Below are 86294 nucleotides of genomic sequence, written 5' to 3'. Positions count from 1 at the left end.
GGTCCACCAACCCGATCGAATCGACCTTCGCCACCGTGCGGCTGCGCACCCACAAGACCCGGGGCTGCGTGACCCGCAACACCGTCCTGAGCCTGACGTTCAAGCTCGGTCAGAGCGCGCAGAAGCGCTGGCGTCGGCTCCGGGGTTACGAATGGCTCGACAAGCTTGAGCGCGGGGTCAAGTTCATCGACGGCATCGAGCAGACCGATCCGACCAACGACGAGGAGTCATCCATCACCGACCGGAGCGCCGCCTGAACCTGCCATCGCTCATACACCAGACTTGACCATAACTCCAGCGTGTCCGCTACCTGGCACAGGATTTGGTCACCGATCTCGTGTCCATGACGGTCGTTGACAGACTTGAAGTGGTCGATATCAAACATGATCAAGCTTAACGGGGACCCGTAACGGCGGGCGCGTTCGACTTCGTGCGGCAACAACTCATCGAATGCCCTCCGGTTCATGAGGCCGGTCAGGCTGTCATGGTGGGCCTGATGATGCAGCTCGGCTTCGATCTGCTTGCGGGCAGAGATGTCGATGCCGGTCCCGGTCAGACAGGGTTGTCCGTTGAGTTCTACCCGCAGACCGGTGAAGTAGTGCGGGATGTACGCCCCGGATGCACCGCGCATGGCGGCCTCGAGGTCGCCCGATCCGGTTTCGAAGACGCGCTTGATCGCCTGGGCCACACGAGGCTGATCCTCGCCGGCGAAGAGATCCACGGCATTGATGCGAGTCAGTTCGCTGCCGCCCAGGCCGGTCACCCGCTTGAAGTTGTGGTTCCAGCGGATGAAGCGGCCAGAATCATCCAGCACATAGAACACGGCGGGCAGGCCGTCGATCACAGCGTTGCTGAAATCGCGTTCCTGACGCAGCTTGTGCTGCAGCTCGTAATGCGCGGAGAGATCGACGAGGGAGACGATGATGGCCCAGCTGTTGTCCAGGCGTACGGGGGTTAGCGCGACCTCCACGGGGATTTTCCGTCCGTCCCTGTGTAAAGCCCAAAGGTTGCGGCCGTTTCCCATGGGGCGCCCCGCAGGGGCCTTCAAGTACTTCCGGCGGTATGCCTCGTGGGATTGCTGCGAGTGTTCCGGAACCAGGAGCTCCACGGGATGCCCTACGGCATCTTCTCCGATGTACCCGAAAAGTGCCTGGGCCTTTGCATTGATCTGGCGTATGAACCCTTCGCCATCGCTCACCACAACGGCTTGTGGCAACTGCTCCACCAGCCATTCCAATGCTGTCGGATCCATCGGCATGACGTCTGGTGCTGGGGATCCGCTCCCGGTCTTGCCGTCACAGAACATGGTCACTGTCCCGCTTCATGTCCTTTCCCTGAGCATAGCAGGGTGCCGGATTGGTGAGCGGTGGGCTGGGAGCGGCGAAGTAGAGGACAGCCAGATCCGCGCAGCCCATCCAATAACGGGGCCAATAACGGGGCCAATAACGGGGTCGGACCTCGGTAACCGACGGAAAAACTGCGGGAAACGGGTCTAGAAAGGGCGCGATTCAAGCTTAGAGCGGTCATTTCGGCCATGAAATAGGACTTCCAGGGAGGGAAGCCATGCCACGGGCGAAGCGCCATCACCGGCCGGGGCGTGTCCGGCATCTGACGTCCACCGCGTGCCGGGGCGGGCCGGGAAGCGTGCAGAATCCATCCAGGGAAGCGCTGAATCAAGCCATCCTGGCTTTCTCGGCGCGCGCGGCGCTGCATCGTCTTGTATGCCCTTGCACTGGCGAAGGGGCTTGCAGCTTGCTCCGGAATCAACTGCCCCTGCGGTGGTCGATGCCAGCGGCACAATCCATGTGCCGCAGGGAAACGCCTGTAAATCCGCGTATCCCCAGGTTACGGTTATGGGGATCGATGGTGGTGCCCGGCTGCGCGTTTCCGGGTGCTCGCAGGTCCCGGTCGAGGAGGGGCAGGAATGGCATTGGCAACCGTGAACGACGTCCGCCTCTTCCATGAACTCACCGGCACGGGCGAGATTCCCATCGTGCTGGTGCACGGGAGCTGGGTATCCCACCGGACCTGGGAGCCGGTGGTCCCGCTACTGGCCGATTCATTCCGGGTCCTCGCTTATGACCGGCGCGGACATGGCGAAAGCGAGCGGCCGGCCACGCAAGGCAGCGTTCGCGAGGATGTCGCAGACCTCGTTGCCTTGATCGAGCATCTCGAACTTGGGCCCCTATGGGTGGTGGGGAACTCCTTTGGTGCGTCGATCACGCTTCGGTTGGCCGGCGAACGGCCGGATCTGGTCCGGGGGGTGATCGGGCACGAGCCGCCGTTGTTCTCGTTGCTGGAAGATGATCCCGCCATGGCGCCGACGCTCCGGGACGCCGAGAGGCGGATCAGTGCGGTGGTCGAGCGCATCGCGGCTGGCGATCATGCCGGTGCCGCGGAGCAGTTCGTCGAGACCGTGGCGCTCGGCCCCGGCACCTGGGCACAGCTTCCGTGGGAGTTCCGGCAGACCATGATCGACAATGCGCCCACTTTTCTCGACGAATCAAACGATCCGGAACAGTTTGCCTTCGATCTGGACTGGATCAAGGGGTTCTCGCGGCCAGCCCTTCTCACCGTGGGAGATCAGAGCCCACCCACCTTCGGACCTGTGGTCGCCAAGCTCGCAGACGCGTTGCCGATGGGGGAGGTCGTTACCTTGTCGGGCGCTGGCCACGTACCTCATGTGACACACCCGGAGCGGTATGTTGAGGCAGTCAGGGCGTTCGTTTACAAGAATGCGGCGTGACGACGGTCTAGCAGGTGAGGACACACCGCGAGCGGCGAGAGCACTGGCTGGCAAATATCGGGACCGGCTGATAGAAGGGGCTGTGGGGTCGGGTTCTGTCCCTGGATTGTTGGCCTGATCGGACTCGGGCCAATAGTAGTGAAAAGCGACGCATGGAGGCGCGCATGGTTTTACTGATTCTGTATATCCCCGCAGTGGTGGTCGCACTGGGAATCCTGTTTATGGCCAGGCGGGCCGCACTAGGGCCTCGGCTGGGGTACGCCCTTGCCACACTGATTCTCCCTGCCGTGGCTTTCTTTGTGACCTGGGCCATCGCGGGTGGCGACCCGTCGTTGGGGATGGCGCTGGTGGCAGTGTTACTGAGCTTTTTGGTCGTTCCAGTCGGTCTTGCTCGGATGTTCCTGCGGCGATACCCGTCCGTATCGCCAACGCAGGAGACGAATGTGAACCCGGGGTGGGACCCTCTGGTGACCGACGTTGCAGGGCATGAGTCCGAATCGCATCCAGGGAATGATGCGGACCCGGGACAGGATGGCCGGTCGCGGGCGATGCGGCTTGCCGTCCTGGTGCATACGCCGGGAGCGATGCTGCTGGGACTCGGTCTGGCGGAACGACTCGGAAATTCGGATCCGCTCCTGCCGTGGTTCGAGAACGGCTGGGTGGTCGATGGCATGCTGCTACTTGGGGTGGTGCTGATCGCGATCTCCACGCGCATGATTCTCGCCACGGTGTTCGGCCCGTCCTCCAAGGCAGGAGATTCGGGGAGCCTGGGCCGGCGGAATCCACGCCTCTGATTCGCTGCGAAAGCACAAAGACGATCTCCATCCGCTCCCGGGTAAAGACAGGAAGAAGGGAAGACAGGAAGAAGGGGACACCCATGATTTCCCCCTGTGTTTCGTCTGTCATGCCGGGACCCCGCAACAGGATCGGGTTCCTCTCCGTGATGTAGGGTATGAGCGGCCCTGTGCAACAGCGCGAGGCAGCAGCGGCGCAACCGGGTCAGGGACGTCGGCGGCCCTCGCGGGTGCGTTGCAGCTCCACGACACCGGCCACCCGACCGAGCATCTCGGTGAGCAGGCCGACCACGTCATCGACTGCCAGAATTCCCACCAGCGCGCCATCGGCATCAACCACGGGCAGCCTGCGAATCACCTTGGCACGCATTAGCTCCAGGGCTTCGAACAGGCTGGCCCCTTCGCTGATCGCCACCAGCGGCTGGGTCACGATATCGCGGACCGCGAGTGTCTCGGGGTCCACCCCCGGCACCATCACCTCAAGCACCAGATCGCGATCGGTGATCAGGCCTGTCGGGACCCGCCGGCCTTCGTGTTCCTCCACCAGGACCACGTCCCCCACGTGGTGGTTTCGCATCAGGTCGGCGGCCGTCTTTACGGATTCGTCACCCGTAATGATGATCACCTCGCGGTTGCAGACTTCGGCCACTTGCATGCCCATCCTCCTGGTCCCGTGGCCCCGGAGTGTCCTTCCGGACGTCCCGCCGGCCCGGTTGTGCGGGTCAACCCGCTTCCCATGAATATAGGCGACAGGCCCGGCGGCCACAGGCTGTCGCGGGTCAGTGGTCAAAGAACCGACGCCGGGGGCGCGGCGGTCGCTGCGGCTCAGTGGGTCGGCCTCCATGCCGCCGGGCCGATGCCGAATCCTATGAGGTGGCGCGGCCTGGTCTCCGGCCTTGCCTGGGTCGAGACTCTGATCTATGGATGAAGCGGGAGCGGTACGCCGGTCATGTCCGGCAAACGAAGAGGGTCATACGATGAGCGAAACGGGTTCGGAACATCGAAATGAATGGGTTACGAAGGTATTGGCCGTGTTCGAACGCGATCGGTGGATTGATCTGCACAAGTATCCGATCAAGGTGCGCGTACGCGATGACCACCTTGTGCTGGAAGGGACGGTCGCGGATGTCGCCGCGAAGCGCCGGGCCGGGGTTCTGGCACGTGAAGTCGTCGGCGATTCCGCTCGGATCGAGGACCGGCTGCGCCGTGACGTCGGGGAACGGATGGGGGATCGTCAGTTGCGCGACGAACTGGTGAGGCGCCTGGCGGCGGATTCGGTATTTGCTCGGTACTCGCTGCGGACCCACACGGGAACAAAATTCGACACCGTGCAGGACGCAGGACCCGACAGCTATCAGATCGAGGTCTATGCGGAGGAGGGCCTCGTGACCCTGAACGGGGTGGTCGAGAGTCTGTCGCATCGACGGCTGGCGGAATGCCTGGCCTGGAGGGTGCACGGGTGCGAGGCAGTGGATAACCAGCTGGAAGTGCTGCCCCCGCAGGGCGATTCCGACGACGAGATCACGGATGCCCTGCGTATTGCCCTGGAAGAGGATCCGGCCGTGCACACGGAACAGCTGCGACTGTCCACGGCCGGCGGGGTCGTGACGCTGGACGGGCTCGTGACGACGGCCTCCGAGGAGCAGGCGGCCGTTCTGGATGCCTGGTGCATCGACGGCGTACGCGACGTCACCAGCCGGATCGAGGTGCGTCCGTAATTCACGGCCTGCTGGGCCCTCGAGCGGGTGGGTGCACGACGGTCTGGGCGAGGACAGCGGGGCGAGCAGCGTCCTGCCGGCCGGATGGGTGCGGCATGACGGCGTCGCGTCAGTCCGTCAGCGTGGTCCGGCCCCGCGTTTTCTCGATAACGGTGGGTGAATCTTCACGCGTGAGCGTGCCCATGAATCCGCGAGGCGGCGAAGGCGACGAAGGGGACAGCCACGTTTTTGGTTACGGTCATGCCCTGCCGGTTGCTCGCTGGGCGCGGCGTGGGGATCAAAAGGCCGGGTCTGAGCCCGATGTCCCGGCTGCCGGGCGATACCGAGAGACCGATTGCACGGGTTGGGGCGGCCGTATTCAGCCTTTGCGCCGCCCGATGATGACCAGGTATTCACGGCGGATGTGCAGACCTGCGTCGGTGGCAAACTTGCCGTGATAGTGGTCGATATCGTGGCGGAACGCGGCTTGGCGGTCCGCGGGCAGGTCATGGAGGACCTGCTTCATCGGCCCGAATCCACGCGCATACCAAGCCCAGGCATCGTCGACGGAGTCGAAGTAGTGATGGTTGACGCCCTCCTCTAACGACAGCTCGAAGTCCTCGCCCAGCAGGTCTCGGACATGGTCGGGGTCTCCCCAGGCCAGCGGTGACGGATCGGGTGGAGGCGCGCCACTGTGCTGGCCAATGATGCCCAGGAAATCCTGGACCGTTCCGCCGGCGGCCCAGACGGCCAGCGACAGACGGCCTCCCTTGCGGCAGACGCGCCCCAGTTCACGGGCGGCCCGCGCCTGATCACTCGCAAACATGACCCCGAAGGTCGAGATCACGCCGTCGAAGCTGGCGTCCGAGAAGGGGAGGTCCTCGGCGTCGGCTCGCTGGAAGCTGATGGCCGGCTGCAAGTGCCCGGACAACGCGTCAGCGGCCCGTAACAGGCTTGAGGCGATGTCGGTCCCGGTGACGCGAGCACCGGAGCGCGCCACATTGCGGGCTGTCCAGCCGGTGCCGGTGGCCACATCCAGGACCTCGTCGCCGGGCTGTGGGTTGAGCCGCTGGGCGGCATGGGCGAGGGCATCCGAGACACCGAAGCTGATGTTGTCGTAGTCCGGTCCGCCGCGATCCCATATCTGGGCGGCGAATTCGTGATGCGGCTTGATGGCGGCGGGCTGAGTGGCCTGTTGGTTCATGGTGGCCTCCCGGATTCGTGGGCATGCCGGTGGTATCGGTCCACCGAGGTCGGTTGACGCATGGCGGGATGATCCCTGCCCCTCGGCCAATCGGTGACGCGAGCGCTCGTATGAGTATGTAGACCGATCGTCATAGTTCGTCAAGGATGGTAGAAAAACGGCATGGCAACCGACACGCGTACGCGGATGATTGAGGCAACCGCCCGCCTGATCCAGGCGCGCGGCCTCCATGGTGTGAGCCTGAACGATATCCTCGAGGCCAGTGGCGCGCCGCGTGGATCGCTCTATTTTCACTTTCCCGGCGGGAAGACGGACCTTGTTCTGGAAGCGGTGCGCGCCGGCGTAGAGGAGGCCAGCCGGGTCCTGCGGGGCTGTCTGGAAGCCGCCAATGGCCCGGCTGAGGGTATTCGCAGGTTCTTTCAGGCGGCGGCGGGCGAGATGAGCGAGTCCGGCTACGCGTTCGGATGTCCGGTAGCGCCCATCGTGCTGGATATGCCGGAGGAGGAGTCCGCGCTCGCGGAAGCCTGTCAGGCCAGCTTCGAGGAATGGATGGCGATGTATCGGGATGCGCTCGTAGCGGCGGGTATCAGGCCGGCGCGAGCCGTCACCCTGGCCCGGACCATCATCTCCAGTCTGGAAGGGGCATTGATCCTTGCCCGCAGCGAACGGAACACCACCACCATCGCAGATGTTGGCAACGAGATGGCAGCGCTGATCGAAAACGCAATGCGGTCGTAAACGTTGCCGTAGCCAGGGGATAGAAAGGCGACAGACATGATTATTGCGTCTCGAAATGAGCTCGCGAGGCCCGACAATGGGGTGGCGCTGCTTGTGCACTGTCGGAAGGCGGTCTAGCGTCAGAGGGAAGACCGGGGAATGCCACACGCGATCCATAACGGCCTCGTGAGACTGCCCGGGATACCGGAAAGGAGTGACTCATGGCCAGCGATAACCTCCCGACCGTGGACTGGCAGGACGGACAGAACGCGGCACGGGTGAAGTTCCAGGTGATGCACGAGGAGCCGGTGGTGTTGATGATGCCATCGGGTATGGACTGGTCGGTGGATGGCAGCGAGTTCGGGTGCACCGCTGACCCGGACAGCGGGATGCAGCGTAACTGCGAAGGCAGTGGCCTGCTACGGAAGCTGGCCGAGCTCAACGACATGCCAAGGCTGAAGGACATCGCGGACGCCTGCGAGTATTCCAGCTCTCGTATTGATACTGACCCCTCCTGCGCCCGCATCATTTTCCACGACTGAGCGCTGCAGGGCGCAGGGCGGGTACCGGCAGGGCCCGCCGCAGTGAAGGGAAGCGGATGATCTTCGTGTTCGAGATCCACCTCCGACCGGGCTGTTCCGCCGAGCAGTACGCCGATGCCTGGCTGCGGGCCAGCCGCATCATCCAGCAGGCCCCCGGCGCCCGTGGCACCCGGCTGCACCGGAAGATTGGCGACCCGCACGTACTTCTGGCTATCGCGCACTGGGAATCGAAGGATCAGCGCGATGCGATGGAGGCGCACCAGCCGGAGAATGTGCGCCGCATCATCGCAGAGCAGGCGGCGTGCGTGGACGTGCGGGTCGTTGGCGAATTCGCGGACGCCGAATGGCGCGTCGACCCACCCGGAAAGGACGACACGAGTATTCGCTGACGCTTCGGTCGTGGGGATGCCTGAGGTCTGGGCCCGATGGAGATCGGTCGGGATGCCCGCTAACCCCGATGGGAAGAGGACACCCGTGATTGCTTGTTCTGTCAGGCCCTCAAGGCGCGGGGGCTTTGAGGACCTGGCGCCCACGTCAGCCCAGCAAGAACGGGGATTGTGAAACTCGAGATCCTCCTCTGTGTTCTATGCTCCCAGACTCGAGGGGATGACAGAGACGGCGAATCATGCCTCGATACAGTGATGGACGCCGCGAGGCGCTGCTGGCGAAGCTGCCGTGCCGCCGCCTCACGGCCTGACGGGGCGAGCAGGCTCTGGTACGGGAGATTTCAGGATGAGCGCGCAAACCATCGGGGAACTGCTGTCTTCCCGTTCCGTTCGCGAGGACCAGGACGCGGTCGTCTCCATGAGCCGCGATGGCTCCGATGCCCTCTCGCGGGGGGAACTGCTCGAACGGGCGGGGCGCCTGGCGGCCGGGCTGCAGCAGGCCGGAGTCGAGCAGGGCGACCGGGTCCTTATCCTGGCTCCCAACAGCGCCGAGTGGGTGGTGTCGGCTCTGGGCGTGATGAATGCCGGTGCGGTCCTGGTGCCCCTGGATACCCAGATGCCGCGCGAGGACCTGGACCACGCGATTTCGGATTCCGCACCGCGGTTCATCTTCACCACCACGAAGCTCAGGGACCGGCTCCCCGAGGCCCTCGGCGAGGTACGCACCTACCTGTTCGATGCGGACGCCGATGCTGCGGATTCCTGGGAGGGGCTTCTTGCGAAGGAGCCGGCAGACCCGGTGGCGGGCCCGGATGATATCGCGGCGATCTTCTATACCTCTGGTACTACGGGGCCGCCGAAGGGCGTACCGCTGACGCATGCCAACCTGAGCAGCAACGTGGAGGCGTTGTGCGACCAGGAGCTCGCGGACGATCGCGATCGGGTGCTGGTGCCCCTACCGTTTCACCACGTGTATCCATTTACCGTGGGCATCCTGATTCCGCTGACCCTGGGCGCGACGATCATCGTGCCGTTCTCGCTAGTGGGTCCGCAGATCGTGCGCGCGCTTCGCGAGGGCGAGGCCACGGTGATGCTTGGGGTGCCGCGGTTGTACGAGGCCGTGTGGCAGGCCCTGGAAGATCGGGTCGCGGGGCGCGGCGGGCTGGCGGCGTTCGTGTTCCGGCGGATCATCGGTGTCTCCAGGCTGGCGCGCCGCCGGCTCGGTCTCAACCTCGGCCGGAGGCTGCTGAAGGGCCTGCACAGTCGCCTGGCCCCGCGCCTGCGGCTGGTCGTCGCTGGCGGGTCGGCGCTCGATCCGGAGCTGGCGCGCAACCTGCAGGCGCTGGGCTGGGACGTGGCGACCGGCTACGGCCTCAGCGAGACCTCCCCGATCCTGACCTACAACCCGCCGGATCGGCTCAAGATCGAGGCCGCCGGTCTGCCGTTGCCCGGGGTCGAGCTCAAGATCGACGATTCGCAGTCTGGCGACGGGCGTGGCGAGGTGATGGCGCGCGGGCCGAACGTGTTCTCCGGCTACCTGAACCTGCCGGACAAGACCAAGGAAGCCCTGGACGAAGACGGCTGGTACCGCACCGGCGATACCGGCGAGATCGACGATGACGGTTATCTGCACCTGCACGGGCGGGAATCTTCGATGATCGTCCTCTCGGGTGGCGAGAACGTTGACCCGGAACGGGTGGAAGATGCGTTGAAGATGATCGACGACGTACGCGAGGCCGGGGTTCTGGCGCACGAAGATCGCCTGGCCGCTGTCGTTGTGCCCGAATCGGGTCTGCTGCGCGAGGTGACCGGCGACGATCTCGAGAAGCGCCTGAAGGAGGCGGTGAACCGGGCGGCGAAGGAACTGCCAAGCCATCATCGCCCGGGCACGGTGCGCGTTGCGCTCGACCCGTTGCCGCGCACGCGTCTGGGCAAGTTGCGTCGGCACAAGCTGGAAGAGCTGTTCGAGGAGCTGGGTCGGGAGGACACCGTTTCCGAGGCGCGGCCGGAGCCGGTTTCGCCGGAATCCTGGGCGCCGGAAGACCAGCAGCTGCTTTCGGATCCCGCGGCGGAGCAGACATGGACCTATCTTGCCGAACGGTTTCATGACCTGCGTCTGACGCCGGACAGCATGCTGGCAGACGAACTCGGGATCGATTCGCTCAACTGGGTGGATCTGACGCTTGCGCTGGAGGATCGCGCCGCCATCGACCTCGACGATTCGGCGATCGAGCGCGTGGAAACGGTGCGTGACCTGCTGAAGGAGGCGGCCGGAGCCGCGGAGGCGAAGGAAGGGCGAGGGGAGCTCAAGCAGCAGCTCCAGGATCCCGAGGCTTTCCTTGAAGATGTCCAGCAGAGGGCGCTGGAACCGCCGGGATCGGCCGGCCGGGTGGCCGGACGTCTGCTCCTTGGGTCTACGCGGTTGCTGGCCCGTCTGTTGATGCGCGTGGAGGTGCGGGGCCGTCTCCCGGGGCCAGACGCGGGTCCCCATATCATTGCGCCGCGCCATCTGAGCTTCGTGGACCCGCTGGCGTTGCTGCCGGCGTTCAGCACGCGGCAGCTGGAGGCGCTGTACTGGGCGGGTCTGGAGGCCTATCTGTTTTCCAACCGGTTCTCCCGCGCGTTCAGTCGCATTGCGCGTATTCTGCCGGTCGATCCCGCCGCGGCACCGCGGCGCAGTCTCCTGCAGGCCGCTGCGACGGTGCAGCGTGGCCACAGCCTGGTCTGGTTTCCGGAAGGGCAGCGTTCCCCGGACGGTGATCTCCAGCGCCTGCGGCCCGGCATTGGGCTGGTGCTCGCAGCACAGCCCGTGCCCGTGGTGCCGGTATGGATCGAGGGCACCCGCGAGGTTATGGCCCCGGGCCGGGTGTTCCCGCGGCCTGGCAAGAAGGTGCGCGTGGTCATTGGCGAGCCGATTTCGGTTGATGCCTACGGCAAGGATGAGCGCGAGATCGTGCAGACCCTTCAGGCAGCACTCGGGGACCTGGGAGGAGACCCCGCGGCCGAAGACACGCGAAGAAAAGGACACTCCTGATTTGTTGACGGTCTGACGGGGCCGGACCAGGTTTCCGCGCACACGTCGGGGTCCCGCGCAAGAAAATGGGGTCTACCTTCAGCCCTTGCCTTTTCCCCGTCCGGTTTTTGTGAGCACAAGGCAAGGTCTGAACCCGGCGTCGGGGGTCTCTCTCCTGTGCGGGCGGTGCCGCGGGGCCACATAATGGATGTCAGGTGGTCCTGGCTGTTCGATACGGGGCCGCTCCCCCTTGCAAGGAGCGGAAGTATGTTCAAGACGGTCCTGGTCCTCGGCCACATCAGCGGTATCCGCATCCAGATCCACGTGAGCTGGGTGTTCATCCTCCTGCTACTGCTGGCGACCATGAGCACCGGCTTCCACTACCAGTTTCCGGAGTGGACGCTGCCGATGGTGGTGGGTACCGCGGTGGTGACGGCCCTGTTGTTCTTTGCCTCCATTCTGGCCCATGAGCTGGGCCACAGCGTGGTGGCCATCCGACGGGGTGTGCCGGTGGAATCGATCACCTTGTTCATCTTCGGCGGGCTGGCCCAGATGGGAAGGGACGCCGAGCGCGCGGACGACGAGTTCTGGATCGCGATTGCCGGGCCAGCAGTCAGTGTGGGCCTGGCGCTGACCTTCGGGGGGCTCGCGCAGATCGCCTCCGGTTGGTACGAGCCGGTGTCGGTGGCGCTGGGCTGGCTGGCGTTCATCAATCTGGTGGTGGCGGTATTCAACCTCATCCCCGGTTTTCCGCTGGACGGGGGACGGGTGTTCCGGGCGCTGGTGTGGAAGATCACCGGCGACCCGCGCAAGGCGGTGGCGGCCGCAGTCTGGGGCGGACGGATGGTGGCGTTCCTCCTGTTCGGCTTCGGTTTCTGGAATCTCGTAGTGATCGGCAACCTGATCGGCGGCGTCTGGATCATGCTGATCGCCTGGTTCCTGCTGACCATGGCCGAAGGGCAGGGGCGGATGTACGAGATGCGCGACCGGCTGGCGGGTGTCCGCGCGCGGGATCTGGCCGATCCGGAGCCGCCCTTCGTCAGCCCGGATGCGTCCATCCAGGAGTGGATCGACCAGGGCGTCCTGCCGGATGGGCGCCGCTCCTTTCTGGTCGGCGAGCCAGAGCGGGTGCAGGGGCTGGTGACCTTGAGCGACAGCCGCAAGGTGCCGCGGGAGCGGTGGGCGACCACCCGGATCGCCGACATCATGACCCCCGCGGATTCGCTGAGACAGGTTGCGCCGGATACGCAGGCCGAGGAGATCCTGCAGCTCATGAGTGAGCACAACCTCAACCAGATCCCGGTGCTGGAGGCATCCGGCCGGGCCATTGGCTGGATCGACCGCCAGAAGCTCCTGCGCACCATCGAGATCCACATGGAGGTCAAGCGCTAGAACCAGGGAGACAAAGGGGGGCAGCCATGGAAGGCCAACTGCACAGGGACGCATCACCTTGGGAAGGGCCGGGCCCGATACGCTCGCGTGTATCTGATACCGTGGGCTGCAGCAATCAAAGGAGTGCTGGACATGACGTCGATGAATGTACCGGTGGAGGAGTTCACCACCCCCGACCCCGTCACTGCCAACGAAGATATGGCGATCGACGAGCTGCGGGCGTTGATGGAGCGGCATGGCGTGCGCCATCTTCCGGTCGTGCGCGGTGAGTCGGTGGTGGGGCTGGTCAGTGACCGCGAGGTCCGCGTGGTTCTGGGCTTGCCGCTCACCGAGATCAATCAGGTGCGGGCCTCCGACATCATGGCGGCCGACCCGCTGACGGTGACGGCGACCACGCCTCTGGACCAGGTGGCGTATGCAATGTCGGAAAACAAGGTGGGCAGCGTGATCGTCAACGATGAAGATGGCCGGTTCCTGGGGATCTTCACGGCCAGCGACGCCCTGAATGCGCTGACCGAGCTCGTCCGCGGAGGAGGCGCGCCCGCCGCATGACGCGTGGCGCGACGACGTGTGGAAAAACAAAAGAAGAGGTGTAGTGGTCAGGCGATTTCGGACACTGAACCGCCCCGGGTTTGCCCGAGACTCGTTGGTTTGGGTCACGCCACCTGGTGAGCTATGGGCTCAGAGCTTGCCTTTTGCCTCTGCAAGTTTCCGGCGGAGGGCAAAAGGCAAGGTTTGACCCCGGCGGGGTCACCATTACCGCCGACATCCCGCTGGCCGCGGAGGTGATCGAGAAGGGCGGTCAGGCGCTGAACCCGCGCGGGGAGCTTTACACCCGCGACAACATCCGCGAACGCCTCAGCATGCGCGATTTCATGGACACCCTGCGCTCCAGCGGGGTCGAGACCGGCGGCCCCGCGGCCATGGGCCCGCGCGACCGTCAGGCCTTCGGCAATGCCCTGGACCGCTGGCTCGCGCAGAACGCGAAGTAGCCTGCGGCAGGCGGACTGGCACGTACATCAACGCGCTTCTTCCCGGCGGATGATCACCGGTCGACGCAGGGGGTTGGGGTAAGCCAGAGTGGCTCAAATCCGCAGCTGGCGGATCAGTTGCAGGGTCTCCGTGGCCAGTCGCAGGAGTTCCGCGTCGGCCAGGCTACACGTCCTGGAACGTTCGGTCCGGTACTCCGAGCGGCGGGAGACGTCACTGGAATTGGAGGAGGCCCTGGCATGCGGCAGGGAAACCTGCAACAGGTCCGCAGCCTCCGGGAAGTGGCGGTTCGTTCGCACAGGCAACCCACCTTCGCGTCGGGGTGATTGGGTGACTCACCCCGGGTAACGGCGAAGAGCGGAAAACCTTGAAGCGTGGAGCTGGCTGGGAGGCAAAGGGCAAGGTTTGACCCCGGCGGGGTCACTTTCCGGGATGCGGGATATCGAATGCCTGCGGCCGGGGCGCGGTGAATGCGCGCTCGTCGTCGTGGCGGCTTCCCCGAACGCCGAAACGGCCGAAAGCCCCGAGCCGCCTGTGCGGCCCGGGGCGGGTGGGGTCCCGGTAGGGGGTGGCGGTGCCGCCGGGAATTAGCTGCGTGGGCGGTAGGCAACCTGCTGGATGAAGTCGACGTTGTCGCGCTCGTAGGGGCTGGCGAAGTCGCCGAAGCGGGAAACGTTAATGAAGCCCGCGTCTTCCAGCAGGTGGGAGACGTAGTCCTGGCGCAGCGGATACATGTTGAGCTGGAAGTGAGCCCCATCCGGGAACTTGTACTCGAAACGCGCGAGCTGGCGGTTGAGTTCGCCGGGATAGGCATCCACGCCCTTGCCAGTGTAGTAGTGCTGGTGTGTCGAGCTGAAGCCGTTGTCGAGCATCGAATCGTAGTTGCGGTGATCCAGGATGATCATTCCGCCGGGACGCAGCGCCCGGAAGAAGGCGTGCATCGCGTCGCGTCGGGCCTCGTGGTCGAACAGGTGGGTAAACGAGTTGCCCAGGCACACCAGCGCGTCGAAGCGCTCTTCGCCCAATTGCCGGTCCAGCTGTACCCAGTCCGCCACCTGGGTGTGGGCAAAGGTGACCCCGAGGCGCTGCGCGTTTTCGCGCGTTTTGGCCAGCATGTTCTCGGAACCGTCGGTGGCGGTGACGACGAGACCGGAACGGGCCAGGTTGATCGCGTTGAAGCCGGTGCCGCAGGCGACGTCGGCGACTTCGCGGCCGCCGGCGTTCTTCACCAGCCGCTCGTAGAAACCGCCTTCGGATTCCGTGCGGCCTTCCCAGCCGACCAGGTCGTCCCAGTAGTCGACAAAGTCGGCGGTGTACTGGCCATACTGGTTCCCGGTGTCGAGGTTCTGAATACTCATGCAGTGCTCCTTGGTTGCGCGGCAGCGCGCCGCTGATACCGATACAGCCTACGTGGGGCCTGCCCATCCATACAGATGCAGTAGAGTTGCGAATGAACCGGTACAGATACGCAGTTTTCATAACTGTGCCGGTCGCTTCGGGAGGTAACTGTGATGGAAGGGCCGGTGGGGCATCGCTACGAGGCCGTGGCCAGGGCGCTTGAGGCGGCGATCGAGGCGGGCGTTCACGGGCCCGGTGACCGGTTGCCCGGGGTCCGTAAGCTCGCGGCCCAGTTCGGGGTGAGTGTGTCCACGGTGGTGGCCGCCGAACATCTGCTGGAGGACCGCGGCCTGATCGAGGCCCGGCCCCGTTCGGGCTATTACGTGCGTCGTCACCCCTGGGAACCACCGGAGCGTCCGGCGCCCTCCAGTCCCGCTAATGAACCGGTGCCGGTGACCAGTCAGGCGCTGGTGCTGCGGGTGGTTCAGGCGGCCGGGGAGCCCGGCATGGTCCAGCTGGGTGCCGCGGTTCCACACTCGGATTTCCTGCCCGCGCGCGGTCTGCGGCGAGCCTTTGCCGGGGTCCCGGCGCGCTGGGGTGGTCGGGAGCTGGATTACGCGTTTCCGCCCGGGCCGTACGAGCTGCGCCAGCAGATTGCGCGGCGTATGGCGGATGCCGGTTGCCAGATCACGCCGGAGGAGGTGGTCGTCACCAATGGTGCGCAGGAAGCGCTGGCGCTCTCGTTGCGGGCGGTGACGGAGCCCGGTGACGTGGTGGCGATCGAGTCGCCCACCTTCTACGGCCTGCTGCAGGCGATCGAGGCCCTGGGGTTGCGGGCACTGGAGATCCCAACCGATCCGGACGAAGGCATTGCGCCCGAGGCCATGGCCCTGGCGCTGGATCAATGGCCGGTGAAGGCCGCCTTGCTGATGCCAAACTTTGGCAATCCACTGGGGCATCGCGCCAGCGACGAGCGCAAGCGTGCTCTGGTGGAGCTACTGGAGGACCGCGGCGTGCCTCTGATCGAGGACGACGTGTACGGAGATCTGGCCTTCGAGGCGCCCCGGCCGTGGGCGGCACGGGCGTTCGAGACCCGGGGCGGGGTGCTCTACTGCGGCTCTTTCTCCAAGACCCTGTCGCCAGGGTTGCGGGTCGGGTGGGCGGTGCCCGGGCGCTTCCGTGACCGGGTGGAGTACCTCAAGTACTCCGGCAGCTCTTCCACGCCCGCCTGGCCGGGGTTCGCGGTGGCCGATTTTCTGGAGCGCGGCGGCTATGATCGCTACCTGCGCCGAGTGCGGGGAGACTACGCCCGCGCGGTGGATCGTGTGAGCCGGGCGGTGGCCCGGTATTTCCCGCCCGGGACACGCCAGACCCGGCCCACGGGTGGTTTCGTACTCTGGCTGGAGCTCCCGGAGGCAGTGGATGCGCTGGCGCTTTACCGCCGAGCGCTGGACGAGGGGATCAGTATCGCGCCGGGCCCACTTTTTTCGCCTTCCGGAAAATTCCGTCACCACGTGCGCCTGAACTGTGCCCAGCCCTGGGATGCGAGGCTCGAACGCGCTCTGGCTCGTCTTGGCGCAATGGCCCGGGAAGCCGCTGTCTGACACCCAGCAACGGATATCGGGGCGGACCTCGTTACCATCCACAGGGTCAATTCGACCGCCGCGCGATCAGGTCCGCCACTGCGCGGATGAGCTGCCACTGGCCGATAAGCCCCACGCCTTGCGGGTCGATGTGGGAAAAGCCGTCGATCAAGTGCAGGTCGGCCTCGCCGATGGCACGGGCGAGGCGCTCGCTTTCGGTGTGCGGGATCATGGCGTCGTCCCGGCCGTGGATCAGCAGGACGCGGTCGGAAAGGTGCGAGAGATCGCGGCCGGCGAGGGACAGGGTTTCGATGGCCTGCCACGCGCTGGCCGGCAGATCGCCCAGGAGCTCCGGCACGCGTTCGCGGTCGTCGTTCAGGATGAGCGCCAGCAGGCTTTGCCCCTCGTCCCCGAGTGCGTCGGCCACGTCGTCGATGGCGGCCTCCGGGTCGGTGATGCGGCGGCGGGCGATCTCTTCGAGTATGGCGCGGTCTTCGCGCCTATCGAGCACGTGCAGGTTGCCGCGCAGGAAGATCCACTTCGCCAGCGGATCGGGCATCCGCGTCTGCCAGTGGTCCGACCCGGGCGCCTGGAAGCCCCCGGTGGTGGCGAAGGTAATGACGTTCTCCGTGTCGTAGTAGCCCCCGATCCCGACCAGGAAGTCGATGGCCTCCTCGCCCTCGGGCGTTAGCGTTGCGAGCACCGCCAGGCCCACGGCATAAGAGATCGCCGCGACCCCCACGTCTTGTTCATCGGCTGCGCGCTCCACATCCAGACGGGACAGAAGGGCCGCGGCATCACCGATGGCAGCGGCATCCTCGGGGCGCACACTGAGGTCTTTCGTGCCCTGCAGGTCGGGCACCAGCACCAGGAAGCGTGCCCGCGCCAGCGTAGTGGCGAGTTGCACCAGCCGGAGGTCGTCCTTGCCCTGTGGCGTGAAGCCCGGAACGAGGACGATGCGGGCTCCCACATCCTGCCGGGGGTGATAGAGGTCGGCCGCGATATTTCCTTCTTCTGTCTCTAGCGTAAGCGTTTCGCGCGTGGGTTCGGGCGTGCGGTCCTTCAGCGCGCTCGGGCCCGCGCCGGCCTCGATGTCCTGGAGCACGCGCGTCGCCTCCAAACTTTGGGCGCCGATGTAGCCGGCAAGCAGCACGAGGCCCAGCAACACCAGGCTCAGCAACACCGCTGCGATGCGAAGCATGCGCTTCTCCCGTCGGATGAGCTGTACCAGTCCGGTCGATGTGACAAAGCTATTGCTTTTCCGTTTGTGTCGAGAATTCGGATGGACCAGGTGAAACCAGGACACCTGGGGCGGGGCCGCTTGAGCATTCGCGGAAAGCGGTCTAGCGTCAATGGAAAGGCCGGATGACGGCTCGCGCGATCCGTTGCGATTTCGTGATACCTCCCGAGAGATCGGGAAGGAGTGACAGCATCGCCAGGACCGCAAGCAGAGGACAACCATGATTTTCTTGACCCATGCTCGAAGCCTGCCCGGGCGGAGAGAAGAGGACACCCATGATTTCTTTGTTTTGATCCGGCGCTGGGGCTGGCGTGGATGTTCGTGCGGCGATACCCAGCCCAGTCTCTCACCGAGGAAATTGGCGCCGGGTCGCGCGACCCGCAGGTGACGGATGCCGCTGCGCAGGGTGCTGGATCGCAGCAGGCGCACCATGCTGCCCCGGGGGCGGAGGGAGGCCCTTCGGACGCGGGTGATGCGGCGGGCTGGCCTGGTGCATCCGCCGGGCGCGGTATTACTGGGGCTTGGTCTGTCGGAAAGACTTGGAAACTCCGATCGTGTCCTGGTTTGAAAATGGCTGGATGGTCGACGGCATGCTGCTACTAGGGGCGGTGTTGGTCGCGATTCCCGCTCGAATGGTGCTCGCCACGTTGTTCGGCTCGCCCAGCAAGCCGCGGGATGTCGGGAATCTGGGACGGCGGAATCCGCGCCTCTGATCGATAGCCGGGCGTGGAGATTGCCCGGTGACGACGCCGACGTCACCGGGCAGGGGTGGAGGCTTCAGCGGAGGCGGTGTACCTCGGCGATCGCGGACAGGGCGATGGGCGCTTCCATGTAGCCGTTGCCGATGCGCCGGCGCAGGCGGATCCGGCCCTCTTCGATGGCCTGCAGTTGGCCATTGCGTGCGCGCCCGTCGGCGAGGGTGATGCGGATGCTGTGGCCGATGTGGTTGTCCAGGGCCTCCAGTGCGATGGTCGGGGAGGGGGATGGCTCGGCTTCCGGGGTCGGAGCGGGCGGTGTGAGGTTCCAGGTGGTGCCGGTCCCCGTGGCCGTCCTGGCCGGGGCGGGGGAAACCGGGCGCATATCCACGCGGCCGAAGTGTTTGCCTGCCACGCTCAGGCGGTTTTCGACCTGGCGCAGCAGCTGGCCTGGGGAGTCGATGTTCGCCCAGAGCAGCATCGGGTTGTCGATCGGGCCGATGTGCAGCGACAGCTCGCCGGGGTTGTCGAGGAAGTGTTCGTAGGCGTCGACCATGGCGGGGGCCGGCTGCAGGCCGAAGGGGCGCCAGGCCTCGACCCAGTGGGCCGTGTGATGCTCGGTGTACGCCGCGACGGTCATGTCCGTCTCGGCGGCGCAGAACTCCATCAACGCGGGGTAATAGCCTCGGTCCTCGTAGCGCACGGTCAGCGAGTCCAGCGAGGCAGTCATCAGTGCGGGTGCAAGATCCTGGGCCCGATTCGAGCGGGCCTGGATCGAAAACTCGCTGGTGGAGGTGCCAAGCGCCAGTGGGCCCATGCCTAACGTGCTTTGCACGGTCAGGCGGTCGCGGGCCTCCTCCAGTTGATACCGGACCGAGAAATCCAGCGGGATGTCGCGATAGCCAAGGGCGGATATCAGCGCGTCGGGCGGGGCGCCCTGATAGGTCCCGCAGCCGGCAGTATCGAGCGACAGGGCGGGCACGTCGCCCGGCGCACCCTGGGTGAGGCCGGCCGGCAGTGTGAGTCCGTTGACCGAGAATCCGAGTTGTCGGGGCAGGCGACGGCGATCCAGCGTGTGTCGCAGCCGGGCGAGTCGCCAGAGGTTTCCGGCTTCCAGGGTGATGCGTTCTGCCCGTATGCGGCCGACGGCCGTGTTGTGGGGCTCGAACAGCAACCCGTTTACGTGCAGGTCGCCCCCCAGGCCGATCCGGACGTTGGTGTAATGCAGCCTGCCCAGTGGTTGCAGTTGCTCGACCATGTCGCCGAGCTTCTGCTCCACCTGATGGATCTCGTAGTGGTAGTACCCGATAGCGGCGGCGGCTACCACGAGGCCGCCTACGATCCCCTTCCCTGGCATGTTCTCTCCCTGTCATTGCGATTCCGGCACGCCCGTTTCGGGGCCGGAAGCGGAACTCCCTGTTTCGCAGCCACAAGATAACCATAACCGGGGGGGTGCTGTCGCCCCGGCCGGTAACCGCCAAGGGGGGCTTCGGTGCGGTGTCGATGGACGGGGAGGGGACGGCTGGACGTGTGGCCGGGACGGTGGTCTGACCCGCATCGGATGAGCCGCCATGATCGGCCGGGCGACCTCGGGCCGGTCACTCGTGACGGTGACCGGCAGGGGATTGCCGGTGGGGGTTCCCGGTCCCCCCGGACGGGGCCGCCTATGGGTGCACGGCGGTGTTCTGTCCGAAGCGGATCTGCCAGCCGTGGTGGTCGTGGTGCTCGAACAGGAAGCTCATGCGGGTGTGCAGTTCGCCGTTGCCCCGGTCCGGAAGGCCCTCTGGCATGGATTCGATGCCGGAGACCCGGAACATGACCTCGGCGAAGGCGAGGTCGTCGGCGAGCCGGGTGATGTCCTGAACATCGACGCTCAGCGACGTTCCGGCGAACGGGCCCTGCAGCAGGGCGGTATGGCGTTCGGCGTTGCTCGAGCGGTCTTCGAAGCGTGTGCCAACCAGATTGACCACCCCCGAATCCTCTGCGTAGTCGCGGGCCCAGGCGTCGCCGTCGCCGGCCTGCCACGCGTCCGCCTTGGCCTCCAGGATACGCTGGATCTCGTCATGGTCGGCCCAGGCGGGGGCCGTCATCAGTACGGCCAGTGGCAGGGTGATCAAGAGAAACGGTTTCCTGGACATGCAAGCTCCGGGCGTTGGTTATGACAGGCGCCACCTGTGTACAGGAGAGTCGGGCCGAGTTCCAGTCGTCGGGCGCCACGGGGCCTTGCGGGGCGGGTCACAACGCAAGGTCGGAGCCGGGCGGTTCGCGTGGCCGGCGGGCTTGCGCTACGTACCGGCCCCGGCAATCTATACTCGTTTTGTGGAGTGTTCCGGGCGGATCGAGCGTGAAGCCTTGTCCGACAGGGTTTGCCCGCGCCGCATCTGCCCGCCTCTTGATCCGCAGGCCCGGTTTCCGTGGCCTATCCGCCGGACGACGCGTTGACTCCACCCGCCGCCCGACAGCCCCTTGTACGGAGGGCTGAAGCTATGAGTATTCCGAAATGGTTGGCGCTTGCGGCGCTGATGACCCTGTTGCCGTTGGGTTGTGGTTCAGACCCGTCTGCGGATGCCGATGGGGGTGCCGCGCCCGTTGCCGCCGAACGCCCGGCGGTGGATGCAAGGCGGGTCGAGGAGCGGGTGGTACAGAACCTCCACGATCAGGCCGCGTTGTTCGAGGAGATTGGTGATCGGCTTCAGGCCATTGATGGCCAGCCGGCGGCCGATGAACTGGGGCGTCGCCTGGCGGAGGAATATACCGCCCGGACGGTTGCCCAGATGGACGAGATGATCGCGTGGGCGGAGACCCATCTGGCGTCGCTCGATACCGCGGAACGAGCCGTTCTGGACCAGGAGGTGGAAGCGCTGCTGGCCGAATCGGGCAGGCTGGAGGCCGCGGGGATGCGGTTCGATCGGGCGACGGAACGGGTGGGTCAGCAGCTCGAGAGCCTGATGATGCGGAACCCTGAACAAGGGCAGGTGGTGCTCGACGGGATGATCGAGTTCGGGGCGAGCGTCGAGGCCGTGATGCAGGACGAGCGCGTGGTGGCGCTGGACCGCCTGATGGCGCCGGAGCCCACACCGGTCGAGGCGGCGCCGGCGGGAACGCCGGCCTGGTGCGAACGGATGGCGAATACGCCGCAAGCCCAATGGACCATGAACGATGCGTTCGCCTTTGCCAACCACTGTACGGGCGGTTGAAGGGTGATGCCCGCGGCGGATCCGGACGTCCGGAGCGGCGGGGCACACGCGGTCTGATCCATTCGAGCACGGACCCGTGGCGGTGTCCGCGTGTCGTTACGCCCGTTGGCTACCGCTTCGGTTGGCTTGCCGTTTCGGCTGGCGGTGGTATTGGGCCCGGTCCGGGATGACGTTCCGGATGCCGCCCCTCGGGTCTTCCACGTCGCCCTCAAAGCGCGGCAGCAGGATCACGTGCAGGTGGTCGATGCTCCGACCCGCGGCCCGGCCATCGTTGTTGCCCACGGTGTAGGCGTCGGGCGGATTGCCCAGGAACGGGAGCTCCAGCACGGCTTCGATGTGGTCCTTCGGTCGTTGGCGCAGGTAGTCGCGGCCCAGCATTTCGTTATAAAGCGCCTCGAGGTCGGTCTTTTCGATCACCTGGCGCACTCCGTAAATGGCATCGAAGTAGTCCGACTGTTCGGTTGTGTCGAGGTCGAACAGGGAGACGACGTGCCGCCTGGGGATGACCAGCGCATGCCCCGGGTTGACCGGGTTGGTGTCGAACAGGGCGACGAACGAGCGGTTCTCGTAGATCAGCGGGTCGGCCAGTCCGGCGGAAACCCGGCAGAAGTAGCAGTCCTGGCTGGCTGGTTCGGTACTGGTCATGGGATGGCCTGTGGGTGAGGGCTTGCGTCGGGTTGGAAGCACCGGATTTTACGCGATTTCCGGGCGGGCGCATCCGCGCCGGTGCTTACGGCGGTTGAAGTGTACGGGAATCCGTTCTGCCTGAACTGCATTCTCGATACAGATTCCGATGGCCATGGTTGAAGCATGGCTTGACGCGTGGTATCGCACCACGTAAGTTCCCCAGCATTGTAAGGGGTTTTTGCGGTTCGGCCATCGAAGGTTCCTGGGGCCGACCGACCATCCCCCGATACGTTTGTCGAGGCTGTACGCGCGCTGGTGGAAGCCGCACGCCTCGATGGTCGCGCAGAGGCGCGATCGGGCAGCACAAACCGGATGCCCGGGTTCGCGCCGGGCGGCCGCGCCATGTCGACCGCTTGCCGGTCGGCCGTCGCGGGTGCTCGACGCGCCGGAGTTTTGTGTCAGACGTATCGAAGGGGGAGTCCATGTCCATGTCATTTTTCGGCCTCGTGTTTGCGCTGCTGTGCGGCGTTGCCGCGCTGGCCTATGGTCTGTTTTCCATCCGCTGGGTGCTTTCGCGATCGGAGGGCACCGACGAGATGCGGCGTATTGCACGCGCGATCCAGGAGGGCGCCTCGGCCTACATGAAACGGCAGTACACCACCATCGCGGTGGTGGGCTTTGTCCTGTTCGTCGGCCTTTGGCTGGTGATCGGCATCGGGTCCGCGATGGGGTTTCTGATCGGGGCCGTGCTCTCCGGGGCGGCCGGCTTCATTGGCATGCACGTGGCGGTACGGGCGAATGTACGGACGGCGGCAGCCGCCAAGTCCAGCCTGGAGGCCGCAATGGATGTGGCCTTCCGCGGCGGCGCGGTGACCGGCCTGCTGGTGGTCGGACTCGGACTGCTGGGGGTTGCAGGCTACTTTGCGGTGCTCTGGTGGCTCACGCCGGAGGGCGGTGATGTCGGCCTTGCGCCGCTGGTCGGGCTGGCCCTCGGGGGCTCGCTGATCTCCATCTTCGCGCGGGTCGGCGGCGGCATCTTCACCAAGGGCGCGGATGTCGGTGCGGACCTGGTCGGCAAGGTGGAGGCGGGTATTCCGGAGGATGACCCGCGCAACCCGGCGGTGATTGCCGACAACGTGGGTGACAACGTGGGCGACTGCGCCGGGATGGCGGCGGACCTGTTCGAGACCTACGCGGTGACCATTATCGCGACCATGATCCTCGGGACGCTGCTGGTTCCCGATCTCGGGCTGATGGCGGCGGTGTACCCGCTGGTGCTGGGGGGCGGGGCGATCCTGGCCTCGATCGTGGGCACCTTCGCGGTCAAGGCCCGTCAGGGTTCCGAGATTATCCGTGGACTCTACAAGGGGCTGATCGTATCCGGTGGTCTGGCCGCGGTGGCGTTTTTGCCCATTACCCTGGCCCTGGTGCCGGACGGTGCACTGGCCAGCAGCATGGGCATCGAGGAGGGTGCGGCCCTGCGTCTGTATGGCGCGGCCCTGGTGGGGCTGGCGTTGACCGGCGTCATCATGGTCGTGACGGACTACTACACCTCCACGTCGTTCCGGCCTGTACGGCATCTGGCCGAGGCCTCCACCACCGGCCACGCGACCAACATCATTGCCGGCCTGGCGCTGTCGATGAAGGCCACTGCCGCTCCGGTGCTGGCGGTGTGCGCGGCGATCCTGGTGGCGTATGCCTTTGGCGGCTTGTACGGCATCGCCATCGCGGCAACCACGATGCTGTCGATGACCGGGATCATCGTGGCGATGGATGCCTATGGTCCGATCACGGACAACGCCGGTGGGATTGCGGAGATGGCGGATCTGCCGCCCGAAGTGCGCGAGACCACCGATGCGCTGGACTCGGTGGGCAACACGACCAAGGCCGTGACCAAGGGCTACGCGATCGGTTCGGCCGGGCTCGCGGCCCTGGTGCTTTTTGCCGATTACACGCACGAGCTGATCCTGCACACCGGAAGCGCACCCGACTTCGCGCTGAGCAATCCGAACGTGATCGTGGGCCTGTTTATCGGCGGCCTGATCCCGTACCTCTTTGCGTCGATGACCATGGAGTCGGTGGGCCGCGCGGCCTCCGGCATCGTGAACGAGGTGCGGCGTCAGTTCCGCGAGATCAGCGGGATCATGGAAGGCACCACCAAGCCGGACTACACCCGGGCGGTGGATATGCTGACCAGCGCCGCGATCCGCGAAATGATCGTGCCGTCACTGCTTCCCGTGCTGGTGCCGGTCGTGGTGGGCGTGTTCCTGGGCACGGAGGCCCTGGGCGGTTTGCTGATCGGGACCATCGTGACCGGGCTGTTCGTGGCGATCTCCCAGACCGCTGGTGGCGGGGCGTGGGATAACGCGAAGAAGTACATCGAGGACGGCAATCACGGCGGGAAGGGGTCCGAGGCCCATCACGCCGCGGTGACCGGCGACACGGTCGGCGACCCCTACAAGGACACCTCGGGGCCCGCCATCAACCCGCTGATCAAGGTCATCAACATCATGGCGCTGCTGCTCGTGCCCGTTCTGTAGGGCGCCGCGAACCGAAAGGAGAATCGACATGCCGAGAATCCGCGTACAAATGGCCCCGGATCTGGAGTTCAACATGGAGCTGGACGTCGAAGGGGTCGATTGCGACAGCCGCGACTGGGACGTTCAGCAGCACAAGGCCGAAATCTACGCCGAGTTTGAACGCCGGCTGAAAGAGGCCTTCCCCGAGGGGGTCAAGATCCACACCTTCGAGTACGGACTGGCCTGCAAGCCTTCGGGTTGATCTGCCCCGAGGCCGTCAAGAAGCGGGTGGTCCGGGACTCACCGTGCAGCCCGCCGGAGGACTGACGGAGCATTGCACGCTGGCCGCGGCCTTTGAGGGGGTGTCGGGGAGTAGCGATACACGTCACCCGGGGATGGAAAGCGTGACGCGGGAGACGATCGGATTGGCTTGTCTCCGGGGGGAATGAGGCCGGTCCCGCGAGGGACCGGCCTGCCGTCTAGCGTGAGGTTAGTTGTCGTCCTCGTCATCATCGTCGCCACCCAGGTCAACGCCGCCTTCGGCACCGCCCTCGGCGCCGGCGTCGATGCCGTCGTCGTCCATGTGGGTGTCGGCGCCGGCACCCATGCCACCTTCGGCACCCATGCCGCGGTCGTCGCGCATGCCGCCTTCGGCACCCGGGGCCCGGCCTTCGCTGGCCGCGCCGCCTGCGGCGCCGCCGGAGGCTTCGGCACCACGATCCGATCCGCCGGCCATCCCGCCGCTGGCTTCGGCGCCGGTCTCGGCGGCGCCTCCGGCCGAGGTACCCAGATCCTGGGCCTGCGCGGCGCCCGGGGCACCGAGCGTGAACAGCGAGCCGAGGGCAAAGGCGATAGCGGTTTTACGATAGTTCCACATGGTTCTGGCTCCTTCGTTTGGGCAAAAGCCGCACCGGCGGATGGCCCCTCGCCGGGGCGTGCCGACCGGGTGCAGCCCATGGATAGCGCCCTCGGGAGTGCGCATAAAGCCGCTGCGTGCGAAGTTGACCGCCAGTTCACAGACGTAGGCGGCAAGTTGCGGAGGGGTTCGCGTCTACAGGCACCGAGCCCTGTCCGCGGTCGCGTCGCTATTCGCCAGGTGCTCAGCGACCGGATGGGCAACCTGCGGGCGGGTGTCCCGGCGTTACGGGAGCAAGGGCGGCAGGCCTACCAGGCGAGTGCGAGCAGGCCCGCGCCGAGGCAGACGACGATGACCGGGACGATCGTCTCGCGGATCACCTGGCCCTCGCGTGCCTGCAGCCCGGCGGCACCGGCCGCCATGGCGATGTTGTGCAGCGAGATCATGTTGCCCACCCCGGCGCCGATCAGTTGCAGGGCCAGCACGGTCGGCAGGGCCATGCCCAGGGCGTCGGCGGTATCCGCCTGGAGTTGCGCGAACAGCAGGTTGGAGACGGTGGCACTGCCGGTCATGAAGGAGCCCAGCGCGCCGAGGAAGGCGCTGAACATCACGAACGTGCCGCCCAGGACTTCCGCCAGGCCCTGGCCCAGCACCTGCGGCATCGAGGGCAGGCCGGCCGCGTTTTGACCGGAGATCAGCAGGAGCTGGGTCAGGGCAATGATGAAGGCCAGCACGATGGCGGCGACGCGCAGTTTGCCCCAGGTGGCGACGAGCGCCTGCCCGAATGTGGCGCGGCTCACGCGGAACAGAATCAACGCGGTAAGCAGGGCCAGGCCGAAGTAGAAATAGGGCGTGTACAGCGGAGCCAGGCCTTGCCCCAGTTCGACGCCCTGGAACTCGCCAGCCGACCAGCGCACGGACTGCAGGGCCTCGCGCAGCGGCATGATGGTGCGCGAGGCGATCAGCGCGACGGCCATCACCGCGAAGGGCACGAACGCCATCAGCACGCGCCCGACCGGGGCCCGTTCGACCTCGGCCCGCCGCTCGTGGCCCGGCAGCAGGAAGCCGCGATGGGCCGCCAGGGCGATGACCGCCATGGCCACTACGCCGCCGAGGATGGACGGCAGCTCCGGCCCTACCAGCCAGGCGACCAGCAGGTAGGGGGTGCCGAAGGCGAGTGCCGACAGCACGGCAAACGGCACGAACTCGCGGAAGCGGCCGCGTTCCTCGCCCAGGGTGGCCACCCAGACCATGAACAGCGTGACGAACGGCGCGAGGATGGTATGGATCACGGCCGTCTGCAGGACGGCCGAGCGGGTGGTTTCCGCATCCAGGCCGAGGCCGGCGAAACCGATGATCACCGGGGTTCCGGCCGCGCCGAACGGGACGGCGGTGCTGTTGCCGATCAGGGCGATTGCCACGGCCTTCAGGGGGCGCATGCCGAAGTACACCAGCAGCGGGGCAGCCAGCACCGCGGGGGTGCCGAAGCCGGCAATGCCCTCCACGAAGCTGACCAGTCCCCAGCCCAGCAGCATGGCCAGTACCCGGTGATCGCGCGAGACGCTGGCGATGACCGACTGGATCGCACTCATGTGTCCCGTGGCGATCATCACGTTCAGCACCAGCAGCGCCATCAGGATGATCAGCAGGACCTCCACGAATACCACCGCGGCATCCAGGAGGCTGACCATCAGTACCGTGCCCGAGACCTCCCAGACCAGCACGGCCAGCACGAGGGTGGCGAGGTAGGCAATGGGGGCGGCCTCGAAGGCGGGGCGCCGCAGCGGCACCAGCCACACGAACAGCAGCACGAACGGCACCAGCGTGAGCCAGAACAGCACCTTCACCTCTCCCGCACAAAGCGAACTGTCATGCTACTCCGTGACGACCCGCCTGGCACGAAGGAAAAGCCGGGTTCGAGTACCGCTCCGATCAACGCCAATGGTCCGCCATTCGCATCCTTTCAGGCCGATCGTCCACCGGCTATAGTGAAGGGGTAACGTGTGCGTTTTCATGGACATTGTGGCAACGCGTCCGGTGATGCCATACGTCGCATCGACACAAAGGGGATGGGATGCGGGCACAGCTCCGGTTACGGAACACCTGGGGGGTCTATGCCCGGTATGTCGGGTTCGCCGTCGGGATTGTCTTGTTGTTGGCGGCGGTCCAGTTCCTGTTCGTATATGGGGCTGACCGGTTCGAGCCAAGCCTGCTGGCGATCCCCTCTGTTGTGGGTGTTGTCTTCGGGGTCATGCTGGCCCGGATGCATCTCCTGCGGTCGCAGACCGATCTCCTGAATACCTTTGTTGAAGCGACGCAGGCCAGCAGCGACCACGAGGAGGCCATTGGGCATTTGCTGCGGGTGGTTGCCGAGCAGTTGCGGATGGACGGCGTTGCCCTCTATGAACTGGAGCAGGGGGGTCGGGGGGGCAGACAGCTCCAGCATCACCCTCCGCGTCAGACGCCGCCATTGTCCGAAAGCGTGTTGCGGGAACTTTCGGCGTTGTCCCTGGAGGAAGGCCGGCCCGGAACCTGCAAGGAACTGCGCTCCCGGAGTCCGGATTCGCTTCCCGCTTGTCTCGAGACGGTCGGGCTTTCGCTTCCCGACAACCAGCGTGGCCTGCTGGTGCTCTACCGCCACGACGCGAGGCGCAAGCCACCGGACGCGCTGGAACGGCGGTTCCTGCAACTGGCCGCCGACTGGCTGAGCATGACCCTGACACACATGCATCAGCAGGGGATCATCGCCAGTGAACGGGAACAGAACCGGCGCGAGAAGGAGCGGGCGCAGACCACGCTGGAGTCGATCGGTGATGCGGTGATTACCACCGACGACCATGGGCGTATCGAATACGTCAATCCGGTCGCCAGCCTGCTGCTGGGTGAGTCCGCCGCACAACTGGTCGAACGGCCCCTCGACGAGGCGGTGCGTCTGGAAGACGAGACCAGCGGGGACTCGATGTCCGCGCGGTTCGAATCCAGCGGTCAGGTCGCGCGGGGTGCAAGCCAGCATGTCCATATGCGCCTGCATACGGCGAACGACCAGACCCGTCCGGTCCAGCTCTCGTTTACACCGATCCTGAATCGCGCCGACGGCAGCCAGGCGAGCGTCCTTGTGATGCGTGACGTCAGCGAATTGCGCGAAGTGATGCGCCGGCTCGACCATCAGGCCACGCATGATGCCCTGACCGGGTTGCTGAACCGCCCGGCCTTCGAGGCGTGTCTCGAGGAACAGCTACGTTCCGCGCGCAAGCACCACACCCGGCATACCCTGTGCTATCTCGATCTCGACCAGTTCAAGATCATCAACGACACCCGTGGGCATACCGCGGGTGACGAGCTCCTGCGTCAGATTTCGTCCCTGTTGCTTCATCTGGTGTGCGAACGCGATATCGTCGCGCGTCTCGGTGGGGATGAATTCGGGATCCTGATGGTCGATCGGGACATCGAGGAGGGGCGAACCCTGGCCGAGGAGATCGGTCGGGAACTGGCCAACTTCCGTTTCTACTGGGACGAGTCGACGTTCTCCCTTTCGGCCAGTCTGGGGCTGGTCGAGGTCAGCGAAGCGAGCGAGTCGACGCGGCTGATCCTGCAACAGGCGGACGCGGCCTGTTACGTGGTCAAGGATACGGGGCGCAACCAGGTGCGCGTGTTCCGGGCGGAGGACGAGGACTTGCGTGACCGGGTGGGCGAACTGCACTGGGTCAGCAGCATTCCGGACGCAATCGAGCAGGATCGTTTCGAACTCTGGGCGCAACCGGTCCGCCGCCTGGCCGACGATTCGGATGCGTATTCCGAGATCCTGCTTCGGCTGCGCGACAGCGCGGGTGAGTTGGTTCGGCCGGACACCTTCATTCCGGCGGCCGAACGCTATGACCTGATGGGGCAGGTCGACCGCTGGGTGGTGGCCCGGACACTGACGTACATGGAGGAACTGCAGGCCGGGGGATGCCGCGTCCTTCCGGTGATGGGGATCAACCTGTCCGGTTCGTCACTGAATAACGATGCCTTCTTGGAGTTTCTGCAGGAGTCGGTCGTGAAGTCCGGCATACCCGGCGACCGCCTGTGTTTCGAGATCACCGAGACCGCAGCGGTGCGCCATCTGCAGCGCACTGCCCGCCTGATGACCGAGATGCGACGAACGGGCTGCCAGTTCGCGCTGGACGATTTTGGCAGCGGTCTGTCCTCTTTTTCCTATCTAAAGCACCTTCCGGTGGATTATCTGAAGATCGATGGCGGTTTTGTCCGTGACATCAACACCGATCCAGTCGATCTTGCCATGGTGCGGGCTATTCACGAGGTGGGTCAGATCCTGGGGCTGACCACGATTGCCGAACAAGTGGAGGACGATGCCATACGGGCGCTTCTCGTGGAGGTCGGCGTCACCCATGGGCAGGGGTTCGGCCTGGATCGTCCGGAACCATTGGTCGGCCCGGAAGGGATCCGTCGGGCGAATTGACCCCTGCACTCCGGGTAAGTGGCGCCGACCGGTACCGGGCGGCGTCGCATATCACGAGCCGGTAGAAAACGACGGGCATGCGGCCGGATTTTCCGGGATCTTCGATCCGACTGCCTGCTGGCGAGACTCCTGTGCTTACCCGGAAGTCGAGGTGGAGCAGGCCCCACGGATTTTGTCGGAAGGAGTCGGTCGGCGCCCAGTCGTCAACGTTTGCTGGATAGAGGGGGCGGGATGGTCGGGCGTTTCTGGAACAATCTGGCATATGCCTTTCGGAATACACGGGCGGCATTCGCGGCGATGGGCATGCTGGCAGTCCTGGGCGTGTTGCTGTATTCGGACTGGTTCGGGCCTGGCGTAGCCAGTCGGGAGGTGATCCGGGCACCGGTGATCGAGGTCGAACGGGAGACCGAGGACACGGCATGGATTCGTGTCGTTGTCGACACGCCCACGGACGGTCCGGTCCGGTTTCTGTGGCAGGAGCTGCGAAGCCCGATGGAAGTGGGCCGCGAGGTCGAACTCGTGGTTACCGAACGGGATGATGGATCGCGGGATTACCGTCTACTCGACCGTCCCTGATCAGCGGTGTTGCCAGGGGGCGTTGTTGCGGGTTTCCCTGGTGGGCCGGGCACTGGAATGTGCGATCTGGGCGAGGGATGGCGGCAAGACCCGATGCCACGGGGCATCGCCTGGATGCCTCGCGACATGGAAGGGGCTCTGCCCCTGGGGTCAGTCGATCTTGATGTAGGCGAAGCCTTCTTCGTTCTGGAGTTCCGCCAGGCGGACAACACCGGAGGGAACCAGGCTGACCTTGTCGTAGACCTCGTCATGGTCCAGCCGGACCCGCGTCCGGGTAATGTCGCAAAGCTCGTACTGTACCCCGTGCGTTTGCTTCAGCCCGGCGAGCCGCGTGCGGAGTTCGTCGCGTTCCTCGATGAACGCCTGATCGGACTCGAACGGGGTGCCTTCAAGGTTGTTGTCAGTGGCGAACCGTATGCCATCGGACATGAATACCACCCGCACGTCGACATCCATGAACTCGTTCTGGTAGTGCGTCATCATGTTGTTGATGCTGGTCAGCATCGAGGAGAGTCGTTGGGGATCGCCATAGTCCACGTGATAGACGACCTTGGCTTCGGGCTCGAACGCCGTGGCAGATGCGTTCCAGCCGAGGCCGACAAGTGCGGTGCAGGCCAGGGCGGCCAGAAGCCGGAAACGCGGCCTCGCGGTAACCGTGCGGCGCTTGGCCGGGGTCTCTGAATGTTTCATTGGAGTCTCCTTTGGTGATTTCAAGAAATTGTTTTTGTTTTTGATTATGCTTTTTCTGCCCGTTACACCCCTGTTTCGGGCATGGGTACTGTAAAGCGAGTCCAGGCGGGATGCCAGTACAGACCAGTCAGCGCGCCCGGGGAGACACGCGGTGATGGCTTTTTCGAGAATCCTGGTGGGTGTGGGGCTGGCCGGCCTGTTGCTGGCAAGCGTCACGTTGGTCCGTGCCTCGCACTGGTCGGAATGCCGTTTCGAAGTGACGGTAGTGGTGCGGGCCGAGGGGTACGTCACGCTGGAGCTTGAACGGGTGCTCCACGCGGACGGAACGCGAGGCGACGATCGGCAAGGATGCGCGCGCGGTTTTGCGGATGGCCAAGTGGCGCTCGTGGCCGTGACCGAGGGTGCCGAGCTGCTGGTAACGGGCGCCCGGCTTCATGCGCGCTGGGTGGAGTACGGGGCCATGGCGCCCGAAGGCCCTGTCTCTACGAGCACCTGGGCCTTCTCCCGCCCGTAGACGTTAATACTCGACGGGCGGTGCCGGGACTGGATGGGGGGCGACGGAAGCCCCGGGGTCGCCGTCGTCCCGGGGCTCCGGAACGTGATTCGGAGATGGGGCGTGGACTTGGGCCGTTGCGTCCGCCAGCCGGGTACTGGGGGGTTACCGGGTGGGCGGTGCGCCGGTGAGGCGCTGATGGCTGCGGGCATCGGGGGTGCCGCGCAGCTTTCGCCGGGCCTTTTCCCGCCAGTTGGGGGCCAGGGCCTCGCAGTCGGCGAGTTGCTGCAGGTGCTGGGGGTCCGGTTGCCGATAGACCGCTGCCATGGCCGCGGCGATGCAGAGGCTGTCGGGCTGGCGTTCGAGGTGTTCGATGGTATCGCCCACGGTGAGGGTGCCCGGTTGCAGTACGCGGTAGAACCAGCCGCAGCGGCCGGTCTCCTGGACCTCGCGCGCCAGGCCCGGGATGCCGAAGCGCACGTCGAGCTTCCAGCACGGCGTGCGGGGCTGGCTGACCTGCACCCGGGTGGTGCCGATGCGATAGATATCGCCGATGTGCACGCTGTGCTCGTCCATGCCGTGGCTGGCGAGGTTCTCGCCGAAGCCGGGGGCGGCGAAGCGGGCGGCCTGGTCCGGGTACTGTGCCTGCCAGCCGGCATAACGGTCCAGGCTGTAGTGGAGCAGGGCCCGCTCCGGTCCGCCGTGGTTGTCGGGGTCCGCCTGCTCGTCACCGACCAGGCCAAGGGGCTCTACCGCCACCGCGCCGGGCACCGGCTGCTTGTCGATGGCGCTGGCGCGGCCATTGGCGAAGTCCGTGGCCACGCGGCCGGTGTAGAGGCCGATGAGTCGGTTGGCAGTCATGCGGGTGCAGTCCCAGGCTAGCGCGGAGTCTTGACGATACAACGTCCATACACCGGTGACGACTGGTGGTTCAGCGCCCGCCCAGATAGAGCAGCCGCGCGATGAAGGCGATGCCCAGGATGATCCAGCCGATGGGATAGGGCAGCACGCCGGAGAAGAAGGCGGTCAGGCTGGCGACGAGCAGGGCGCCGATGACGAGCAGGGGGATGTCCATGCCCTTGAGAGCCGGGATTCCCGTCGATGTTCCGCTGCGGTAGGTCGGGGCGACGGGTTCGGGGTTGCAGGGCGCCTTGCGGCTGGGGTATGCGTAGGGCCGTATCTTGGGTATGGACAGGGGGCATCACATGGGGAAACGTGCGTACACGGCGGTTGCGGGCTGGGTCGTCGCGGGGCTGATGGGGGTGGGCAGCGTGGGCGCGGCCGACATCGACGGGGCTGGGGATCACCCGGATGTGCCGCGGGTGGCGGGTTCGTACATCGTGTATCAGGACCAGAGCGATTTTGACCGGCTCACGGTGCCCACCGGGCCGTGGGACGCGGATGGGTTCGAGTCGGTCGAACGGCTGGAGGGCGAAGTCCTGCGCCTGAGCTATAACTTCGAGGACCCCAGCGTAACCACGCTGCGGGTGAAGCGCAGCTACCTGCAGGCGCTGGAGGCACGCGGTTTCGAGATCCTGTTTACCGGCTCCGAGGAGGAGCTCTCTGGCGGGGCGGGACGGACCTTTTTCCGGGAGTCCGGCCTGTTCGAGCGGGGGGCGCGCGATTGCTGCCGGGTGGCCAACCGGGATCGTCAGGTGCGCTACATCGCGGCGCGCTCCGAGGCCGGGGATGTGCTGGCGGGGATTGCCGTGTTCAACGCCCGTCGGGTCGACGGCCCGGCAGTCTCCAAGGCGATCGTGACCGCGGAGGATATGGATACGACCATGGATCACCAGCCGCTGACCGCCGGCGAGATGGAGACCGGCCTGATCGAGGACGGCCGCGTGGCGGTGCAGGACATTCTGTTCGAGGTGAACAGCGCGGCGATCCTCCCGGAATCCGCCGCGGCGCTGGCGACGATCGCGGACCTGATGAACGAGCAGTCATCCATGGAGCTGCTGGTGGTCGGGCATACCGACAACACCGGTGACTTTGACTACAACGTGTCGCTGTCCCTGGAGCGCGCGCAGTCCGTGGTGAACTGGCTGCGCGATCAGCACGGGATTGCAGGAGGCCGGCTTCAGGCCGCCGGGGCCGGAATGATGGCGCCGGTCACCACCAACCGCACGGAGGCAGGGCGGGCCCAGAACCGCCGTGTGGAGCTGGTCGAGCGCGGCGGATAGCGGCGCGGGCCGGGCCCGAGCCGGGTGTTCAGCCCCCGGGTGTCGCGTGCCAGCGTTCGAGGATGTGGAGGATAGGGTCGATGGCGGGCGGATCGTCCGTCAGCGGGCCGGGCACCAGCAGCCCCCGGTGCGAGGCCTCGAGGATCAGCGGATCCGGATGCCCGTCCAGGCGGAGCGATTCCACTGGCACCACGCCGTCGCCCAGCTCCTCGTCGGTCTGCTCCCACCACTCGCTGATGCGTCCGGCGACGGCCTCCAGGTCGATCTGCTCGTCCAGCGCGGCCAGACTCTCGCGCATGGCGGGGGTAGGTTCGGGTAGCTTGCCGCCGATGATGCGGACCGGGATGGCCTCCGGCCAGGGGCGCGCGTTCAGTTCGGCCAGGAATTGGCTGTCCGGGCGGAGGTCGATCTTGGCCGCCCCGGTGCCGTCGCGCAGGCCGGCAAACAGCGAGAAGCGTTGTTCCTGGATGTCGGCCAGCCATTCGCGGACCTCCAGCCAGACCCGCAGGCGGGCCCACTCGGAGCCGTGGTTGGGGGTGGCGACGAGGATCACGCCCGCGATCGGCCGTCCCCCGACCTTGGGAGGCGTGCCTTCGGGGTGCCGGTAGCGCGTCACGAAATCGCGAATCACCAGGCCGCCCATGCTGTGGCCGATCAGGATCAGCGGGTCGTCGCCCTCCAGTTGCGCCCAGTGCTCGGCAAGGAGGTCCGCGCTGTGGTCGATGGCCTGGTCGTTGGGATAGCGGAACTCCCAGGCATTGATCCCGGCGTCGTCCAGGGCGGGGGCGAGCGTGTCCCATATGTCTCCGGGCTCGTCCAGGCCGTGCAGCAGCAGCACTTCCGGCGGATGGCCGTCATCGAACCGCTCGGAGCGCGGCACGAAGCCGCGCAGCTCGTCGGGCAGTTCCATCGCCTCGGGGAACCACTCGTGCAGGCGGTCCTGGACCTCGACCCGCAGTTCGCGCTCCTGCTCTGGATTCTGCTCGGCCCAGCCGACCCAGATCGCCAGGGCGAGCAGGGGCAGGCCTACCAGGATCAGGAAGGCAACAAGACCCCGGCGGCGCCGGGACGGTTCGGGACGTGCGGCATTCATGGACGATCACCATCGGACAAGCCGGCCTCCACGGCAAGAGGGATCCGGTGGGGGTGTCGGGGCTGCCCGGTCCCCTGTGTATGATGGCAGGACGACCCTTTCGGACGTTTCGATATGCGACGCGCGTTCTTGCTCCCCTGGCTTTTTCTCCCCTTCCTGCTGCTGTCCGCCTGTGCCGGACTGGACGTCCGCGATTTCGGTCTGAACGGCGGCGGGGATCGCGCCGAGGAGGCGATTCGCGAGGCCCTGCGGGTGGGGACCGAGCGCACGGTGCAGCGGACCGGGCGCGAGGATGGCTACTGGGGCAACGCGCTGATCCGGATCGGGCTGCCGCAGGAACTGGAGCAGGCCGGGGACGTGCTGCGCCGGGTCGGATTCGCCAGCGAGGTGGACGACCTCGAGCGGCGCATGAACCGGGCGGCGGAGGCGGCGGCGCAGGAGGCGGTGCCGGTGTTCGTCAGTGCGATCCGCGGGATGCGCCCGGATGATGTGTACGGCGTGCTGCGCGGCGACGAGGACGCCGCCACGCAGTATCTGCGCGGGGCGTCGGAGTCCACCCTGCGCGAACGTTACATGCCGATCGTGCGCGAGCAGATGGAGCGGGCCGACGTTTACCGGGTGTACCAGCCGCTGCGCGATGCGGCGGGCCGTATTCCCGGGCTGTCCGGGCTGGACGTGGACCTGGACCGCTACGTGACCGACCACGCCCTGGACGGGCTGTTCACCATCCTCGCGGACGAGGAGCGGCGCATCCGCGAGGAACCGGCCGCTCGAACGACCCAGCTCCTGCGGGACTATTTCGGTCAGTAGCGCACCGCGTGGAGATGGCCGGTGTGCGGCGTGTCGGAAAGCAGCAGGGATGGGATCTCTTCGGCCCGTAACGGGCGGGCGAAGTAGTAGCCCTGGATGCAATCGAATTTCAGTTCGCGGCCGATTGCCAGTTGTTCCTTCGTCTCCACGCCCTCGGCGATGGTTCGCAGGCCCAGTGACTCGGCCAGCAGGACCATGCCGCGCGAGAGGTCGTGGGCGGACGGATCAATGCCGAGTCCGGAGATCAGCTGGCGGTCGATCTTGAGGATGTCGATGGGGAAGCGGTTGAGGTAGGCCAGCGAGGAATAACCCGTGCCGAAGTCGTCGATGGCGAGCTGGATGCCGAGTGACTTGAGCTGCTTCAGGGCATCGGTGGCCGCGTCCATCGCCAGCACTGTCTCGGTCAGTTCGATGTGCAGCAACTCCGGCGGTAGCCGATGGCGATCCAGCGCGGCCGCGACATGGGCCGCCATTTCGGGGCGGACGATGTCGTGCGCCGAGAGGTTGATAGCCACGTACCATGCGGGGCGGCCGTGTTCGGCGGCCAGAGCGTTCCACGCGGCCGCCTGGCGGCAGCCCTCGTCCAGGGCCAGATCGCAGATGTCATGGATTAACGTGGAATCCTCCGCCACGTCCAGAAACTCCGCCGGGGATAGTTCTCCGCGGATGGGGTGTTGCCAGCGGATCAGCGCCTCGACGCCAACATGGCGCTCCTGCGCCAGGGAGTAAATCGGTTGGTAGCGCAGGAAAAACTCGTTGTGCCGCAGCCCGCGCCGGATATCGAATTCCTGGCGCATGCGCCGCAGTTCCTCGGTGACCGGGTGCAGCGCGGGGATGACCAGCCAGGCCATCAGCTGGCCGATGCCAATGAAAAAGCCGGTGCGGGTGAGCCAGCGCTCGGTTTCCTGGGCGATGCCGGCGGTGACATCCACCGGCGTCATGGGTCCGGCCAGCACGCCGGCCACCAGGGCCACGACCAGCGCGGCGGTCGCGCCGAAGCGCGCGGCGGCGAACAGGATGGGGACGTAGTAAAAGTGCGGGACGATGCTGTCCGCGCCGCCCCCGGTGTAGACGATCAGCCAGGACAGGGCGAGGCCGCCTAGGATCAGCAGGCTGGCGGTCACGAACGACATGCCGACCCATGCGCGCAGGGTGGTCCGGGCGAGGTAGTCGGAGTAGCGGATGCCGCCGGTAGCGGGGAGGGGCGAGTGGTACCTGGGCATCACGCACTTCCTTTGGCCAGTCCAGGGCCGGTTGCGGCGCCACGGGCCAGGGCCAGGCCCGGTCCGGATGCCGATCGAAGGTTCCGGATGTCCGGAACCGCCGCGTCTTCATCCGAGTGTAGTCCATCCTTGCAAAAACAACGTGATGCGCAACAGATGTCCTGTCGGGGGCGAGGTGGTTGCAGGAAACGCCTGGGCGCGATTCGTGTGTCCGTGGGGCGGACACTGGAAGCGGTGCGGGCCGTGGCCCGCACCGGGCGGCGGGTTTGGGGTTAGTCGCAAGCCGATGCGGGTGCCGGGAGGTTGCCGCGTACGCAGGTGCTGATCTCCGGCGGGTTCTCGTTGCTGCGCAGGCGCACAAAGCGACCGTCGAGTTCGCCGGCGGCATTGGTCGGGTAGTGATCGCCCAGGTGCATGCCGACCCCGTGCATGACCCAGTAGTTGAGGGTGTGCGCCTCGCCGTGGGGCTGTTCCAGGTAGACCAGCGTGGTCCCGTGGCGGGTCTCGGTCACGATCAGGCGCCGGACCAGCTCGCCGGCCTCGAAGTCGGCGTAGCCCAGAGCGTGGCTGCTGGCAGTGCCGCCGCGCATCCCGCGCATCTCGATGGTGTGGTTGGTCTGGATGAGCCGGAAGCGACCGTGGGGCTGGCCGCCCTGCATCTCGCCGTCGAAGCGCATGACCATCTTCATGCTGCTGTCCCGGGCCGAGGACGCATACAGCCGCCGCGCCTCCTCGATGCTGGAGACGGCCGCCGGCTCCATCGCCTGGTGGTTCTGGTACCAGGTCATCCAGAAGCTGACCGGGCCGTTATCGACTGCATCCGGGCAGGCGCCGTCGGCGTGGAGCTCGAAGCGGTCAAAGCCCAGATCCACCGAGCCGCGCCCCTTGTTGGTGACCAGGGCGCGGGCAAAGATGACCTCGGGGGGCGTGTCGAGGCTGGCCATCGCGCGGTAGCGTTCGTCCCATGAGCATTGCGTGGCACCGCGTCCAGGCAGGGCCTGGCGGCTGACCTGGCGTGCCTCGCGCGAGCCACGCTCGGCGCGGTACTGGTCGAGCAGCGCGTGGGTGCCGGCGTCCAGCAGGCTCGTGTCCACTGCCTGGATGTTGCGGTCGAACTGGCGGTCGGCGCCCGGGGTGGCGTGCGCGGCCGAGGCGGCCATGCCGAGGGTCAGGGCCAGACCCAGGGCGAGTAGGCGGGCGGGTGTCGGGTGGGTACGCATCAGTCGGTTCTCCGTTGGGTTATTGCCATTGCAGGTCCATGCGTTGCTGCATGCGGTGCCATTCGGCGGTGATGATGTTGCCCGCCACGCGATGGGCGGCGTCCATGCGCGGGCGTGCCTCGGGGTAGAGGAGCATCACGGCCTCGCTGGCGCGGGCGAAGTCGCGCCGCGTGCGGTAGTGCACCATGGTGTGCACCAGCAGGCTGTCGAGATCGTCGAAGGAGCGGTCGGCGGCCTGGCGGTAGCGCTCCATGCGCTCCGGGGTCAGTTCGAGCTGGCGGTGGGTCTGCGACAAGCCGTCGAACAGGGCGAAGAAGCCCATCCCCAGATCGGCCCCCTGGCGCAGGGCGTGATCGCCCAGCTGACGCTGCAGGACCTCGCCGGCGCCGAACAGCCCGCCGTTGTGGTCGCGGGCCAGAAGACCGAACAGGCTGTCGGCGACGCTGGACGAGGCGCCGCGGGGCCGAGCGAGTTCGCGGATCTGGCGGTCCAGGCGCTGGTGCCCGGCATCCAGCAGGAGTTCGAGGGCCGGGGCGGTGTCGTCACCCAGCGCGTGCAGAACTCCCTGCCGCTGTCCGGATGGCAGGCGCTCGAGGTCCCGCAAGACCCCGGCGACATCGCGCGATCCGATCTGCAGGCGCTCGAGCTCGCCGCGCACGGCGGCTTCCGGATCCTCCAGTACGCGCGCGAGCTGGCGCACCTGGTGCCCGGCGCGTTCGCCCACCACCCCGTGCCGGCCCAGCTCGCCAAGGATGGCGGTGACCTGTTCCAGCCCTCCCGCGGGGGTGCGGCCAGGTTCCGTGGCTGCGACCAGGGCGCTGCCGAAATCCATGGCGGGGATGCCGGAGCCGCGGCTGGCGTGATCGAGCATGCCGCTCATGCGATGGGTCTGTTGCGCGCCGTAGGCCATCGCGGCGGTCTGCAGCAGGCGTCCGGCCAGACCGGCGATATCGCGCGAGGACTCGCCCACCGCCTCGTCCACCCAGCCGGCGAGATCGCCCTGCGCCGTGTAGGGCGAGAGATAGGCACCCCGGTTGTGGGGCAGGGGCTCCGGGGCCACGGCGGCCGTGGCGGGCAGGCAAAGCAGGACCCCCAGCCCGAGCAGGCCAGGGCGAAGCCAGGGGACGAACCTGGCAGTCAAGCCGGACATGCGCAGCGGCATGGGGCGTGTCCCTCCCTGTCGGGTGGTCGCGGCCCATTCGGATCCGTTCCGTCATGTTCGCCGCCGATCCTGAAGGATCGCCACCTACGGCCGAGACTAGGCGAAGCGGTTGCCGAGGTCAAAGCCGCGAGTGGCGCCGCGCCTGCCGGAGTCGCGAACGGCCGATCGGGCGGGTGTCGGCCATGGAGGTTCCCAGCGCCAGCGCGAGGCTGGGTCCCGGCAGGGGCGTGACGGCCATCGCTCCAATGACTGCGGCCACGTGGTTCTCCCGGCGCGTTGGCGATTCCGACCACGGCATCCAGGTGCCCGGTAGGCGCCACGATCTCAATGATCCAGCGACTCGCGAGCCCTCTCCTGGCGGATGTCCGACATGGTAGCAAGGGTTCTCGTTAGGTGGCGTTAGGCGCGATTTGTGGGGCCTCGGGAATGCCGTGATAATCTCCACTCCGGGGCGCCGCCTCGGCCTTCCAGCGCGACCCCGGGGCCTGAATGCTGAAGAAGATCAAGGTGGAGCATGTTGTCTGCGGGATGTTCATCCGCGAGCTTTGTGGCTCGTGGATGGAACATCCCTTCTGGCGCACGCGCTTCTTGCTGGACGATGCGAAGGACCTCGCGACCCTGCGTGAAAGCAGTATCCGCGAGGTCTGGATCGACACCACCAGGGGGCGGGACGTGGAGGGTGCGGAGGCCGTCATGACTCCGGCGGAGCGGGATGCCGAGGTGCAGGCCGCGCTGGAGTCGGTCCCGGATGCCGGGCGTGATCGGGAGCCCGCATCTACCCGGGAGGAGCTGGAACGGGCGGCGACCATTTGCCGGAAATCGCGGCAGGCGATGACCTCGATCTTCGGGGAGGCGCGCATGGGGCGCGCGGTGGATACCGAACTGGCGCGCAAGGTGGTCGAGGAGATCACCGACTCCGTGACCCGCAACTCCCGTGCCCTGGTCAGCCTGGCGCGGCTGAAGAATGCGGACGACTACACCTACATGCACTCGGTCGCGGTATGCGCGCTGATGGTGGCACTGGGCCGCGAACTGGGACTGGAGGACGACGCGGTGCTGGCGGCCGGCGAGGCGGGGCTGATGCACGACATCGGCAAGGCCGCGATGCCGCTGGAGGTGCTCAACAAGCCGGGCAAGCTCACCCCCGAAGAGTTTGTCGTGATGAAGCGCCATCCGGCGGAGGGGCGGCGCATTCTGCAGGCCGCCGAAGAAGACCTCCACCCGGTCACCCTGGATGTCTGTCTGCATCACCACGAGAAGATGGATGGTTCGGGGTATCCCGAGGGGCTCGCAGGGGACCAGATCACGCTCTACGCGAAAATGGGCGCGGTCTGCGATGTCTACGACGCGATCACGTCGAATCGCCCCTACAAGGCCGGTTGGGACCCGGGCGAGTCGATTCGCAGGATGGCCGAGTGGGCCGACGGGCACTTCGATCCCATGGTGTTCCAGGCCTTTGTAAAGAGCCTGGGGATCTACCCGGTGGGTTCGCTGGTGCGTCTGGAATCCGGACGGATCGGCGTGGTCGTCGACCAGTCATCCGGCTCGCTGCTCAAGCCGGTGGTGAAGATCTTCTATTCGACGAGCTCGGGCTGCCGGATACCCCCGAAGGTGGTGGACCTCTCTGCGCCGCACGTTCAGGAGGTTATTGCCGGGCGCGAGGACCCCACGGCATGGCCGTTTCCGGACCTGGATGAGCTGTGGTCCGGTCTGCCCGGCGGCAACGGATAAAGGAGACGCTACGCCGCCCCCGGTGGCGGGTCGTCAGAACAGGCCGCAGGCGGGTCCTGTCCGCGCCGAGCGAACCCCGCGGATGTCCGGATGGGCCCGCAGCTCATCCATCATTTCGCTGTACAGGCCATCCGGGACATCCCGTGCAAAGGTGATGTCGACCCGGCCGCTGCGTCTCATGTTGTAGGCCGTAAAGGCGTCTGCATCGTAGTCGAACAGGATGTGGGACAGCGCATCCTCGGACGCTCGTGCCTCCGGCGTGGTCGCATGGGTGGTAGCGCAGCCGGACAGGGTTAGAGGTAGAGCGAGAACTAGGATCAGTACGAGGGGCGATAAAAGGATCTTCATGGTGGACCTCCGTGCCGGACGCGATCAAATCGGCGGTTCCCGGGTTGTGCGGCTTTCCTTCGTTACCGGGTGGGAGGTGGCAACCAGGGGCCATCATTCATCTTTGAGCTTCGCCATCAGCTTTCATTTTTTATGTCAAAACATGAAGGAAAGCAAGGGTTGTGCGCGGCTTAAGCAGTGAGACCCCGGGGAGACGCGGATTCAATCCGCGTCTCCCTAGCCGAGCAGGCGCAGGACGAGCCGGGGTGCCAGATTGGCCTGGGCGAGGTTGGCGATGCCGGCCTGCTGGAGGATCTGGGCACGGATCAGCGCCGCGACCTCGGCGGCGTAGTCGGTGTCGAGGATCCGGCTGCGCGCGGCCTGGAGGTTTTCGCTCCCGATGCCCAGGTTGTCGATGGTCGCTTCGAGCCGGTTCTGTACCGCGCCGAGGCGACTGCGGCGCGCGCTGATCCGGTCCAGGGCCTGGTCGAGCCGGGCGAGGGCGTCGCTGGCCCCCTGGGCCGTGCCCAGGTCGATCCCGGCCAGGTTTCCCTCCACGGCGGCGGTGGCGGGCAGCCCCAGGGTGGCGAGGCCGGCGGTCCCGCTGATGGTGATGGTCTCGCGCGCTGTGATATCCAGGCGTCCGTCGAGGGTTGCGGAGGCGCGCGCCGGGCTTTCGAGTTCGCGATTGATAGCGGTGGCCAGGGCCGCGACCGAGTCGTAGTTCCCGTCCGGGACGTCGATCTCCGGGGCGTCGCCGATACGGATGCGAAAGTCCCCCGCGACGGTGAACGGACCGTTCGCGAACAGCGCGGTCAGGTCCCCCGAGCGGCTGGTGGCGACCGCCCCGAGCCGGCGCGTACCCATGCCGTCGCCGAGATCCACGGCGAGGGTCTGCCCGGCGTTGGCGCCGACCTGAAAGAACGCGGTGGACGCGCTTCCATCGAGCAGGGTGCGGCCGTTGAATGTGGTCTGGGTGACCACCCGGTCAGTCTCGGCCAGCAACTGCCGGGCCTCCTGGTTCAGGGCGCGGCGGTCGGACGCGGACAGGGTGCCGTTGGCCGCCTGCAGCGCCAGCTCGCGGATCCGCTGGAGGTTGCCGCTCATGGACCCCAGCCCGCCCTCGGCGGTGCGCGCCAGTGCGATGCCGTCCTGCGCATTGCGCATGGCCTGGTTCAGGCCCCGGATCTGGGTGGTGAAGCGTTCGCTGATGGCACGCCCGGCGGCGTCGTCGCGCGCCGAATTGATACGACGCCCGGAGGCCAGGCGTTGCAGGGCGACCTGCAGGGCACCCTGGGAAGCGCGCAGGTTGCGCCGGGTATTCAGCGACAGGAGATTCGTGTTGATCACCTGGGCCATGTTGTCGGGTCTCGTGGCCCGTGAGCGGGCCTCTTTGGTACCCGGTGCCGTGCCGCCGGGATCAGGTCACCGGATTTTCCCGGGGACAGCTCGTTAACGGCCGTTTTGAACCAGACTTTAGGACCGGGGTGGGCAACAGGCGCCCCGGGTGATGGCTCGCCCGGCGGATCCGCGTCAGGGGCGGAGGGCTGTTTCCTCCGGCGCCAGGTGCCCCCAGAGGTCCAGCAGGCGTTCCTGGCGGCCGCAGCCCACCACGTAGTCGGCGTAGCGCTCCGGGTGTTTCCGGTAGTAGTCCTGGTGGGTGTCTTCCGCGCGGTAGAAGGGCGCTGCGTCGCGGACTGGGGTGATAACGGGCCGGTCGAACCGTCCGCTGCGGTCGAGTTCGGTGCGCGAGGCCTCGGCGATTGCCCGCTGGCGCGCGTCCTGTACGAAGATCGCGGTGTGGTAGTGGGGCCCGCGATCGCAGAACTGACCATGGGCATCCAGCGGATCGATGCTGCGCCAGAAGGTGTTCAGGATTTCGTCGTAGGTGATGCGCTGGGGGTCGTAGTGGATACGCACGGCCTCGACATGGCCGGTTCGCCCGGTGGTGACTTCCCAGTACGCGGGATCCGGGGTGTGGCCGCCGGTGTAGCCCAGTTCGGTTCCAAGCACGCCTTCCAGTGCATCGAAGGGCGGCTGCATGGACCAGAAGCAACCCCCTGCCAGCACGGCGTGCCGGGTGCCCTCGGTCTGGGCCAGGGCGGGCGCCGAGAGCAGGAGCAGGGCGACGATCCAGAATGCGCGGGTACAGGGCATGCAGGTTGATCCGTGTGTCCGTAGCGAGGCCGTCAAGTCTTCGGACCCGAATCGGCGCCCGGAGTGCCGCACGCTGCCGGCATGCCGTTTGGCTAGGGAAACACTGATTAATGTACACACTCGCGCTCGAGTCGCTTTTGCGTGCGAACAAGGCGCGGTGACCGCGGTGCAGTCATTCTGCATAAGGGAACCGCAACGCAGTTCCCACGCAAAAGCGGCCGAGCCCGTGCTTCAGTGGCATGTGGGGTTGGCACCCCAAGTTCCCCGATCCTGCGTTGCGCCACTTGCGGGTAGAACCACTACCCGCTGCACGACGCGCCTTGTCTCGGAAAACCTGGGGTGCCAACGCGAGTGTGTACATTAATCAGTGTTTCCCTAGGGAGACGCTGATTTAATCGCGCGTCCGCGCTCGAGTCGCTTTTGCGTGCGAACAAGGCGCGGTGACTGCCGTGCAGTCATTCTGCACAAGGGAACCGCAACGCAGTTCCCACGCCCGTTTTTGATGACAACGGGCGGCCGAGCCCCTGCGCTCAATGGCTTGCGGGGTTGGTACCCCCTGTTCCCCGATCCTGCGTTGCGCCGCTTGCGGGTAGAACCACTACCCGCTGCTCGACGCGCCTTGTCTCGGAAAACAGGGGGTACCAACGCGGACGTGCGATTAAATCAGCGTCTCCCTAGCGGCCCTCGCGGGGGATGGAGGAGACGGATTCGACCACCCGGTTGGCGCCCTCGCGGATCTCGTCGACGATGCCCTGCACCGTCTGTACCTGGGCATCGGCTTGCTCGGCGACGTCGCGCACGGTGCTGATGCGTTCGCCGATCTCGCGGGTGCGTTCCAGGTTGCCGTTGATGACCTCGGCGATGCGGGTGGTCGCCTCGCTCGTGTTGGCGGCGAGCTTCCGTACCTCCTGGGCCACCACCGCGAACCCGCGTCCCTGTTCGCCGGCGCGGGCGGCCTCGATGGCGGCATTCAGCGACAGCATCCGGGTGGTTTCGGCCACGGTGCGGATCGTCTCGATGATGGACTCGATGTTACGGGCCTCGGCGTTCAGACGCTCGACCGCCTCCTGGGTGCCGGTTACCTCGGCGCGGATCTGCTCGGTGTGCTGGGCGTTCTGTTGCAGGGACTCTGCTCCGTGGCGGGCGTGGTCGGCGGTCTTCTGCGCCATCTCGTGGGCGACGGACGTGGCCTCCCGGGTGCGTTCGGCGGTATGCACGCTGGCGGTGATGTCGGTGGCGAACTTGATGACCTTCTCGACCCGGCCGTGGGCGTCGAGGATCGGGTTGTAGGTCGCCTCCAGCCACAGTTCCTCGCCGTTGGCCTTCAGTCGGCGGAACTTGCCGCTCATGAACTGCCCGCGGGCCAGGCGTTCCCAGAAGTCCGGATGGTCGCGATAGAAGTCTTCGTCGCAAAAGATGCGATGGTGATGACCGCGGATCGCGTCGAGCTCGTAGCCCACCGCACGCAGGAAATTCTCGTTTGCCCTGATGATCTCGCCGTTCGGGGTGAATTCGATGACGGCCATGGAGCGGTCCAGCGCGGAGAAGATGGCCTCCTGGTCACGCAGCTGTTCGTGCTTCTCGGTTACGTCGTAGGCGATCTTCGCGACCTTCTCGACCTGGCCGTGGGCGTCGCGGACGGGGAAGTAGGTGGCTTCCAGCCAGATGGTCTCGCCCGCGCGGGTCACCCGCGGGAAGGTGCCGGTATGGGATTCCCCGTTCTGCAGACGGCGCCAGAAGGCCTGGTATTCGATGGAGCGGGCGTACTCGGGGCTGCAGAACATCCGGTGGTGCTGGCCGATCACGTCCTCGCGGGCGTGGCCGACGGTCTCCAGAAACCGGTCGTTGGCGTCGAGCACCTGCCCGCGCGGGTTGAACTCGATGTAGGCGACGGCCTCGCGGATCGCGTCGAGCACGGGGGGTTCGGCGGGTTCGGGGCTGGAATCGGCGGGGGCGGTTGAGAGCGAGGCGAAGAAGGAAAGCATGGCGGGCTCCTGGACGTAACAAGGGTGGAGGTCACTACCTTTGCACTAACTGTACAGTAAGTGTACAAGAGCAGTACAGGTAATTGGAAAGGAGCACGGCAATGGACTATCCGACACGATCCGCGACTTCGATGATGGCCCTCGGGCTGGGCCTCGCGCTGCTGCTGGCCGGCTGCGGCGGAACCTTCCCGCAGCCCGGTCCGGATCGGGCGTTCGACGATGGACTGACGGCCGGGGACCTGTTTCAGCGCACCCTGGCGGCCCACGGCGGGGACCTGCGCGGGTACGCCGGCGACCTGAACCAGGCCACCGATGGCGAGTGGGGGCGCATGATCCAGCGTATCCAGCCGCTGGTGGCGGATGCTGGCTATCGCGGGCTGGGGGAGGAACGCTACCGGCCGGCCGATGACCTCTACGCCGTCCACTACACCGGTCCCGAGGGCACCAAGAGTGTGTTCCGCCAGGGCGATGAATTTCGCGTGTACTACGACGGCGAGCGCAGCACGGACCCCGAGCGCATCCGTGCCAGTGCGATGACCACCGATGCCGGCGAGCTGTTCCACTACGGCCCGAGCTTCGTGAAGCACCGCACCACCGGGATGGAGCGGCTGGCGGATCGGCGCGAGGACGGGGTGGACTACTACCGGGTGCTGGCCACCCTGGAGCCCGGCTTCGGCGAGGCGGATGCCGATGAAGTGGTGATGTGGATCCATCCGGAGACCGGGCTACTGTATCGCGTGCATATCACGCTGAACGGGTTCGGACCGACCCAGGGGGCCCACGTGGACACGACCTTCCGGGAGTACGCGGAGATCGAGGGATTCGTCCTGCCCACGCGCTTCGAGGAGCGGGTGCGTGGCCCGCTGCGCCTGTTCGTGCACGAGTGGTGGGTGACCGGCCGCGACAGCGGCCGAGGCTGGGAGGCCGGGGATGTGCGCGGGCCTGGATTCTCCGGGGTGGCGGCACCGGCCGCGGCCGAATCCCCGGCTCCATAGCAGGAACCGGGGCATGGCATACTTCAGGCGCCATGAACAAGACGCACCCTAACGACACCCAGTCGACAAGCCGGTCACCTGCGCGGGACACAGAGAGCGACGTGGCCCCGGCCGGCGCGCATGGCGCCTGGGGTAGCTGCGCGGCCGAGCCCTACTGGCTGGAGGTGGCCGAAGAGCTGGGCATCGAGCCGGAAGTCGAGCCCCGTTCGCCGCCGCCTGCTTCCTGAAGGCGGCGGATGACCTCGAGGGCCGTGCGCCGGCTGTAGTCGTGGATCTTCCAGTGGTCCGGCATCCAGCCGACCAGGAAGCGGTAGAAGTCGGCCTGGGCGACGGGGAACAGGGCGCGCCACTCGCGCTCGATGGCCCCGGCCGCGTCGCCCTTTCCGCCCGCGTGCAGGGCCGCGACCAGCGCCGCGAAATAGGCATCCAGCAGTTCCGCCTCCCAGTCCTCCTGTTCCCGTTCGTCCAGGCAGCTGCCGAGGAAATAGGCGACGTCGCGCATCCCGCAGCCACCGCCCACGTACTGGAAGTCGACCGCGGCGACGGCATCCCTGTCCGGGGCAAAGCAGAAGTTCGCGACCTTGGCATCGCCGTGGACGACGGTACGGTGGCGGGCGCCGGTCAGGGCGGTGTCCAGCGCGGGTGCCGCGTCGCGAATCGCCAAGTCCTCGATGGCGGCCCATTCGTCCGGACGGGTGGCGAGGTGCCAGTAGCTGCCCTCGGGCCACAGCCCGGTGGGTGCCTGGTGCATGAACCGTGCATGGAAGCGCGCGAGCCAGTGCAGGCACAGCCGCGCCTGCGTCCGCGTCAGGTGTTCCCGGCGCAGCGGGAAGCCCGCGGCGTCGAGGTCCTCGAGGACGATCAGGTGTTCGTCGCCGATGGTCGCGGTCGCAAGACACCGGGGGACCCGGCTGTCGGGGCCGCACTGGCCGGCCCAGTCGCGATACCAGGCCATTTCCACCTGGTAGGAACGGACCTTGCGTTGATGCGAGCGGTCGTTGCTCCAGCCACGCGGATGGTCCAGTTCGTCGGGAAAGACGATGTGCTTGAGGATGACCGTGGGCACGTCGGCACCCTCGAGGTGGTAGCGGACGATCTCGCCGTAGCCACTCCACAGGCTCTGGACCACCGGGCCGCGCACCGCGTCGCGCGCGCCGGTAGCCTGCAGGACGAAACGGGTCGGAGCGTCGCTCATCCGCGGTCGGGCAGGGCGCGGCAGCTCCAGAATACCCCTACCATCTCGAGCATCGCGGCGTCGCCGCGCGTCCAGAACACAATGTCGTCGGTGGGGTTGGCATAGCGTTCGCCGTAGGCCGTTTCAGTGGCCTGCAGGCGCGCGCGGGCGCCGTTGAAGGCCAGCAGGGCCCGGTCGTCCTCGAAGGTGGCGGTCAACTCCGGGCCATAGGCGCAGATGTAGGCCACCTCGCGCGGGGCGTCATCGCCGCGCGGCAGCGCGCTGCAGCCGGCGATCAGCATGGTTCCTGCCAGTAGGATTGCGGCGCGCACGCGGTGCCCTCCGGTTGGTGACCATTCATCGTAGCGTCCCCGCGCCGAGCGGTTCACGAGGCCTTGCTCGGCCGGGGTTGTTGGGGCGCGCGGGCCCGGTGCGGTGTTCAGGCGCTGAAGCCCGGATGCGCGGCGGGTGATACGGGCCGCGCCAGAAGGTGTTCGCAGTCGGCGGCGGGCTGCGGGCGGGCGAACAGGAAGCCCTGCAGGGTCTGGCAGCCTTCCTCCTGAAGGAAGGCCTGCTGTTCCGGGGTCTCCACCCCCTCGGCGACGGATTCGAGGCCCAGGTTGTCGGCCAGGCCGAGGATGGTGCGCACGATGGCGGCGTCGCTGTTGCCGGGTTGCAGGTCCGCGACGAAGCAGCGGTCGATCTTCAGCACGTCCAGCGGGAAACGACGCAGGTAGGCGAGCGAGGAATACCCGGTCCCGAAGTCATCAAGGGCGACCCGCACCCCGCGCTCGCGGAACTGGCCCAGGGTGCGGATGACATGGTCGATGTCGGTCATCAGCATGCTCTCGGTGACTTCCAGTTCCAGGGAATTGGCGTCGAGGCCGGTTTCTTCCAGCACCTGGTCGATACAGGTGGCCATCTGTCGGTTGCGGAACTGCGGGGCGGCCAGGTTGACGGACATGTGCACCGCGGGCAGTCCCCCTCGGTGCCACGCGTGGCACTGGCGGCAGGCCTCGGTCAGGATCCACTGACCGAGTTCGACGATCAGCCCGGTCTCCTCGAGGATCGGGATGAAGGCGCCCGGCGAATGGACCGTACCGGCGGCGTCCTCCCAGCGGAGCAGGGCCTCCACGCCGACGATGCGCCCGTCCCCCGCGGCGACCCGCGGCTGGTAGTGGAGGAAAAACCCTTCCTGATGGTCGACCGCGCGCCGGAGCTGGCCTTCCAGCGAGACACGGGCCCGCACATCGCTGTTGAGATCGCCGGAGGAGAACTCGATGGCGTTGCCTTCGGTGCGCTTGGCCTGGTGCATCGCGGACTCGGCACGACGCATCAGGTCTGCGGTGTCCCGGGTATCGTGGGGATACACGGCGACGCCGATGGACCCCGGGACGTACAGCTCGTGTTCGCCGGCCTTGATGACCTGGCGCAGGGATTCCAGCAGGCGGGTGACCGAGCCGGCGACGGCCCCGGGGGCCTCCACCGGCAGCAGCGCGCCGAACTCGTCGCCACCCAGCCGGGCGAGGACGCCGCCGCCCGGCAGTCGGTTCTCCAGGCGCCGGGCCACGTGCTGCAGAACCTCGTCGCCGGTGGCCTGGCCCATGCCTTCGTTGACGCTCTTGAAACGGTCGAGGCCGATGTGGGCCAGCACCAGCAGGCGACCCAGACGTTCGGCGTCAGCCACGGCCTGGCTGGCACGTTCGGCGAACCGGGTGCGGTTGGGCAGTCCGGTCAGTGCATCGTGGTAGGTGATGAAGTGCAGCTGCCGTTCCGCCTCCCGCCGTTCCGTGATGTCGTGAACCACGCCGGCCATGCGTTGCGGGCGGCCCTGGGCGTCGAAGTCCACCGTCCCGCGCTGGTAGACCACCCGGATGCTGCCATCCGGGCGGACAATGCGGTGTTCGATGTCGTATTCCGGACCCCCCGGGGTCAGGGCATCGTCGACCGCCCGTTGCACGCGCTCGCGGTCGTCCGGGTGCACCGCCTGCATGAAGGCCTCGTGGGTGGCGCCCCACTGGTCGTATTCGAGGCCGAAGATCCGGAAGACCTCGTCGGACCAGCGGATGACCCCGGCCTCGAAATCCGAGATCCAGTTGCCCAGATGGGCGATCTGCTGGGCCTCCTGCAGTTCTGCCTCGCGCCGTTCCAGCGCCAGGCGCGCGGCGCGGCGTTCGGTGATGTCCTGGAACGAGACCACGGCGCCGGTCACGCGGCCCCGGGCATCGAACAGCGGGGCGGCGTTGATCAGTACCGGGAAGCCGTGCCCCGTTCGGCTCCAGAAATACTCCTCATAGCCCTGCAGGGGCTCGCCGGTATGCAGGACCCGGTAGACCGGGCATTCGGTGGGCGGGAAGGCCTGGCCGTCAGGCCGGGTATGGTGCGAGAGCTCGTGCGAACTGCGGCCCAGGGCCTCGTCTTCGCTGGCGAACCCGAGCAGTTCGCAGGCCGCGGGGTTCAGGAAGGTGTAGTGGCCGTCGGCATCGATACCGAAGACGCCCTCGGCCAGGCTCCCCAGCAGGTTGTCGCGCAGGATCTCGCCCTGCTTGCGGTCGGTGACGTCGATGCCGAGGGTCTGGAAGTGGGTGATCGCTCCGGCCTCGTCGAAGAAGGCGCGGCTGGTCCAGCGGATCCAGCGATCCACCCCGTCGCCGCGGCGCACCGGATTCTCGATGGTGCGTACGGGTGCGTCGGGGGTGTAGCGCAGCAGGTCGGCGCGGTTCTCGGGCTGCCGGTCTTCGGGCAGGTCCTGAATCCAGCGGTGACCCTGCAGGCCGCCGGTGGGCAGTGCAAAGTACTCATGGGCCGCCCGGTTGGCATAGAAGATGGTCGTATCGGGTCGATAGCAGATGATGATGAAGGGGTGGTTTTCCACCAGATCCTCGTACTGGATCTCCACCCCGGACAAATCGCTCATGCACTTCCCCTGTCGGCCGCGGCCCGGAGGGCCCCTGCCCATCCTCACGTATTGGCCGATTCTGTCAGGGGTCTCAAGGAGGCGCAAACCGTCATCGAGACGCCGATTTCAGGCTCCGTAACGCGGTGCAAACGCCGCGCGGGGAGCCGCCATTGAGCACAAAGTCTTCAGCGCGGGCGTTTGCCGGAGTGGAGCTGATCGACCTGATCGAGCGGGTCGTGTTCGTCTTCTTGCTGGCGAACGCGGCGTTCGTGGGTCCGCGGGTCGGTGAGCGAGGGGTCGGCCTGCACGTTGCGCACCACGAGGAAGGTCCACACCGTGGCGAACACCCAGAGGAACAGGCCGATCGCCAGCGGGAAGCCGCCGTAGCCGGAGATCCCCGCCAGTCCGGTCAGCAGGGCGTAGGCGAGGGAGACGAGGGCGGCGGCCCAGACAACGGCGATTGGCGCGGCGCAGCTATGGGCGGCGGCGCCGTAGCGGTAGGCACCCACCGGGGGCAGCACGATCCCGAGGAGTCGATAGAGCGCGGGTTCGTGGGTCGGGTTGTGCAGGGTGGTCATGTCGGTCTCTCCCTTCGGGGTGCCGCATTCCCCGGAGTCTGGTCCGAATCCGGGGCGTTTTCCACGTGGTCGCGCGAAACGTTCGCCAGGACCGGACGTGGATCACGGACCGGGACGGGCTGTGCCCGGTGCGCCGGGCCGGTCACGGGCCGCCTGCGACTCCTTTGGATAACCGGTGTCGGGGGTGGTTCAGATCGCCGCGGGGTTGTTGTCGGCCATGGCGATCGCGACGCGGTCGCGCCCGTTGCGCTTGGCCTGGTACAGGGCGCGGTCCGCGGCCTCCAGGACCTGGTGGGCGGGGCTGGTGGAGTCGGGGATCAGGCTGCCGACTCCGGCGCTGGCGGTCAGCGTGGTGGCCACGCGCGAACTGGCATGCGGGATCGCTTCCTCGCGGATGCGCTGGAGGCAGCGTTCGGCGAGGGCGTGGGCCGCCTCCGGAGCGGTGTCCGGCAGGATCAGCACGAATTCCTCCCCGCCCAGGCGGGCCAGCAGATCCTGTTCGCGGCCAACGACACTCGCGAGGCCGGCGGCGATCCGTTGCAGGCAGAGGTCTCCGGCCGGGTGGCCGTAGCGGTCGTTGTATTCCTTGAAGTGGTCGATATCGAGCATGATGACGGCGAGCGGGCGCTGGTCGCGCCGGGCATGTGCCCATTCGCGTTCGAGCACCTGGTCGAACTGGCGCCGGTTGGCGATGCCGGTCAGCGAGTCGCGGTAGGACAATGCCTCCAGCTCGGTCTTCAGGCGCAGCAGCTCCTCTTCCTGCTGCTTGCGCTCGCTGATGTCGAACATAAAGCCCACGAGTGCCTCGACCTCGCCGTCCTTGCGCACCACGTGGACGACATCGCGAATCCAGATGTAATGACCATCCCGGGTCAGGGCGCGGTAGTCGGCCTCGTGGTCGACCCCGGACTGTGATTGCGTTACGCAGAAGTTGACGACCGATTCACGGTCGTCCGGGTGCATGCGCTCCACCCAGTCGTCGATGCTGACCCAGCTCTCCGGCGTCCAGCCCAGCAGGGCCTCGATCTGGGGGCCGATGTAGGTGAACCGCATGGTGGCCCAGTCGATGCGCCAGGGGATGGCGCGGGTGGATTCCAGCAGGGTGCGATAGACCGTGCTGTCCGGCTCCATCTCGGTGCGGGCCACGGGGGCTGCGGCATCCTGTTCGCTGTCCGCGTTCGCATCCTGCGGTCCGTTGGGGAGAGTGGCATCCATGGCGAATCGGGTCCTTGTTCGGAGTTTCAGCTGGTGGCGAGGGGCTGGATCAGCAGTTCGATCTCTGGCGCGAAGATGGCGCTGCCGGGCGCGGTGCCGGCCGGCAGTACGCGCAGCACCAGCCGCGCGGGGGCGACACCAGCGCCCTCCAGACGGCGCCCGGCGGACAGGGCGTCGGCCTCGGCGGTACCGGCCTGTTCGCCGGCGGACTCCACGGTCGGGCGGACGGCGATGACGGTCACCAGGCTCGCGCGGAACTCGTCCAGCAGACGGCCGATGGTGTCCAGGGCGCGGTCCTGGCCAGTGCCTTCCGGCAGGGTCACGCGGATGCCCGAGTCCCGGTGCTCGATCGTGGCGGGCTGCCCGGCCAGTTCCTGGCGCAGCCGGGCGCCGAGCACGTCCATGTAATAACCCAGGCGATCCGGGTCCAGGGTCTCGTGCCCCTCTTCGCGCAGGGTGGCGCGCCGTTCCTCTTCGGCACGGTCCGAACGGGCAATGTACAGGCCCTCTGCCGGCGCCTGCGGCTCGTCCGGCTCGGCCGGGGCCTCGGGGGTAGCGTTCGGCTCCGGGTCCGCCTGAGGAGGCGGGCTTTCGGCAGTGGTGTCCGCCGGGGATGGGGCGGAGGCCGAGGGTTCGGTCGCGGGGGGCGGGTCCCCGTCGGGTTCGACCGGTAGCAGGCCGCAGCCTGTGGCGGTGGCGGCCAGCCACAAGGCAAGCGCCAGGAGGTGGCCCGGGCGGCGCGTACTGAATGGGTGGGACATGCTCTCCTCAGTGTTGGCGACACCAGTCGAGGAAGGCCTCGGCGGACAGGGGGCGACTGAAATGGTAGCCCTGTCCCCCGTCGACGCCCTGCTTGCGCAGCCATTCGACCTGGTGGGGCGATTCGATGCCTTCGGCGACGATATGCAGTTCCAGGGAACGGGCCATCTCGATGATGTGACCGATCACGCTGCTGGTCACCGCCTCGTGGGCGATGGCATCGGCAAAGGTCTTGTCGATCTTCAGTGTATCCAGTTCGAAACGCTCGAGGTAGGAAAGGCTTGAATATCCTGTGCCAAAGTCATCGATGGCGATGCGGTGTCCGCGGCCGCGCAGTTCCCGCAGGCGCCCGCGCACGGCGTCCTCGTTCAGCAGCGAACGTTCGGTCAGCTCCAGCTTGATCGAGGCGGGGGCGACGCCGGCCTCGCGCAGGGCCGTGCGCAGGGCATCGCCGAAGCGGTCCGAGGAAAGGTCGTGGCCAGTGATGTTGAGGTTGACGGTCTGTTCCGGGTGCGCCCGCAGGCTGTCGCCCAGGTCACGCAGGATGGCGCGCAGGATCGCGAGCGTCAGGTCGGTGGCCTGACCGGTGTCCTCGGCCAGCGGGACAAAGACATCCGGGCGGATGGTCTCGTCCCCCTCGCGGTGCCAGCGGGCAAGGGCCTCGGCACCGCGGCAGCGGCCGTCGGTGAGATCGACGATGGGCTGGTATTCGACGCTTATCTGGTCCCGGGCGATGGCCTCGCGCAGTTCACTGGCCAGGCTCAGGTGGCGCCGCAGGTACTGCACCACCAGGAGCAGCCACAGTGCCACCAGCAGGAGCCCGAAGAGACCCGCTACCACCAGGGTCGGCAGGTAGCGGTCCCAGAAGGCGGCCAGCGGCTGGACGGCGATGATGTCGATGGGAAAGATCGTGTCCAGCGAAAACCGGCTGACGATGCGCCCACGGGACCGGTCGACGCTGAGGCCGGCGGGGGTGGCCTCGGGCGCGGGGAGGTCCGCATTCGCGGGGTACTGGCTCATGGGCAGACCCTCCACCCACAGGCCGACCTGCTGGGCTTCCAGCAGGCCCGGGCTGATCAGCAGGCGCGGATCGATGGCTACGTCGTGCTGGCCGTAGCGCATCAGGAACAGTTCCACGCCGCCCACGGCGGTATCCGCGCCGGGCCACCAGGCGATGACGCCGCTGTCGTAGATGCGGCTGGCCCGCGGCGGCGTCAGGGCCTCGCCCTGGACGAATCCGGCCCCGCACTGGCGCTCGGCCGCGCGCCAGTAGCCGATGGCGCGCACATGCGGCCGGGCCATGGCCGCGTCTTGCAGGCGTTCGAGGTGTTCCGGGGAGCAGCCGTCCAGCTCCAGCTGGTTGAGCGCGTCCAGCAGTTCGCGGGCATCGACCAGGGTGGTCTCGGTCTGTTCGCCCAGGCGCTCGGCGAGTTCGGCCAGGCGCTTCTCCTCGGCGACCACGGATTCCTGCCACAGGAACCAGGCCAGCGCCGCCAGCGGCAGCAGGATGCCGAGCAGGGCCGCAGCCGAGACCGAGAGCAGGACCTTGTCGCGTCGGGCGATCATGTTCACCGGGGCAGGGAGCCAATGCTTTGAGAGTAGCACGGGGCCGCGCCCGCACTCGTTGTCTCACTGCGTTTTCTCGACGTCTATGCTCGTAGCAGAAGGTTGAACGTCGGGAGGTATCGCCATGCAAACCCGTCGAGGGAGGATCGAAGGCCGGGAGGGATCGGTTTCCAGCCCTGTGGGGCCTGGGGTGGAGGCCCCGCGCAGCGAGCTCAGCATGCATGATGGCGTAACCGTGTGGTGCGACTGCTGTTCCTGCGAGGCCGAGCCGTACTGGGCCGAGGTCGCCGGGGAGCTGGGCATCGATCTCGATCCGGACGAGGGCGGCGAGCGGGACGGCGGGTAATGAGCGGTGCCCCGCCGGAACGCGGTTCAGTCGCAGGTGCCGATGGAATCTCGGGCGCAGATTCGCCCGTCGGTCCAGATGCTGCGGCCGAGTCGGGCGCCGTCCAGACGCACGCCCGAAAGGTCCGCGCCGGTCAGGTTGGCGTGCGCGAGATTGGCGTTCTCGAGATTGGTGTCGACCAAACGTGCACGGATCAGGTCGGCGCCGGTCAGGTTGGCACCCGCGAGATCGATGCCCTCCAGACCGGCCAGGGTGAGGTCCGCGAAGCGCAGGTCGGCGTGGGTGAGGCGGGCGCCGTGCAGACGCGCCCCGGGGAGTCGCGTGTTGTGCATTGATGCGCCACTCAGGTCGGTGCCGCGCAGATCCGCCCCGGCCTTGTCGCAGTAGTTCCAGTTGACGCCCGGCGCCGGTGACGCATCACAGTCAGGTCCTGTGTCGCGCTCGAAGGTGATGCCGAAACCGATCATCACGGCGAGTGCCAGAGCGATCACCAGGCCCCCGGCGATCCACGGCCGGGGCCCGCGGACCCAGCGCCTCCAGGGGGGTGGTGTCCGGTCGAGGATCTCGGCCCATTGCTGGCGGTGGGAGATCGTCTCCGGTGATTCCGGGCACCGGCGGTCACCCTTGCGGCGTTCGCCGATCTCGGGGGGCGGGTCGTCGTGGCGACGTTCGCGGCGGCGCTCGTCTTCGCGCAGGCGCGCCTGCTCCAGGCGTTCGCGACCCTCGGGGGTGTGGGCGTTCTGCAGTTCTTCGGGGATCAGGTGCGGGCGCTGGTCGATGCGCCACCAGGTCTCGCGGTCGAGACTGACCTCGTCATCCGGGCGCAGGCGGCCGAGGATCAGGAAGCGGCCGATCGACCGCCGAGGATAGGGGCCGCAGACCTGGTCGCCACGCCGCGTAAACCACAGCTCGTGGCGTTCGGTGCCGGGTTCCGGGGGCGGATCAGCCGGGCCGGGTGGGTCATTGGGGGCGTCGTGGGTCACGGCTCTCCCGGGGTGGCGTCGCGTCCGTTGCGACGGATGTCGCGAGTATAGGGCATGGTCTCGGCCTGCACCGGGTCAGGACCCCGCTGGCCGGATCTTCCGGGTCTCGAGTTGTTCGCGCAGTTCGTCGGCGGTGGGCCGGGCCTTTTCGAGGATCTCGTCGATGCGGTTGAAGTGCAGCAGGCGGATGCCGCCGGTATCCGGCACCAGGTAGAGGTCGGGTGGGTCCAGGCGCGTCATGTGGCGAATGATGGAGCCCTGCATGATGCTGAAGCTCTTGAACAGCAGGTCGGCGATGCCGATGTCGTCGGTGTCGTTATGCGCCCCGTTGCCGGAGACGTCCACGGCGATCACGTAGTCGTACTTTCCCTGCAGCAGATCGTAGGGCAGCGGGTTGGAGGCGCCTCCATCGATCAGGTACTGGGCATCGCCGTAGCGGACCGGCTCGAACAGTCCCGGCACCGCCATGCTGGCCTCGATGGCCATGAACAGGTCGCCCTCGTCGATTACCACGCTCTCGCCGGTGCGAAAGTCGGTCGCGACCACCGCGAACGGGATGCGCAGGTCGTCGAAGTCGCGGGCGTCGGTATGCTCGGCGAGGAAACGCAGGAACTCGCCGGAGTCGAACAGGGCATTGCGGCCGATTCGCAGCGGGACCAGGTCCAGCAGCTTGATCTCCGAGCGCGCCAGGCCGGTCAGGGCATCCAGTTCCGAGCCTGCGAAGTCGTCGAACAGGTCGAGGATCTCGTCGGCGTCCAGCCCCGCGGCATAAAGCCCGCCGATTACGGCCCCGATACTGGTGCCGGTGATGCGGTCGGGGTGGATGCCAAGGTCGTCGAAGACCTGAAGCATGGCGATATGGGCCAGTCCACCGGCACCGCCCGAGCCCAGTGCCAGCCCGATGGTCGGCGATGACGATTCGGCGCGATCCGCCGCCAGGGACGCGGGTGCGACACACAGCGACAGGACGAGGCAGAGAACGAACAGCGGTTTCATGTGGGGGTGTGCTTCCGAATCAAGGTGGCCATGCTGCTACCCTGAGCCCGAATGTTGCCGGGGGCAAGCGAATGGAATCCATCCGTCCAGTGACGCTCGATGGCCGGGTGCCGCGCGGAGTGAAGTGGGGCTATCTCGCCTTCGTGGTGGTGCTGGTGCCGGTCTACGCAGCGGTGCATGGCTGGTTCAATTTCCTGTGGTTTTCCAACGTCGCGCTGCTGGGCGGGCTGCTCGCGGCCTGGCTGGAGAGTCGCCGGATCGCGAGCATGATGCTGGTAGCGGTCGTGCTGCTGGAACTCGGCTGGGTGCTCGACTTCGTGCTGAGCATGGCGGTGTGGGGCTGGGCCCCGCTGGGCATCGTGCACTACATGTTCAATCCCGAGATCCCGTTGTTCGTGCGCCTGTTGTCCCTGTACCACCTGCCGCTGCCCTTCGTACTGATCTGGCTGGTCTGGCGCCTGGGTTACGACCCGCGCGCCTGGCGCTACATGGCGGTTCTGGGCTGGGCCATCCTGCTACTGACCTTTGCGCTGGCGGACCCCGAGAACAACGTGAACTGGGTCCTGGGACCGGGCGGTCAGGTCCAGGAGTGGATGCATCCGGTCGCGTGGCTGGGCGTGGTGATGGCTTTTTGTACCGGGGTCTGGTGGTTGACCCATCTTCTGTTCGGCTGGTTGCTGCCGCGGCGAGGAGTAGAATGAAGCGGTCCGTCGGGTGGTAAAGGCGAGGTGCTGCTGTGAGTGAGTCCCTGCATGTGGTCTGTCCGCATTGCGATGCGGTCAATCGAATCCCCGCCGCGCGCCTTGGCGCCGGCCCGAAGTGCGGCCAGTGTCACCAGCCGATGTTCGCCGGCGAACCGCTGGAACTGACGAGCGCGAATTTCCGGCGGCACGTCGAGCGCAACGATATCCCGCTGCTGGTGGATTTCTGGGCGCCCTGGTGTGGCCCCTGCAAGATGATGGCGCCGCAGTTCCGGCAGGCGGCGGGCGATCTGGAACCGACCGTGCGGTTGGCCAAGGTCAATACCGAGGCGGAACCCGGCCTGGGGCAGCAGTTCGGGATTCGCAGCATCCCGACGCTGGCGCTGTTTCGCGGTGGTCGGGAGGTCGCACGCCAGGCGGGCGCCATGGGCGCGCCCGATATCGTGCGCTGGACGCGCGGCCAGGTGTAGCCACGCGTTCGGGCCCAGCGTCTCCCTAGCCCAGGCGGCGCCAGGCCTCGTGGCCGCAGCTCATGCACTGGTACTGCGCCTCGAAGTGCCCCGGTTCGTTCGGGCGTTCGCGGATGGTGCCCTCCTGGAAGGTGAAGCTGCGCAGGGTGCAGCGCGGGCACTTCTCGACCGGGTCGCGCGGTGGGCGGGGTTCGCCGGCAGTGGTCGCGTGGGCGCTGTCGCCGGATCCGGTAGCCTCCTCCAGTGCCTGATTGAGCTCCCGGGTGAGCTCGGCGGCCAGGCGATGGGCGGCCTCCGCGTGATCCTCCCGGGCCATGGCCTCCAGCTCGGCCAGGCGGTCGCGGATCGACTTCAGGCGGGATGCGAGTTCGGTCATGGGGATCTCCGGGGTGGTCTGTCCGGGAGCATAGCCGGTTCGGGACGGCCCGAGGGTATCAGGAGCCGCCGGCGTCGGCCGGGTCCACGCGGACCACCGTGCGTCCCCGAATCTGTCCCGCGAGGATCTGCTCGCCGTAATGCGGCAGCTCCTCCAGGTCGATCTCGGTGGTGATCGCGTCGAGGTCGTCGCCCGGGAGCAATTCGGCCAGGCGTTCCCAGGCCGCCCGCCGCCGCTCGCCGGGGCACAGGACCGAGTCGATCCCCAGCAGGTTGATGCCGCGCAGCAGGAACGGCAGGACGGTGGTCTTGAGCTGAGGACCCCCGGCCAGGCCGCAGGCCGCCACCGAGGATCCGTAGTTCATGCCGGCGAGTACATGGGCCAGCATGTCCCCCCCAACCGTGTCCACGCAGCCGGCCCAGCGTTCCCGCAGCATTGGCTTGGGCGGGGTCTCGGCCAGCTCCCCGCGGGGCACGATGTGCTGGGCGCCCAGCTGGTGCAGGTATTCGGCGTTCTCGGGACGGCCGGTGACGGCGGTGACCGTGTAGCCCAGTCGGGCCAGCAGCCGGACCGCGATGCTGCCCACGCCGCCGGAGGCCCCGGTCACCAGGACCTCGCCTGCCTCGGGTTGCAGGCCATGCTCCTCCAGGGCCTGAATGGCCAGCATGGCGGTGAAGCCGGCCGTGCCCGCGGCCATGGCCTGGCGCGCGCTGTAGCTCGCGGGTTGCGGGATGAGCCACTCCCCCTGGACCCGGGCACGCTCTGCGTAGCCGCCCCAGTGGGTCTCGCCCACGCGGTGTCCGGTGAGCACGACCGCCTCGCCCGGGCGGACACGCGGATCGGCGGATTCCAGCACGGTCCCGGCCAGGTCGATGCCCGGCACGTGCGGGTACTCCCGTACCAGATTGCCCTGACCCTGCAGGATCATGCCGTCCTTGTAGTTCAGCCCCGAGTAGTGAACCCGCAACAGGACGTCGCCTGCTGGCAGATCGTCGAGCTTGAGGGTCCGGAGCGTCGCCATCGGGCCGTCGGGATGCTGTTCGAGGAGAAGCGCCTTGAAGGTGTCGGTCATGCGGGTCTGCGGGTCGATTGGGGCCAGGCGCACGAGCCTACCAAACGCGGATGCCTCGTAAACCAATCGCCGGGATTCTTGCTAACCTCGAGAGAGGGAAACAATGATCGTTTCCGTTTTCGAGGGCGGGGCATGGTGGACGATTCCTCCGCGCGTTTTCATTCGCTGATCATCGAGCACGCGCCGGTGTGGGTGAACACCCTGGACACCGAGGGGCGGGTGACCCTCTGGAATCGGGCCGCCGAGCGGATCAGCGGCTACCGCCGCGAGGAAGTCGTGGGGCACGCGGCGGTCTGGGAGTGGCTGTATCCTGACCGGGAGTATCGCGCGACGCTGCTCGCCGAGGCCGAGGTGGTGATCCGCGAAGGCCGCGAGATGGCAGGGCGGGAGTCCACTATCCTTACCCGCAGTGGCGAGGAGCGCACACTGTCCTGGCACGCCCAGCGGTTCTTCGATGACGATGGGGCGCTGCTTGGGGCGAGTGCCATCGCCGAGGACATCACCGAACGCAAGCAGCTGGAGGAGCGGGCGCAACGGCAGCATCGCCTGCAGGCGATCGTGTCCGCGATCTCCGCCCAGTTCGCGGACATCTCGGCCGACGCGGTCGACAATGCCGTCACCGGGGTGTTGCAGCGCCTGAACGAGTTCTTCCGCATGGGGCGCGCCTATGTGATCCGCTTCCGGCCGGGCGGGCAGACCATGGACCTGGTCCACGAATGGTGTGCGCCCGGAATCAGGCCGTTCCTCGACGAGATGCAGGGGATTCCGCTGGAGGCGCACGCGTGGGTGACCGGCCAGATCCGTCGCGGTCGTACGGTGCATGTTCCCGACGTGGATGATTTGCCCGAGGCGGCCGCCTTCGAACAGGCCGAGTTCCGCCGCCAATCCATCGAATCCCTTCTGCTGATCCCGCTGATCAGCGACCAGAACGCCTTCGGCATGCTCGGCTTCGACTCGGTGAACCAGCGTTTCCACTGGAACCGCGAAGAGATCACGACGCTGCAGGTGGTGGCCGACATCATTGCCGGTACCTTCGCCCGCAAGCAGGTGGAGGCCGAGCTGGCGCGTCAGGCGCGGGTAGACGGCCTGACCGGGCTGGCGAATCGGCGCCAGTTCGATGCCGTGCTGGAACGGGAGTGTCGATCGCGGCGCGCGGTCAATCTGGCGCTGCTGATGATCGATATTGATCACTTCAAGCCATACAACGACCGCTTCGGGCACCAGCGTGGGGACGACTGCCTGCGCCGGGTCGCCGCTGTCCTCCAGGAGGCGGCCCATCGGCCGACGGATCTGGTCGCGCGCTACGGGGGCGAGGAATTTGCCTGCATCCTGCCGGATACCACGCTGGAGGGCGCGCGAGCGGTTGCCGAGCGGGTACGGCGCGAGGTGGAGGCCCTGCAACTGGACCATCCGGACAATGCGACGGGTGGGGTGACCGTCAGTCTCGGGGTGGGTGTGGTGACCGAGCGGCGATCGCTGGAACCGGAGGCGCTGCTGGGTGAGGCGGACCGGTTGCTTTACTGCGCCAAGCGCGAGGGTCGCAACCGGGTCTGTGTGGCGGGGCTTTGAGTGATTCCGCCGGGGCGATGGCGGGGGTTATTCGTCGCCGGCGGCGCGCGTCGGGCGTTCGCGCGGGTCGGCGGAGCGCGCATCGGTGCGCTCGAGCAGGGTGATCACCGGGGTCGATTCGGTGTCCTCGCTGGCGAGCTGGTCACCCTCCATCCACGGCGGGGGCAGCTGCGGGCGCATGTCCTGCACCTGGGCGAAGTTCGGGAACTCCACCTTGGAGAACAGCTCCGCGGCGGATTCCTGTGCCTCCGGGTTCTGCAGTGTCAGTACGAATCCGGTGGCCAGCACCAGCAGGGAGAACTGGAAGCGCTGATCGCGGTAGGTGGAACGTGAACGCAGCAGGTCGAGCATCGGGGGTTCTCTCGGTAATCGTACTTCGATAGACAGTACGCCCGGCCGGGGGTTTCCATCAAGGAAGCTGGGCAATCGGCCGGGTTTTTGGACGGCCTGGACTCCGGTCCCGCAAACAGGCTACCGAGTCTCCGTGCCGGTTCAGGTCTTGCGGCGGCAGACCAGAAAGACCTCTTCCACCCCGTCGGTGGGCACCATGCCGGGGCTCAGCTTGAGGGGCTTTTGCAGGCGAAGCCCCAGGGGCATCAGGAAACGGTTGTAGACCTTCATCGCCACGGGTCGGTGGCGTTGCAGGAACCACATGCCGAGATCATTGAGGCGCGAGGATTTCGGTTTCATCCCGAAGATCGCGCTTTGCTCGATCTCCAGGTCGTGGCGTTCCAGAAGCTGTGCCAGCTTGTGCGGTTCATAGCGCCGATAGTGGCCGACGATGTCGTCGAACGGCGTCCAGTACTCCGGATGCAGCGGGGTGGACAGCAGTACACGGGCGCCGGGGGCGGCGACCCGTGACAGCTCGGCCAGAGCGGCCTCGTCGTCCTCTACATGTTCGATGATGTCCAGTGCGCAGACCAGTTCGAAGTGCCGGTCGGCATAGGGCAGCGCGGATATGGGGGCCCTCTGAGTGACACCGCCCGCGTTCTCGAGTGCGGCCAGCGCCGGGGCGCTGATGTCGGCAAAGTGGGTATCCGCGATGGGCAGGCGCGGGCGCATCCCGGGCCCTACTTCGAGCCGTCGGGCATGGGATCGGGACAGCTCGGAGACGAGTCCCCAGGTATTGAAACGCTCGGGGTGTACCAGGCGGGTGTCCGCCCACAGACCATCGTAGAAACGCTGGTTGACGTCGCCGATGTTCGAATACGGGCTTGAGGAGGACTCGTGGGTCACAGGGTGGCCGTGCTGGGACAAGGCCTCCCAGTCTAACGGACCTGCCGGTCGGTTACAGATTTTGGGGTCGCATGCGGGGGCAGTCCCGCTCGATCCCGCGAAACCGTTCTCGTTTTCTGCCCGATGTTCCGGCGCGGGCTCTTACCCTTGGCCCGAGCCGGGCGACGCATACCGGCGCTGGATCCAGTACCGCAGTGCCGAGCCAGCCAGCAGCAACACCGCCAGCGCGAACAGGGGCAGGAGTGTCTGCGGTTGCAGGGCCTCGCCGGTGGCGATCGCATCCGTGGCGCCATGGATGGCCGTCGCATACACGCTCCACTTCACGCTGAGCCCAAGCAGGGCGGCCAGCAGGAAGGGTCCCAGCGGCAGGCCCAGGGCCCCGCCAGCGTAGTTCACCATCGAATGGGGGAAGCCGGGAAACACGCGCAGGGCGGTCTGCGTGGCCGGGTGGCTGTGACGGCGCAGGAAGTCTGTCAGCCACCCGCCACGGTCGCGTTCGTGGTCGGAGCGGGCCAGGCGCGAGGCGACGTGGTAGGCCCCCCAGGCCCCGCTGGTGCTGCCGATCAGCAACAGGCCGACGGCGATCAGCGGCGGGTGGAACGGGGCGATCAGCCAGACCATCAGGGTGCCGGGGAGAGCAAAGGCGAGCATCAGGGCCATCAGGAGCACCAGCCCGGCCGTGACCCAGAGGCCGCCTGCGACGGCCTCGCCCCAGGCGAGCAGACGGACCGGGTCACCCACCCAGAGGGCGAGGCCGATGCCCAGCGCGATCAGCAGTACCAGAACGCCGCGCCCGAGGCTGGCACGCGAGATCCGGGAGGGCCGGGGGTGGGCAGACGGCATCGGGAGACCTCCGGGGCTGCATCGGGCCGATGCCCTCAGGGTAGCGGATGCGCCGTCGTGGCGTGCCGGGTGGCTCGCATCGGCGCGGCGTATCGGTACACTCGGTCGGGGACATCGGCATCAGGACGGGGCCACCCGGAAGGAGACACGGATTGAGCAAGAAGCTGGAGAATCGGACGGCACACAAGATCCTGCGCGGGCTCAAGTCGCATTATCCGGTGTTCTACCTGCTGGGCTGGGACGAGGACCGCATGGAGCGGTTGCTGCGCTCGGTCGCACGCTCGTTCTACGGAGAGGACGGCCACCTGGAGGTCTGGTCGGCGAGCCACGGGTTTGGCGAGCACGATGACCCGGGCGCGCCGACCACGGACCCGGTCGCGGCGGTGGCGCGGGTGGCCGCGGGGGAGACGGATGCGCCGCGGATGGTCCTGCTGAAAGACCTGCCTACGTGGTTCGATGACAACCCGGCGCTGGTGCGCGGGGTGCGCGATCTCTACTACCAGCTGAAGAAGGGTCGCAACGTGGTGTTCCTCAGCTGTCCGCTGCTGAAGCTGCCGGAGATCCTGAAAAAGGAGGTCTTCCTGGTCGAGGTGGACCTGCCCTCGGAGGCCGAGGTGCTGGAGCAGCTCGAGCACACCCATGGCGCCGAGGCGATCCCGCGCGAGCAGTTGTTCCGCCTCGCGGCGGGGATGCGCGGGTTGTCCCTGAACGAGGTCGGACATCTGAGCGCGCGGCTGTTCCGCGGCCAGCCCCTGCCCGAGGCCGAGATGCTGGCCGAGATCCAGGAGGAGAAGGGCCAGATCCTGCGCAAGGAGAGCTGTCTCGAGTTCTATCCGCCGCAGGCCTCGCTGGAGGCGATCGGGGGCCTGGAGAACCTCAAGGAATGGGTACGCACGCGTGCCGACCTGTTCACCGAGAAGGCCTGGAACGACAATGTGCCGCTACCCGCCGGGGTGCTGTTCATGGGGGTCAGCGGCTGCGGCAAGAGTATGGCCGCCAAGGCCATCGCCACCGCCTGGGGGCTGCCGCTGGTGCGGCTGGACATGAGCCTGGTGCTGTCCGGCAGTTTCGGCACCCCGGAATACGCCTTTGCCCGGGCGACCCGCATCGCGGAGGAAATCGCGCCCATGGTGCTGTGGGTGGACGAGCTGGAGAATGCCTTCGGCTTCGACAGTCATGCCGCCGGCAGTACGGGCAACGTGAACATCTTTTCCAGCTTTCTGACCTGGCTGCAGGAGAAGTCGCCGCGGGTGTTCGTGGCGGCGACCGCGAACCGCATCCAGCAGCTGCCGGCCGAGCTGATGCGCAAGGGGCGCTTTGACCAGCTGTTCTTCCTCGACCTGCCGAATGTGGAGGAGCGGAAGGAGATCCTGCGCATCCACGTCGAACGCCATGGCGGCAATCTCGAGGACTTCAACCTGAACTATATGGCCGCCAGCACCGAGGACTGGAGCGGGGCGGAGATCGAGCAGGCGGTGAAGTCGGCGCGTATCGATGCCTACCAGGAAGGGCGGGTGTTCAACCAGCGCGACGTGATCCGCAACGTGATCAACACGGTCCCGCTGTCGCGGACCATGGTGGAGCAGATCCGCGAGATCAAGAGCTGGGTGTTCCAGCGCGCGATCAATGCCTCGAAGCCGGAGACCAAGGGAAACACTGATTAATGTGCACGCTCGCATTCGAGTCGCTTTTGCGTGCGTTTAATGCGCGGTGACTGCCGTGCAGTCATTCTGCACAAGGGAACCGCAACGCCGTGCGCGCGCCCGTTGAAGCCGTCCGGCTGACCGCCCGGTTCGCCGGGGCGCCTATACTCGAATCACGGGGACGCCGAAGCCGGCACCGGTCTCCCGCTGATTCAGGTACGGGTCGCCGGTGGAGGAATGCTCATGTGGCGCAATGTTTCTTTCGCAATCGTCCTGGCGGCGGTCCTGGGGCTCGGCGGCTGTGCGACCTATCAGGGTTCGCAGGAGCAGGCCGGGATGGTGATCGGTGGCGTGCTGGGCGGCGTGCTCGGTTCGCAGGTCGGGTCCGGCCGCGGCCGGACCGCGGCGATCATCGCCGGGACCCTGGCGGGTGCGGCGATTGGTGGCTCGGTGGGCCAGTCCATGGACGAGGTCGACCGGCTGAAGACGGCCCAGACTCTGGAGAGCGTACGCACGGGGGTGCCCTCGCGGTGGGTCAACCCGGACAGCGGCAACCAGTACACGGTGGTGCCGACCCGGACCTACGAGACCACGGCCGGGCCGTGCCGGGAATACACCATCGACGCGGTGATTGGCGGCCAGACCGAGAAGGTGTACGGGACCGCCTGCCGGCAGCCGGACGGCAGCTGGCGTATCCAGGGCTGAGTGGAGGGCCTGGTCCGCGTCTCAGACAGACGGTTCCGGGGTCGGTTGCCCCGGCCCGGGCGAGTCGTCGGCGGTACGGGTGTCCTGGAAGTCGGATTCGGCTCCAGCATCCAGGGTGCGCGAGACGACGCGATCGCGGCCTTCGCTCTTGGCCTGGTAGACGGCCTGGTCGGCGACCCGGAAGAGGTCGTTCATGCTGACCTCACGCCCGGCCGGGCGGCTGGTGACGCCGAAGCTTGCGGTAATGGTCAGCCCGGCGGGTTCGAGTTCGCGCAGCTGCTGGCGCAGCTCTTCCGCGCGGGTGTGGGCATCGAACAGGTCGCACTCGGGCAGGACCAGCAGGAATTCCTCGCCCCCGAAGCGCAGGGCCACGTCGGTCTCGCGTCCGGTGGTGCGCAGGAGGTCGCCGACGCCGACCAGGACCTCGTCCCCGACCAGGTGGCCGTGGGTGTCGTTGATCCGCTTGAAATGGTCGATGTCCAGCAGGATCAGGCTGAGCGGGATGTCCTTCTGGTTGGCCTCCGCGAAGAAGCGTGCCGCGCACTCGGCCAGCACGTTGCGGTTGCGCAGCCCGGTCAGCGGATCGATCATCGCCATCTCGTAGAGCTTCTGGCGCTGGTCCTGCACTTCTTCGAACAGCCGCTTGTTGGCCAGCAGGTTGCCGATGCGGGCGCGGACCTCGTCTTCCAGTACCGGTTTGGTGACGAAGTCATTGACTCCCAGGCGAAAGAGCTCGGCGCGCCGGTTCTGGTCGTCCAGACCGGACATTGCGACGATCGGCAGGCTGGTCTTGTCGGGGAACTGCTGGCGCAGCCGGCTGACCAGCCCCATGCCGCTGATCTCGCCCTCGACCAGGATGTCGGAAAGGACCAGGTCCCAGGTGCCCCGGTCAAAGGCCTGCAGGGCTTCGTCGGCGCTGCGGAAGTGTGCGACCTCGAGGCCCATCCCCTCGAGGATGCGGATCATCACGCGGGCGACGGTGGGGCTGTCCTCCACGTACAGCACATGCCCCTCGTGGGCGTGTTCTACCGGGCGTCCGTAGCGCGCGGCCTGGTGGAAGAGCTCCCGGATGTTGGTCTTGTCGTGGAGGTCGGTGGCGCCGGCCTCGAAGGCCTGGCGGCGGATGTCGTGGTCGTGCTGGGTGGTCAGCAGGATCAGGGGCAGGTTATGCCCGGAGGCCTTGGCCCGGACCTGGCGGCAGAAGTCCACGCCGCTCATGTCGGGGAGCGTGATGGAGGCGCAGACCAGTTCCAGATCGTTCTCGTCGATGCGTGCGAGCCCCTCCGCCGCGCTGCTGGCCATGATGGGCTTGTGCCCGGCCGCGAGCACCATGCGGCTCCAAAGCGCCCGGAACACCCGCGAGCGGTCGACGACCAGGATCTTCATGCCGGGCCTCCCGCTGCCGGGCGCCGAGGGGGCGCACTGTTGGGCTGTGGCCGGGGTGCATTCGTCTTCATGGCGGGTTCTGACTCCTTTCAGTCATCCGCACGAAAACCGGGATGATGCGCGCCTTTGCGCCGCTGTTCAAACCCGTCCGGCCGGCGCGGTGGACAGTGTCCGCGGGGGGAGGAACAATGCGGGCAGGCGGGTGGCCGCACCACACCCATGGATCAGGAAAGGAGTCCGGCATGAGTTACATGCAGCGTATGGGGAGCCTCCTGCGGTTCGGCAAGGCCGGCGAGCGGCGCAGGAAGGCACGCCAGGAGGCGGCGCGCGGGCTGCGGGTGCTGGTGGTCGACGACTCGCGCACGGTGGTTGCGCTGCTGAGTAGCATGCTCCGGCAGAACGAGCTGGAACCGATCGGCGCCAGCGACGCCGAAGAGGGCCTTGCGCTGGCACGCGAGAACCCGCCGGACCTGATCTTCCTGGACATCATCCTGCCCGGCATGACCGGCTTTGCCATGTTGCGTCAGCTGCGCCGCGACCCGGCCACCGCGAAGGTGCCGGTGATCATGATCAGCGGCAACGAGGACGCGGTGGAGCAGTTCTTTCTCGATCGCATCGGCTCCGATGACTTCATGAAGAAACCCTTCGGCCGCGGGGAGGTGTTCTGCCGCATCGAGCGGCTGGTGGAGAAGGGCCGGCTGCCGGCGCGCCCGCAACGCTTCTCCGGATAAAACCCGTCGCCTCAGCCCGCGATGCGGACGCGCCAGGCGTCGATCTCGCCGTGCAGGCGCTGTTTTGCCCCGGGCTCCAGGAACGCGGCGTCGACGGCGTTGCGCGCCAGCCGCTCCAGGTCGTCCGGGCCCAGCTGCAACGCGTCGGCGGTCGCGCGGAAGTTCTCGCCCACGTAGCCGCCGAAGTAGGCCGGATCATCCGAACTGATGGTGACGCACAGCCCCGCGTCCATCAGGCGCTTCAGGTTGTGATCCTCCAGTCGGTCGAACACGCACAGCTTGATGTTGGACAGCGGGCAGACGGTCAGCGGGATCTGTTCCCGCGCCAGGCGCTGCATCAGCGCGGGATCCTTTTCGGCCTGGACGCCATGGTCGATGCGCGCGACCTGCAAGAGGTCCAGCGCCTGATGGATGTACTCCGGCGGGCCCTCCTCGCCCGCGTGGGCGACGGTGGGGAAGCCCTCGGCCCGGGCGCGGTCGAATACCGCCCGGAACTTCTCCGGCGGGTTGCCGAGCTCGGCCGAGTCCAGCCCCAGCGCGTGGATATGCTCGCGCCAGGGCAGGGCAGTCTCCAGGGTTTCCATCGCGGCCTCGGCGCTCAGATGCCGCAGGAAACAGAGGATCAGCCGGCTGGTGATGCCGAATTCGCGTTCGCCGTCGGCCAGGGCGCGGCGAATGCCGTCGATGACCGTCGCGAAGGGCACGCCACGCTCGGTGTGGGTCTGGGGGTCGAAGAAGATCTCCGTATGGCGCACGTTATCGGCCCGGCAGCGCTCCAGATAGGCCCGGGTCAGGTCGTAGAAATCCTGCTCGGTCAGGAGCACGCAGGCACCGGCGTAGTAGATATCCAGGAACGACTGCAGGTCGTGGAACTGGTAGGCCGCCCGCACCTCCTCCACCGAGGCATAGGGGAGTTCGACGCCGTTGCGCTCGGCCAGGGTGAACATCAGTTCGGGCTCCAGCGTGCCCTCGATATGCAGGTGCAGCTCGACCTTGGGGAGCGTGGCGATGGCGTCTTGCATGGCGGGTCCGGTCCGTGGGTGTCAGCAGTCGCCAAAACTAGGGCGACGGCATCTGGGCGGCAAGTACCCGGGGTCAGCCGAGGGGCGCGAGCAGTTCGCGGAAGAACCGTGCCAGGAGGGCGGGCTCCAGCCAGAGCATGAAAGCCACACCCCAGGCGCCGCCCCACAGATGGGCGCTGTGGTTGATGTTGTCGCGGTTCTGATGCTGGGCGTAGAGCGAATAGCCGATATAGACGGCCGCGAACACGATGGCCGGCACCGGGATGAAGAACACGAACAGCAGGGACCACGGCTGCAGCAGGATGTAGGCGAACAGCACCGCGGACACCGCCCCCGAGGCCCCCAGGGAGCGGTAGCCGGGATCGCGCAGATGCCGCAGGTGGCTGGGCAGGCTGGCCAGCACGATGGCGGCCAGATAGAACAGCGCGAAGCCGCCCATGCCGATCTCGGGCACCAGCACGCGTTCCATGGCCATGCCGAAGAAGAACAGTGTGATCATGTTGAACGCGAGATGGGTTCCATCGGCATGGATGAAACCGTGGGTCACCAACCGCCAGTACTCGCCGCGCTGCACGGACGGGGGGTGATGGATCATCGCCCGCAGCCAGCGCGGGTTCTGCCACGCGAGTAGCGAGACCACGACCGTGGCGACGATCAGGTACAGCGTCACGCTGGGTTCAAAGTCCACCGGCGAACTCCCGCGTACCGTAGCGCCAGACCTGAAGACCCTCCGGCCAGCCGCCGTGCGCCAGCCCGGCCTTTTGCAGCAGGGCGTCGAGGAAGGCCTCGGGATCGGGCAGGTGTTCCCAGACCGCCGGCAGGAAGGTGGCGCGGCGGGCGCCGGCCTGGATCACCAGGCCGTCTTGTCCGGGCTGCAGCTGATCCAGCAGTGCCGTTCGGTGGTGGGCCTCGATCGGTCGCGCGGGGCTCAGCAGCGTCACCGAATAGGCGAGCCCATCCAGCTCCGCCGCACGCAGGGGTGGAAAGCGCGGGTCATCGAGTGCGGCCGCGCGGGCGTTGTGCAGCACGTCCGCCGCCAGGGGGCGGTGGGCCTCCAGCGTGCCGATACAGCCGCGCAGGCTATCGCCTTGTTTTAGCGTGACGAAGCTGGCGCCGGGGTCGGGTAGCGGGTGGAGCTCCCGTTCCGGTGCAATGGTTTCGGCGGGGCCGTTGTGTGCCGCTCTCCGGATGGCATCCGCGGCCAGCTCCAGTAGGCGGTCACGCGCCGGCGCGGGCAGTTCGATGCCGGGCGTCATTGCAGCACCCAGGCGCCGTATCCGACCACCTGGTCGCGCGGGCCGGCCGTGTCGCCGGAGTTGCGCTGGTCCAGCGTGGTGATGGCGAGGCCGCGCTGGCGTGCCAGGCGCAACAGGCCCGCCAGCGGACGGCAGCCGCAGGCCTGTTCCGGGCCCAGCGCGTGTTCGTCCAGGCGTTCGATCGCCCGGGTGGTGGCGGTATCCAGCCGGCTCGCGGTGGCGTAGTCGTGGAAATGGGAGAGATCGGAGCTGACCACAATCAGGGTCTCCGGGCCACCCCAGAGACGGTCCAGGACGTTCGCCACCTGTCCCGGGGAGGCGTCCCCGACCACCAGCGGCACCAGGTCGAAGGGCCCCAGGGCTACCTGAAGGAACGGCAGGTGTGCCTCCAGGCTGTGCTCGGGACCGTGGGCGATGTCGAGTGCCTGGACGCCGGGCAGGTCCGCGATGCGTTCCAGGGCCTCGTGATCCACGGGGACGTCCCCCAGTGGGCCGCGGTAGGCCGTGGCCGTGGTGGTCGCGATCCCGCGGAAGGGCACGCGATGCGAAGGCCCCAGCAGCACCACGCGCCGGATTCGGCCCGCGAGCGGGCGGATGCGGGCATAAGCCGAGGCCGCCACCGGGCCGGAGTAGGGGTAGCCGGCGTGCGGGGCAATCAGGGCCTTCGGCGGCGCCGCGCCGGATACCGGCGATACCGCATCCAGCAACCGGGTGACCGTGGCGCGCAGTTCGTCGGGGTCGGCCGGGTAGAACTGTCCCGCGATGGCGGGCTCGCGGACACGGGCCTGGGTGGTCATTGGAGGTCTCCATCGAACATTATGTCGTTGAATGTTGGCATTTCGTCCTCATATTCAAGGGCAGAACCACGAGCCGGAACGGACATGAACGATACCCCTCAACACGACGCCTTCACGGTGGCCACGCGCTACTGGCATAGCCTGGAGGACGGGCGCGTGCAATGCGACCTGTGCCCGCGCTACTGCAAGCTGAAGCCCGGGCAGCGCGGGGCCTGTTTCGTGCGCGCCAATCTCGACGATGCCGTGGTGCTGACCAGCTACGGGCGATCTTCCGGCTACTGCGTCGACCCGATCGAGAAGAAACCGCTCAACCATTTCCTGCCGGGCAGCCCGGTGCTGTCGTTCGGCACGGCGGGCTGTAACCTGGCCTGCAAGTTCTGCCAGAACTGGGACATCAGCAAGTCACGCGAGATCCACACCCTGGCGGATCGCGCCGATCCCGAGACCATCGCACGTGCCGCCGAGGCGCTGGGTTGTCGCGCGGTGGCCTTCACCTACAACGACCCGGTGATCTTCCACGAGTACGCCATTGACGTGGCGGCGGCCTGCCGCGCGCGGGACATCCGCACGGTGGCGGTGACGGCGGGCTACATCACCGAGCAGGCGCGCGGCGAATTCTTTGCCGCCATGGACGCGGCGAACGTGGACCTGAAGGCATTCACCGAGCGCTTCTATCACAAGCTGACCGGGGCGCATCTGCAGCCGGTGCTCGACACCCTGGAGTGGCTGGTGCACGAGACCGATACCTGGGTCGAGATCACCACGCTGCTCATCCCCGACGAGAACGACAGCGATGCGGAGATCGCCTCGATGGCGCACTGGATTCTGGAGCACCTGGGGCCGGATGTGCCGCTGCACTTCACGGCCTTCCATCCGGATTTCAAGATGACGGAGCACCGGCGCACGCCGATCGAGACCCTCCAGCGGGCGCGCCGCATCGCCTGCGAGCAGGGCCTGCATCATGTGTACACCGGTAACGTGCATGACGCCGACGGCCAGAGCAGCTGGTGCGCCGGCTGCGGGCAACGCCTGATCGGTCGTGACTGGTATGAACTGTCGGACTGGAACCTGACTGCCGATGGCTGCTGCAACGCCTGCGGGGCGTCGGTGCCGGGTGTCTTCGAGTCCCGCCCCGGGGACTGGGGTGCGCGGCGTCAGCCGGTACGACTGGCCGATTTCCGCAGGGCCTGAACGATCCGCGGGGCGCGGACTGGATCAAGCGCGCGTTCGATTCGGTCAGCGTCTTGCCGGGCGTGATGCGCCGGTCTTGAAAAGTCCCTCGCCGCGACCTAGTTACTCCAATAGACAGGATCTGGTTGGTAACGGAGGTGATGATCATGGACCTGCAAAAGCTCAAGCCGTGGAACTGGTTCAAGCGCGAGGAGACCGAGAGCCCGGAGGTGGTGCCCGCCCGTCGGGAGGCGTCCGATGTGCCGATGCGCGACCCCCTGATGCGCATGCATCGGGAGATGGACCGGATGTTCGAGGACTTCTTTGGCGCCGCACTCGGGGCACGCGGGCGCGACGCGGCCTCGCTGCTGCTCAGGCCCAGCGTGGACATCGCCGAGAGCCGCAAGGCCTACCGGATTACCGTCGAGGTGCCGGGTATCGAGGAGGACGCGATCGACCTGACGGTGGACGGCGATGACCTGATCATTTCAGGCGAGAAGCGCCAGGACACGGAGGACGACGACCAAGGCTATCATCGGGTCGAGCGGGCCTACGGGCAGTTTCGCCGGATCCTCAGTCTGCCGGGGGATGCGGATGTCGATGCGATCCAGGCGCGGTTCAAGAACGGCGTGCTGAAGATCGATATCCCCCGGCGCCAGGAAGATGCCCGCCCGGGGGTGCGCCGCATCGAGATCGGCTCCTGAACGGGTGCGGCCCGCCCCCTGCGCCCGGCAGGGTCGTGCGTCCCTTCGCGAACAGGATGTGAGGCTGGCGAATGACACGACGGATCGTGATCTGTGCGGACGGGACCTGGAATCGCCCGGAGGAGGACGTCGAGTCGGACGTGCCGACCAACGTGCTGCGCCTGGCGCGCGCCATCGCGCCGGTGGATGCCAGTGGCGACCCGCAGCAGGTCTTCTACGACTGGGGCGTGGGGGCGTACTACGCGAAGATCACGGGCGGCGTGACCGGCCGGGGTATCCACAAGAACATCCAGGACGCCTACCGCTACATCGTCCAGAACTATGCGCCGGGTAGCGGGATCTTCCTGTTCGGCTTCAGCCGCGGTGCCTACACCGTGCGTAGCCTGTGCGGTCTGATTAACAACTGCGGGATCCTGAAGCGCCCGGATGCGCGCCTGATCGAGCAGGCCTTCCGTCACTACAAGAAGGTCGGGGCCAGCCACGCGCCGGAGGGAAAGGCGTCGCGCGAGTTCCGGGCCGCGTATGCGCATCCCTCGCGGGAGATCCGCTTTGTCGGGGTCTGGGATACGGTCGGGGCCCTGGGCATCCCGTTCTCCCTGCTGGGGTTGCTGGACCGCACCGACGAATTCTACGACACCAAGCTGGGCCCCAACGTCCGCATCGCCCGCCACGCGATGGCGATCGACGAGACCCGCGCCGACTTCGAGCCGACCCTGTGGGATCCACGCCCCGGGCTGGACCTGCAACAGATCTGGTTCAGCGGTGTGCACGCCGATGTAGGGGGTGGCTACGCGCCGGATGGTGACGGCCGGCTTGCGTCCGAGGTGCCGCTGGCGTGGATGGTCGAGCAGGCACGGATGGCCGGGCTGCAGGCGGAGCCGCACCTGGTGGATCACCTGCGGCCCGACCCGCTGGCACCGTTGCATCGCTCGCGGCGGCACATCTACCGCCTGCGCCGGCGCCATCGGCGGCCGTTGCACCTGCCCGGTCATCCGACCGAGCTGCATCCCAGCGTGCTGGAGCGGTATCAACAGGACACCGGCTATCGTCCGGACAATCTGCGGGCGCATCTGGTCGAATGGGGCTGGCCCGATGCCGACTGAATTCCCGCGGGCCGAGTAGTCGCTCGCATGGACCGGGGGTGTCTCCGTTATCCTGTAGGCCAATCGAACCGGGAGTCCTTCAATGCAGCCTTTTCCCTCGAAGAACGTGTTCGGCGGGGCACTCGAGCCCTGCGGTCGGGACCCGGTCACGGGTTTTTACCGCGATGGCCGGTGTGCCACCGGCTACGATGACCAGGGCATGCACACAGTGTGCGCCGAGGTCACCCGCGAATTCCTGGATTTCTCCCTGGCGCAGGGGAATGACCTGATGACGCCGGTGCCGGAGTTCGGCTTTCCGGGCCTGGAGACCGGCGACCGCTGGTGCCTGTGCGCGGCGCGCTGGCTGGAGGCCTATCGGGCGGGGGCGGCGCCCGGGGTCTTTCTGCGCGCAACGCACGAGGAGACCCTGGCGGTCATTCCGCTGGATATCCTGAAGGAGCACGCGCGCGATCCGGCCGACTGACGCGGTCCTTCGCGCGAGGCCCGGGGTGGGGTGACCCCGGGGCGGATGGATGAAACACAGGGAGAAGGCGGATGGATCCGTATATGCCGGGGCTGACAGTGGGCCCTGTGGACAGGGGTGGAGTGCGCACCGGGGTGCCGGCGCATGGCTGACCGGGTGACCGTTCCCGAGATCGAACGTTTCCGGATTACGCGGACGCTGGGTGCCAGTGCGCGCGACGGGCTCTACGTGGCGCACGACCCGGTACTCGATCGCCAGGTCGCGATTCGAACGCTGACCGATCCCGCGGCGGATGCCGCGGCCCGTCAGGCGCTGCTGGCGGACGCGCGGCGCCTGAGTCGCTTCCGGCACCCGAATATCGCACCGATCTTCGAGGCGGGCGATTACCCCCAGGGCGTCTACCTGGTGTTCGAGTACATCGAGGGCGAAACCCTGGACCAGATCCTGGCGCGTGGCGCCCTGCCCATCGACCGTGCCCTGGCGCTGATGCGCGAGTTGCTGGATGCCGCGGCGGCGGCTCACGAGCAGGGGATTCTGCACGGGGCGCTGCAGCCGGCCAACGTGACCGTGAACCCCGAGGGCCATGCGCGTATCACCGGACTGGGCATGGCCCTGCCCGACGCCGCCGCGCGCGGCGAGAGCCACTTGCCGGATACCCCCTACTACCTGGCACCGGAACAGCTGGCGGGAGAGGCGGCCACCGAACGCTCTGACGTGTTCTCGCTCGGGGCCCTGTTTTTCGAGATGCTGACCGGCGAGCGCGCGTTCGCCGGTGACCGTCCGGAGACGATCCGGCAGTCGATGCAGGCGGGTGCGCTGGAGCCGCCGTCCGGTCGTACCGGCAATGGCGACGAACGCTTCGATGCCCTGGTGCTGCGGGCAACCCGGCCGGATCCGGCGGAACGCTTTGCCTCGGCGCGCGAGTTCCGCGAGGCGTTACTGGCGGCCGTGGAGGGTGAGGGTCCGGCAGAGGGCGGGTCGCAGGACTTCATCCTGCGAAAGATCCGGCGCAAGCCCGACTTCCCCGGGATCTCCAGTCACATCCGCGAGATCACCCAGTGTTCCGATGACACCATGAGGCGCTCGGTGGCCGAGCTGTCGAACGCGGTACTGAAGGACTATGCCACTACGCAGAAGCTGCTGCGGCTGGCCAACTCGCCCTTTTACAGCAATTTTGGCGGCAATATCCGCACCGTTTCGCGCGCGATCGTGCTGCTGGGTTTCGAACAGGTGCGCACGGCGGCGCTCGGGCTGGTGCTGTTCGAGAACCTGAAGGGCGGACGTCATTCCGGGCGCCTGATGGAGGCCCTGGTCGGCACGCTGTTCAGCGCCATGCTGGCGCGGGACCTGGCGGAGCAGGTCGGCGGGGTGGAGAGCGAGCAGGCCTTTGTCTGCGCCCTGTTCCACGATATCGGGCGCATGCTGGTGCTGTACTACCTGCCCGAGGAGGCGGACGAGATCCGCATTCGCGTGGGCCAGGGCACGGGCGAGGGTAGCGCCGCCCGCCAGGTGCTGGGACTGTCCTACGAGGCTTTGGCGCGCAGTGTGCTGGAGGACTGGAATTTTCCCCGGGAGATCATCACGACGGTCGAACGGGCGCCGTCCGGCACTCTGCCGGCGGCCCGGGATGCCGACCAGCGCCTGCACCGCATCGTGACCCTGGCCTCGGAGATGGGGCAGTGCATTACCCAGGCCGATCGGGAGCAGCAGGGGGGCTTACTGACGGATCTGCGCAAGCGCTACGAACATGCCCTGGGGGTGGATGCCCGTGGCATGCAGCGGGCCATCAAGTCGGGGCGCGAGCACATGGATCACTTCCTGGCGGTGGTCAAGCTGCCGCCGGAAGGCCGCGAACCGTTGAACCGCTTGAAGGCCAATCTGGGCGTTCGGCTCGAAGAGGGGAGTCCGACGGCGCTCGAGTCCGATGAGGGCAGCGAAGAGCCGGTGACGCAGGCGCCGGACGATCCGGGCGCGCAGGCCGCGGCGCTGATGGAGGCCCTGACCGACATGCTGGACAGCATGGTGGGTGACTTCGACCTGAATGCGCTGGTCCAGACGACCCTCGAGAGTCTGTACCGAACCCTGGGTCTGCGCCGCGTGATGCTGATGCTGGCCGATCGCGAGCACCGGGTCCTGGTGGCGCACACCGCCTTCGGGCAGGACGCCGAGACGCTGTCCGGGCGGCTGCGGCTGTCGGTTTCGGGCCAGGGGGATATCCTGGCGCTGGCGCTGCAGCAGCAAAAGGACCTGGTCATCACCGACAGCCACGAGGCCTCGATCAGCCGTTACATCCCGGACGAGTTCCGGCAGGCGCTGGACGCGCGCAGTTTCCTGCTGTTGCCGCTGGCGGTGCGGGAGCACTGCGTGGGGCTGCTGTACCTGGAGTTGCCGGAGGGGGCCGAGCTGGAACCGACGGTTCTGCGGGCCCTGAAGGCGGTGCGCAACCAGCTGGCACTGGCGATCCGGCAGGCCCGCGACTGACCCGTGCCGGCCGGCGTCAGCTGGCGGGCGCCTCGATGATGGCGTCCAGCGGGTTGTCTTCCGGCAGGGCGCGCATCCGGCCCTGACGCAGCTCCTGGGCGACCCCCTGCAGGCTGTGGCGGCGGGCGTGTACGCCGTCCAGGGACAGGAAGAAGAAACGGCGCGTGGTGTCGCCGCGCCAGATCAGGGCCAGCCGCCGCGGATTCTGACCCTCCTCGTCGGAGAATTCGAACCAGTCCCCGACATCGAGTCCGATGGCGGCGAAGACATGGTCGTCGTCGCGGTCCTGATCCAGTGTCGGGTCGTCGTCCTCGTAACGCACGGACTCGCGGGTCTGCAGGCGCGCGCGCGGGTCGAAGCGTTCAGCGTCGTCCGGTGCCCGCAGACGGAAGAGGTGCGCCTTGCCCAGATGCTGCACCAGGTCCCGGATGCGATCGTCCCCCAGACCCGCGGCCCGCGCGTGTTCCTTCGCCTCGGCCACCAGCGGATTGACCTCGGCCGCGGTGGCCATGTTGCAGATGTGGCGCACGACCTGGCGCAGTACGCGATGCAGGGCCTCTCCGGCCTCTCCGGCATCGTGCTCGACGGCCAGGACCGTCTCCCAGGACTGGAAGATCTCCTCGGCCGCGCTCTCCGGCAGGTCGGCGCCGGTCTCCAGTGCCGCCAGCGCGAGGTTGCGCCGTGCCTGTTCGGCCCATTCCTCGGCGTGGGGCAGATCGATCTGGGTGATCTGGCGTTCATGCCAGAGCGTGTCCTCGTTTTCCACGCTTTCGAGGAACTGGTTCATCAGCACTTCGGCGCCATCGCGGTCGAGCCGGTCGGCCTGGTTGCGCAGGTGTTCGATGGAACGCCGGATGCAGCCGAGGTAGCGCTCCACGTCCTCGCCGTCGGGTTCGGATTCCGGATTGATGCGGATGGCGACATTGATGAGGCTGCCGATCCACAGGCGCAGGGGGTGCGAACGGTCGCGGAAGAACCCGAGATCGCGGATGACGGCGGTGGCCAGCGGATACTGCATCTCGCCGATCTCGGCACGTACGGCGGGGTTGAAGCCGACCTCGCGGAAGATGTGATCGAACAGCCCCTGCAACAGGTCATGGATGAAGGGCATCAGCGAGGCACGGGGGTCCGGCTGATCGGAGGGCATCACGAATGCGGTCATCGACGCGCCGGTGTCCGTGCCGGGCGCGGCACCCACACCGCCGTTGCCGCCGACAGGCCGGAACACGGGCGACTGGACCATGTTGGAGGCCCACGCGGCCCATTGCGCCGGGTCGGCCTCGGTATCCGGCATTCGCGCCGCCTCGTCTACCTCGGTCTTGCGGGTGGAGGGTCGCCAGCCGGAGGACGCGGATGCATCCTCTCCGTCCCCGTCGGGGGCATCCGGACGTGCATCGTCGTCGCGGGCGCCGGCCAGCCGCTTCCAGGAGGCGTTGCGCCGCAGGGTCTCGCTGGACTCGGGTGCCGCGCGCGGTTCGGTGATCAGGCCGCAGTGTTCGACCGCCTCGACGACGAAGGCCAGGGTGGGGGCCGCGGTCTTCTGCATGCAGTCCAGGTAGGAGCGCATCAGGTCCAGGGTCATGTCGGTCTTGCCGAAGTACAGCTCGCCGATCTCGATCAGGCGCTCGTACCAGTGCAGCGGCGACCACGGGGCCCAGTTGGGGTGCTCGAAACGGTTCTTTTCCTGTGCGGCCTGGGTGAAGACGTAATGCGAATAGCGGTTGTTCTCCCGCATCGAGCCTTCCAGTTTGTGGCGCAGGGAGCGCCGGCTGGACTGGTAGTCGTCGAGGATTGCCAGGCCATCGTCCTGTTCGGCGAAGGCGACGCCGGAGAACTCGTACTGCGGCGGGTACTCGCTGGAGCGGAAGTCGTCCATCAGCGTGTCCTGGAAGTCACGGATCAGCCGCTTCTCGAACATGCGGAAGTCGTTGGCCCACATCAGCGTGTTCTGGGCCGAATTGCCCCATGCCCGACCGGCCTCCCATTCCATGCGGGTGGTCGCCACGCAGCGTTCCAGGTGTTCCACCACGCGCGGTACCACCATCTCGGCCAGCTGTTCGCGCTGGACGATGGACAGCCCGGACATGCCCGTCCACTTGCCGGCGGCGGCGAGGCTGCGGCTGGCGGAGCCGACGGTGGGTTCCCGGTCGAGCGGCATGCGGTGACTCCGTGGGGGCAGGGTGGCCGTCGAAATGGGCTCATGGTCCCCTAAAACGGTGAATTTTGCACGGGTTGGGCCGCATTCCTCCTAACGCCTCACGGCGGCCGCACTAACGCGCTGGCCTGTGCCGTGACGTAGCGCTATGGTGTTTGCTTCTGGCGTCTTTTCGTCGCGGAAGAACACCTTATGCCCTGGAGTGTGATTCAGCAGGAGATTCTGGTGACGGATCTGCAGGTTGGCATGTACGTTTGCCAGCTTGACCGTCCGTGGTTGGAGACGCCCTACCTGTTCGAGGGTATTCAGATCCGTTCGCAGGACGATATTGACGAGTTGGCCCGTCATTGCGCACGCGTGTTTGTCGACCTGGAGAAAAGCGCTCCGGATTCTCTGCGCCGCCTGCCGGGGGAGAGTGCCGCACCCGCGGAGGCGGCGGAGGCGCTGCGCCAGGCCGAGAGCGCGCAGTTTCGGGGAATGACGGTCTATCGGGATCACTGCTCGGTGGAGGAGGAGCTCCCGACTGCGAAGGCCGCGCACGCGGTGGCACAAGGCGTTCTGGAGCAGATCCGCGCGGCGCTGGAGCGCAATCCAGGCGTGCGGGTGGCAACGGCCCGTGAGGCCTCCGAGGCATTGCGCGAGAGCGTGGAGCGCAATCCGGATGCCCTGCTGCTGCTGGCGCGGCTGCGGGATTCCGGCGATGCCCTGTACGACCATTCGCTGAAGGTTTCGATCCACCTGCTGGCACTGGGGCGGCATCTGGGACTGGATCGGGCGGCATTGTCGATTCTCGGGCTGGGGGGACTGTTGATGGACATCGGCAAGATGCAGATGCCCGGGGCGCAGCCGGGTCGCGCCGAGCGACTGTCGCCCGATCAGCGTCGGGCCATGCATCGCCACGTCGAGTATGGCGAGGCGATCCTGGACCGTTCCCACGGGATTCCCGAAGGGGTGCGCGAGATCGTGGCCCAGCACCATGAGCGCGAGGACGGCCGCGGGTATCCACGCGGGCTGGTGGCCAACCAGATCAGTGCCTACGCGCGGATGGCGGCCATCGTCGATTCCTACGAGGAGATGCTGGCGAGCAGGACCCTGGTCCGGACCCCGTACGAGGCCCTGAAGGAACTGCGCGAGAACGCGCGCTGGGGCCTGAATTCGGCCCTGGTGGATCAGTTCACCCACTGCGTGGGGCTTTTCCCGGTCGGCAGCCTGGTCGAACTGGACAATGGCGAGGTGGCCATTGTGCTCAGCCATCGCCGTACCCAGCGATTCATGCCCCGCGTCATGCGGATCCTGGACCCCTCGCATGTACCGTATCCGGATCCTCGGGAGCTGGACCTGGGGGCGCGCGACCCGGAGTCCGAAGGGGCCAGGCGCCAGATCCGGCGGGATTTGCCGGACGGTGCCTACGGGATCGACCCGGCGCGCTATTATCTTTGAATAGACATGGTTAATCCGTAGTGCGCGCCACCGTGGCGCGGCGGCTGGGATGGTTCGATGGGCGACTGGCACGAGTACCCGGATTTCCTCGATGCCCTGGACGCGCTGGTGGCGCGGTCGGGTGGCGAGAGCCCTCGACCCGCGGTCGCCGTAATCGGTCTGGAAGGGCTGGGCGATGTGGATGTGGCGCTGGGCTACCGGGTGACCGATGATCTGATCCGCCGCGCGGCCCATGCCTTGCAGGCCGAGTTGTCGGACGCCCATGTGGGGATTACCGGTCGGCATCAGTTGGGTGCTGCATTCCCGGACGTCGCGGAGAGCGGTTTCGCCGAGCTGGCGGTACACAAGGTACTGCGGGTTCTAAGCGAACCCTTCGCGGTGGGCGAACGGCAAGTACTGCTATGGCCGCGCGCAGGGTTTGCCCTGGCCCCGCCGAACGGTGGTCGTCCGGACGAACTGCTGACGCACGCCTATGCCGCGTTGCGCCAGGCCCGGCGGGCGCGCGAACGCCTGCGCCGCTACGCCCCGGAGGCCACCGCATCGTTGCTGGAAGGCGTGGATCTGTGGTCACAGCTGGGGCAGGCCGTGGAGGCGGGGAGCCTGCACCTCGAATACCAGCCGCAGGTCGCGCTGGCGACGGGACGCCTGCAGTCGGTCGAGGCCCTGCTGCGCTGGGACCACCCGGAGTACGGCGCGATTCGCCCGGACACCATGATCGCGGCCGCCGAGGGGACGGACCTGATGCCCCGATTGACCCACTGGGTCTTCAATACGGCGCTTCGCCAGTGCGCGGAATACCGTCAGGCCGGGCTGGACGCAGGGGTGTCGGTGAACTTTTCCGCCGATGACGTGCGGGAGCGCGAGGTGGTCGATCTGGTGGCCCAGTCCCTGGAGCTGTGGCGGGTTCCAGCGGAAATGGTCACCGTGGAGCTGACCGAAACTGCGGTGATGGAAAGCCATGATGCCGAGGCGCGCGAGGCGCTCCACAGCATGAAGGATCTGGGTCTTCGGGTGTCCATGGATGACTTCGGCATCGGCTATTCCTCGATGGATCGTCTGCTGCGTATGCCGCTGGACGAGCTGAAGATCGACATGACCTTTGTCCATGAACTGACGACCAGCCCGCCCCACGAGCGCATTGTGGAGTCCATGATCGGCCTGGGACACAAGCTGGGGCTGAGCGTGGTGGCCGAAGGGGTGGAGGATGCCGAGACCCAGGTGCGCCTGCGCGAGCTGGACTGCGATCTGGTGCAGGGGTTCCACCTCGGCCGGCCCGCTCGCCTGGAGCAGTTCATGGAGAGGGTTGGGTCGGGCAAGCGTCTAGGGAAACACTGATTCATGTACACGCTCGCGTTGGCACCCCAGGTTTTCCGAGACAAGGCGCGGTGCGCAGCCGGTAGTGGTTCTACCGGCAAGGGCCGCAACGCAGGATCGGGGAACCTGGGGTACCAACCCCGAAGGGGCTCGGCCGCTTTTGCGCGCGCACGGCGTTGCGGCTCCCTTGTGCAGAATGACTGCACGGCCGTCGCCGCGCCTTGTTCGCACGCAAAAGCGACTCGAGCGCGAGCGTGTACATGAATCAGTGTTTCCCTAGGCGCGGGGTGAGCACGCCCGTTCAGTCCGTGGGGTCGGCGGCCAGTACGCCGATCCGGTAGTCCGGCAGCATGTCGCGGGCGCGCGGGCTGTGGGGGCGGCCGATGCCCTTGGTGTCCCAGCCGACGCTGGCATCCGTGCCGCAGTAGGGGGGCAGGAGATGGGCCGGCGTCGGATGGCGGGGCAGGTAATCGGTGAAGTCGTACACCTGCCCGTGGATCGCCATCCAGCAGTCGTCGGGCTGGTCGTGCCGGTCGAGTTCTTCCATGTTGATTACCCGTATCGCAGGGCTTTCCTCGATGTGCGGGGCCTCGGATATGGAATCGGGGGCCGGTCCGAGCCAGTCGATGGCCAGCAGGGTCAGCAGGCTGGCGATGAACGCCACCAGTACGGTGTAGGCAATGCGGCCGAGGGGTGTCATAGCAGGTGAAAGGCCTCCGAGTGGATGCGCCGGCGGGGCACGCCTTGCGCGCGCAGGATCATCCGCAGATGGCGATCGAAGGGGGCGGGCCCGCAGATCCAGACTTCGTGCCGCTCGAGGTCGGGGCACTGGTCCCGCAGCCAGGCGGCGTCGAGCAGGCCGGATGCGTTGCGCTCGTGGATGGCCAGGGACAGGTTCGGCAGGTTCGCGGCCAGGGCCTCGAGTTCGTCGGCAAAGTGGGCGTCGCCACGCGTGTTCACGGCGTAGACCAGCCGCACGGAAGGATGCGGTGATTCCCCGCGCTCGGCCATGGCGCGCACGGCGCCGACGAACGGGGTGATCCCGATCCCCGCGCCGACCCACAGCACAGGCCGCGGCTGGGGGTGGCGTGGCAGGAAGTCGCCATAGGGTCCCTCGATCCGGACCTCGCTGCCCGGCCGGACCCGCTGCAGGGCGCGGGTGGCATCGCCCAGGGCCTTGACCCCGATCCGCAGGTGTCTGGCCCCGGGCGCGGAACTCAGCGTATAGGGGTGTTCCTCGCCGCAGCCGCTGGCCAGTGTCGGGTCCTGCGGCGTCAGGTAGACGAACTGTCCGGCCTGGTGCGCCATGGGCGTTCCGGTGACCGGCGCCAGTTGCAACTCCACCAGGTCGGGCCCGAGCGAGTCGACGGCCTCCACCCGGTAGCGGCCCGCCATGCGGGGCGAGAGCAGCTTGCGCCAGAGGATCGCGGCCAGGGCCAGTGCCCCGAACAGCCACCAGGGCCAGGCGACAGCCGCCAGCGCCAGGGCATGCACCAGGGCCAGTACCAGGGCGGCGGCCGAGATCAGGTGCAGGCGTTTCCAGCGCGCGTAGCCGGGTTCGCCGAAGAACTTGAAGGTAGGCGCGAGGAACACGAGCAGGGCCAGTAGCGCGGCCCAGCCGGCCCAGATGGCGCCGTGATCCAGTGGCGGGAACAGGCGATGGGTGGCGGCGGCCACCGACGTAGTCAGGCCCCCTGCGGCCACCAGCCAGACATGGCTCAGGACCAGAACGAACCCGGCCCAGCCGAGCACGTGGTGGATGGACCACAGCCGGGTCAGCCCGCCGAACCAGCGATCCAGCCCGGGGATGCGGAAGCTGAGGATGGCGGCCAGCAGGATCAGCGTAAGTGCGAGCACGCCGGTGACTCGGGCCAGCCAGTAGAGCATCGCCGTCGGGTCGGCCCCGGGCGGCGCGAGATGGCCGCTGGCCGCCAGCGGCAGGAGGATCAGCAGCGCGAGCGTCAGCTCACCAACGCGGGCGGAGCGCATCACGGGGTCGGTCGCGATCGGGCATTCATCGAGTATGCGTCGTGCCCGAAGGGGCGCGCAATTCGAGCGCGTGGCGGGCCGCTGGGGTCAGCTGCGCGACCGCAGGTACAGGTGGATCACGATCCAGTCATACAGGGCGTGGGTGACGATCACCACCAGCAGGTTGCCGGTCAGGTGGTACAGGACTCCGAGGTACAGCCCGATGATCGTGGCGAACACGAAATACAGGCGGCTGATGGAGTGGGCCAGTCCAAAGACCACCGCCGCGCCGACGATGGCCCACTCGGCGGACCAGCGTTCGGTCAGCCAGCCCTGGAGCACGCCTCGCACCAGCAGCTCCTCGCCCACGCCGGCGAGGATGGAGATCAGCAGTACGGCACCGGGCAGGGCATGGCGAAACAACTGATGCACGAAATCCCGCACCTGGTCGGCCAGTGCGCGGTAGGGCTCCCAGCCGCTGATCGCGAGTGCACCCAGCAGCATCAGCATGGGGAGCACGGCCAGGGCGCCAAGGGCCACGGCCTCCAGGGTCCAGTCGGTCCGCTCGGCGAGCGGGATGCCAGCCACCCGAGCCAGGATCAGGGCGACCGGGATCAGTGCGGCCTGAAAGGCCAGGCCGGCCAGCAATGGGTGTCTCGCGATCGCGTGACGCAGGCTCATGTAAGGAATGGCGGGGCATGCGGGTCCATCCGCGAGAGGATGCCCGATTCCGGGGGCGGCTGTCCCGAAACGAAAAACCCCGCCCGGCCGCGGCCGGGCGGGGGCGGGTTAGCACCTGGATGGCCGGTGGCGGCGACCCGGGCGAAGGCGGGCGTCAGGTCTTCGCCTCCTCGATGCGGATCAGGGCCAGTTCGTGGAACAGCCCCTTCATCAGGCTGACGCACATCAGCAGCAGCACGATGACAAACGGAAGACCGGTACTGACGGCGCCGGCCTGCAGGGCGCTGAGCGCCGCGGCGCCACCGACCGCCAGCAGAACCCCGGCGACCACGCCCTCGGTGGTGGCCCAGAACAGGCGCTGGGACTGCGGGGCATCGGTCTTCCCGCCCGAGGTGATGGCGTCGATCACCAGGGAGCCCGAGTCCGAGGAGGTGATGAAGAACACCAGTACCAGGGCGATCGCCAGGAACGAGGTGATGGCGGTGAACGGCAGGTGCTCCAGCATCTGGAACAGGGCCAGGGAGGAGTCGGAGATGCCGTCTGCCAGGGCCCCGATGCCGTCCCGCGCCTGGGCCAGCCCGGAACCCCCGAAGGCGCTCATCCAGACCACGGTGACCAGGGTTGGCACCAGCAGTACGGCGGTCACGAACTGGCGTACGGTGCGGCCGCGGGAGACCCGCGCGATGAACATGCCGACGAACGGTGACCAGGAGATCCACCAGGCCCAGAAGAAGATGGTCCAGGCGTGATAGAAGGTCTCGTCCTCGCGCCCGACCGGGTTGCTGAGGGGAATGATGTGCTGGACGTAGCCGCTGACGGTGGTGCCGACATTGGCGAGGAAGGCGAGGATGCCCCCGGCCACCATCACGAACAGCAACAGCAGGGCCGCGAACAGCAGGTTGATGTTGCTGAGGACCTTCACGCCGCCATGGATGCCGCGCATGATCGACAGCAGGGCGATGATGGTCACGCCGATGATGATGGCGACCTGCGTGTTCAGGCCGGCATCGATGCCGAACAGGAATTCCATGCCCGAGGCGGCCTGCTGCGCGCCCAGGCCCAGCGAGGTGGCCAGGCCGAACATGGTGGCCAGTACGGCGAGGATGTCGATCACGTGGCCGATCGGCCCCCACACCCGTTCGCCGAGGATGGGATAGAACGCCGAACGGATGGTCAGCGGCAGGCCCTTGTTGTAGGCGAAGAAGGCGAGCGCCAGGCCGACGACCGCATAGATCGCCCAGGGGTGCAGACCCCAGTGATACATGGTGGCGCCCAGGGCGGCCTGCCGGGACGCCTCGGTCCCGCCCTCGATGCCCAGTGGCGTGCCGAACCATTCGGTGAAGTAGCCGACCGGTTCCGCCACGCTCCAGAACATCAGGCCGATGCCCATGCCGGCGGCGAACAGCATGGAGAACCATGAGATCACCGAGAATTCCGGCTTGGCATCCTGCCCGCCGATGCGGATGCGCCCGATGGGCAGGATGATCAGGGCCAGGCAGAACAGGACGAAGATGTTGCCGGCCGACAGGAACAGCCAGTCGAAGGTACGGCCGATCCACTGGCGCGTGGCGTCAAGATTCTCGTTGGCCTGCTCCGGGAAGACCAGGGACAGGATGACAAATACGACAATCAGCAGCGCGCTGACCGCGAAGACCGGGTTGTGCAGGTCCAGTCCCAGCGGGTTGATGTTCTGCTCGCCAATCTCGTGGTCGGTGTCGTATTCGGCTTGCAGTTCCTTTTTCTGCTGTTCGAGGTCTTGCGGATTCTCGCTCACCTTCGCCTCCTTGGATCTTGTTTTTTTGCGTTGCCCGCCCAACGGGTCGGCACGGCAACTCCGTGGATTAAAGACGGT

General features: G+C 67.1%; 80 protein-coding genes and 4 pseudogenes. 37 read left to right on the top strand and 47 right to left on the bottom strand.

The annotated features are described in order from the left end of the window. Nucleotides 1-257, top strand: a pseudogene (locus F572_RS15995) (IS256 family transposase); the annotation flags it as partial. On the opposite strand, the gene F572_RS15555 reads toward F572_RS15995, so the two are convergent. Continuing rightward, nucleotides 146-1258, bottom strand: a complete 1113-nt coding sequence (locus F572_RS15555) for a PAS domain S-box protein (protein WP_196793997.1) — start codon at nt 1256-1258, stop codon at nt 146-148. The pseudogene F572_RS15995 and the gene F572_RS15555 overlap by 112 nt on opposite strands. Before the next feature lie 666 nt (nt 1259-1924). Here F572_RS15555 and F572_RS0114630 point away from each other — a divergent pair. Both F572_RS0114630 and F572_RS0114625 read left to right on the top strand, forming a co-directional pair. Further along, the gene (locus F572_RS0114630; RefSeq protein ID WP_017941030.1) at nt 1925-2746 is read left to right on the top strand and encodes an alpha/beta fold hydrolase; all 822 of its coding nucleotides are present in this window, start codon (nt 1925-1927) and stop codon (nt 2744-2746) included. Between the two features lie 164 nt (nt 2747-2910). Next, on the top strand, nt 2911-3540 hold the full coding sequence (locus F572_RS0114625) for a hypothetical protein (protein WP_018158516.1): 630 nt from the start codon (nt 2911-2913) through the stop codon (nt 3538-3540). 205 nt (nt 3541-3745) lie between these two features. Here F572_RS0114625 and F572_RS0114620 read toward each other — a convergent pair whose 3' ends face one another. After that, entirely contained in the window at nt 3746-4195 is a 450-nt protein-coding gene (locus F572_RS0114620) for a CBS domain-containing protein (RefSeq protein WP_017941032.1), read from the bottom strand. A gap of 376 nt (nt 4196-4571) precedes the next feature. On the opposite strand from F572_RS0114620, the gene F572_RS0114615 reads away from it, so the two are divergent. Beyond that, on the top strand, nt 4572-5258 hold the full coding sequence (locus tag F572_RS0114615; protein WP_231291093.1) for a BON domain-containing protein: 687 nt from the start codon (nt 4572-4574) through the stop codon (nt 5256-5258). A 358-nt stretch (nt 5259-5616) separates the two neighbouring features. Here the strand turns inward: F572_RS0114615 and F572_RS0114610 are convergent, their stop codons facing one another. Further along, nucleotides 5617-6441: a class I SAM-dependent methyltransferase gene (locus F572_RS0114610; protein WP_017941034.1), complete on the bottom strand. Its 825-nt coding sequence runs from the start codon at nt 6439-6441 to the stop codon at nt 5617-5619. A gap of 162 nt (nt 6442-6603) precedes the next feature. Between F572_RS0114610 and F572_RS0114605 the strand changes: the two genes are divergently transcribed. The 7 genes and pseudogenes from F572_RS0114605 to F572_RS14850 form a co-directional block, all read left to right on the top strand. Then, nucleotides 6604-7179 (top strand): TetR/AcrR family transcriptional regulator, encoded by a 576-nt coding sequence (locus tag F572_RS0114605; protein ID WP_017941035.1) that lies wholly within the window; start codon nt 6604-6606, stop codon nt 7177-7179. A gap of 200 nt (nt 7180-7379) precedes the next feature. Beyond that, nucleotides 7380-7700 (top strand): hypothetical protein, encoded by a 321-nt coding sequence (locus tag F572_RS0114600; protein WP_017941036.1) that lies wholly within the window; start codon nt 7380-7382, stop codon nt 7698-7700. A gap of 56 nt (nt 7701-7756) precedes the next feature. After that, nucleotides 7757-8089, top strand: coding sequence for an antibiotic biosynthesis monooxygenase (locus F572_RS0114595; protein WP_017941037.1), 333 nt, complete (start codon nt 7757-7759; stop codon nt 8087-8089). A gap of 343 nt (nt 8090-8432) precedes the next feature. Then, complete coding sequence (locus F572_RS0114590; protein WP_017941038.1) at nt 8433-11120, top strand: AMP-binding protein; 2688 nt, start codon at nt 8433-8435, stop codon at nt 11118-11120. Between the two features lie 246 nt (nt 11121-11366). Continuing rightward, nucleotides 11367-12491, top strand: a complete 1125-nt coding sequence (locus tag F572_RS0114585; protein ID WP_017941039.1) for a site-2 protease family protein — start codon at nt 11367-11369, stop codon at nt 12489-12491. Nucleotides 12492-12623: 132 nt separating this feature from the next. Then, on the top strand, nt 12624-13043 hold the full coding sequence (locus F572_RS0114580; protein ID WP_017941040.1) for a CBS domain-containing protein: 420 nt from the start codon (nt 12624-12626) through the stop codon (nt 13041-13043). A 188-nt stretch (nt 13044-13231) separates the two neighbouring features. After that, nucleotides 13232-13483, top strand: a pseudogene (locus tag F572_RS14850) (DUF188 domain-containing protein); the annotation flags it as partial. A gap of 93 nt (nt 13484-13576) precedes the next feature. Here F572_RS14850 and F572_RS0114570 read toward each other — a convergent pair. Next, nucleotides 13577-13780, bottom strand: coding sequence for a hypothetical protein (locus F572_RS0114570; RefSeq protein ID WP_231291094.1), 204 nt, complete (start codon nt 13778-13780; stop codon nt 13577-13579). A gap of 288 nt (nt 13781-14068) precedes the next feature. After that, on the bottom strand, nt 14069-14839 hold the full coding sequence (locus F572_RS0114565; RefSeq protein ID WP_017941043.1) for a bifunctional 2-polyprenyl-6-hydroxyphenol methylase/3-demethylubiquinol 3-O-methyltransferase UbiG: 771 nt from the start codon (nt 14837-14839) through the stop codon (nt 14069-14071). Nucleotides 14840-14992: 153 nt separating this feature from the next. Between F572_RS0114565 and F572_RS0114560 the strand changes: the two genes are divergently transcribed. Beyond that, on the top strand, nt 14993-16423 hold the full coding sequence (locus tag F572_RS0114560) for a PLP-dependent aminotransferase family protein (RefSeq protein WP_017941044.1): 1431 nt from the start codon (nt 14993-14995) through the stop codon (nt 16421-16423). Between the two features lie 46 nt (nt 16424-16469). Here F572_RS0114560 and F572_RS0114555 read toward each other — a convergent pair whose 3' ends face one another. Next, entirely contained in the window at nt 16470-17603 is a 1134-nt protein-coding gene (locus F572_RS0114555) for a hypothetical protein (RefSeq protein ID WP_017941045.1), read from the bottom strand. A gap of 342 nt (nt 17604-17945) precedes the next feature. On the opposite strand from F572_RS0114555, the pseudogene F572_RS16085 reads away from it, so the two are divergent. After that, nucleotides 17946-18355 (top strand): annotated as a pseudogene (locus tag F572_RS16085) (hypothetical protein); the annotation flags it as partial. Nucleotides 18356-18419: 64 nt separating this feature from the next. On the opposite strand, the gene F572_RS0114550 reads toward F572_RS16085, so the two are convergent. Both F572_RS0114550 and F572_RS0114545 read right to left on the bottom strand, forming a co-directional pair. Beyond that, nucleotides 18420-19694 carry a hypothetical protein gene (locus F572_RS0114550; protein ID WP_017941046.1) on the bottom strand — a complete coding sequence of 425 codons (1275 nt, stop codon included), beginning with the start codon at nt 19692-19694 and terminating at the stop codon, nt 18420-18422. 307 nt (nt 19695-20001) lie between these two features. Further along, on the bottom strand, nt 20002-20475 hold the full coding sequence (locus F572_RS0114545) for an SgcJ/EcaC family oxidoreductase (protein ID WP_026142917.1): 474 nt from the start codon (nt 20473-20475) through the stop codon (nt 20002-20004). Nucleotides 20476-20823: 348 nt separating this feature from the next. Between F572_RS0114545 and F572_RS0114540 the strand changes: the two genes are divergently transcribed. Beyond that, nucleotides 20824-21534: a DUF3012 domain-containing protein gene (locus F572_RS0114540; protein WP_017941048.1), complete on the top strand. Its 711-nt coding sequence runs from the start codon at nt 20824-20826 to the stop codon at nt 21532-21534. A 96-nt stretch (nt 21535-21630) separates the two neighbouring features. Here F572_RS0114540 and F572_RS0114535 read toward each other — a convergent pair whose 3' ends face one another. Continuing rightward, nucleotides 21631-22179: an HIT family protein gene (locus F572_RS0114535; protein ID WP_017941049.1), complete on the bottom strand. Its 549-nt coding sequence runs from the start codon at nt 22177-22179 to the stop codon at nt 21631-21633. A gap of 464 nt (nt 22180-22643) precedes the next feature. On the opposite strand from F572_RS0114535, the gene F572_RS0114530 reads away from it, so the two are divergent. Continuing rightward, nucleotides 22644-24701, top strand: coding sequence for a sodium-translocating pyrophosphatase (locus F572_RS0114530; protein WP_017941050.1), 2058 nt, complete (start codon nt 22644-22646; stop codon nt 24699-24701). 49 nt (nt 24702-24750) lie between these two features. Then, entirely contained in the window at nt 24751-24942 is a 192-nt protein-coding gene (locus F572_RS0114525) for a hypothetical protein (protein ID WP_017941051.1), read from the top strand. A 228-nt stretch (nt 24943-25170) separates the two neighbouring features. Here F572_RS0114525 and F572_RS0114520 read toward each other — a convergent pair whose 3' ends face one another. Both F572_RS0114520 and F572_RS0114515 read right to left on the bottom strand, forming a co-directional pair. Then, complete coding sequence (locus F572_RS0114520; RefSeq protein WP_017941052.1) at nt 25171-25557, bottom strand: hypothetical protein; 387 nt, start codon at nt 25555-25557, stop codon at nt 25171-25173. 287 nt (nt 25558-25844) lie between these two features. Then, nucleotides 25845-27377: an L-lactate permease gene (locus tag F572_RS0114515; RefSeq protein ID WP_026142918.1), complete on the bottom strand. Its 1533-nt coding sequence runs from the start codon at nt 27375-27377 to the stop codon at nt 25845-25847. Nucleotides 27378-27610: 233 nt separating this feature from the next. On the opposite strand from F572_RS0114515, the gene F572_RS0114510 reads away from it, so the two are divergent. Continuing rightward, nucleotides 27611-29995 (top strand): EAL domain-containing protein, encoded by a 2385-nt coding sequence (locus F572_RS0114510; RefSeq protein ID WP_026142919.1) that lies wholly within the window; start codon nt 27611-27613, stop codon nt 29993-29995. 303 nt (nt 29996-30298) lie between these two features. Next, complete coding sequence (locus F572_RS0114505) at nt 30299-30571, top strand: hypothetical protein (RefSeq protein ID WP_231291096.1); 273 nt, start codon at nt 30299-30301, stop codon at nt 30569-30571. A 150-nt stretch (nt 30572-30721) separates the two neighbouring features. On the opposite strand, the gene F572_RS0114500 is transcribed toward F572_RS0114505, so the two are convergent. Further along, nucleotides 30722-31261 carry a DsrE family protein gene (locus F572_RS0114500; RefSeq protein ID WP_017941056.1) on the bottom strand — a complete coding sequence of 180 codons (540 nt, stop codon included), beginning with the start codon at nt 31259-31261 and terminating at the stop codon, nt 30722-30724. Nucleotides 31262-31415: 154 nt separating this feature from the next. Here F572_RS0114500 and F572_RS0114495 point away from each other — a divergent pair, with 154 nt between their 5' ends. Next, nucleotides 31416-31775, top strand: a complete 360-nt coding sequence (locus F572_RS0114495) for a hypothetical protein (RefSeq protein WP_017941057.1) — start codon at nt 31416-31418, stop codon at nt 31773-31775. A gap of 144 nt (nt 31776-31919) precedes the next feature. Here the strand turns inward: F572_RS0114495 and F572_RS0114490 are convergent, their stop codons facing one another. Continuing rightward, nucleotides 31920-32615, bottom strand: a complete 696-nt coding sequence (locus F572_RS0114490; RefSeq protein ID WP_017941058.1) for an MOSC domain-containing protein — start codon at nt 32613-32615, stop codon at nt 31920-31922. A gap of 70 nt (nt 32616-32685) precedes the next feature. Further along, complete coding sequence (locus F572_RS15830) at nt 32686-32829, bottom strand: hypothetical protein (RefSeq protein ID WP_017941059.1); 144 nt, start codon at nt 32827-32829, stop codon at nt 32686-32688. 130 nt (nt 32830-32959) lie between these two features. Here F572_RS15830 and F572_RS0114480 point away from each other — a divergent pair, with 130 nt between their 5' ends. Further along, complete coding sequence (locus F572_RS0114480) at nt 32960-33937, top strand: OmpA family protein (RefSeq protein WP_017941060.1); 978 nt, start codon at nt 32960-32962, stop codon at nt 33935-33937. A 28-nt stretch (nt 33938-33965) separates the two neighbouring features. Here F572_RS0114480 and F572_RS0114475 read toward each other — a convergent pair whose 3' ends face one another. Continuing rightward, nucleotides 33966-35030: a triacylglycerol lipase gene (locus F572_RS0114475; protein WP_017941061.1), complete on the bottom strand. Its 1065-nt coding sequence runs from the start codon at nt 35028-35030 to the stop codon at nt 33966-33968. 114 nt (nt 35031-35144) lie between these two features. Between F572_RS0114475 and F572_RS0114470 the strand changes: the two genes are divergently transcribed. Beyond that, nucleotides 35145-35840, top strand: coding sequence for a DUF4197 domain-containing protein (locus F572_RS0114470; RefSeq protein WP_017941062.1), 696 nt, complete (start codon nt 35145-35147; stop codon nt 35838-35840). On the opposite strand, the gene F572_RS0114465 is transcribed toward F572_RS0114470, so the two are convergent. The 4 genes and pseudogenes from F572_RS0114465 to F572_RS15725 form a co-directional block, all read right to left on the bottom strand. Then, nucleotides 35834-37063: an EAL domain-containing protein gene (locus tag F572_RS0114465; RefSeq protein WP_017941063.1), complete on the bottom strand. Its 1230-nt coding sequence runs from the start codon at nt 37061-37063 to the stop codon at nt 35834-35836. The genes F572_RS0114470 and F572_RS0114465 overlap by 7 nt on opposite strands. Nucleotides 37064-37335: 272 nt before the next feature. Next, entirely contained in the window at nt 37336-38283 is a 948-nt protein-coding gene (locus tag F572_RS0114460; RefSeq protein WP_017941064.1) for a hypothetical protein, read from the bottom strand. A 19-nt stretch (nt 38284-38302) separates the two neighbouring features. Continuing rightward, entirely contained in the window at nt 38303-39445 is a 1143-nt protein-coding gene (locus F572_RS0114455; RefSeq protein ID WP_017941065.1) for a hypothetical protein, read from the bottom strand. A gap of 154 nt (nt 39446-39599) precedes the next feature. Next, nucleotides 39600-39713, bottom strand: a pseudogene (locus tag F572_RS15725) (TIGR00341 family protein); the annotation flags it as partial. 221 nt (nt 39714-39934) lie between these two features. Between F572_RS15725 and F572_RS0114450 the strand changes: the two are divergent. After that, complete coding sequence (locus F572_RS0114450) at nt 39935-41176, top strand: HD-GYP domain-containing protein (protein ID WP_017941066.1); 1242 nt, start codon at nt 39935-39937, stop codon at nt 41174-41176. Nucleotides 41177-41209: 33 nt separating this feature from the next. Here the strand turns inward: F572_RS0114450 and F572_RS0114445 are convergent, their stop codons facing one another. The 4 genes from F572_RS0114445 to F572_RS0114430 form a co-directional block, all read right to left on the bottom strand. After that, complete coding sequence (locus F572_RS0114445) at nt 41210-41524, bottom strand: hypothetical protein (RefSeq protein WP_017941067.1); 315 nt, start codon at nt 41522-41524, stop codon at nt 41210-41212. 216 nt (nt 41525-41740) lie between these two features. Then, on the bottom strand, nt 41741-42862 hold the full coding sequence (locus tag F572_RS0114440) for a flagellin (RefSeq protein WP_017941068.1): 1122 nt from the start codon (nt 42860-42862) through the stop codon (nt 41741-41743). 174 nt (nt 42863-43036) lie between these two features. Next, nucleotides 43037-43660, bottom strand: a complete 624-nt coding sequence (gene msrA, locus F572_RS0114435; protein WP_017941069.1) for a peptide-methionine (S)-S-oxide reductase MsrA — start codon at nt 43658-43660, stop codon at nt 43037-43039. A 674-nt stretch (nt 43661-44334) separates the two neighbouring features. Beyond that, complete coding sequence (locus F572_RS0114430) at nt 44335-45645, bottom strand: PAS domain S-box protein (RefSeq protein WP_017941660.1); 1311 nt, start codon at nt 45643-45645, stop codon at nt 44335-44337. Between the two features lie 101 nt (nt 45646-45746). On the opposite strand from F572_RS0114430, the gene F572_RS0114425 reads away from it, so the two are divergent. Then, nucleotides 45747-46640: a hypothetical protein gene (locus F572_RS0114425; RefSeq protein ID WP_017941659.1), complete on the top strand. Its 894-nt coding sequence runs from the start codon at nt 45747-45749 to the stop codon at nt 46638-46640. A 151-nt stretch (nt 46641-46791) separates the two neighbouring features. Here the strand turns inward: F572_RS0114425 and F572_RS0114420 are convergent, their stop codons facing one another. The 7 genes from F572_RS0114420 to F572_RS0114390 form a co-directional block, all read right to left on the bottom strand. Continuing rightward, nucleotides 46792-47835, bottom strand: coding sequence for a phosphotransferase (locus tag F572_RS0114420; RefSeq protein ID WP_017941658.1), 1044 nt, complete (start codon nt 47833-47835; stop codon nt 46792-46794). Then, nucleotides 47832-48116, bottom strand: coding sequence for an MliC family protein (locus tag F572_RS0114415; RefSeq protein WP_017941657.1), 285 nt, complete (start codon nt 48114-48116; stop codon nt 47832-47834). The genes F572_RS0114420 and F572_RS0114415 overlap by 4 nt, the downstream gene beginning before the upstream one ends. A gap of 137 nt (nt 48117-48253) precedes the next feature. Further along, a complete protein-coding gene (locus F572_RS0114410) occupies nt 48254-50731 on the bottom strand; it encodes a bifunctional diguanylate cyclase/phosphodiesterase (RefSeq protein ID WP_017941656.1) in 2478 nt (825 codons plus the stop codon). Between the two features lie 167 nt (nt 50732-50898). After that, nucleotides 50899-51291 (bottom strand): hypothetical protein, encoded by a 393-nt coding sequence (locus F572_RS0114405; protein WP_017941655.1) that lies wholly within the window; start codon nt 51289-51291, stop codon nt 50899-50901. A 189-nt stretch (nt 51292-51480) separates the two neighbouring features. Continuing rightward, complete coding sequence (locus F572_RS0114400) at nt 51481-52422, bottom strand: diguanylate cyclase domain-containing protein (protein ID WP_369772162.1); 942 nt, start codon at nt 52420-52422, stop codon at nt 51481-51483. Nucleotides 52423-52532: 110 nt separating this feature from the next. Continuing rightward, nucleotides 52533-53267 carry a hypothetical protein gene (locus tag F572_RS0114395; protein ID WP_026142984.1) on the bottom strand — a complete coding sequence of 245 codons (735 nt, stop codon included), beginning with the start codon at nt 53265-53267 and terminating at the stop codon, nt 52533-52535. 7 nt (nt 53268-53274) lie between these two features. Beyond that, complete coding sequence (locus F572_RS0114390) at nt 53275-54831, bottom strand: EAL domain-containing protein (RefSeq protein WP_017941653.1); 1557 nt, start codon at nt 54829-54831, stop codon at nt 53275-53277. Between the two features lie 217 nt (nt 54832-55048). Between F572_RS0114390 and F572_RS16025 the strand changes: the two genes are divergently transcribed. Next, nucleotides 55049-55177: a hypothetical protein gene (locus tag F572_RS16025; RefSeq protein WP_255349334.1), complete on the top strand. Its 129-nt coding sequence runs from the start codon at nt 55049-55051 to the stop codon at nt 55175-55177. 26 nt (nt 55178-55203) lie between these two features. Here F572_RS16025 and F572_RS0114380 read toward each other — a convergent pair whose 3' ends face one another. Both F572_RS0114380 and F572_RS0114375 read right to left on the bottom strand, forming a co-directional pair. Then, on the bottom strand, nt 55204-56160 hold the full coding sequence (locus F572_RS0114380) for a pentapeptide repeat-containing protein (protein WP_017941651.1): 957 nt from the start codon (nt 56158-56160) through the stop codon (nt 55204-55206). A gap of 75 nt (nt 56161-56235) precedes the next feature. Next, a complete protein-coding gene (locus tag F572_RS0114375; protein ID WP_017941650.1) occupies nt 56236-57156 on the bottom strand; it encodes a patatin-like phospholipase family protein in 921 nt (306 codons plus the stop codon). 143 nt (nt 57157-57299) lie between these two features. Here F572_RS0114375 and F572_RS0114370 point away from each other — a divergent pair, with 143 nt between their 5' ends. Beyond that, nucleotides 57300-57857, top strand: a complete 558-nt coding sequence (locus F572_RS0114370; RefSeq protein WP_026142983.1) for a hypothetical protein — start codon at nt 57300-57302, stop codon at nt 57855-57857. Nucleotides 57858-57892: 35 nt separating this feature from the next. Continuing rightward, nucleotides 57893-58327 (top strand): thioredoxin TrxC, encoded by a 435-nt coding sequence (trxC, locus tag F572_RS0114365; RefSeq protein WP_026142982.1) that lies wholly within the window; start codon nt 57893-57895, stop codon nt 58325-58327. 25 nt (nt 58328-58352) lie between these two features. Here trxC and F572_RS0114360 read toward each other — a convergent pair whose 3' ends face one another. Then, nucleotides 58353-58703: a hypothetical protein gene (locus tag F572_RS0114360; protein ID WP_017941647.1), complete on the bottom strand. Its 351-nt coding sequence runs from the start codon at nt 58701-58703 to the stop codon at nt 58353-58355. Nucleotides 58704-58761: 58 nt separating this feature from the next. Then, nucleotides 58762-59775, bottom strand: a complete 1014-nt coding sequence (locus F572_RS0114355) for an MDR family oxidoreductase (RefSeq protein WP_026142981.1) — start codon at nt 59773-59775, stop codon at nt 58762-58764. Between the two features lie 132 nt (nt 59776-59907). Here F572_RS0114355 and F572_RS0114350 point away from each other — a divergent pair, with 132 nt between their 5' ends. Next, nucleotides 59908-61344, top strand: coding sequence for a diguanylate cyclase (locus tag F572_RS0114350; RefSeq protein ID WP_017941645.1), 1437 nt, complete (start codon nt 59908-59910; stop codon nt 61342-61344). A gap of 27 nt (nt 61345-61371) precedes the next feature. Here F572_RS0114350 and F572_RS0114345 read toward each other — a convergent pair whose 3' ends face one another. The 3 genes from F572_RS0114345 to F572_RS0114335 all read right to left on the bottom strand — a co-directional run bounded on the left by F572_RS0114345 (nt 61372) and on the right by F572_RS0114335 (nt 63423). Beyond that, nucleotides 61372-61695: a hypothetical protein gene (locus F572_RS0114345; RefSeq protein ID WP_017941644.1), complete on the bottom strand. Its 324-nt coding sequence runs from the start codon at nt 61693-61695 to the stop codon at nt 61372-61374. A 141-nt stretch (nt 61696-61836) separates the two neighbouring features. Next, nucleotides 61837-62580, bottom strand: coding sequence for a bifunctional 2-polyprenyl-6-hydroxyphenol methylase/3-demethylubiquinol 3-O-methyltransferase UbiG (locus F572_RS0114340; protein ID WP_017941643.1), 744 nt, complete (start codon nt 62578-62580; stop codon nt 61837-61839). A gap of 141 nt (nt 62581-62721) precedes the next feature. Further along, complete coding sequence (locus tag F572_RS0114335) at nt 62722-63423, bottom strand: VTT domain-containing protein (RefSeq protein WP_017941642.1); 702 nt, start codon at nt 63421-63423, stop codon at nt 62722-62724. Between the two features lie 152 nt (nt 63424-63575). Here F572_RS0114335 and F572_RS0114330 point away from each other — a divergent pair, with 152 nt between their 5' ends. Both F572_RS0114330 and F572_RS0114325 read left to right on the top strand, forming a co-directional pair. Continuing rightward, on the top strand, nt 63576-65087 hold the full coding sequence (locus F572_RS0114330) for an AAA family ATPase (RefSeq protein ID WP_017941641.1): 1512 nt from the start codon (nt 63576-63578) through the stop codon (nt 65085-65087). Nucleotides 65088-65309: 222 nt separating this feature from the next. Beyond that, nucleotides 65310-65771, top strand: a complete 462-nt coding sequence (locus F572_RS0114325; RefSeq protein WP_017941640.1) for an RT0821/Lpp0805 family surface protein — start codon at nt 65310-65312, stop codon at nt 65769-65771. Between the two features lie 21 nt (nt 65772-65792). Here the strand turns inward: F572_RS0114325 and F572_RS0114320 are convergent, their stop codons facing one another. After that, nucleotides 65793-67157, bottom strand: coding sequence for a diguanylate cyclase (locus F572_RS0114320; RefSeq protein WP_017941639.1), 1365 nt, complete (start codon nt 67155-67157; stop codon nt 65793-65795). A 242-nt stretch (nt 67158-67399) separates the two neighbouring features. On the opposite strand from F572_RS0114320, the gene F572_RS0114315 reads away from it, so the two are divergent. Next, a complete protein-coding gene (locus tag F572_RS0114315) occupies nt 67400-67888 on the top strand; it encodes a PleD family two-component system response regulator (protein WP_017941638.1) in 489 nt (162 codons plus the stop codon). Nucleotides 67889-67899: 11 nt separating this feature from the next. Here F572_RS0114315 and F572_RS0114310 read toward each other — a convergent pair whose 3' ends face one another. The 4 genes from F572_RS0114310 to amrB form a co-directional block, all read right to left on the bottom strand. Then, the gene (locus F572_RS0114310) at nt 67900-68910 is read right to left on the bottom strand and encodes an adenosine deaminase (RefSeq protein ID WP_017941637.1); all 1011 of its coding nucleotides are present in this window, start codon (nt 68908-68910) and stop codon (nt 67900-67902) included. Nucleotides 68911-68983: 73 nt separating this feature from the next. After that, a complete protein-coding gene (locus F572_RS0114305) occupies nt 68984-69598 on the bottom strand; it encodes a rhomboid family intramembrane serine protease (RefSeq protein ID WP_017941636.1) in 615 nt (204 codons plus the stop codon). Then, nucleotides 69588-70166, bottom strand: coding sequence for an AmmeMemoRadiSam system protein A (gene amrA / locus F572_RS0114300; RefSeq protein WP_017941635.1), 579 nt, complete (start codon nt 70164-70166; stop codon nt 69588-69590). Before amrA ends, F572_RS0114305 begins: the two co-directional genes overlap by 11 nt. Beyond that, nucleotides 70163-70963, bottom strand: a complete 801-nt coding sequence (gene amrB / locus F572_RS0114295) for an AmmeMemoRadiSam system protein B (protein WP_017941634.1) — start codon at nt 70961-70963, stop codon at nt 70163-70165. Before amrB ends, amrA begins: the two co-directional genes overlap by 4 nt. An 84-nt stretch (nt 70964-71047) precedes the next feature. Here amrB and amrS point away from each other — a divergent pair, with 84 nt between their 5' ends. The 5 genes from amrS (at nt 71048) to F572_RS0114270 (ending at nt 76884) form a co-directional block, all read left to right on the top strand. Beyond that, complete coding sequence (gene amrS / locus F572_RS0114290) at nt 71048-72154, top strand: AmmeMemoRadiSam system radical SAM enzyme (protein WP_017941633.1); 1107 nt, start codon at nt 71048-71050, stop codon at nt 72152-72154. Between the two features lie 146 nt (nt 72155-72300). After that, a complete protein-coding gene (locus tag F572_RS0114285; protein WP_026142980.1) occupies nt 72301-72837 on the top strand; it encodes an Hsp20/alpha crystallin family protein in 537 nt (178 codons plus the stop codon). 71 nt (nt 72838-72908) lie between these two features. Then, nucleotides 72909-73940 carry a DUF2235 domain-containing protein gene (locus F572_RS0114280; protein WP_017941631.1) on the top strand — a complete coding sequence of 344 codons (1032 nt, stop codon included), beginning with the start codon at nt 72909-72911 and terminating at the stop codon, nt 73938-73940. An 82-nt stretch (nt 73941-74022) separates the two neighbouring features. Then, nucleotides 74023-74403 carry a DUF2237 family protein gene (locus F572_RS0114275; RefSeq protein ID WP_017941630.1) on the top strand — a complete coding sequence of 127 codons (381 nt, stop codon included), beginning with the start codon at nt 74023-74025 and terminating at the stop codon, nt 74401-74403. A gap of 144 nt (nt 74404-74547) precedes the next feature. Then, the gene (locus F572_RS0114270) at nt 74548-76884 is read left to right on the top strand and encodes an HDOD domain-containing protein (RefSeq protein ID WP_017941629.1); all 2337 of its coding nucleotides are present in this window, start codon (nt 74548-74550) and stop codon (nt 76882-76884) included. A gap of 16 nt (nt 76885-76900) precedes the next feature. Here F572_RS0114270 and F572_RS0114265 read toward each other — a convergent pair whose 3' ends face one another. Continuing rightward, entirely contained in the window at nt 76901-79042 is a 2142-nt protein-coding gene (locus F572_RS0114265) for a DUF1631 family protein (protein WP_017941628.1), read from the bottom strand. A gap of 189 nt (nt 79043-79231) precedes the next feature. Here F572_RS0114265 and F572_RS0114260 point away from each other — a divergent pair, with 189 nt between their 5' ends. Together F572_RS0114260 and F572_RS0114255 are read left to right on the top strand one after the other, a co-directional pair. Next, complete coding sequence (locus F572_RS0114260; protein WP_017941627.1) at nt 79232-80479, top strand: HD-GYP domain-containing protein; 1248 nt, start codon at nt 79232-79234, stop codon at nt 80477-80479. Between the two features lie 57 nt (nt 80480-80536). After that, on the top strand, nt 80537-81814 hold the full coding sequence (locus F572_RS0114255) for a bifunctional diguanylate cyclase/phosphodiesterase (RefSeq protein WP_017941626.1): 1278 nt from the start codon (nt 80537-80539) through the stop codon (nt 81812-81814). A gap of 280 nt (nt 81815-82094) precedes the next feature. Here the strand turns inward: F572_RS0114255 and F572_RS0114250 are convergent, their stop codons facing one another. From F572_RS0114250 to F572_RS0114235, 4 genes are all read right to left on the bottom strand, one after another. Next, nucleotides 82095-82493 (bottom strand): cytochrome b5-like heme/steroid binding domain-containing protein, encoded by a 399-nt coding sequence (locus F572_RS0114250; RefSeq protein WP_017941625.1) that lies wholly within the window; start codon nt 82491-82493, stop codon nt 82095-82097. Continuing rightward, a complete protein-coding gene (locus F572_RS0114245) occupies nt 82490-83782 on the bottom strand; it encodes a ferric reductase-like transmembrane domain-containing protein (protein ID WP_017941624.1) in 1293 nt (430 codons plus the stop codon). Before F572_RS0114245 ends, F572_RS0114250 begins: the two co-directional genes overlap by 4 nt. An 87-nt stretch (nt 83783-83869) precedes the next feature. After that, a complete protein-coding gene (locus tag F572_RS0114240; RefSeq protein WP_026142977.1) occupies nt 83870-84442 on the bottom strand; it encodes a CPBP family intramembrane glutamic endopeptidase in 573 nt (190 codons plus the stop codon). Between the two features lie 154 nt (nt 84443-84596). Next, entirely contained in the window at nt 84597-86216 is a 1620-nt protein-coding gene (locus tag F572_RS0114235) for a BCCT family transporter (protein ID WP_017941622.1), read from the bottom strand. Nucleotides 86217-86294 lie beyond the last annotated feature (78 nt).

This window comes from Thioalkalivibrio sp. ALE14, assembly GCF_000376845.1.
Lineage (GTDB): Bacteria > Pseudomonadota > Gammaproteobacteria > Ectothiorhodospirales > Ectothiorhodospiraceae > Thioalkalivibrio.
This window is presented reverse-complemented; position numbering and strand designations above follow the sequence as displayed.

Bases quoted from the DNA above. Each gene is read 5' to 3' on its own strand.
- F572_RS0114620 (WP_017941032.1), bottom strand. From the start codon at position 4,195: ATGCAAGTGGCCGAAGTCTGCAACCGCGAGGTGATCATCATTACGGGT.
- F572_RS0114545 (WP_026142917.1), bottom strand. From the start codon at position 20,475: ATGTCCAGGAAACCGTTTCTCTTGATCACCCTGCCACTGGCCGTACTG.
- F572_RS0114560 (WP_017941044.1), top strand. From the start codon at position 14,993: ATGGAAGGGCCGGTGGGGCATCGCTACGAGGCCGTGGCCAGGGCGCTT.
- F572_RS0114530 (WP_017941050.1), top strand. From the start codon at position 22,644: ATGTCCATGTCATTTTTCGGCCTCGTGTTTGCGCTGCTGTGCGGCGTT.
- F572_RS0114610 (WP_017941034.1), bottom strand. From the start codon at position 6,441: ATGAACCAACAGGCCACTCAGCCCGCCGCCATCAAGCCGCATCACGAA.
- F572_RS0114590 (WP_017941038.1), top strand. From the start codon at position 8,433: ATGAGCGCGCAAACCATCGGGGAACTGCTGTCTTCCCGTTCCGTTCGC.
- F572_RS0114520 (WP_017941052.1), bottom strand. From the start codon at position 25,557: ATGTGGAACTATCGTAAAACCGCTATCGCCTTTGCCCTCGGCTCGCTG.
- amrA (WP_017941635.1), bottom strand. From the start codon at position 70,166: ATGACGCCCGGCATCGAACTGCCCGCGCCGGCGCGTGACCGCCTACTG.
- F572_RS0114440 (WP_017941068.1), bottom strand. From the start codon at position 42,862: ATGGCCCAGGTGATCAACACGAATCTCCTGTCGCTGAATACCCGGCGC.
- F572_RS0114490 (WP_017941058.1), bottom strand. From the start codon at position 32,615: ATGACTGCCAACCGACTCATCGGCCTCTACACCGGCCGCGTGGCCACG.
- amrS (WP_017941633.1), top strand. From the start codon at position 71,048: ATGAACGATACCCCTCAACACGACGCCTTCACGGTGGCCACGCGCTAC.
- F572_RS15830 (WP_017941059.1), bottom strand. From the start codon at position 32,829: ATGGACATCCCCCTGCTCGTCATCGGCGCCCTGCTCGTCGCCAGCCTG.
- F572_RS0114425 (WP_017941659.1), top strand. From the start codon at position 45,747: ATGGACTATCCGACACGATCCGCGACTTCGATGATGGCCCTCGGGCTG.
- F572_RS0114315 (WP_017941638.1), top strand. From the start codon at position 67,400: ATGAGTTACATGCAGCGTATGGGGAGCCTCCTGCGGTTCGGCAAGGCC.
- F572_RS0114465 (WP_017941063.1), bottom strand. From the start codon at position 37,063: ATGCCCAGGTACCACTCGCCCCTCCCCGCTACCGGCGGCATCCGCTAC.
- F572_RS0114510 (WP_026142919.1), top strand. From the start codon at position 27,611: ATGCGGGCACAGCTCCGGTTACGGAACACCTGGGGGGTCTATGCCCGG.
- F572_RS0114550 (WP_017941046.1), bottom strand. From the start codon at position 19,694: ATGCCAGGGAAGGGGATCGTAGGCGGCCTCGTGGTAGCCGCCGCCGCT.
- F572_RS0114445 (WP_017941067.1), bottom strand. From the start codon at position 41,524: ATGAAGATCCTTTTATCGCCCCTCGTACTGATCCTAGTTCTCGCTCTA.
- F572_RS0114535 (WP_017941049.1), bottom strand. From the start codon at position 22,179: ATGACCAGTACCGAACCAGCCAGCCAGGACTGCTACTTCTGCCGGGTT.
- F572_RS0114475 (WP_017941061.1), bottom strand. From the start codon at position 35,030: ATGAATGCCGCACGTCCCGAACCGTCCCGGCGCCGCCGGGGTCTTGTT.
- F572_RS0114625 (WP_018158516.1), top strand. From the start codon at position 2,911: ATGGTTTTACTGATTCTGTATATCCCCGCAGTGGTGGTCGCACTGGGA.
- F572_RS0114470 (WP_017941062.1), top strand. From the start codon at position 35,145: ATGCGACGCGCGTTCTTGCTCCCCTGGCTTTTTCTCCCCTTCCTGCTG.
- F572_RS0114500 (WP_017941056.1), bottom strand. From the start codon at position 31,261: ATGAAACATTCAGAGACCCCGGCCAAGCGCCGCACGGTTACCGCGAGG.
- F572_RS0114275 (WP_017941630.1), top strand. From the start codon at position 74,023: ATGCAGCCTTTTCCCTCGAAGAACGTGTTCGGCGGGGCACTCGAGCCC.
- F572_RS0114420 (WP_017941658.1), bottom strand. From the start codon at position 47,835: ATGAGCGACGCTCCGACCCGTTTCGTCCTGCAGGCTACCGGCGCGCGC.
- F572_RS0114245 (WP_017941624.1), bottom strand. From the start codon at position 83,782: ATGCGCTCCGCCCGCGTTGGTGAGCTGACGCTCGCGCTGCTGATCCTC.
- F572_RS0114585 (WP_017941039.1), top strand. From the start codon at position 11,367: ATGTTCAAGACGGTCCTGGTCCTCGGCCACATCAGCGGTATCCGCATC.
- F572_RS0114355 (WP_026142981.1), bottom strand. From the start codon at position 59,775: ATGACCGACACCTTCAAGGCGCTTCTCCTCGAACAGCATCCCGACGGC.
- F572_RS0114410 (WP_017941656.1), bottom strand. From the start codon at position 50,731: ATGAGCGATTTGTCCGGGGTGGAGATCCAGTACGAGGATCTGGTGGAA.
- F572_RS0114495 (WP_017941057.1), top strand. From the start codon at position 31,416: ATGGCTTTTTCGAGAATCCTGGTGGGTGTGGGGCTGGCCGGCCTGTTG.
- F572_RS0114265 (WP_017941628.1), bottom strand. From the start codon at position 79,042: ATGCCGCTCGACCGGGAACCCACCGTCGGCTCCGCCAGCCGCAGCCTC.
- F572_RS0114630 (WP_017941030.1), top strand. From the start codon at position 1,925: ATGGCATTGGCAACCGTGAACGACGTCCGCCTCTTCCATGAACTCACC.
- F572_RS0114405 (WP_017941655.1), bottom strand. From the start codon at position 51,291: ATGACCACCCTGCACAACCCGACCCACGAACCCGCGCTCTATCGACTC.
- F572_RS0114555 (WP_017941045.1), bottom strand. From the start codon at position 17,603: ATGCTTCGCATCGCAGCGGTGTTGCTGAGCCTGGTGTTGCTGGGCCTC.
- F572_RS0114350 (WP_017941645.1), top strand. From the start codon at position 59,908: ATGGTGGACGATTCCTCCGCGCGTTTTCATTCGCTGATCATCGAGCAC.
- F572_RS0114400 (WP_369772162.1), bottom strand. From the start codon at position 52,422: ATGGAGCCGGACAGCACGGTCTATCGCACCCTGCTGGAATCCACCCGC.
- F572_RS0114320 (WP_017941639.1), bottom strand. From the start codon at position 67,157: ATGAAGATCCTGGTCGTCGACCGCTCGCGGGTGTTCCGGGCGCTTTGG.
- F572_RS0114565 (WP_017941043.1), bottom strand. From the start codon at position 14,839: ATGAGTATTCAGAACCTCGACACCGGGAACCAGTATGGCCAGTACACC.
- F572_RS0114390 (WP_017941653.1), bottom strand. From the start codon at position 54,831: ATGATCGCCCGACGCGACAAGGTCCTGCTCTCGGTCTCGGCTGCGGCC.
- F572_RS0114255 (WP_017941626.1), top strand. From the start codon at position 80,537: ATGGGCGACTGGCACGAGTACCCGGATTTCCTCGATGCCCTGGACGCG.
- F572_RS0114605 (WP_017941035.1), top strand. From the start codon at position 6,604: ATGGCAACCGACACGCGTACGCGGATGATTGAGGCAACCGCCCGCCTG.
- F572_RS0114345 (WP_017941644.1), bottom strand. From the start codon at position 61,695: ATGCTCGACCTGCTGCGTTCACGTTCCACCTACCGCGATCAGCGCTTC.
- F572_RS0114430 (WP_017941660.1), bottom strand. From the start codon at position 45,645: ATGCTTTCCTTCTTCGCCTCGCTCTCAACCGCCCCCGCCGATTCCAGC.
- F572_RS15555 (WP_196793997.1), bottom strand. From the start codon at position 1,258: ATGCCGATGGATCCGACAGCATTGGAATGGCTGGTGGAGCAGTTGCCA.
- F572_RS0114460 (WP_017941064.1), bottom strand. From the start codon at position 38,283: ATGCGTACCCACCCGACACCCGCCCGCCTACTCGCCCTGGGTCTGGCC.
- F572_RS0114240 (WP_026142977.1), bottom strand. From the start codon at position 84,442: ATGAGCCTGCGTCACGCGATCGCGAGACACCCATTGCTGGCCGGCCTG.
- F572_RS0114375 (WP_017941650.1), bottom strand. From the start codon at position 57,156: ATGAAACCGCTGTTCGTTCTCTGCCTCGTCCTGTCGCTGTGTGTCGCA.
- msrA (WP_017941069.1), bottom strand. From the start codon at position 43,660: ATGCCCTGTACCCGCGCATTCTGGATCGTCGCCCTGCTCCTGCTCTCG.
- F572_RS0114395 (WP_026142984.1), bottom strand. From the start codon at position 53,267: ATGTCCCACCCATTCAGTACGCGCCGCCCGGGCCACCTCCTGGCGCTT.
- F572_RS0114285 (WP_026142980.1), top strand. From the start codon at position 72,301: ATGGACCTGCAAAAGCTCAAGCCGTGGAACTGGTTCAAGCGCGAGGAG.
- F572_RS0114310 (WP_017941637.1), bottom strand. From the start codon at position 68,910: ATGCAAGACGCCATCGCCACGCTCCCCAAGGTCGAGCTGCACCTGCAT.
- F572_RS0114455 (WP_017941065.1), bottom strand. From the start codon at position 39,445: ATGCCGCTGCGCATGTCCGGCTTGACTGCCAGGTTCGTCCCCTGGCTT.
- F572_RS0114595 (WP_017941037.1), top strand. From the start codon at position 7,757: ATGATCTTCGTGTTCGAGATCCACCTCCGACCGGGCTGTTCCGCCGAG.
- F572_RS0114480 (WP_017941060.1), top strand. From the start codon at position 32,960: ATGGGGAAACGTGCGTACACGGCGGTTGCGGGCTGGGTCGTCGCGGGG.
- F572_RS0114360 (WP_017941647.1), bottom strand. From the start codon at position 58,703: ATGACCGAACTCGCATCCCGCCTGAAGTCGATCCGCGACCGCCTGGCC.
- F572_RS0114260 (WP_017941627.1), top strand. From the start codon at position 79,232: ATGCCCTGGAGTGTGATTCAGCAGGAGATTCTGGTGACGGATCTGCAG.
- F572_RS0114325 (WP_017941640.1), top strand. From the start codon at position 65,310: ATGTGGCGCAATGTTTCTTTCGCAATCGTCCTGGCGGCGGTCCTGGGG.
- F572_RS16025 (WP_255349334.1), top strand. From the start codon at position 55,049: ATGCATGATGGCGTAACCGTGTGGTGCGACTGCTGTTCCTGCGAGGCC.
- F572_RS0114335 (WP_017941642.1), bottom strand. From the start codon at position 63,423: ATGCCGTCTGCCCACCCCCGGCCCTCCCGGATCTCGCGTGCCAGCCTC.
- F572_RS0114280 (WP_017941631.1), top strand. From the start codon at position 72,909: ATGACACGACGGATCGTGATCTGTGCGGACGGGACCTGGAATCGCCCG.
- F572_RS0114450 (WP_017941066.1), top strand. From the start codon at position 39,935: ATGCTGAAGAAGATCAAGGTGGAGCATGTTGTCTGCGGGATGTTCATC.
- F572_RS0114525 (WP_017941051.1), top strand. From the start codon at position 24,751: ATGGCCCCGGATCTGGAGTTCAACATGGAGCTGGACGTCGAAGGGGTC.
- F572_RS0114250 (WP_017941625.1), bottom strand. From the start codon at position 82,493: ATGACACCCCTCGGCCGCATTGCCTACACCGTACTGGTGGCGTTCATC.
- F572_RS0114600 (WP_017941036.1), top strand. From the start codon at position 7,380: ATGGCCAGCGATAACCTCCCGACCGTGGACTGGCAGGACGGACAGAAC.
- F572_RS0114580 (WP_017941040.1), top strand. From the start codon at position 12,624: ATGACGTCGATGAATGTACCGGTGGAGGAGTTCACCACCCCCGACCCC.
- F572_RS0114505 (WP_231291096.1), top strand. From the start codon at position 30,299: ATGCTGGCAGTCCTGGGCGTGTTGCTGTATTCGGACTGGTTCGGGCCT.
- F572_RS0114415 (WP_017941657.1), bottom strand. From the start codon at position 48,116: ATGCTGATCGCCGGCTGCAGCGCGCTGCCGCGCGGCGATGACGCCCCG.
- F572_RS0114540 (WP_017941048.1), top strand. From the start codon at position 20,824: ATGAGTATTCCGAAATGGTTGGCGCTTGCGGCGCTGATGACCCTGTTG.
- amrB (WP_017941634.1), bottom strand. From the start codon at position 70,963: ATGACCACCCAGGCCCGTGTCCGCGAGCCCGCCATCGCGGGACAGTTC.
- F572_RS0114270 (WP_017941629.1), top strand. From the start codon at position 74,548: ATGGCTGACCGGGTGACCGTTCCCGAGATCGAACGTTTCCGGATTACG.